Annotated in this window: 74 protein-coding genes (1 of these 74 running past the window's edge); 28 read left to right on the forward strand and 46 right to left on the reverse strand. The window is 43.3% G+C overall.

Annotated features, from left to right (window positions below):
- Positions 1–181: the 3' end of an ABC transporter permease gene (locus tag CLV32_RS20910; RefSeq protein WP_133558904.1), read on the forward strand. 875 nt of this gene lie to the left of the window's left edge; 181 of the gene's 1,056 nt are visible here — the last part of the coding sequence; its start codon lies beyond the left edge, outside the window; it ends in the stop codon at positions 179–181.
- A gap of 3 nt (positions 182–184) precedes the next feature.
- Positions 185–700, forward strand: a complete 516-nt coding sequence (locus tag CLV32_RS20915; RefSeq protein WP_133558905.1) for a shikimate kinase — start codon at positions 185–187, stop codon at positions 698–700.
- Here the strand turns inward: CLV32_RS20915 and CLV32_RS20920 are convergent.
- The 19 genes from CLV32_RS20920 to CLV32_RS21010 all read right to left on the reverse strand — a co-directional run bounded on the left by CLV32_RS20920 (position 692) and on the right by CLV32_RS21010 (position 24,070).
- On the reverse strand, positions 692–2,398 hold the full coding sequence (locus CLV32_RS20920; protein ID WP_133558906.1) for a M28 family peptidase: 1,707 nt from the start codon (positions 2,396–2,398) through the stop codon (positions 692–694). The two genes, CLV32_RS20915 and CLV32_RS20920, sit on opposite strands and share 9 nt — an antisense overlap.
- A 38-nt stretch (positions 2,399–2,436) precedes the next feature.
- Positions 2,437–3,246: a tRNA pseudouridine(38-40) synthase TruA gene (truA, locus tag CLV32_RS20925; RefSeq protein WP_133558907.1), complete on the reverse strand. Its 810-nt coding sequence runs from the start codon at positions 3,244–3,246 to the stop codon at positions 2,437–2,439.
- Complete coding sequence (locus CLV32_RS20930) at positions 3,246–5,210, reverse strand: beta-N-acetylhexosaminidase (RefSeq protein ID WP_133558908.1); 1,965 nt, start codon at positions 5,208–5,210, stop codon at positions 3,246–3,248. The genes truA and CLV32_RS20930 overlap by 1 nt, the downstream gene beginning before the upstream one ends.
- Before the next feature lie 56 nt (positions 5,211–5,266).
- Positions 5,267–6,676, reverse strand: a complete 1,410-nt coding sequence (gene dacB / locus CLV32_RS20935) for a D-alanyl-D-alanine carboxypeptidase/D-alanyl-D-alanine endopeptidase (protein WP_133558909.1) — start codon at positions 6,674–6,676, stop codon at positions 5,267–5,269.
- Positions 6,677–6,752: 76 nt separating this feature from the next.
- Complete coding sequence (locus CLV32_RS20940; protein WP_133558910.1) at positions 6,753–7,745, reverse strand: aspartate-semialdehyde dehydrogenase; 993 nt, start codon at positions 7,743–7,745, stop codon at positions 6,753–6,755.
- Between the two features lie 75 nt (positions 7,746–7,820).
- Positions 7,821–8,696 carry a sugar phosphate isomerase/epimerase family protein gene (locus CLV32_RS20945; RefSeq protein WP_317130281.1) on the reverse strand — a complete coding sequence of 292 codons (876 nt, stop codon included), beginning with the start codon at positions 8,694–8,696 and terminating at the stop codon, positions 7,821–7,823.
- A gap of 7 nt (positions 8,697–8,703) precedes the next feature.
- Entirely contained in the window at positions 8,704–9,594 is an 891-nt protein-coding gene (locus CLV32_RS20950) for a hydroxypyruvate isomerase family protein (protein WP_133558911.1), read from the reverse strand.
- A 43-nt stretch (positions 9,595–9,637) separates the two neighbouring features.
- A complete protein-coding gene (locus CLV32_RS20955; RefSeq protein ID WP_133558912.1) occupies positions 9,638–10,867 on the reverse strand; it encodes a nucleoside permease in 1,230 nt (409 codons plus the stop codon).
- 25 nt (positions 10,868–10,892) lie between these two features.
- Positions 10,893–11,555, reverse strand: a complete 663-nt coding sequence (locus CLV32_RS20960) for a 3-keto-disaccharide hydrolase (protein WP_133558913.1) — start codon at positions 11,553–11,555, stop codon at positions 10,893–10,895.
- Between the two features lie 11 nt (positions 11,556–11,566).
- Complete coding sequence (locus tag CLV32_RS20965) at positions 11,567–13,024, reverse strand: Gfo/Idh/MocA family protein (protein WP_133558914.1); 1,458 nt, start codon at positions 13,022–13,024, stop codon at positions 11,567–11,569.
- A gap of 27 nt (positions 13,025–13,051) precedes the next feature.
- Positions 13,052–13,444, reverse strand: coding sequence for a c-type cytochrome (locus CLV32_RS20970; RefSeq protein ID WP_133558915.1), 393 nt, complete (start codon positions 13,442–13,444; stop codon positions 13,052–13,054).
- A 25-nt stretch (positions 13,445–13,469) separates the two neighbouring features.
- Positions 13,470–14,525 carry a sugar phosphate isomerase/epimerase family protein gene (locus tag CLV32_RS20975; protein WP_133558916.1) on the reverse strand — a complete coding sequence of 352 codons (1,056 nt, stop codon included), beginning with the start codon at positions 14,523–14,525 and terminating at the stop codon, positions 13,470–13,472.
- Between the two features lie 3 nt (positions 14,526–14,528).
- Positions 14,529–15,689, reverse strand: coding sequence for a Gfo/Idh/MocA family protein (locus tag CLV32_RS20980; RefSeq protein ID WP_133558917.1), 1,161 nt, complete (start codon positions 15,687–15,689; stop codon positions 14,529–14,531).
- Entirely contained in the window at positions 15,689–17,392 is a 1,704-nt protein-coding gene (locus CLV32_RS20985) for a GMC oxidoreductase (RefSeq protein ID WP_133558918.1), read from the reverse strand. Before CLV32_RS20985 ends, CLV32_RS20980 begins: the two co-directional genes overlap by 1 nt.
- Positions 17,393–17,399: 7 nt before the next feature.
- Positions 17,400–18,071: a gluconate 2-dehydrogenase subunit 3 family protein gene (locus CLV32_RS20990; RefSeq protein ID WP_133558919.1), complete on the reverse strand. Its 672-nt coding sequence runs from the start codon at positions 18,069–18,071 to the stop codon at positions 17,400–17,402.
- 167 nt (positions 18,072–18,238) lie between these two features.
- Complete coding sequence (locus tag CLV32_RS20995; RefSeq protein WP_133558920.1) at positions 18,239–19,159, reverse strand: sugar phosphate isomerase/epimerase family protein; 921 nt, start codon at positions 19,157–19,159, stop codon at positions 18,239–18,241.
- Positions 19,160–19,176: 17 nt separating this feature from the next.
- Entirely contained in the window at positions 19,177–22,125 is a 2,949-nt protein-coding gene (locus CLV32_RS21000; protein ID WP_133558921.1) for a TonB-dependent receptor domain-containing protein, read from the reverse strand.
- A 212-nt stretch (positions 22,126–22,337) separates the two neighbouring features.
- Entirely contained in the window at positions 22,338–23,405 is a 1,068-nt protein-coding gene (locus CLV32_RS21005) for a FecR family protein (protein ID WP_133558922.1), read from the reverse strand.
- Between the two features lie 95 nt (positions 23,406–23,500).
- Positions 23,501–24,070 (reverse strand): sigma-70 family RNA polymerase sigma factor, encoded by a 570-nt coding sequence (locus CLV32_RS21010; protein WP_133558923.1) that lies wholly within the window; start codon positions 24,068–24,070, stop codon positions 23,501–23,503.
- Positions 24,071–24,258: 188 nt separating this feature from the next.
- Between CLV32_RS21010 and CLV32_RS21015 the strand changes: the two genes are divergently transcribed.
- Both CLV32_RS21015 and CLV32_RS21020 read left to right on the forward strand, forming a co-directional pair.
- Positions 24,259–25,206 carry an NAD-dependent epimerase/dehydratase family protein gene (locus tag CLV32_RS21015; protein WP_133558924.1) on the forward strand — a complete coding sequence of 316 codons (948 nt, stop codon included), beginning with the start codon at positions 24,259–24,261 and terminating at the stop codon, positions 25,204–25,206.
- Between the two features lie 24 nt (positions 25,207–25,230).
- Positions 25,231–25,956 (forward strand): YebC/PmpR family DNA-binding transcriptional regulator, encoded by a 726-nt coding sequence (locus CLV32_RS21020; protein WP_133558925.1) that lies wholly within the window; start codon positions 25,231–25,233, stop codon positions 25,954–25,956.
- A 56-nt stretch (positions 25,957–26,012) separates the two neighbouring features.
- Here the strand turns inward: CLV32_RS21020 and CLV32_RS21025 are convergent, their stop codons facing one another.
- From CLV32_RS21025 to trhO, 13 genes are all read right to left on the reverse strand, one after another.
- Entirely contained in the window at positions 26,013–27,488 is a 1,476-nt protein-coding gene (locus tag CLV32_RS21025) for a S41 family peptidase (protein ID WP_133558926.1), read from the reverse strand.
- A gap of 165 nt (positions 27,489–27,653) precedes the next feature.
- On the reverse strand, positions 27,654–28,439 hold the full coding sequence (locus CLV32_RS21030; RefSeq protein ID WP_133558927.1) for a carboxylesterase family protein: 786 nt from the start codon (positions 28,437–28,439) through the stop codon (positions 27,654–27,656).
- Positions 28,440–28,455: 16 nt separating this feature from the next.
- On the reverse strand, positions 28,456–29,874 hold the full coding sequence (locus CLV32_RS21035; protein WP_133558928.1) for a glycoside hydrolase family 125 protein: 1,419 nt from the start codon (positions 29,872–29,874) through the stop codon (positions 28,456–28,458).
- 1 nt (position 29,875) lies between these two features.
- Positions 29,876–32,170: a beta-glucosidase BglX gene (gene bglX / locus CLV32_RS21040; protein WP_133558929.1), complete on the reverse strand. Its 2,295-nt coding sequence runs from the start codon at positions 32,168–32,170 to the stop codon at positions 29,876–29,878.
- Between the two features lie 39 nt (positions 32,171–32,209).
- Positions 32,210–33,562 carry a glucoamylase family protein gene (locus CLV32_RS21045; protein WP_133558930.1) on the reverse strand — a complete coding sequence of 451 codons (1,353 nt, stop codon included), beginning with the start codon at positions 33,560–33,562 and terminating at the stop codon, positions 32,210–32,212.
- A gap of 15 nt (positions 33,563–33,577) precedes the next feature.
- Positions 33,578–35,242, reverse strand: a complete 1,665-nt coding sequence (locus CLV32_RS21050; protein ID WP_133558931.1) for a glucoamylase family protein — start codon at positions 35,240–35,242, stop codon at positions 33,578–33,580.
- Between the two features lie 86 nt (positions 35,243–35,328).
- Entirely contained in the window at positions 35,329–36,231 is a 903-nt protein-coding gene (locus tag CLV32_RS21055; protein ID WP_133558932.1) for a LamG-like jellyroll fold domain-containing protein, read from the reverse strand.
- Between the two features lie 17 nt (positions 36,232–36,248).
- Complete coding sequence (locus tag CLV32_RS21060; protein WP_133558933.1) at positions 36,249–37,796, reverse strand: RagB/SusD family nutrient uptake outer membrane protein; 1,548 nt, start codon at positions 37,794–37,796, stop codon at positions 36,249–36,251.
- A gap of 24 nt (positions 37,797–37,820) precedes the next feature.
- Positions 37,821–40,841 carry a SusC/RagA family TonB-linked outer membrane protein gene (locus CLV32_RS21065; protein ID WP_133558934.1) on the reverse strand — a complete coding sequence of 1,007 codons (3,021 nt, stop codon included), beginning with the start codon at positions 40,839–40,841 and terminating at the stop codon, positions 37,821–37,823.
- 251 nt (positions 40,842–41,092) lie between these two features.
- The gene (locus CLV32_RS21070; protein WP_133558935.1) at positions 41,093–43,981 is read right to left on the reverse strand and encodes a triple tyrosine motif-containing protein; all 2,889 of its coding nucleotides are present in this window, start codon (positions 43,979–43,981) and stop codon (positions 41,093–41,095) included.
- A gap of 26 nt (positions 43,982–44,007) precedes the next feature.
- A complete protein-coding gene (gene bglX / locus CLV32_RS21075; RefSeq protein WP_133558936.1) occupies positions 44,008–46,323 on the reverse strand; it encodes a beta-glucosidase BglX in 2,316 nt (771 codons plus the stop codon).
- A gap of 5 nt (positions 46,324–46,328) precedes the next feature.
- Positions 46,329–47,006: a GDSL-type esterase/lipase family protein gene (locus CLV32_RS21080; protein ID WP_133558937.1), complete on the reverse strand. Its 678-nt coding sequence runs from the start codon at positions 47,004–47,006 to the stop codon at positions 46,329–46,331.
- Positions 47,007–47,052: 46 nt separating this feature from the next.
- Positions 47,053–47,994 carry an oxygen-dependent tRNA uridine(34) hydroxylase TrhO gene (gene trhO / locus CLV32_RS21085; RefSeq protein ID WP_133558938.1) on the reverse strand — a complete coding sequence of 314 codons (942 nt, stop codon included), beginning with the start codon at positions 47,992–47,994 and terminating at the stop codon, positions 47,053–47,055.
- A 120-nt stretch (positions 47,995–48,114) separates the two neighbouring features.
- On the opposite strand from trhO, the gene CLV32_RS21090 reads away from it, so the two are divergent.
- Positions 48,115–50,562 (forward strand): outer membrane beta-barrel family protein, encoded by a 2,448-nt coding sequence (locus CLV32_RS21090; protein ID WP_133558939.1) that lies wholly within the window; start codon positions 48,115–48,117, stop codon positions 50,560–50,562.
- A 13-nt stretch (positions 50,563–50,575) separates the two neighbouring features.
- Here the strand turns inward: CLV32_RS21090 and CLV32_RS21095 are convergent, their stop codons facing one another.
- A complete protein-coding gene (locus tag CLV32_RS21095) occupies positions 50,576–53,026 on the reverse strand; it encodes a DUF5686 and carboxypeptidase regulatory-like domain-containing protein (RefSeq protein ID WP_133558940.1) in 2,451 nt (816 codons plus the stop codon).
- A gap of 137 nt (positions 53,027–53,163) precedes the next feature.
- Between CLV32_RS21095 and kbl the strand changes: the two genes are divergently transcribed.
- From kbl to CLV32_RS21130, 7 genes are all read left to right on the forward strand, one after another.
- Positions 53,164–54,351 (forward strand): glycine C-acetyltransferase, encoded by a 1,188-nt coding sequence (gene kbl, locus CLV32_RS21100; RefSeq protein ID WP_133558941.1) that lies wholly within the window; start codon positions 53,164–53,166, stop codon positions 54,349–54,351.
- Positions 54,352–54,463: 112 nt separating this feature from the next.
- Positions 54,464–55,501 (forward strand): phenylalanine--tRNA ligase subunit alpha, encoded by a 1,038-nt coding sequence (gene pheS, locus CLV32_RS21105; RefSeq protein WP_133558942.1) that lies wholly within the window; start codon positions 54,464–54,466, stop codon positions 55,499–55,501.
- Positions 55,501–55,908, forward strand: a complete 408-nt coding sequence (locus CLV32_RS21110; RefSeq protein WP_133558943.1) for a Rieske (2Fe-2S) protein — start codon at positions 55,501–55,503, stop codon at positions 55,906–55,908. Before pheS ends, CLV32_RS21110 begins: the two co-directional genes overlap by 1 nt.
- Positions 55,908–56,483: a TetR/AcrR family transcriptional regulator gene (locus CLV32_RS21115; protein WP_133558944.1), complete on the forward strand. Its 576-nt coding sequence runs from the start codon at positions 55,908–55,910 to the stop codon at positions 56,481–56,483. Before CLV32_RS21110 ends, CLV32_RS21115 begins: the two co-directional genes overlap by 1 nt.
- A 123-nt stretch (positions 56,484–56,606) precedes the next feature.
- Entirely contained in the window at positions 56,607–56,717 is a 111-nt protein-coding gene (locus CLV32_RS21120; RefSeq protein WP_133558945.1) for a phenylalanyl-tRNA synthetase subunit alpha, read from the forward strand.
- Positions 56,718–56,849: 132 nt separating this feature from the next.
- On the forward strand, positions 56,850–58,268 hold the full coding sequence (gene rlmD / locus CLV32_RS21125) for a 23S rRNA (uracil(1939)-C(5))-methyltransferase RlmD (RefSeq protein WP_133558946.1): 1,419 nt from the start codon (positions 56,850–56,852) through the stop codon (positions 58,266–58,268).
- Positions 58,269–58,274: 6 nt separating this feature from the next.
- Positions 58,275–58,679, forward strand: coding sequence for a hypothetical protein (locus CLV32_RS21130; RefSeq protein WP_133558947.1), 405 nt, complete (start codon positions 58,275–58,277; stop codon positions 58,677–58,679).
- A gap of 71 nt (positions 58,680–58,750) precedes the next feature.
- Here the strand turns inward: CLV32_RS21130 and CLV32_RS21135 are convergent, their stop codons facing one another.
- Positions 58,751–59,464: a head GIN domain-containing protein gene (locus CLV32_RS21135; RefSeq protein WP_133558948.1), complete on the reverse strand. Its 714-nt coding sequence runs from the start codon at positions 59,462–59,464 to the stop codon at positions 58,751–58,753.
- 128 nt (positions 59,465–59,592) lie between these two features.
- Between CLV32_RS21135 and CLV32_RS21140 the strand changes: the two genes are divergently transcribed.
- From CLV32_RS21140 to hemH, 5 genes are read left to right on the forward strand one after another with little or no spacing between them, the layout of a single operon-like run.
- A complete protein-coding gene (locus tag CLV32_RS21140; RefSeq protein WP_133558949.1) occupies positions 59,593–60,102 on the forward strand; it encodes a phosphoribosyltransferase family protein in 510 nt (169 codons plus the stop codon).
- Between the two features lie 22 nt (positions 60,103–60,124).
- The gene (locus CLV32_RS21145; RefSeq protein ID WP_243732378.1) at positions 60,125–60,763 is read left to right on the forward strand and encodes a 1-acyl-sn-glycerol-3-phosphate acyltransferase; all 639 of its coding nucleotides are present in this window, start codon (positions 60,125–60,127) and stop codon (positions 60,761–60,763) included.
- On the forward strand, positions 60,760–61,740 hold the full coding sequence (locus CLV32_RS21150; RefSeq protein ID WP_133558950.1) for a glycosyltransferase family 2 protein: 981 nt from the start codon (positions 60,760–60,762) through the stop codon (positions 61,738–61,740). The genes CLV32_RS21145 and CLV32_RS21150 overlap by 4 nt, the downstream gene beginning before the upstream one ends.
- A gap of 51 nt (positions 61,741–61,791) precedes the next feature.
- Complete coding sequence (locus CLV32_RS21155) at positions 61,792–62,640, forward strand: 4-hydroxy-3-methylbut-2-enyl diphosphate reductase (protein ID WP_133558951.1); 849 nt, start codon at positions 61,792–61,794, stop codon at positions 62,638–62,640.
- Between the two features lie 55 nt (positions 62,641–62,695).
- Positions 62,696–63,709 (forward strand): ferrochelatase, encoded by a 1,014-nt coding sequence (gene hemH / locus CLV32_RS21160; RefSeq protein WP_133558952.1) that lies wholly within the window; start codon positions 62,696–62,698, stop codon positions 63,707–63,709.
- Here hemH and CLV32_RS21165 read toward each other — a convergent pair.
- Entirely contained in the window at positions 63,706–64,923 is a 1,218-nt protein-coding gene (locus tag CLV32_RS21165; RefSeq protein ID WP_133558953.1) for a 3-deoxy-D-manno-octulosonic acid transferase, read from the reverse strand. The two genes, hemH and CLV32_RS21165, sit on opposite strands and share 4 nt — an antisense overlap.
- A 206-nt stretch (positions 64,924–65,129) precedes the next feature.
- Between CLV32_RS21165 and CLV32_RS21170 the strand changes: the two genes are divergently transcribed.
- The 5 genes from CLV32_RS21170 to CLV32_RS21190 are packed head-to-tail and all read left to right on the forward strand — an operon-like array spanning position 65,130 to position 69,548.
- Positions 65,130–66,119: a UDP-glucuronic acid decarboxylase family protein gene (locus CLV32_RS21170; protein WP_133558954.1), complete on the forward strand. Its 990-nt coding sequence runs from the start codon at positions 65,130–65,132 to the stop codon at positions 66,117–66,119.
- Positions 66,120–67,142 carry a UDP-glucose 4-epimerase GalE gene (gene galE / locus CLV32_RS21175; protein ID WP_133558955.1) on the forward strand — a complete coding sequence of 341 codons (1,023 nt, stop codon included), beginning with the start codon at positions 66,120–66,122 and terminating at the stop codon, positions 67,140–67,142.
- Positions 67,142–67,708: a hypothetical protein gene (locus tag CLV32_RS21180; RefSeq protein ID WP_133558956.1), complete on the forward strand. Its 567-nt coding sequence runs from the start codon at positions 67,142–67,144 to the stop codon at positions 67,706–67,708. Before galE ends, CLV32_RS21180 begins: the two co-directional genes overlap by 1 nt.
- 50 nt (positions 67,709–67,758) lie before the next feature.
- Positions 67,759–68,811 carry a dTDP-glucose 4,6-dehydratase gene (gene rfbB, locus CLV32_RS21185; protein ID WP_133558957.1) on the forward strand — a complete coding sequence of 351 codons (1,053 nt, stop codon included), beginning with the start codon at positions 67,759–67,761 and terminating at the stop codon, positions 68,809–68,811.
- Positions 68,812–68,813: 2 nt separating this feature from the next.
- On the forward strand, positions 68,814–69,548 hold the full coding sequence (locus CLV32_RS21190) for a tyrosine-protein phosphatase (protein WP_133558958.1): 735 nt from the start codon (positions 68,814–68,816) through the stop codon (positions 69,546–69,548).
- On the opposite strand, the gene CLV32_RS21195 is transcribed toward CLV32_RS21190, so the two are convergent.
- Both CLV32_RS21195 and CLV32_RS21200 read right to left on the reverse strand, forming a co-directional pair.
- The gene (locus CLV32_RS21195; protein ID WP_133558959.1) at positions 69,549–70,784 is read right to left on the reverse strand and encodes an ABC transporter permease; all 1,236 of its coding nucleotides are present in this window, start codon (positions 70,782–70,784) and stop codon (positions 69,549–69,551) included.
- A gap of 90 nt (positions 70,785–70,874) precedes the next feature.
- Entirely contained in the window at positions 70,875–71,228 is a 354-nt protein-coding gene (locus CLV32_RS21200) for a HesB/IscA family protein (protein WP_133558960.1), read from the reverse strand.
- Positions 71,229–71,487: 259 nt separating this feature from the next.
- Here CLV32_RS21200 and CLV32_RS21205 point away from each other — a divergent pair, with 259 nt between their 5' ends.
- The 3 genes from CLV32_RS21205 to dnaA all read left to right on the forward strand — a co-directional run bounded on the left by CLV32_RS21205 (position 71,488) and on the right by dnaA (position 75,193).
- Complete coding sequence (locus CLV32_RS21205; RefSeq protein ID WP_133558961.1) at positions 71,488–72,018, forward strand: DUF7935 family protein; 531 nt, start codon at positions 71,488–71,490, stop codon at positions 72,016–72,018.
- A gap of 2 nt (positions 72,019–72,020) precedes the next feature.
- Positions 72,021–73,568 (forward strand): acyl-CoA mutase large subunit family protein, encoded by a 1,548-nt coding sequence (locus CLV32_RS21210; protein ID WP_133558962.1) that lies wholly within the window; start codon positions 72,021–72,023, stop codon positions 73,566–73,568.
- Positions 73,569–73,762: 194 nt separating this feature from the next.
- On the forward strand, positions 73,763–75,193 hold the full coding sequence (gene dnaA, locus CLV32_RS21215) for a chromosomal replication initiator protein DnaA (RefSeq protein ID WP_133558963.1): 1,431 nt from the start codon (positions 73,763–73,765) through the stop codon (positions 75,191–75,193).
- 68 nt (positions 75,194–75,261) lie between these two features.
- On the opposite strand, the gene CLV32_RS21220 is transcribed toward dnaA, so the two are convergent.
- From CLV32_RS21220 to CLV32_RS21240, 5 genes are all read right to left on the reverse strand, one after another.
- The gene (locus CLV32_RS21220) at positions 75,262–75,813 is read right to left on the reverse strand and encodes an NUDIX hydrolase (protein ID WP_208111066.1); all 552 of its coding nucleotides are present in this window, start codon (positions 75,811–75,813) and stop codon (positions 75,262–75,264) included.
- A gap of 31 nt (positions 75,814–75,844) precedes the next feature.
- Positions 75,845–76,621 (reverse strand): TPM domain-containing protein, encoded by a 777-nt coding sequence (locus CLV32_RS21225; RefSeq protein ID WP_133558964.1) that lies wholly within the window; start codon positions 76,619–76,621, stop codon positions 75,845–75,847.
- Positions 76,618–77,067 carry a TPM domain-containing protein gene (locus CLV32_RS21230; protein ID WP_133558965.1) on the reverse strand — a complete coding sequence of 150 codons (450 nt, stop codon included), beginning with the start codon at positions 77,065–77,067 and terminating at the stop codon, positions 76,618–76,620. The genes CLV32_RS21225 and CLV32_RS21230 overlap by 4 nt, the downstream gene beginning before the upstream one ends.
- Before the next feature lie 76 nt (positions 77,068–77,143).
- Positions 77,144–77,728 (reverse strand): LemA family protein, encoded by a 585-nt coding sequence (locus CLV32_RS21235; protein WP_133558966.1) that lies wholly within the window; start codon positions 77,726–77,728, stop codon positions 77,144–77,146.
- Positions 77,729–78,009: 281 nt separating this feature from the next.
- Positions 78,010–78,387 (reverse strand): LemA family protein, encoded by a 378-nt coding sequence (locus CLV32_RS21240; protein ID WP_166642000.1) that lies wholly within the window; start codon positions 78,385–78,387, stop codon positions 78,010–78,012.
- A gap of 233 nt (positions 78,388–78,620) precedes the next feature.
- Between CLV32_RS21240 and CLV32_RS21245 the strand changes: the two genes are divergently transcribed.
- The 3 genes from CLV32_RS21245 (at position 78,621) to CLV32_RS21255 (ending at position 81,862) form a co-directional block, all read left to right on the forward strand.
- A complete protein-coding gene (locus CLV32_RS21245; RefSeq protein ID WP_133558968.1) occupies positions 78,621–80,168 on the forward strand; it encodes an NAD(P)/FAD-dependent oxidoreductase in 1,548 nt (515 codons plus the stop codon).
- Positions 80,169–80,286: 118 nt separating this feature from the next.
- Positions 80,287–80,646 carry a CoA-binding protein gene (locus CLV32_RS21250; protein WP_133558969.1) on the forward strand — a complete coding sequence of 120 codons (360 nt, stop codon included), beginning with the start codon at positions 80,287–80,289 and terminating at the stop codon, positions 80,644–80,646.
- 394 nt (positions 80,647–81,040) lie between these two features.
- Positions 81,041–81,862: a hypothetical protein gene (locus CLV32_RS21255; RefSeq protein ID WP_133558970.1), complete on the forward strand. Its 822-nt coding sequence runs from the start codon at positions 81,041–81,043 to the stop codon at positions 81,860–81,862.
- Between the two features lie 42 nt (positions 81,863–81,904).
- Here CLV32_RS21255 and CLV32_RS21260 read toward each other — a convergent pair whose 3' ends face one another.
- From CLV32_RS21260 to CLV32_RS21270, 4 genes are read right to left on the reverse strand one after another with little or no spacing between them, the layout of a single operon-like run.
- Positions 81,905–82,873: an NAD(P)H-quinone oxidoreductase gene (locus tag CLV32_RS21260; RefSeq protein ID WP_133558971.1), complete on the reverse strand. Its 969-nt coding sequence runs from the start codon at positions 82,871–82,873 to the stop codon at positions 81,905–81,907.
- A gap of 4 nt (positions 82,874–82,877) precedes the next feature.
- Entirely contained in the window at positions 82,878–83,054 is a 177-nt protein-coding gene (locus CLV32_RS23485) for a lipocalin-like domain-containing protein (protein WP_133558972.1), read from the reverse strand.
- An 8-nt stretch (positions 83,055–83,062) separates the two neighbouring features.
- The gene (locus CLV32_RS23395; protein WP_166642001.1) at positions 83,063–83,185 is read right to left on the reverse strand and encodes a lipocalin-like domain-containing protein; all 123 of its coding nucleotides are present in this window, start codon (positions 83,183–83,185) and stop codon (positions 83,063–83,065) included.
- 56 nt (positions 83,186–83,241) lie between these two features.
- Positions 83,242–83,799 (reverse strand): hypothetical protein, encoded by a 558-nt coding sequence (locus CLV32_RS21270; RefSeq protein ID WP_133558973.1) that lies wholly within the window; start codon positions 83,797–83,799, stop codon positions 83,242–83,244.
- Positions 83,800–84,392: the final 593 nt, after the last annotated feature.

Raw genomic sequence — 84,392 nt, forward strand, 5'->3', positions numbered from 1 at the left:
TTTTGTGGAATATATTTTTGGATACAATGGACTGGGAAGGGTCACTGTGTTTGCACTGGAAATGTCGGACTTCCCCGTTGTGATGGGCTCCATTCTTTTTATAGCCTTTGTGTTTGTGGTAATTAATATTTTAGTAGACGTTTTATATGCCTTTGTTGATCCAAGGGTTAAATTGGCTTAATTGATGAAGATATTTCTGATAGGATTTATGGGCTGTGGCAAGACCACAATGGGCAAAAAACTTGCAACTAAGTTGGGCTATCTGTTTTTTGACCTGGATCATCAGATTGAGGCGGAGCTCGGCAAAACTATTGCTGCTTACTTTACCGAGCATGGCGAAGCGGCCTTTCGACAATTGGAGAATACCAAAATTAAGGCCTTCGATTATCCCGAAAATGCCGTGATTGCTACAGGTGGGGGCACACCATGTTATTTTGATAATATTGATTGGATGAATGCCAACGGACTTACCGTATATATCAATATGAATGCCCAGGCATTAGCAAAACGGCTGGAGAAGGGTAAGGCAAAACGTCCACTGCTTCATGGTCTGGATACTCCGGGCCTGATCAGCTTTATCGAACATAAACTGGAGGATCGGAATCCTTTTTATACCCAGGCGAAGTTAATTGTACCGGGCATCAGCCTGAATGCTGATACACTCAGAGAACAGATTCTGGCTATAGATCCGCTACTTTAAAGCAGCGAGATATGCCTCTGTTTGTTTTTCGAGTGCTAATGTAGCTACCTTAATTGCCGACCCGATGCGCGTGCTGGACTTCTGAACTGGTATGGCAGATGTTGTTGCAAGTGACGCTGTATAATATTTGCTCCAGGTATTCAGGATATGCTTTTCTTTTTCCAGGTCGCCACCTTCAGCTACTATTTTTTTGCTCAGTTCAAACTCAGTTTTCATTCTTAACGCAGCAGCAGCTTTCACATCGCCAAGGATGTTCATCGCGGTTTGTTCATCAGCGTTTATTAAAGTTAGTCCGGCAGTGAGTGCACTGATCCCCACATTTTTCATTGTTGTGGCAGATACTTTATCCAGGCGGTCATTATCGGTATGGTAAAAAGCATCAGTAAAATGCCACATGAGTAGTCCCGGGATATTATTTCTCAAAAATGGTGTATGATCACTACCGCCTTCAAATGGATTGTAGTTGACGGTCCAGTTGGCAAATTTGCCCTGTGTATTACAAATTCGCATGATGAAGTCATTATAGTAATGTGGGAAGAGATCTTTCTCAGCAACTTCTCCGGCACCCCATTCCGAATGTTTGTCTGTTCCCCGTGTCCAGATCGCCGAAGGATCCGGCATTTTCTCTATTAAAAATGAACCACCCGTAATTGCCGTGTTTTCGCCAACCATATCCAGGCTCATTCCCCAGAGAATACCCTTAGCGCGTTCTTTATCCTCGGTGATGTACCTTCCGGTAGAAACAATCTCATTACCCCATAGAAAGGTCATGGTGCGCTGTGGTTTTAACTTCCCCGATTTAACCAGGTTTGCTGTTACCCTTGCCATTTCTGACAGTGTACCAACACCTGTAGCATTATCATTGGCTCCGGGTTCCTGCACATGTGCGCTGTAAACTAAACGTTCATCTGGGTTAACTGTTCCCCTAACATTTGCAACTATAGTCAATTCTTCAGAGTCAAACAATTTTGTGCTTATGGCCACATGGAGCTTTAGCGGTCCTTTGGCTATAGCTTTCTTTAAGCGCTCTTTAGCGGCATAAGACATGTTAACTGCCCAGCCACCATTTGAGTTATTACTGATACCGGAAAACTGAATAGAGGTCTGGTACTTCTCGGGTTGTGTATATTTCGGCATACTGTAGCCCATTACGCCGATTGCACCAGCACTCATCGCCATGTTAAATAATCTGCCAGAACTCATCTCGGCAAAAACGATTTTTCCTTTAACATCGATACCTTCCAATGTCTTTGGCAATGGTACAGTAAGCATAACAACATCCGCCGTAACGCCTCCCTCAGGAGTTGAGGCCGAATTGATGGCGAGCATGTTTCTGTTGGTCTTAAACTCCAGCAGGGGCTGTTGCTCACCGGCAATCGTGATGCTGGCATCCAGGGGATCCCAGGCTTTATTCTTTAATGGCCTTTTTTCCAGTCTGTAGGTAAGGGGTCCTTCAGCTTCGTTTGCCTTTTGCAGCACATAACCAGCCTTTTTCAGGATCTCCTCAATCTTGTAAATGCTCTCATTGAAACCTGTATTTCCGGGTACTCTCCATCTTTGCTCTACAAAAGCGGTTGTGGCCAATGCATTCTTCTCGTTAAAGCCTGCACGTGTCAGGTTAAACCAAGCAGCAGAATTATCTTGTGCAAATAGATGCGTTCCGGTTAGTAGGAGTGCCGCTAAGAGTAGTTTTTTCATGATTGTAATTTGTGCGTTTAAGATAGCAATAATTGTTGCTAGACCGATATCCAGTTTTCGGCAGAGCCTGCCTGCAAAAATGCAGAGAACTCTTCCCGAGGTTCGAGGTTGAGATAGGGATAGGTAACTTTGGATAAATATAAACCCTGTGGATGTGCAGGGGTAATGAGTTCGGGTGTTTCCAGGTTGATCAGGTAATGTTCAAACTGATCCACACTTTGTACACCGCGACCAACTTTGAGCAGCTGACCCATAATAATCCGGATCATTTTGCTGAGAAATCGATTTGCGGAAATCTGAAAGCGCAGCCTATCACCCTGCTGATCTGTGAATAAATCTGCAGACATCACATTGCAGATGGTATGTTCGTATTTATCCGGACTGGTACAAAAACAACGGTAATCCTTGTATTTTGGCAATAGTTTTACCGCCCTTTTCATTGCAGCAAAGTCCAGGTTGTCTAACAGATAAAAAGAACTCAGCCCATTTAAAAAAGGACTTTTGTAAGTATGTAAGAAATAATCATAGGAGCGTTTTACAGCATCAAAGCGGGCATGTTGCTGTCCGTCCATTGGTATGATGTCGAAGATCGCGATACTAGCAGGCAGCAGCTTATTTAGTCGAAAGAGCAAGTCGAAATCCCATTCGCGTTCCACATCCATATGGAAGAAAAACTGACTTGCATGTACATGCGCATCCGTTCTCCCACATCCATTGATAAATACGGTGGTTTTTAAGACCTTACTCAATGCTTTTTCCAGCACGCCCTGTACATTTGCTACACCAGGCTGCTTTTGCCAGCCGCCATAGTGCAGTCCATTGTAACCTATATGAACAAAATACCTCACTACCTGCGTGGCGATCTTCTGTTCAACTCGTCAATCGGCATACTGATCAACCTGCCTATAGGCTCCTTGCCGCGATAGGTGATTACCCTAAGCATACTCGCATCTTTTGGCGGTGTCAGTTTCTCTGTATATTTTGGATAAAAACGATCCGGAGTAGAGTTATCAAAGCTGTAATAGATGTCGAGGCCGTCAATCTCGGTACTGAGATCAATGACTAAAGATTTATCCGCTGCGCGCGAAACCTTAAAGATCGGGTCGTACATCGCCGGAGAATATTTTGTTTCTGCCAGGTCAAGACGCTTGAAATGTTCCTCTGTTCTGCTCACAAAACTTGGCCAGTTTTTCTTTTCTTTAGGCGACCATACCGACTCTGCGATAGCGAATCCACGTGGCCAAACCATATATTCTACCTGACGGATGTTGTAGATCTGCTCTGTCCACAGGTTGGCTTGTGCACCGATGATATATTTCGGATCTACACCTTCCGGGATGGGGTTAAACTGGTAACTCTTATTCAATCTTAAGGATTCATAGACTTTGGGTTCAGTAATCTGGTCGCCCTGCATGTAGTCGAGATAAGCAAACTGTGTAGGGCTCATAACTACTTCGTGGCCTTTTTTTGCAGCTGCGGTGCCATATTGCATGCCTCTCCAGCTCATTACTGCAGTAGTGTTTGGCATGTCGCCATCCAGGATCTCATCCCAACCCATAAATTTCTTGCCTTTAGACTCAACAATTTTCTGCACACGCTTTTCAAAGTACCCTTGCACCTGCTGCATGGTTTTCAATCCTTCGCGCTGCATCAATGCTTTAACAGCATCGTTTGCCTGCCAGTAGTTGATTGGCGCTTCATCTCCACCCATATGGATATAGCCAAAAGGGAAAAGTGCTGCCACCTGAGTGATTACTGAGTCAAGGAAAACGTATACTTTTTCGTTGGCCGGGCAAAGGGTGTTGTCGATGAGTGCTCTTGGAGGAGCCCCCTTAGACCAGTCCATGATTTGCTCTCCTGAACGCACTTTATAATTTTCTGCACCTGGTGTGCATGAAAGCTCAGGATAAGACGCCACTGCTGCTAAACTATGTCCGGGTACATCAATTTCAGGCAGAATATCAACAAAACGGTCTTTTGCATATTGAATAATCTCCTTAATATCGTCCTGGGTGTAGAACCCTCCGTAATTACGGGGTTCATCTGCAGTAGGAGGTATGAAAGCACCGAAAGTACCTACTTTTTTTACGTTCCATGCACCCACTTGCGTAAGTTTTGGTAAGCCCTTAATTTCAAGCCTCCAGCCCTCATCATCAGCCAGGTGCAAGTGAAGTAGGTTGTATTTATAGCGGACCATATTGTCCACAAATTGTTTTACTTCTTCTTTGGTAAAGAAATGGCGGGCAACATCAAACATTAAACCTCTCCAACCCAGGCGCGGATAATCTGTAATATCCACACACGGAAGCGTCCATTTTACATTTTTAGCTAACTCTTTGGTCTCAATTTCTTTAGGGAACAGCTGTAGCAACGTCTGCACGCCATAAAATAAGCCGGCTGCTTTGTTGGCTCTGATTGTAATCAATTTAGGCGTAACAGTTAGCTGATAACCCTCTTTACCTAAAGTTGCGTTTTCCCGTTCGTTAGTGATCAGCCTGATTGTGGCTGCATTGTTTGACGTAGTGTATATAGAAACAAAACTTCCTGTAGGGATAGATAGATGCATCTGCAGGTAGTCTACAACCAGCTTGGTTTCCGGAGTTTTATCTGCGAGGATGATTACATTCTCTGGAAGGGTAAACGTTCCGGTATTTTTTATCAGGGAAACAGGTTCTGGTATAATGGCAATCTCCGGTACCGGCATCACCACACCTCCTTCGGTAGGGTTAGACGTAGCAATGATGGAACTTTCCTGGGCCAATGCCGATGTTGACAAGCCTAAAATGCACAGTAACTGAAATAAATGTTTCATTAAGTATCGTTTAACAGGATCTAAAAAGTTGCAATTTATTAAAAATATCAGGAATGTTATTTAAGTGCATCCAGCACGGCGAACAGTTTTCTGGAGATACCTGTTCCTGAGTAGTTATTGATGTCGATTACCATAATATATTTCTGGCCGTTTGAAGCGGTGTAATATCCGGCATAGGCTGAAACATCATTGATTGTTCCACTTTTCAGGGTCATACCATTATTTTCCGGAAAAGAGTTTGTATAATCCTTGAACCAGTTTTCCTTTTGAGCCTGGAAAAGTACTGTAGCCATGGCCATCGGTGTAACACGGGTTGCTGGAGACAAGCCACTTCCATCAATGATGTTGAGAGCATTTTTATCGAGGCCTTTTCCCGCCCAGTAATTCAGTTCTACCTGTACACCATTTTTTGTGGTAGCTTCCTTGCCGGCTTTCCAGGCAAGTGTCCGGATCAGATGCTCTCCATAAAGATTGATGCTTTTTTTATTGAACCAATAAATGATCTGGCTGAGGGTAGGGGAGCTTAGCGTAATTAATTGACGTGTGGCGGCAGGCACAGTCTTTTGTTCTGCAGCGAGTCTTCTGGCTGTGGTAGCAGCTGTAGTAGTTGCCACACCAATACGTGTTAAAGTATCCTGCAGCCGGTAGGCTGCATCAAATGCCGGGTCGGGAAGTGCCAATGAAATTCCTGACTTAGAAATCCCCAACGCCCAGCTCCCCCTCAGGTAAGCGATATCAGATAAAGGCGGCAAATAGGCATAAGCTCTATCTCCGGTACCCTCAGCACCTGCTTTAAGTTCATTTACGATTTTAAGGTATGGCATTGCCGGAACAGCTTTCAGTACAGTAACCGGATTCCGGGAGTTGTTGGTTGCCTTGAGGTGCAGGTCAAACTGGTTCTCCCGCCAGGTAAGTCCTGAGGGGCCTGCACCATAATAGTTGCCGATATCCTGCCATATCCATCCTTCGGGTGTTGACTGAGTGCTCCAGATGCTGTCATCGCCAATAATCCTGCCTTCAATTTTTTTGATGCCGGCAGCTTTGATAGCCTTTACCCATTCATTTAATACATATCCTTCTTTAGTTTGTTCATATCGCCAGGATCCTAATGTAGGATCGCCGCCGCCGATAATAATGAGATCGCCGTTTAAAGTTCCTTCAGGGCTCAAAGTGCCACTATATGCTAAGGTAGTCTGGTACCTGAAGTCTTTACCCAGGATACTGAACGCAGTTGCGGAAGTTATCGTTTTGAGGGTCGAGGCAGTAGAGACGCCGAGATTTTCATTACGGCCAAAAATAACTTTGCCTGTGGCAGCATCCAGCACTACCAGGGCAGTGGTGGCATATTTTGCTTGTTCATCGCCGATCAGGTTATTATATGCGCGCTCCAGCTTTTGAGCCGGACTTTGTGCAAAAGCGAAACTGTGACAGAAGAGTAAAAGTGCTGGTATGTATTTTTTGAACATGTTATTCATAAAAAAAGTGATGCTGGAAAAGTAAGTATAACGATTCCGGCATCACTTGATATATAAGTTTATGGATTTAGATCAGTTCTTTTTTGACTAAAAATTCAGCGATCTGCACTGCATTTGTTGCGGCACCCTTACGCAGGTTGTCGGCAACAATCCACATATTCAATGAGTTGGGCATAGATTCGTCACGTCTTAAACGACCAACAAACACTTCATCTTTCTCATGTGCATCTTTAGGCATTGGATATTTCAGATTGGCAATATCATCCACAACGATGATGCCTTCTGTTTTTTCCAGGATGCTCCTCACTTCATCTAAGTCATATTCATTCTCGAACTCAAGGTTAACAGATTCAGAGTGGCCACCCATTACTGGAATACGTACTGTGGTTGCGGTAATCCTGATGCTGTCGTCGCCCATAATTTTACGGGTTTCCTTGATCATTTTCATTTCTTCTTTCGTGTAGCCATTGTCGGTGAACACGTCGATCTGAGGAATCACGTTCAGGTCAATCGCATAAGGATACGCCATTGGTCCATCAGTAATGCCTTTACGCTCGTTCATCATTTGCTCCACGGCTTTTACGCCCGTTCCTGTTACCGACTGATAGGTAGATACCACGATTCTTTTGATGCGGTATTTATCATGCAGGGGTTTTAATGCAACTACCATCTGGATGGTAGAGCAATTTGGATTAGCGATAATCTTATCGTCTATAGAAAGCTCGTAAGCATTTACCTCAGGAACGATCAGTTTTTTTGAAGGATCCATACGCCATGCCGATGAGTTATCGATCACGGTAGTACCAGCTTCTGCAAAACGTGGTGCATGCTCCAGTGAGGTATTTCCACCAGCAGAGAACAGTGCGATATCAGGTCTCATTGCAATTGCTGTATCCATATTTACGACAGCGAATTCCTTACCCTTAAAGCTGATCTTCTTACCTACACTCTTTTCAGAGGCTACGGGAATTAACTCAGTTAACGGAAAATTACGCTCCTCTAATACTTTCAACATAACAGTGCCCACCAAACCGGTAGCACCTACAACTGCGACTTTCATTTATTCAATAAAATTTTAAGACCCACTGAATTGTGGGTCTATTTCAACAAATATGGGAAAAATTGTACAGAATCCTTAAAGCAATTGCGCTTTAATGTAGTCTGCACTCTGTTTGATACTTACATATGGGTCGAGGGAGAAATTTTCCTGTTCCATGATGGCATATTTCAGTCCGGCCACTTTAGCAGATTTGAAGATCGTTTTGAAGTCTATCGTTCCTGTACCTACTTCTGTGTTGATCTTGTTATTGGCTTTATCCATGTCTTTAACATGCCACATTGGGAAACGGCCTGGGTGGGCAGCAAAAAGTTTCGCAGGATCATTACCCGAACGTACTGCCCAGTACAAGTCAAGTTCAAAAGCAACCATTTTTGGGTCTGTTTCTTTCAATAAGATCTCATATCCGGTTGTATCTCCCCAAGGTTTAAATTCAAAATCATGGTTATGGTAAGCTAGTTTTAAGCCTGAGGCTTTACATAACTCAGCAGCCTGATTTAATTTAGCAGCAATCTTTTTATAGTCGTCAGCACTTTGTCTCCATGGTTCTGCCAGGTAAGGTACAGTCAGGTACTCACTGCCAATCGCACTGGCGGCTTCGATAAAACCCTTCAACTCATCCGTTTTTCCTGAGGTCATCAGTTCATCAACACTATAATGTCCGCTTGGTGCTTTCAGACCATTCTCGATCAACAGGTTTTTGAAAGCCATAGGGTCTAATCCCCAGTACTTATTTTTTGCCGAATAGCCAAAAGTCTCTACTTCTTTGTATCCTGCGGCACCAACTTTAGCGATTACGCCACGTACATCTGCAGGTAGCTGGGCTCTTAGCGAGTATAATTGCAAGCCAACTACTTTAGGTGCTTTGGCATATGTAAAAGATGGTAATAGCAATGCTGCGGCAGCAGCCATACCTGTTTGTTTAATAAATGTTCTTCTCGAGTTCATCATCATATTGGGATTAAATATCACAAATTTGCACGGCCGTTTTCAGCGACTGTAATTTGTCTTTTTGTAATGGGATAAATTCCTGGGCAATATAGCCCTTAAAGCCTGTAGCCAGGATTGCTTTGACAATCGCAGGGTAATAAAGCTCCTGGGTGTCGTCTATTTCATGTCTGCCTGGTACGCCGGCAGTATGGTAATGGGCAAGATATTGGTGATAGGTCTGGATATTATTGATTACATCACCCTCATCAATCTGCATGTGGTAAATATCGTACAACAACTTGAAATTTTCAGAACCCAACCTTTTGCAAAGCTCAGCACCCCAGGAGGTGCGGTCGCATTGATAGTCTTTATGGTTAATTTTGCTGTTCAACAACTCCATAACCAATACAACTCCATGCTTTTCTGCCAGCGGCATTATTTTTTTTAAGCCGTCCACACAGTTTTTCCAGCCTGTTTCATCGTCTTTTCCGCGTTTATTTCCACTGAAGCAGATCAGGTTTTTATACCCTGCCTGAGCTACCAGGGGAATCATTGCCGTGTAATTCTTAATCAATGTATCATGGAATGCAGGATCGTTCCAACCATCAACAAGGTTAATCTCTGCACCATTGCACATCGCAGAGTCCAGTCCGTATTTTTTTAGTGTGGGCCATTCTTTAGGGCCAACCAGGTCGATTGCTTTAATTCCTATTTTTTTCGCTTCGGCACATAAGGTATCGAGGTCAATATCACTAAAGCACCAACGACATACAGAGTGGTTAACATGACCTTTTAATGCAGGAGCAGCCATAGCGTCGCTCGCCACAGCGTCGAAACTTTCCAGCGTAAGCGGTAGTGCCATAGCCATCGTTGCTACAGCCATGTTTTTAATTGCGGCTCTGCGTCCTTTTTTTTCTTCCATTTTTGCCTTTATTTGCTAACGTTCTCAGTTCGGTTTATGCGTATTAAACGCCTTCTACTTTAACTTTCTCCTTGTCATTGAACAATACTGCAAACAACAGGAATACTACAGCAGCAATGCCTGCAGGAATAACCCAGATCATTTTCCAGTCAAAGCCATCTGCCATTTTATAGGTATCAGTAATAGACCCCGCAACTTCGAAGCCAATTAACATTCCTATCCCATAAGTGGCAAGGGTTATTAATCCCTGTGCCGCACTTTTGTACTGAACGCCAGCCTTAGAGTTCGTATAGATTTGTCCAGACACGAAGAAGAAGTCATAACATACCCCGTGTAAAGCAATACCGATAATTAACATGAAACTGAGATCGCTGGCGTTACCATAAGCAAACAGTGCGTAGCGCAATGCCCAGGCCAACATACCCACTAAAATGGTTTTTTTGAAACCAAAGCGGCTAAAGAATACCGGAAGCAACAGTAAAAACAGTACTTCTGACATCTGTCCGATCGTCATTTTTCCAGTTGGATTATCAACACCGATATTTGATAGGAAAGGGTTTGCATTCTGGTAATAAAAGGCCAATGGGATACAGATCAGGATTGATGATACAAAGAAGATCGCAAAGTTTTTGTCTTTCAATAATTTCAAAGCGTCCAGGCCTAGGATCTCAGAAACCTTAACTTTCTCTTTTGATACTTTTGGTGCCGTGGCAGGCAGGGCAAAGCTGAATATACCCAGGATTAACGATCCTACACCCGCCATCATAAATGTATTTTTCATGAATCCTGATTTAATGCCATCAGCCGAATCCCAATGAAAAACGAAGCTGATCAATAGTCCGGCTACGATCCAGCCTATAGTACCCCAGACGCGGATCGTTGAAAATTCTTTCTCGGGATCTTTCATCTGATTAAAAGATACTGAGTTAACCAATGCCAAAGTAGGCATGAAGAGGATCATATACGATAACACATATGGGTAAAACGCAGAGATATCTGTAGCGTTGTACATCTGGTACATCAGCACTGCACCAACAAGGTGCAGGATACCTAATATTTTTTCCGCATTAAAGAACCTGTCGGCAATCATACCGATGATAAAAGGAGCGATGATTGCCCCCCAGGATTGAGTAGAGAACACAGCAGCACTCTGTGATCCTGATGCATTCAGGTTATTGCCTAAAAAAGTACCAAGGGTTACAAACCAGGAGCCCCAGATAAAGAATTCCAGGAACATCATGCTTGATAATTTAATACGGTTACTTAAGTTCATATGTGGTTGGTTTTGTTTAGTTAAATTATAATTCTTTGATGGATATGTTTCTGAACCAGACCTCATCCCCATGATCTTGTAGGGCAATTCGTCCTTTTTTAAAGGTGCCGAATCCCGGCCAGGTGGCGAACTTACTACCGGCAATTAAAGCCTTCCAGTTGTCGTCCCACATTGTGGTAGACACGATCTTCACACCATTCAGCGTAAATTCGAGCTTCCCGTTTTTGCTGGTGATGACCACCTTGTTCCATTCGCCAACAGCTTTAACTGGCTCAGAGCTACTTTTGATCAGGTCGTACAGATCTCCGGCGCGATGCTTATTGATTTTACCGTCAGGATGTCCGTCGTTATCAAGCACCTGCATCTCAGGTCCTGTGCTGTAGGTCTGCTTAAATTCAGGAGTTTCCTGAACAAAAAAAAGAATACCGCTGTTGGCATTAGGAGCGACCTTCCATTCCAGCTTAAGCTCGAAATTGCCATACTCCTTATCCGTTACCAGGTCTCCTCCGTCATTGTTCTTCAACTTTGGATCCAGGTGAATCACACCTTTTTCCTCGCGCCAGCCACTTCCTGCAGTTTTCTGGCCATAGCTATGCCATCCTTTAATTACGTTTGCCTGTTGCGCCTGCACTTTGGCGGAGCTGAATGACAACACCGCTGCCAAAGCAGGTAAAATGTATGCTTTCATAAAATTTCTTTTTAAGCGCCAAGTTCCCACCCTTTGCGGTAAGTTCTCTTTACGTATTGATTTACTGCGTCAAAATTGGTAATTCTCATGTTGTCATTGTCCCATAGCAACTTGATGTTCCTGCCAGGATAAATGATTTTTCCCTGGTCATTCTTTGCCTGCACATCTACACCCCTGATGGCCAGGTTGGCCATGAGTAATGCTTCTGTAAGCGGGCCTGCAATTTCAAACGGAGAGCTTACTTCCTGTTTTCCATAACCAGCTATACTGGCTTCTACCCATTGGGCGTAGTGACCATTTGCACCATCTTTAACCCGAGCAAAGCGTTCAGGAACTTTGATAGATGCATTTTTGCTCAGTGGCAACAATCTTGGATTTGCACTGTATGTGCTGCTCATCATTTTCCCTTTTGTGCCTATAAAAAGCGTTCCGTTACCGCCATCACCAAATGTTTCGTTGGCTTGCAGTTCCTCAGGACGCTCGGGCTGAATACCGCCATCCATCCAGTGCACTACAACGTCACCCTTGGTTTTATTTGTTTTAGGAAACTTCAGGGTAACATGACTCGAAGGAGGGCAGCTATCCGGGAAATATCCGCGTTTAAACTCGTCTACATATACCGACCCTACACTTGCCTGCACTTCGCTGGCATATTTTAGGTTAAGTACGCTGAACGGGGCTTCCAACAAGTGGCATCCCATATCGCCAAGCGCGCCAGTGCCGTAATCCCACCAGCCGCGCCAGTTAAATGGCACCAGTTTTTCCACGTATTCTTTGTAAGGTGCAGTGCCTAACCACAGATCCCAATCCAAATCCCGGGGTACATCGGCCTTGTTAGCCGACCATGGAATACCTTGCGGCCATACCGGACGATCTGTCCAAGCATAAACGGTATGCACATCACCAATCAGGCCGGCATCGTACCATTCTTTCATTTGTCGCGGTCCATCATTGGATGCACCCTGGTTACCCATTTGGGTAACTACCTTGTATTTTTTTGCTGCTGCGGTGAGCGCCCTGGCCTCATAAATATCATGAGTCAATGGCTTTTGGACATAAACGTGTTTACCAAGCTGCATTGCTGCCAGTGTTTGAATGGCATGATTGTGATCTGGTGTTGATACGGATACCGCATCAAAGTTTTTAGCCTCTTTATCAAACATTTCACGCCAGTCGGTATAGAACTTCGCTTTAGGGAAGTTCTTCACGGTATTGGCTGCCCTGCGTTTATCTACATCACAGAGGAAGGCGATATCTGCTTTCCCGCTTTTGGCGAAGCTGGCAATGTCTGACTCGCCTTTTCCACCTACGCCAATGCTGGCGATCAGCAGCCTGTCACTAGGCGCTAAAAATCCTTTTCCACCCAGCACATGGCGGGGAACAATCATAAATGCTGCAGTAGCAATAGCACTGGATTTTAAAAATGCACGCCTGCTGCTTGCATTTTGGTCGGTTTTGTCCTTATTCATCACAGTATATTTGGTTTTTGGTTGGTTCTAGTTTTTTAGGGTAAGGATGTATTTTACCATTTCGGTAGCATCTTCCTTACTCAGGCTTGCATGAGGTGTCATTGGTACTTCACCCCAAACACCAGATCCGCCTTTTAAAATCTTGTCTGTAAGCAGTGCTACATTAGCCTCATTATCCGGATATTTAGCCGCGATCTCCACATATGCAGGGCCAACAACTTTCTGTGTCCTATTGTGGCAACCCGAGCAATCGGATGTGTTGATCAGCTTTTCGCCCGGTAACATTGGCGTAGTTGTGCTTGTAGAAGTTGATGTTGTTGCAGTAACAGAGGTGTCTGCAGTAGAAGTTGAAGAGTCAGAACCTCCACAAGATGCTAAAGCCAGGGTAAAGCAACTTAAAATTAATAATGTACGTTTCATCGAAGTGTGTTTCATAGTGTTAATATCAGGATAATCCAAGAATCTGTTTGTTAAATTCAGGGTTGCCTCCCGAAGCGGCAAAATCGTCAAAAGCCCTTGAAGTTACAGGAATAATATGTTTTTTTATCAACTCGGCACCTTCACGGGCACCTGTATTTGAATCTTTAATTGGACATTCCCATTCCATTACAGCCCAGCCGGCATAGTCATACTGAGCCAGTTTGCTGAAGATGGTTTTGAAATCTACCTGCCCATCACCTGGTGAGCGGTAGCGGCCAGCACGATTTGCCCAGCTTTGGTAGCCACCAAATGTTCCCTGCCTGCCCGTTGGATTAAATTCAGAATCCTTAACATGGAAGGCTTTGATGCGTTCGTGGTAGAAATCAATATATTGGATATAGTCAAGTTGTTGCAGTACAAAATGCGACGGATCATACAGCAAACATGCTCTAGGGTGGTTATTTACCTTTTCCAGGAACATTTCGTAAGTGATACCATCAAAAAGGTCTTCGCCGGGATGGATTTCGTAGCAAACATCGACACCACATTCATCAAAAACATTGAGGATAGGCGTCCACCTTTTGGCGAGTTCTGTGAAGGCATCGTCTACTAAACCTTCGGGTCTTTGTGGCCATGGGTGGAACATATGCCATAGCAGGGAGCCGCTAAAAGTTGCATGTGCATTTAAACCTAAATTCTGCGATGCTTTGGCAGCATATTTAAGCTGTTGCACAGCCCATATAGTCCGTGCTTTAGGATCATTTTTGTATTGCTCAGGTGCGAAGGCATCAAAAGCAAGGTCGTAAGCTGGATTTACAGCCACCAGCTGTCCCTGCAAATGTGTAGACAGCTCAGTGATCTCCAGCCCAAAGCTGTTGATTTTTCCTTTAAGCTCATCGGCATAAGTTTTACTCTCTGCAGCGAGTTGCAGGTTAATAAAACGGTCATCGAGGGTAGGCATCTGAATGCCAACAAAACCTAAGTCAACGGCCCATTGGCAAATTCCTTCGAGGGAATTGAATGGTGCCTGGTCTCCAATAAACTGGGCTAAAAATACACCGGGTCCTTTAATTGTTGTCATGCTTTATAATTTGAAGTCGTACCATTTTTCAGTAGATTTTCCTGAAGCTACAACATTTTCAATAAATGCCATCCCCCTAACGCCATCTGTAGCGTTCGGGAAGTCGAGCATTTCTGGCGTTGGCGTAGTTCCATTCAAGCCTGCTGCCAGGGTACTGGCAAAATTTCTATAGATATTGGCGAAAGCTTCCAGGTATCCTTCAGGGTGGCCTGAAGGCGTTCTAGTGTTGTGTTTTGCAAAAGAAGACAGGTAATCGTGGCCTGTCCTGTACACCTGCATCGGTGCATCAAGCCATTTTACGCGTAATGTGTTGGGCTCTTCCTGGTGCCATTCCAACCCGCCTTTCTCACCATATACTTTGATAGTCAGTGCGTTTTCTTCTCCGGCAGCAATTTGTGACGCCATGAGTATACCGTTAGCGCCATTGTCAAACTTAAGAAGCACATTTCCATCATCGTCTAGGGCACGACCATCAACAACGATATTAAGGTCTGCACAAAGTTTAGTAATCTTCAGGCCCGAGATGTATTCAGCAAGCTGGGCAGCATGCGTTCCGATATCGCCCATACAACCACTAATTCCGCTTTTTGCCGGGTCTGTTCTCCAGGCGGCCTGTTGATTTCCGTCTTTTTCTGAAGGGAGGCTTAGCCAGCCCTGCGGATATTCGACACAAACCTTTCTGATTTTTCCGAATTTGCCTTCTTTAACCATCTGCCGTGCCTGCTTAACCATAGGGTAGCCGGAGTAGGTGTGTGTAAGGCATAAAATCAAGCCTGTCTCCTGCACTTTGGCTTCCAGCTTTTTGGCTTCTTCCAATGTTAAAGTCATGGGTTTATCTATGAGCACATGAAAACCATGGTCAAGGGCCATCATGGCAGGCTCAAAATGCGCAAAATTGGGGGTTACGATGCTCACAAAATGCATGCGTACATCATCCGGAAGCGCACTTTCAGCTTCAAACATTTCTTTATAACTTCCATAGCTTCTTGCCTCAGGAAGGAACAGGCTCTCGCCCGAAGTCTTTGCTGTTTCGGGATTGGAGCTCAACGCTCCGCAGCAGAATTCTATCTGCCCGTCGATATTTGCAGCAATGCGGTGCACGGCGCCGATGAAGGCGTTTTTGCCTCCACCAACCATGCCCATTCTTATTTTTTGTTGCGCCATTAAATATTACCTTTTTTTAATTCTGAGACAGCAAAATCTGCTGCTCTCGCCGTTAAGGCCATAAAAGTCAGTGAAGGATTTTGACAAGCGATAGATGGCATACAAGAACCATCAGTCACAAATACATTTTTCACCTCATGCATCTGATTCCATTTGTTCAACACAGAGGTTTTAGGATCAAGACCCATACGTGCTGTACCTTGCTCATGGATAGCCATACCTGGTGTAGAGCCATTATCATAAGTCTGGATATTTTTCATGCCAGCAGCTTCCAACATCTCTGCAGCATCATCCATCATGGCTTTACGCATCTTTGCTTCGTTTTCTTTAAACTCACAATCGATGGCAAGGACATGCATGCCCCATTTATCTTTTTTGGTTTTGTCGATATAAACTCGGTTTTCGTGGTATGGTAAAGATTCACCAAAACCACCCAAGCCCATTTTCCAAACACCCGGTGTTGTCATCTGATCTTTGAAGTCGCCACCAAAAGCCAGCTCCGCAACGTCCTTGTGCCAGCCTGAGCGACTTGCACCACCCTGGTAACCAAATCCACGCAGGTAGTCACGTTTGTCGTTACCCATATTCTGATATCTCGGTACGTAGATTCCATTGGCTCTGCGTCCATAAGTATATTTATCATCGAAACCTTCAGCTTCGCCGGATGCTCCGCAACGGAAATGGTGATCCATAAGGTTATGGCCAAGTTCGCCGCTGGCGTTACCCAATCCATTTGGATGTTCAGCCGAAGTAGAATTCAGTAAGAGGAAGGTACTGCCTAGTGTCGATCCGTTTACAAAAACGATCTTAGCATGAAACTCTATGTTTTCTTTGGTTTCCGAATCGATCACCATTACACCTGTTGCTTTCTGTGTTTCTTTATCGTAGATGATATGGTCTACCAGAGAGTAAGGGCGTAACGTTAAATTGCCTGTTGCTACCGCTGCAGGCAGGGTTGACGACTGTGTACTAAAATAGGCACCGAAAGGGCATCCGCGACTACATAAGTTACGGTACTGGCATTTTCCGCGACCAAGGTGTTCAACCGTTAGGTTTGCTGTACGGCCAATGGTCATGATCCGTTCTTTTTTCCAGTGATCTTCAATGCGTTTTTTTACTGACTTCTCTACGCAGTTCATTTCCATTGGAGGAAGAAACTGTCCATCGGGCAACGCAGGCCAGTTTTCTACTGTTCCGCTGATCCCTGCAAAGCGCTCTACATAGTCATACCATTTTTCGAGATCTTTATAACGTATAGGCCAATCGGTACCATGACCGTCTTTTTTGTTGTCTTCAAAGTTAAGGTCACTGAAGCGATAACTTTGACGGCCCCACATCAGTGATTTTCCACCTACGTGGAAACCTCGGTACCAGTCAAAACGTTTAACCTCAGTATACGGGCATTCCAGGTCATTTACCCAGAAGCTTTCATTAGCTTCCTGATATGGATAATCCCTGATCTGCACAGGGTGGGTTTTTTTCTGTTCTTCAGTAAGTTTGCCGCGATGTTTAAGCTCCCATGGTTTTAACATTGCCGTGGTATAGTCTTTAACATGCTCAATATTTCTGCCGCGTTCAAGCAACAGTACTTTTAGACCTTTTTCTGTTAATTCTTTTGCTGCCCATCCGCCGGAAATACCGGATCCAACTACGATGGCATCATATGTATTTTGCGCTGTTGCTTTTGTGTTTAAATTGCTCATCTTGATATTAGTTAGTTGCCCAAACTTTTTGACCTGGTTTAAGGTCTACGCAGCCATCATAGCGGCCTGGTATATGCAAATACGTGTAGGCCTGTGTAGCTCCGATCTCTGATGTAAAATAGCCAAGCAGGGTAAGGTCTCTGGCGATGGCAAAGAAGTAAGGTCTCGATTTATTAACCTTAGAAGCCAGGGGATTTCCGGCGTTGTTTTCTTTTTCGCCTTTCTTCTGAACTTCCTGTTCTTTTGCTGTTTCAGCTTTCGCATCAGATTCCTTGTCTGCTTTTTGGGCAGCAATGGTCTCTTCCCTAACTTTGCCAAGGAGTTCCTCGCGTTGTGCAGCAGTGATTTCAAGAAATGATTTACTGTAATCTTTTTTTGCACGATCCTGCAGGTCTTCGAGACCTTTGACAAATACCTTCTGCGCGTCTTCAGGATAACATTCTTTCATAATCATAGAAATAAATGGTCCCACACCGGCTGCTTTTGCTCCAGGTGTTTTGGTCGCAGGAATTATTGTGTCTGCAATTTCAGCAAGCATCTTTTCCTGATCTGCTGAAAATAAATCGGCGCTTGCCGGAGAACTGGAGTGACATCCTTCCAGAAAAACTCCTATCGTTGTTGCTGATAAGGCTCCTCCAAGTAAGAAAGCTACACTCTTAACGGCGTCTCTTCTATCCATAGTATTTATATTTAGTTAGGTTGGATTTACATCCTTTCCGGTATCTAAACTATATAAAAAAGATTACAAAGTGTTATAAATACACATTAACATCTCCATTATAATAATTTTGTTACAAATTCCCGTTTTATGGTCACTTAGGCCCGGAATGGCATATTTCTGATAACTTATTGCTTTAATAACGTGTGCTTAACATAGTCAATGCTCTGCGTAATGCTTTGATAAGGATCAATTTTAATCACGTCCTGCTCTATGAATAAGTACTCCATTCCCGACAATTTTGCATTGGCAAAGATTGACTTGAAGTCGATACTACCTGTTCCTACCTCAGTATATACCTTCTTATCCGCTTTGTCCATATCCTTGACGTGCCACATCTTAAAACGGCCGGGATTTTCTTTAAACATCTGAACAGGGTTTAGTCCGGCGTTTACCGCCCAGAACAGATCGAGTTCAAAACTTACCATGGCAGGATCAGTTTCTTTAAGCAGCACCTGATAACCGGTAGCGCCATTGCCCTGATCATTAAATTCGAAATTGTGGTTGTGGTAGGCAAGTTTTAATCCATGTGCTTTACAGAGTTCTGCGGCCCTGTTAAATCTAACCGCCATCTTTTTATAGTCATCCAGCGTACCAGCCTGTCTGATGTTTGTAGGTAGGGCAGGGATAATAAAATATTTCTGCCCTACAATGGCAGCGGTTTCAATCTGGGCCTTGAGCACCTCTTCAGTGCCGTCGCTAAGAAAAACCGTTGTATTGTAATGTCCTGCAGGAGAGCTCAGGTGGTTTGCATCAAGCAGGGATTTGAATGCTTTCGCATCCAAACCCCAGAATTCCTTCGCTGCATTTGTGCCAGCGTAGCCGTAAAACGTTTCCACCTGCTGGTAGCCAATCCTGGCCACCTGCGCAATGGTTCCCTGTACATCTTTAAGCAACTGTTCACGCAGGGTGAACAGTTGAATACCGATTTGTTGCTTTTTTGCTGCCGCGGCAGGTGCTGCCAGGGCAGAAGAAATAACTGAAGGGCTAAACATTGCGGCAGTTAATGCCATGCCTGCCTGTTGTAAAAAATGTCTTCTATTTTGCATATCAATCTTTTTTAATATTAAAATGAATAAGCTAGTGATGCCCAGAATGTACGTTGCAGTAAAGTTCTGCCAATCATCAGCGTGCCGGTAGGAATTGCTGAGAAATCACGGAATTGATCACCCCTTACATCTCCCTCAGTCAGCACTCTCGCATTGGTCAGGTTATCGACCCAGAATCTGGCTGCAATTTGTTTTGTGAAGTTGTAGCCTGCTCCACCACGCATCACCACATATACCGGCAGTTTGTAGCTGTCGCTAGGCGAGGTAAACCTGCTGCCTACGTAGTTGGCAGACAAGAAAATATTCGCTTTTTTGTAGTCGTAGCTTGCCGACAGCTCGGTATTGAACACAGGCACACGCTCAGTCCGGTTTCCGGTAAAGCTGTACACTTTGTCACCGAGCTGTGCAAGCACCGCGGAGTTGGTGCGCGTTGATGCGGTATAGTCAGTATATTTTGAATCCTGAATTGTTCCTGTAAGTCTTAAACTTAACGGGTTTAATATTTTGTAAGAGATCTCGTATTCGGCACTCCACGTTCTGGTAGAACCAAAGGCAATCAATGCCTGCAGGCCGGATGATGTTGTTGGCACGTTGATGGCAAGAGATGCATTTTTAATTGCTGAGTAACTTCCTGACGCAAAGATTGCGAGTCTGTTTTTAGCATATTTGTAACCGAGTTCGGCCAGATAAACAGGGCGTTTCTTAATGTTGTCAGGATTGTAGGCGGTAGCGTTATAGTCGCCTATATTCGGCGCATTATATGCCCGCGTAATCCTTGCAAACATACTCGATGTACTAGCAATCTTGTAGTTGGTACCGATAGATGCCGCCCAGTTGGTAGCTGTAATATTATAATCTGTATAGCCGGCTATTGTCGGACTGGATGCGGCAGTATAGTTTGGTGAGCCATCTGCATTGAATGCATAGAACGGACGACGACCTTCTACATGTTGATTATCGATCCTCGCACCGATATCAAGACGGAAACTTTCGCTGATTTTGATCTCATCTGTACCGTATGCTGATAATGTTCTCGTATCACCAATAACAGTAGTTTTTGTCTGTGGTGTTCTGCCAGGCGCACCCGCAGCAAGGACTAATATCTGTGGATTTTCTTTGTATTCTGTTTGTGTGCGGAATGCATATCTAAGATCGTCGCGGTTGTATTGGTGGATTCCCAAACCAAGAGCAAGGCTATGATTTTTCACTTGTTTTTTGAAGTCCAGGTAGTCAACAATCTGCTGGTCTTTATTCAGCTGTGCATTTGAAGCTGCAGTAATAATCTGATTGCTTGCACTTGCGGGAGCCACGCTGCCATCCAGATAATAATAGGTTGTTGCTGTACTGCGTGCGGCGATGCCATTTGGTGTAGAATAATTACTTGCGGTATGTGTGTTCTGATATCTGAAATTATTTACAATCTGCCAGCCACCATCGGTGAGGTAGTTAAACTGAAAACCTCCTGAGCCCAATTTGGTGTGAATCCCGTCAGCAAGGTCAAAGCTATGTGCGGTGCCTGCCGGATCTGTGTAGTTCCACTGCGTGTTTATCGGGGATATCGACTGACTTACCATGTCGTAAGAACCGTATTTTGTTGGTTTTCCGGTACCATCATACGGGTAGTAGCTGGTTAACAGAAACTGTACGCGGTCATTCAGATACTTGCCAAATACGCGGACAAATCCTTTTCCATTGTCAAAGTTAAAGGTCATATTTCCTTTAATTTGTCCACCGCGGTTGGCAGGGGAGTATCCCGGGTCAACAACACCTTTATCTGTGCGGTAAAAGCCGCCAATATTGAACTTAACATGGTCACTGATCTTTCCACCGGTATTTGCATCAGCACGATAGAGTCCCTGCGACAAGCCCGTTGTGAATTTAAACTGACCATAAGCTTTATCGGCACCCGAATAACTGATATTGTTGATTACCGCTCCAGGTGTATTGGCTTGCAGGATTGACGCATTACCACCCCTGATGGCTTCAATATTCTGAATTGTTAAATCTGTTTTATAGTATTGATCTATTGAAGGGTTTGTGTTGAAACCTGTAGGAAGCAAAGGTAATCCGTCTTCCTGAATACCCAGAAAGATATAACCGCCCTGTTGAGGAAATCCACGGACCCAAACATTTCCGGGGCCATCACCACCGGTACTTTCTACGGTTAAGCCTGGGATTGCTTTCAACAGATCGGTACTGTTAAGTGGTGCCCTTGCAGTGATATCTTTATTGCTGATTGAAGTAATGGCTACACTGGATTCCAGTTTTTTCTTTGGATTTCCGCCACCAGTAACAACTACGCCTTCCAGTTGCAGCGCATCTTCAGAGAGGGTTATGTTAATGATCTTGTTGCTGCCATTGTTTTCTGCAGGGATTTCTTTAGAGATGTAACCGATAAAGCTGAAGTTTACGGTATAACTCCCCGTGTTGTTTACCTTTAGTGAATAACTTCCATTCTCGTCGGTAGTAATTCCTTTTGTAGTGCCTTTTATAACTACGGTTACTCCCGGAAGCGGATTGCCCTTGCTGTCTGTTACTTTCCCGGATACAATTTCTTCGGCTGCGGTAATAAACGGATTGGGTACGATGCGGTCCTTATCATCATTCTGCGTAGAATACAAGAGGATCCTATCCTTGATAATTTTGTATTCTACATCGTAAGGTTTCAAATAGGTTTTTAAAACATCACCCAATTTCTGGCGCACAGCATTTACGGAGACTTTTCTTCCAGAGCTGATAGACTTGGCGCTATAAACGAATTTAACATCGGCGAGCTCTTCCAATCTGGCGATAACAGTTTTAATTTCCTGCTGGTCTGCTTTCAGCGAAATCTTTTTATCAAGTACGCCCTGAGCGCTTACAATCTCTGCAGATGCAGCACAAGTGAAGAGGGTAATTATTAATATTTGGTATACAGAATATTTCATTGCAAGAATAGCTAAAGAAATAAGTTGGTTTTTTTTCATAACTTTAATCATTGTTCATTAAATAAATTGGATTTACTGGACATAGGAATACCTGGCTGCATGCCTTGCATGCGGCTTAATGAGCTGGCAATGCCCCACATTGCCGGCTTCATTTTTTTAAAATGGTATATGGAATATTAGCTGAGAATCAGGGAGAGTGGCTGGTAATTGTTTTCGTCATGTTGATTTATTTTTGGTTATGTATTATGCGATTAGTGGCATTTGACGCCTTTGACCAGAATGCTGGTGCCTTCGATCTGATAAGATCCTGACACAGACTGGCAAATCAGGCTAAGCTGCTCGAAGAGTCCTTTTTTACTGATGTCACCGGTAAACGTACAGGCGTATATACTTTCATCTGCCACGCGGATATCAATACTATATTCTGAAGAGAGTATTTTAAAGATATCCTTTAGACTGGTTTCTGAGAATTGATGGTTGGAGGCCGCTACTTTACGCTCGTCAGTTAACTGACCGTTATGTAACTCTGCACGGAAGGCCCGCACCGCGCAGGTGAGCGGTTGATCGACCAGACTTTTAGTAAGCTGGTGGTCTTCATTATCAAACACTGCTTTTTGATTTGGCGTAATCAGCACTGCTTTAGCAGGCTTCGTGGCCAGGGCTGCGAATAGACTCTTTTTAGCATTCTCTGCCACCATAACTTTTCCCGTATTGACATCCACCTGTGCGGCTTTGCCATTGGCAGATTCTTTTACAAAGAAACTGGTGCCTAGTACTTTTACTACGAGGTTGTTATTGTATACATAGAAAGGTTTTTTTGGATTCTTAGTTACAGAGAAAAACGCATTTCCTTTAAGGTATACCGGTCTGTCTGCTCCATTAAATAACTTTGGGTAAGTGATTGACGCCCCTGGTTGCAGGGTTACCACAGAATGATCTCCAAGTTCTACAGTCTGGTTGTTAGCAGAAGTGTTTTTATTGGTAACCATTGCCAGCTCTTGATGCTCGCTTAAGAAGGCATCTTCTGTCCTGTTGCCGTTAAATAAATAAAGGGCTGCAGATATCGTGATTAAACTAACTGCAGCTGCTATAGCCAAACGCACATAGAGCTTGCGGTATACTGGTGTCCTGGAATATGTGGGGGTAAAAATGGCGGCCTCCATGCGTTTAGAGATTTCTGAGAGCTCCTCATCAGACAAATCTCCGGCACTATGGGCATCAAGACTGGCATACCAGTTTGCTACACGAATTTTTTCGGTTTCAGAACAATTACCTTGCTGATAACGATCTAATAAATCTATAAAAGATTTTTTGTCCATACCTTATATTTGGTTAATACAGGTAAGTAACTTAAGTAGGACGGAACCCTAATGATTTGTTTGCTTCTTTTTGAGAAATACTATAACTTGCTGATTTACAGAAAGAAAAATATGATCAAAAATATATAGTTGTTACTGATATACTCTTTCATCCACTTCAGGGATCTGGTAATGTGATACTCCACAGTTTTTTCGGAGATGTTCATACTCGCAGATATATTCTTGGTTGACAGATGTTCATAGCGACTTAGCCTAAATATTTTTTGTGTTTTATCCGGCAAAGAACTTAATCCTCTTTCAATAACTGAAGACAGATCTTGTAGCTCGGCTTTGTCAGAGCTCTGTTCTGTTTCACTAAACTGGGACTTTGAGAAATCGAGGTATTTATTTTCTATTACCTGGGAGCGCACATAGTTAATGATACTGAATTTGAGTGCACCACATAAATAACTCCAGCCGTCGCGTACATGTAATGTTTCGCGTTTATCCCAAATGGAAATAAATATATTCTGTACTAAATCCTCTGCAACAACACGATCTCTGGTTTTTCTATAAGCTGTTTGCAGCAGTTCTTTACAATAAAGCCTGTAAATTTCTTCATAAGCATGAAGATCGCCTGTTCTAAGGCGAAGAAATAATTCGTCAAATTGCTCGTTATCAGGCATTAGCAAAGAATGTGTTCATACTTGGAAAGTAAATATATAAATTATTTCAATGTTGGATGATTAGAATCATTTTGAATTACCTGATGGCATTGATCAACTCCCCGGAAACACTTTTTTATTGTCAATCCACAAAACATTTTTTAACAGGTTTGTTTCCTTTTTTTACCTTTGGCAAAATTTATATTTGAATGAGCGACACGATATTAGTATTGGGATCTAACGGGCAGATCGGAACAGAGCTGGTTACCGCCCTGCGCAAAAGTTATGGTGAAAACCATGTTGTAGCTTGTGACATCCGCAGGCCTGATTATGATATTAAAAATGCTGGTCCTTTTGAATTTGTCAACGTGCTTGAAAAGGAAACGCTGAATGCCATCTTTCAGAAATATAAACCTACGCAGGTATATCTTCTTGCTGCTTTGTTGTCTGCTACAGGCGAACAAAATCCAAAGCTGGCCTGGGATCTGAATATGAACGGCTTGTTGAATATCCTTGACCTTGCTATCGTTTATAAAACTGCGAAAGTATATTGGCCTAGTTCTATTGCTGTATTTGGTCCAAATTCTCCCAAAGACTATACACCACAGTTTTGTGTGATGGATCCCAATACAGTGTATGGGATCAGTAAACTTGCCGGCGAGCGCTGGTGCGAGTACTATCATCAAAAGTATGGCCTGGATGTGAGGAGTATCCGTTATCCCGGATTAATTAGCTGGAAGGCTGCGCCAGGGGGCGGAACAACCGATTATGCGATTCATATTTTCCATGAAGCGTTAAAAAAAGGCAGTTATGCATCATTTCTTAATGCAGAAACCGAGCTTCCGATGATGTATATGGATGACGCCATTCGTGGAACTATAGAGCTGATGGACGCTCCGGCGAAGGATATTCAAATACGTTCGAGTTACAACTTTGCGGGTGTGAGTTTCACACCAGAAGTTCTCGCTGCGGAGATTAGGAAACACATTCCGGATTTTAAATTAACTTACACAGAAAATGATCCAAGGCAGGATATAGCCAACAGCTGGCCGAGGTCTATTGATGATTCCTTCGCAACGCGGGACTGGGCATGGAAACCAGAGTTTGATCTGGCAAAGATGACTACAGATATGTTGAATAATTTACAGAAAAAATAAAGAAGACGCTTAAAGAAACAGATCATGGGAAGAGCATTCGAATTTAGAAAAGAAAGAAAATTTAAACGTTGGGCCAAAATGGCCGTGCAGTTTACACGTATAGGAAAAGAGATTGTAATGGCAGTTAAGGACAATGGCCCTTCGCCAGAAACTAACTCCCGTTTACGTACTGCGATACAAAATGCCAAGGCAGTGAACATGCCAAAACATACTGTCGATGCAGCCATCAAACGTGCTTCTAACAAAGACGAAAATGGTTACGAAGAGTTTGTTTATGAGGGTTATGCCATGCATGGCGTTGCCATCCTCATTGAAACAGCAACAGACAACACAAACAGAACGGTGGCTAACGTGCGTAGCTACTTCAATAAAACTGGCGGTACGTTAGGTAAAACAGGCTCACTGGATTTTATCTTCAACAGGAAATCTATTTTCAGGTTCCTTCCCGGAGAGCGTGACCTGGAAGAGCTTGAATTCGAATTAATTGATGCAGGACTGGAAGAGCTATATCTTGAGGCTGATGAAGATGGAACAGATATCGCGGTAGTACAAACAGCATTTGAAGATTTCGGTAAGATGCAGAAAACCCTGGAGGATCTTGGCGTAGAAATGAAAAGTGCCAAATTGGAGCGGATCTCTCTTTCTACAACCCCAATCTCGGAAGAACAGGCTGTTGACGTATTTAAATTAATTGACAAGCTGGAAGAGGATGATGATGTACAGGCTGTATATCACAACATGGCTGAATAATAAATATTGCTTAAAAACAAAAGGAAGACCATTGCGGATCTTCCTTTTTTTATACGTTATTTTTCCAGATACTTCTGGGCGTAGTCTATCCAATCTATGTTTTTATCGAGTATGATATCCGGCTGAATGCCTTTGTTATCTATCCCTTTTCCCATCTTTATTCTGCGACTCTTTGCGGTTGCGTAATTGATGTCCAGGTAGCCGCAAGGCATGTGAATGCCGTGTAACGAGGCATAGTCAAGAATACCCGCCGAATGTTGACCCATTTTAGTTACTTTTCTACTGTTGCTTACAGGGTCCATCAAAAACTGCTCAGTAGTACTCCCACAGTTTTCGTCCATGAGAACGGCAACTCTTTTTGGATAGGTAAGCACAGTATCCATTTTTTCTTCAATAATTTCTGCGAATGGCGACCAGTAGCCATTTAAATGAACTGTCATGCTATCGGCATAACGTTTAAAGTTTTTACGGCTCTCTTCCGGGAAATCCATGTCTTTAGTCAAAAGGTTAAACTTTTCTACGTTATCAGGACTGCACCAATAGTCAACACCAATAATTCGGTAGGGATCGGTATAGAGATACTTTTTTAACGACCGGTAGGAAATATCGGCACCTCCGCCATTTCCACGGACATCGATAATCAGGTTGTCTGTTTTACCAAGCAATCCTGCATTGGCCTTCACTACGCTGTCTATCGCCCGGAGATACCTGCTGTCGAAGTTTTTAATAGTCAGTACATTGGTTTTATCATTTAGCCGTGTAAAGGAAACGACCTGGTTATTAGGTGCGGTGTTTACTGGTTTCCAGGCAGAAACAGCTTTTCCGGTTTTAAGGTCTGTTTTATACCAAAATCCATAGGTACCTGTTTCAATGACGTTCTGTTCGGGCGTTTTAAAACTTACGGCTACTGTATCCGAAGTGTGGTTTCTGAGGTAATACACTGCTTTGGTATTCGGACGTTCCGGGATTTTAAATTTTACTTGTCCAGGCATCCAGTACAGGCTGTCAGCGTTAATGATGAAGGCATTGTACATACCTTTTTCGTAAATCAGGCCAACACTGTAAGACTGATCGGCAATGGTCCAGATGCCTTCCAACGGTTTCCGTTTTTTGGTCGCCTGGAGATATTTGATAAAACCTGCCTTGCTATAGTTAATTTTTGGCCAGCTTTTAAACTGGTTGCGGATGGTGTCAGGATGGATCGCCGGTGGCTGCATATATTGTGAAGTATACATATGGCCATCTTTAAAAAACGCAATGTATTTCTGGATCAGGTTTACACAGCTTGCCGAGGCAAAATCTTTTTCATCAACACTGCGCTTGAGCAAAGAATCTTTGAGCATCTCATAAGCCGCTTTGTTGGATGAAGTTACTTTATCGGTAAAGCCAGAGTAATTTGCTTCGATTTTATTGATCACAAATTTCACGTTGTCCTGGCAGTGGCAGTCCTGAGCTAAGGCAAATTGCGAAGAGCAGCTCAGGATGAGTAATGCTAGGCCTGATACTGTTTTTTTGAGATGGGTAAGTTTCATTGTCTTTGGAATTGAATGCTGTAAAAATATACTTCATTAACCCAAAATCAATGCCCCGCCAGTCTAAAGATTTACTTTGCTAGTAGTCAGATTGTTATTTTTGAATTTTAAATTGAATATGTCCGTTTTCGGACAGCAAGATGTTCGATATGATGCAGTATTCAACTATTTCTTATGGCTAAACAGCCATGGTATGAGTTGAGGCTCGGCGAATGCTGAATCCCAACTGTTATGGTTAGCATTGGGGTAAAAGGAGAACTTAACCTCCTTGCCAATGATTTTTAACTGGTCTGCAATGGCTTTGGAGAACTCCGGCTTAACAACATCATCTTTACCTCCATGAAAGATCCAGAGGGGAACTTTTTTATATTTCTGTACATTTTCCAGATTATCTCCACCGCAAATAGCAAAGGCTGCGGCGAAGGTTTTGGGTTTTCTTCTGAGCAATTCGTAGGTACCCATGCCACCCATAGACAGACCGCCTACATATACCTGTTTATGATCTACATAAGGCTTATCAAGAAAATCGTCAACCATACCCAATAACGCGTGCATCGCCGTTGTAGGTTCCCCACCTTTAACGAAATTAAAAGAACGTTTTCCCGTACTGTCTGTTTTGATATCTACATTGGCCCAATAGCTATTGGCTGCACATTGCGGAAATACAACAATCGCTGGGAACTGTTGCCTGTAATCGTTTCTCAGGAACATCTTGGCACCATTCGATAGTTGTTTTTCATTATCGTTACCGCTCTCGCCCCTGCCATGCAGAAAAAATACAATTGGGTATTTTTGTGCCGGATTAAAGTTTTCGGGAAAAAGTATGCGATAAGCTATAGTATCCTTGCCTTTGATAAAACTACCACGGTCATATTTTTTGAGATCTTGAGCTTTGGTGATAACGGATGTCAGGATTAAAAGTAGAGATAGAGTGATTGTGATTTTTCTCATAACGCAATTTCGATGCTTATACAAGCAAATGTGGGTTTTCTTTATAAGTCTTCCAAAGAAATTCTCCGAAAAGTGTATTTGCCCAGGCGAACCAGGATCTGGTAAAGTTTTTAGGGTCGTCTTTATGAAATGATTCATGCATGAACCCTTTTCCGGCATGGGTTTGTACCAACATATTGATACATGATTTAATCTCTTTCTGGGAGGATGAGGTTAAGCCCCTCATGATAATTGCCATCGGCCAGATCATATCAGGACCAATATGTGGACCACCTACGCCTTCCGCATACTTGCCCTTAAAGAAATAGGGGTTGCCTGCAGAAAGGATAAACTTACGCGTGTTCTGATAGATTTCACTATTTATATTCAGTACACCCAGATAGGGTAGGGATAATAAGCTTGGTACGTTACTGTCGTCCATCATATATCGGCCGCCGAAGCCGTCTACTTCATAGGCGTAAATTTTGCCGTGCTGTGGGTGATCAATGATCGCATGCTGCTGCAAAGCTGCTTCAACTTCCGCTGCAAGTGTATTGAGCTCAATGGCAAGTGTATTATTTTTCCGTACCGCCGATACGATTTCGGCTGCCTGGCGCAAGCTTCTCACCACAAAAAAGTTAGCAGGTATCAGAAATGGAAAGACTGTTGCATCGTCGCTCGGTCGGAATGAAGAGCAGATCAGGCCAATGGGGTTCACTGGGAATCCGTATCCGTTCATCGATAAAGTATCATGCGGGTAGAGACTTTCGCGCTGAAAGTGATAAGGTCCTTTGTCTTTCTTACGCTGTTGTTCCCTAAAAACGGTTAGGGTGCGTTTGATTCCTGCTTCCCATTCTGCATTAAATGGGCTATCATCTTTTGTTTTTTTCCAATATTGGTACGCCAGGCGGATAGGATAACAGAGCGAATCGATTTCCCATTTGCGCTCGTGAACACCTGGCTTCATATCGGTGCGGTCGCTCTTCCATTCACTTACTTTCTGCTCGTCTTTATAAAACGCATTGGCATAAGCATCTTTGATGATGCAGCGGCTCTGGCGACCAATAATGCCCTTAATTAATTTTTTAAGGGGCTCATCTTCGTTAACGAATTGCAGATACGGCCACACTTGTGCCGAGCTATCGCGCAGCCACATGGCATCGATATCTCCGGTGATTACATAAGTATCCGGCACACCCTCGTTTTCTGTGTAGAAAACGGTCGTGTCCAACGTATTTGGGAAACAGTTTTCGAAAAGCCATACCAGTTCCTTGTTTTTTACATTGGTGCTGAACTCGGCAATGGCGCGATCTACAGCCTTACTGGTAAAATGCCGCTTTGCTGGTGCTACGCGGACAACAGGAAAACTGTCTGCTACCAGTCCATAGGAGAACTTGCTCGCTAATACGCCAGCGCCAAGGATTCCCGTTTGCTTCAGAAAGGTCTTTCTTTTCATATTATAATAATGTGAAATCCGCGGTTTGAACATCACGGGAGTTGGTACCGATAAATACTTTGAATGCACCAGGTTCTGCAACGTACTTCAAATTTGCGTTGTAAAACTTAAGGTCTGACTCCTGTATACGGAAGCTCACTTCTCTGCTTTCTCCTGGTTTAAGGCTGATTTTTTGAAACCCCTTGAGTTCCTTAACCGGGCGTGTGCTGCTGCCTACCATATCACGGGTGTATAGCTGTACTACTTCTTTACCGGCTACCGTTCCTGTATTGGTAACGGTGACAGAAGCGGTGATGGCTTCGCCTGGCTTAAAGGTTTTTTTATCGAGTTTTATAGCGCCATAGCTAAAGTTGCTATAGCTCAGCCCGAAGCCAAAAGGATATAGGGGATCGTTGCTCACATCAAGATAGTTAGATCTGAACTTACTGAACCATTTACCATCCTCAAGTGGTCTTCCTGTGTTTTTGTGACTGTAGTATAGCGGCACCTGCCCAACATTTTGTGGAAAGGTTGTGGTCAGTTTTCCTGAAGGATTTACATCACCGAACAGCACATCGCCAATCGCGTGGGCAGCTTCGGTACCACCAAACCACACATTAAGGATCGCAGGAATATTTTCCTGCTCCCATTTTAAGGTAAGCGGTCTTCCTGTAAATAAGACAAGTACCACAGGTTTTCCAGTCTTCAACAGCGCAGCAAGCAGCCGTTGCTGAACATCGGGGAGCTGCAGGTCGGTACGACTTGAGCTTTCGCCACTCATCTCGGAGCTTTCGCCTAATGCTGCGACTACAACATCTGCTTTTTTTGCTGCAGTAATAGCTTCCTTGATCATGTCTTCTTCAGATCTGTTGTCTCTTGGCAGATCACGGCCAAACATGGTGGCTCTTTGTTGATATGCGGCATCTGCCAGCAGGTTGGATCCTACGGTATAAGAGATGTCTACCTTATTATTGGCAACTTCTTTCAAACCATCCAACAGTGAAAGTGTATTCTTCAGATCTGCATTAACACTCCAGGTACCAGGCATGTTACTTCCTGTGTTACCAAGTGGGCCGATCAGGGCTACTTTTCCAGTTTTTTTAAGTGGTAAGGTATTGTTATCGTTTTTTAACAGGACAAAGGATTCTGCGGCCGCCAGTCTGGCTGTTTTCAGGTTGGCCGGGGTTAGTATTTCTGCTTTAGCACGTTCTTCGCTGCAGTACTTAAATGGATCGTCAAAAAGTCCCAACTTGTATTTAGCCTCCAGAATCAGTCTGCATGAGTTATCAATCTGCTGCAATGACACTTTTCCTTCAGTATACGATTTTTTTAAGGTCGTCAAAAAGCCTTCACTCACCATATCCATATCTGTTCCTGCTTTTAAAGACAGCGCAGAAACTTCGGGTAAGGTGCCGAGCCCATGTTCAATAAGTTCGCTCACGCCGGTATAGTCGGACACCACAAAACCATTAAAGCCCCACTGCTTGCGCAATACGTCGCTGAGTAACCACTTATTTGCAGTTGCAGGAACACCGTTAATATCATTAAACGATACCATTACACTTCCGGCACCAGCATCAACAGCAGCTTTGTAGGGTGGCAGGTATTCGTTATACATTCTATCCAGACTCATGTCTGTCGTATTATAATCTCTTCCGGATTCTGCCGCGCCATACAGCGCAAAATGTTTTACACAGGCCATCAGCGTGTTGTTGCTCAACAGATCTGTCCCCTGATAGCCTTTAACCATAGCACGGGCAATCTGTGAACCCAGGTAGGTATCCTCACCATTACCTTCAGAAATGCGGCCCCATCTGGGATCCCTGGAGATATCCACCATAGGTGAGAAAGTCCAGTTTATGCCGTCGGCACTTGCTTCAGTAGCAGCTATGCGGGCCGTCCTTTCAATCAGATTGAGATCCCAGGTACATGCCAGTCCCAGGGGAATCGGAAACGTAGTTTTATAGCCGTGGATAACATCCTGACCAAAGATCAGGGGGATTTTAAGGCGACTCTGAACTGCGATTTCCTGCGCTTTACGCACTCTGGCAGGGGTGGTTAAACTGAAAATTCCACCAACCTGACCTTTTTTGATCTTGCCTTCCACGTCCATGCTCACCGAAGAGCCTGTGGTAGCCTCTCCACCCGTTACCAGGTTGAGTTGCCCAATCTTTTCATCAATCGTCATTTTTGACATTAATGTCTTGATAAAAGCATTCATTTTTGGATTAGCGGCAGGAACTGCACTTCTTGTTTGTGCCTGGGTAATAAGTGTAGCAAGTAATAGGATACTAAGTAGGGAACTGATTTTTCGCATGTCTTAAGGTAATGTGTTTGTAAAATGGGGAGCTGCTAGTTATTTTTTTAATGTTGGGCTGCTGAAACCTAATTTTGTCAATCCTTTTTTAACATCAGGACTACGCATAAAGAGTTTCCAAAGCAGACCGCTTCGGTAATTCTCGATCATTACGATAATTGGGCCCTGATCAATTGCTAGGTGCGACTTCGCATACCAGTTATGTTCTTCGCTAAACGCATCAACAAAACCGTACTCGCTCCAGATATTAGATCCCAGATCCTGATAAAAATGTCTTAAAGCCTGCATTGAATATTCAGGCGTGTATGGAAAGGCTGAAAGTGCTGCTGTAGGCGTAATAACACCAAGGTCTTCTGTAGGCGAGTGGGCAGCATAGCCGTTCCAGCTGTCGCTGGCCGTTAACCCCCAATTGTTAACCCCATATCCTTTAAAATGTTTCGGATTTTCCAGGCAATAGGCTCTGTTAATCAGGGTGTGGTTTTTGTTCTGCTCCCAATAATCCGCATATTGATCTTTCAGTCCACGGGGATCTAAACCTAAAAAGGAATATTGTGAGAAGAACAGTGGGCCGCCATATTCGAAGCCAAGGGGCAGGGTAATTCCACTATATTTCTTGCCGTTAACAAAGGTCTTGCTATTTGTCCAGCCTTCGCTATACACTTCTTTTTTGATGCCGTGAGGGGCAGAAGATGCAGCCATTACGTAAGTGATCAGGCATTCGTTCCACCCTCTGATAGGCATGTTCATATCCCAGTTGTACTCAGGACTCCAGTGCCAGTATAATACGTTTTGATTTCTGGTAAACCAATCCCATTCCATTTCGTTCCAGAGCTTCCTGATTTTAGCACGAAGTTCTTTCTCTGTTGGATCTGCCGAATTATAGTATTGCTCGGCAGTTAGCAATCCCTGAAACAGATAAGATGTTTCCACGATATCCGCCCCATTGTCTTTTTTGCTGAAAGGGACTACCTTTCCGGTCTCGCCATTTAACCAGTGTGGATAGGCTCCGTGAAACCGATCTGCTTTGGCAAGGAAGTTCACAGTTTTGAGTGTATGTGCTGCCGCTTGTTTGCGGGTGATGAATTTCCGTTCGGAGGCTACGATAGTAGCCATCACGCCAAAGCCGGTGCCGCCAATAGTTACGACCTCGTTACCATAGTTGAAAGAAGTGTTGCTTCGCTCGCGGGCCATGCCACTTACAGGATGTGCAAAGTCCCAGAAATATCTGAAAGTTTGTTTTTCCACCAGCTCTAACAGTTGGTTGTCTGACAGCTTTGTCTTGATCTTCATATCCGGCGCAATGAGCACCACGTTGGACTTCTGACTGAATACGCAAGAAGTGCAAAAAAGGAATAGCAGGAATGTGCAGGTAATTTTCGTTGTATATTTCATTGTCATCACAAATAATTAAAGGTTGGGGCTGCTAAAGCCAAGGCTTCGCATACCTGTTTTCACTTCCGGAGCACTCATAAAGAGCTTCCAGAGCAGTTGTGTTCTGTAGTTTTCGATCATCACGATGATCGGTCCCTGGTCAATGGCAAGTGTTGAGCTGGCAAACCAGTTCTGGCTTAGCGAGAATGCGTCGTAGAAGCCATAATCGCCCCAGGTCTTGTCGCCAATCTTATAGTAAAAGAATTTAAGCGCTTTCATGGATTCCGTTGGTGTATACGGGAATGAAGAAAGCGCTGCGGTAGGCGCAATAACGCCTACATCATTTGATGGCGAACTTGCAGTATATCCGTTAGGAATATCGCTTGCCGTTAATCCCCAGCAGTTTTCGCCATAACCATAATATTTAAGTGGGTTGGCTACGCAATAGTTGTAGTTGATCTGGGTGTGTGCTTTTGCCTGAGTTTCGTAATTGGCATAGGCATCTGTTAAGCCATTGGGGTTAATCCCAAGGAAAGAATAATGTTCAAAAAATAGGGGGCCGCCATTTGCAGGTCCTAACGGTAGCTGCACCCCATAAAAGGTACTTCCACTTTTCATGCCTCCATTAGAAGCCCACCCAGCGTCATAAACAGATTTAGGGATGGCATGTGTGTTAGATGCTGCAGCAAGAACATAGGTAACCAGGCCTTCATTCCAGCCTTTAAGCGCAACATTTTTATCAAAATTAAAGTTAGGACTCCAATGCCAGTAAAGTGTATTGGAATTGTTCTTTCTGTACCAGTCCCATTCTACGCCGTTGTAAATTGCGGTAATATCATTTCTTAGCGTGTTTTCTGCAGCAGATGTTCCATTGAAGTATTGTCTTGCCGTGATCAGGCCTTCCATCAGGAAAGCAGTCTCTACAAGATCCCCACCATCATCATTGCTGCTGAAAGGAATTACAGCTCCCGTATTGCCATCAATCCAGTGCGGATAGGCGCCATGAAAACGTACAGCTTTGTTTTTCAGGAAATCGACTATTTTCTGCATGCGGGCGATTCCATCTGCGCGACTGATGAAATTGCGTTCCACGCCAACAACAAGGGCCATCACACCAAATCCGGAACCTCCTGAAGTAACGGTGTTACCCGAGGTATTCCGTTCTCTGGCGAGGCCACTTACCGGATGCCCAAAATCATAGAAATATTTGAAGGTTTGTTTTTGAACCAGTGTAAGCAACTCATCATCGGAAATCCTTGGGAACTTGTCTATGTCATTATAACCGGTAGTCAGATTGATGTTTACAGGATTTACAAGCTTACCACCTGTAGCAGTAACTAATCCTGCCGATACAGTTAGTGTATAAGTTGTGAAAGGAGCAAGGTCTGCCTGCGGGATAATGATGATTGTTTTGTCTCCGTTCTGCAGTGTAGTGGTAAGCGGTATATTTGCCGCTGAAGGCCCCGTTAATTTAATGGAAGAAAGACTGCCGGAATTAACGGCTTCTGTCAGATTGACTTTAACTACCGGTTTGCCACTTAACCCAGTATAGCTCAAAGAACCGTTATAGAGCTCATTAACCGTAAAGGAGAGTGAGGTGTCTACTGCGGCGGGTTTAGCATCACCTCCTTTTTTACAAGACAGGAATACAGTTACTAAGCACAGGAAAATCAGGATTCGCTTAAAAAAGGTAGGGATCATATAGCGGAAGGCTTAACGAATTAAAAACACACAGCTGCCCTTTCGGAACAACTGTGTGATAGATAACCAATCTATAACTCTAAAAACTATTTCTTGGCAAGACCCAGGTTATACAGGGCTTTGATGTGTGCGTCAGGAAGTGCAGTATTATACACTCTGATCTCGTCTATTTTGCCAGTCATAGGCGCAAAAGAAACATCTGTGCTCACGGTTTTTCCGGGGATTACATTGTAGTTTCCACCGATGATGATCTCGCTGGGTTCAAAGGCGAAGAATGAATTTGCTCCCCTGTTTTGGTAAGCAGTGGTGCCGATCTTCACGCCATCGCCCCAGATCTGCAAAACTCCGGATGGTGCATCGAAAGTGATGACAAAGTTTGTCCATTTATCAGCCCCGATTTTGGGAGATAAAAATGGTGATGGAGCTACCGCAGTGTTCAGGTTATCCTGAGTTCCGCCACTGGAAGTGGTAAACGTAGGATGTACAGTAATTGCATCAAGCACTGTTGCTGCACGCGCATTGGTTTCCAGGACAAAGTTAATGCTGCCATTAAAATTACCCGGACGGGCCAGCTGGAACAGCATGGTCTTTTTTGATCCATTGTTCAGGATCTGCACCCAGGTACTGATGGTAAAACTTTTTAAAGCTGCCGTTTTAAAGGCATTCAGCGTGTTTGCATAATACACATAGCCGCCATTTAAATTTAACGCTTGTCCTTTTACTCCCGCATCAGCATAACTGTCGTTAGCCGACGATGTAGCAGCAGTACCAGAGATCTTCTCAGTTTTGTTGCCGTCAAATGTCCAGTACGCTACCAGGTTGCCTGGGTATACTTCGTCAGAACTGGTAAATCCATCTACCTTGCCTGCATAAGCCTCGGGCGAGACATCTGGCAAATTATTCGGGTTGCCATCTTTTTTGCAGGAAGACCATGATAGCGCTGCCAAGGTTAAGCCCAGCAGGTAAGTATGTTTATATGATAATTTCATTTGATATCATTTATAGATTAATAACCAGGGTTTTGTTTAAGCACATTTTTGCTCAGGTCAATCTGTGTTTGCGGAATAGGCAGTAATGCATCCCTGCTGTTCAGGTAATTAGCTTTGCCAGCAGCATGCAACGCATCGTCGGCAATTCCCCACCTTACCAGGTCAAAGAAACGATCGTGCTCCATGGCCAGTTCTATCCTTCTTTCCTGTTGGATAGCAAGGCGTAAACCTGTTTTATCGGTAGTTGTTACTTTAGGGAGGATGGCAGCATTACCGGCTCTCGCCCTTGCTCTAACCATTTCCAGCTTGTCTATCGCTTCTTGTGTAGCGCCAGTTTCGTTGGCAGCTTCAGCATACATCAATACCACATCTGCATAACGAAGGATACGAACATTCATCCACCATCCACCACGATCATTTACAGCAGATCTGAAAGAAGGGTTTGTATATACTTTGTTGTTATATCTTTCATTGGGTACTTCAGAAGGATATAAAGGCATGATTTCATTGTAGAGGGTTCTTGATTGTGCACCTGCTTTACTGGCGTAAAGAATTGTTCTTGCTTTACGGGGATCATTTGCTTCGTAGGCAGCTTCCAGGAAGGGACTTGGTGTATTCCATCCCCAACCCATGTTGAAGTCGTTAACGCCACGTACACCCTGGATACTCGCATATTGGATACCGTCTTCAGTTTTGCGTGATGAACTTGCTGTTGCCTGAACTTCAAAAATAGATTCTTTGCTATTTTCTCCATCTTCGCTGAAGATCTTTGCATAAGGTGTAGACAGGTCATATTGACCTGAGTTGATTACTGCACTGGCAACACCCATGGCAGCACCCCATTTTTTTTGCGTCAGATATACCTTAGCCAGCATACCATTTGCAGCACCCGCTGTTAAGCGTCCTGGAAACTTAGCAGGAGGAACCATAGGAAGCCCTGCTGCAGCTACAGTAAGATCTTTTTCAATGAAAGGATAAATTACATCCGGAGAACTTTGAGCTACATTACTCTGTGCTGCAGGATCAGCGAACACCTTATCAATTAATGGTACGTTACCAAATAAGCGGACCAACATAAAATAAGCATAGCCCCTTACAAAGCGTACCTCTGCTTCTGCCTGAGCTTTCACAGCAGGGTCAGCTACAATATTGGTATTGTTCGCGATGGCATCTAATGCCGTGTTACATTTGGTAATCATGCCGTAATAACCAGTCCAAAGTGCATTTCCGCGTCCATTGTTTGGAAGGACAGGGAAGTTGTCCATGGTGATCACATCAGATCCTCCATCAGATGCTGTACTGCCTTTATCAGCGTCATCACTTCTGATGCTTGTAGCTACAATGAACCCATCAGCGTGAACATTGTACGACCGCAGGTCTCCATAGATCGCGTTGATATATACGTCGTAAGGACCTGAACCACTTGGATATGGATAATTGTCGGCCGTATAGCCTCCCTGAATATCTGTATCCAGGAATTTCTTGCATCCTGGTGTTACAGCGACTAAAGCAAGTGTTAAACACGTAATGCCTACAGTCAATTGTTTTTTATTAAATAATTTCATGTTATACTGAATTAAATAAGCCGATTAAAAAGTAACATTCAGACCAACCGAATACACTGCAGGCACCGGATAAACACCATTGTCTGCACCACCGCCAAGGATGTTGCCGATCTGCGCCTCAGGTGTATAGCCTGTAGCTTTGGTCCATGTTTTAAGGTTTTGTCCACTCACGTAGATGCGTAATTTTTGGATCCCTGTTTTACCAAACAGGCTTGGACCAAATGTGTAACCCAGCTGTGCTGTACGGATGCGGAAATAATCTCCTGGCTCCAGATAATAGGTGCTGAACAGGTAGTTGTTACCACGTGAGTTATCCAGGATAGGCTCAACATTTGAAGTGCCACCACCAGTCCACGCATTAAGCCTGTTGCTTTCGTAATTTAAAACCGCGAAAGTAGAGGTGCGGCGTTGGGTATAAATTTTATTACCCGATACACCCTGACCTTCCAACTGCATATCAAAACCTTTATAACCCATAGTTACATTTAGTCCGTAGCTATATGGAGGGAATGGAGTTCCCAGATAAGTACGGTCTGCAGGAGAGATTACACCGTCACCATTCACATCTTCATAAGCGATATCGCCTGGAAGAGAGTTTGACATCCTGGGCATTTTGCCAAGGTCGGCTGTCGACTGGTAAATACCGGTCTGCTTGTATCCATAGAAATAGCCAATAGAATTTCCGGTTTCAGTTTTATTGACACCACCGTTTCCAAGGATCTGGAAGTTGATGTTATCGCCAATCGAGTTAACTACGTTTTTGTTATAACTGAAATTAGGTGAAATGCTGTAAGTGAAATCACTTCCAATCTTATCGTTCCATCCAAGACTCACCTCAATACCTTTGTTGGTGATTTTACCGAGGTTTGTGAAGTACGATCTTGAATCATTAGGAATTGGCAATGAGGTCAAGATATCTGTGGTAGTTCTGTTGTAAAAGTTTAACTGTGCTGTTACTCTGTTATCAAGTGCGCGCATATCTAAACCAAGGTCGGTACCGTTAACAACTTCCCAGTGCAGATTTGGATCAGGAATGTAAGCAGCCTGAATAGAGCTGTATACGTTATTTCCGAATACAGCAGTTCCTGCATTTGAAATTCCCGGGCGATACAGGTTATCGGCAAGACCATTGGCATTACCCAATTTACCCCATGCGGCTCTTAGTTTCAAGAAGTCGATACCTTTGATTGATTTAAAGAAATCTTCATCACTTACAACCCATCCCAGACCAACACTTCCGAATGTACCCCAACGGTTCTGAGGAGCAAATTTTGAGCTTCCATCTCTTCTGATGGTAGCATTCAACAGATATTTGTCCTTGTATGAATAGTTTACGCGTGCAAAGGCACCAACACTGGAGCTTTCGCTTCCTGCGCCTCCAAAATTACCAGGGTTAGAAGCATTGGCTACGTTGATATACCAGAAATCCGGGCTGTTTGGAATGTTTACCGTACTGTCGCTGCGCGATCCACTCTGGGTGGTGCTTGCACTGTAGATAGAGGTGAAACCAACTATGGCGCTGATCTTATGTCCGCCTTCTAATGTTTTATCATAAGATAGCGTATGATCCTGTTGGAAAGAGCGGTACTCTGCTTGTTCCTGTCTTACACTTGTTCTGGCAGTCTGATCAAAGGTTGTTGTATTTGCTGCACCGTTTTCTCCGATGTTCACAAATCTGAATGGCAGTGGTGTGTACGACCTGTTGTTATTGAATCCCAAATCTATATATCCAGTAGATCTGAAGGTAAAATCTTTCAGGAATTTTACTTCAGCAAAGATACTTCCTACTGCACGGTAACCCCCGTTAACAGATACATTGCTTCTGTTGTTGAGTGCCGCAACCGGGTTGCCCACCTGTGCACGCTGGAATGAAGGCATGCTGTAGTAAGTGTTGTCATTAACCTGGATAGGTACAATAGGCGATGCCCATATCGCACTATTTAAGCTAACAGGTGAGGGTTGTGATGTAAACCTGAATCCTGTGATATTTCCACCAACTTTGATATTGTTATTGAGGCTAATCTCTTCAGTCAGTCTGACAATGTATTTTTTATAGTTATCATACTTAACAACACCATCCTGATTGTTGTAACCAATGCTCAATAGTGTACTGCTTTTTTCGCCAGTATTTGAAATACTCAATGTATTGGTATTGATGTTGGCGTTGCGTAGGATCTGATCCTGCCAGTCAGTATTCCCTGTGTAATTAGTAAAGTCAAATGGAGCAGCACTCAGGTTTGACAGCTGAGCAGAATACAGTTTCTTAAAGCCTGTTGCATCTGTTACATCGATCTTGTTTGTTACATGCTGTATACCAAACATAGTTTGGAAGTTTATAGATGTTTTTCCTCTGGCGGCCCGTTTTGTGGTAACGGCTATAACACCGTTCGCACCACGCAGACCGTAGATCGCTATAGATGAAGGATCGCGTAGTAAGTCGATCGACTCAATATCCCCAGGGTTCAAAAAATCAATATTATCAGATAAAATACCGTCAACTACATATAGCGGATTTGCGCTATTTGTACTGTTGATACCCCTGATCCGTACTGTCGGACTTGCACCTGGTGTTCCTGAATTGACTACCGTTAAGCCGGCTACTTTACCCTGAAGAGATGAGACCGGATTTGTTGCAGGCATGCGGGCAATGTCATCGCCTTTTACGCTACTGATTGCACCTGTTACATCTCTTCTTTTTTGCGTTCCGTAACCAACTACAACAACTTGCTGAAGGTCTTGGGAGGCTGACGACATACTTACATTAATTGTTGTCTGGTTGCTAACCGGAATTTCTCTTCTTGTGTATCCGACGTAACTGAATACTAAGATGCTGTTAGCTGGTACGCTGATGGAGTATTTTCCATTGGCATCGGTCTGTGTTCCTGTTGTTGCTCCTTTAATCAATACGCTTACTGACGGCATAGCAGATTTGTCTGCGGCATCAGTTACTGTACCCTGCACGGTGATGTTCTGTGCAAAAGTGCTATTGAAAAAAAGTAAACATAGAAAAGTGAGGACAGAAAACTTTGTAAGGCTTCTTTTCATACTTGTTTAATTTGGTTTTTAATTGTGGTATAAATCTCAGACACTATTATCGCCTTTACAAAAAATGTACCTCAACATTATTACATCAATGTTGCTGTGTGTACTATTTACAAGATTGCTTTTTGGAGATTTTTTTAACCAAAAACGAGCTTCTTAATTGATTGAAGGCATGTTTACAGGAGAATCAAAAAGTAGTATTTTTTTGATTTGTGTGTGGCAAATTCAGGGCTATGAGAGGTAATGATGTAGTGCTAAAGGCCCAAAAGGAACTCTACAAGATTCATGTCATGGGGCACATTTAGCTTTTTTCGGAGTCTATAACGCCTAATTTCAACACCTCTAAGAGAAATGTTTAGTAACGATGCCATTTCCTTACTGCTCATATTCATGTGCAGATAAGCACATAATTTGAGGTCGTTTGGAACAAGATCCGGATGCTGTGCCTTAAGTTTTTTGAAGAAACTTTCATGTGCCTCATTGAAGCTGCTCTCGAAAAGATTCCAGTCGCGCTCATCATTCATACCTTCGGTAATCACACCCTGGATTTTTCTGAGTTGATCTTCTGATAAACGCTTACCATTCTCGTCCTTAAGTTTTGTGATCTCCTGACTGAGCTTTTGGAGTAGCTCATTTTTGTAGACCAGGCTCATGGCTGAGTTGGACAGTTCGCGGTTCTTGCCTGCCAGCTCTGCCTGGAGCTTTTCTGTTTGTAACCGGATGATTTGTTTTTCTGTAGCTTCAGCCTCCCTTTTGAGAAAAGCTTCTTTTTCTACCTGCAGTTTCGCAGTAATCTTTTGCTGATCTTTTAGCAATTTTTTCTGATACAGTTTATTAAGCATCACAGCGAGTACAATAATCAGGATCACATAGCATGCCAGTGCCCAATTGTTAGCGTAGAAAGGGGGCAATACCTGAAATTCGAGCACAGTAGTTTTAGTGTTCAGTCCGCCATTTACAGATGCACGAACCAGGAATTTATATTTTCCGGCACTCAGGTTGGTAAAATCTTTTTGTGATGCGTTACTCCAGTCTGACCAGTTTTTGGAATATCCTTCCAGGTAATATTGGTATTTTATTGTCGCTTGCCTGTAATAGGGCAGGGCATATGAAACGCGAATGTTGTTCCTGCTAAATGGAATCTCGATACCTTCATCATATCCGTTTTCGGCGATGAGCTTATAGGTGTCTGTTAAATCGTAGATGTTTCTGATCAATACTGAAGGGAGCTGTGCTTTAATATCTGCTTTTGCGCCCGCCGAAGCATTGTACACTACAAAACCGTCGTCTACACTGATTAATGAAATCTGGTCGTTAATGCGACTGATGTTTTCATAATACTGTACCATCCTTCCATCTAGTACGCTAAACAGGTTAGATTCGATCTTACTCTTCCATGGAACAGAAAAGTCAGCAAGGCCCATCTTGCCATGGTTGATAAACCAATACTTTTTATTTCCCGCGGGAATTATTTTATTGGAAGTAGCAAAGGCGCCAAGCTCCTTATTAAGGGTGTTGTATTTGCTAAATCGATTGCTGATTTCATCATAGCTGTAGAAGCCCTCGTCGGAACTGAAGACGAGCTTGTTTTCGAAAGTGAAAACATTGATGTTGTAAGCGCCTGGGAGTCCGTTTTTCTCATCCAGATAAGTGGAGGAAATAACTTTTTTGAAATCAGCGCTTAGCGTAAGCCTGTATAAGCCTTTGTAAGCATGGCTCACCCAGATATCCCCTCTGGAGTCTTGCTCTACATACCGGGAAGGCTCTCCAAAATTTTCAATCTTGGTGTAGAACTTCCATACACCTGAAGCATCCTTTTTGAAAAGCGAGAGGCCGTTATAGGTTCCCTGAATTAAATAATTGGGATTGCTGTTTAACTTTTTAATTGTCCAGCCGCCATTCACTGATGATATCTTTTCCAGCTGATCACCCGTCACCCTGAAAGTTCCTTCATTATGGCCACAAAGCAACTGTCCGTCAATTTCACTTAAGTCCCATACCTGTCCCTGAGAATTGGGAATCAACCGGAAGTAAAAGGAACTCCCATTTTGGGGCATCCATTTGCTGTAGAACAACCCCTGATTGGTGCCGAGGTAGATATTGTCTTTAAATATGAGGCTGGAATATACGGTGCCGAACTGGCCCACCTTATCAAAATAAAAATATAGGGGCGAATTGAGTTCAATGCGGTCAATACCATTATCAAGGCCTGCCCACAGATTTTGATCCTGATCAGCAAAAAGGCTCAGTACTGTATTGTTCTGAAGTCCGCTGGCCTTATTAATTCGCTGCACTACATTGCCATTTTCATCAATAATGATGAGTCCATTCAGAATTGTACCATAGGCATAGTATTTCCCCAGTACTTTGGCGCCGTTGTTAAGCTGGAAGGTTTTCAGGAATTCATCTGCAGGGGTGTTAAAAGGGCGGTATCCTGCACCATCGTAGCGCATTAATCCATTCTTACTGGTGCCGATGAGTAACTCTCCATTTTTATAGGGCAGGATGGATAATACGCCCGCAGGGAGGAGCGATCCATCATTTTTTAGTGGTTCCAGGTGGGTTCCCTTAAGCTCATACAGTCCCTTGCCAAGCACTTCGATCAGGAATCTGTTGCCTACCTGATGGAGAAATAGAAAGGCACCAGGTCTTTCTGCTATGGTGATCTTTTTATCCTGATAAATATAAATGGTGGAGAAAGACTGAAAAATGGTTTTCTTACCGTCCGTGTAGATCTTCCAGATCTCGTTATTTAATGTAAGCGGCTTAGGGATCAGCGACGTAAGTGAGGTATACACCATACGCCGGTTTTTAGTGCTCCAATAGCCGAATTCGCCAAATCCACCGGTATAAATGATGCCTGAAGGATCCGCAGCTACCGAGCGGACAATCTGCCTGTTGGGCATTTCATACTGCTGCCAGTATTTGCCATCATAACTCAGCAGTCCACGGGCATTTCCAAAATACATCACACCCTTTTTATCGCGGGCAACAGACCAGTTTTGATTGCCTGAAAGGTATGCCGATTTCGCGTAATTCTGGATATAGGGAACACCAATGCTCTTCAGTTCATCGGCCCTGGAATATCCGCTGGAAAGCAAAAATACTAATAACAGAATAGCGTATTTCAAAGATGCTTTCATGGATAGTCCAGGGTATCGATTTTTAATTATTTGGTTAACGTAAATTTAGCTGTGCTTACATCTCTGGAGTTTGACCCAACATAGACATTGAAATCGCCGGGCTCAGCAACAAATTGTAACGCGGCATTATAGAACTTCAGGTCGTTAACACCAATATTGAACGTAACGGTTTTAGTCTCGCCTTTTTTAAGGAAGATCTTCTTAAATCCTTTCAATTCCTTTACCGGGCGGGTAATAGATCCGTAGATATCCTGGATGTACAACTGTACAACTTCTTCGCCATCATATTGTCCGGTATTCGTAACCGTAACTGTTGCCTGCAACTTCCCGTTCGGATTGATGCTTTTAGTACTCAGCGTTACCGGGGTAAACTGAAAGCTGGTATAGCTCAAGCCAAAGCCAAATGGATAAAGCGGGTCGTTAGGACTATCTATATAACGTGACTTATAGCGGTCGGCAATATTTCCCTCGTAAGGGCGACCAGTACTTTTATGGTTGTAGTAAATTGGAATCTGACCAACATTACGTGGAAACGTTGTTGTAAGTTTACCTGCAGGATTGTAGTTGCCTACAAGCACCTCGGCGATGGCGTTTCCTGCCTCTGTACCTGCAAACCAGGTTTCCAGGATGCCTGTTACATTGTCATTTTCCCATTCCAATGTAAGCGGTCTGCTATTCATTAATACCAGAACCACAGGTTTTCCTGTTGCAGTTAAGGCTTTAAGTAATGTTTTCTGATTAGGCAATAGATCCAGGTTGGTACGACTCGTAGCTTCGCCACCCATAAATGCACTTTCGCCAAGTACTACCACGGCGACATCAGCTTTTTTTGCCGCAGCTACAGCGTCATCAATTAATTTTTGTGGTGATTTTGCATCCGTTTCTATCGTTGCGCCATATCCTATAATTAGTTTTAAGAGCGCCGGATCGTCAATCAGGTTTGCACCTTTTGTATAGGTGATGTCCATCTGAGGCGCGATGCGTCTCAAACCTTCGTAAACGGTAACGGCATCCTTGCCATCGCCGGCAGCACTCCAGGTTCCGATCATTTCTTTCTTGTTATCTGCCAGTGGGCCGATCAGCGCAATCTTAGCATTTCTTTTCAAAGGCAATACCTGGTTGTCATTTTTTAACAATACCAGGGATGACTGAGCCACAACTTTAGCGTCAAGTCTGTTGTTTGGTGACAGGATTTCTTTGGCGGCTCTTTCTTCGCTGATGTATTTATAAGGGTCAGCAAATAAGCCCATCTTATATTTAACTTCCAGTATTCTGCGACAAGCCAGGTCTATCGTAGACTGGCTAATCTTCTTTTCTTTTAATGATGATTTTAAGGTGCCTAAAAAACCTTCGCCAACCATATCCATGTCTGTTCCTGCATCCAGGGCGCGTGCGCTCACAGTTTGCAGATTGCCAAAACCATGGCTTACCATCTCATTGATTCCGGTGTAATCGCTCACCACGAAACCCTTGAAACCCCATTGCTTGCGCAGCAAGTCGGTCAATAGCCACTTATTTGCTGTAGCAGGCGTACCATTGATATCGTTAAATGAGGCCATAGCAGATTGTGCACCTGCATCTACCGCAGCCTTGTAAGGAGCGAGGTAATCGTTATACATCTTGATCAGACTCATATCTGTACTGTTATAATCCCTGCCAGCTTCGGCAGCGCCATACAACGCAAAGTGCTTGATACATGCCAGGATCGCATCTTTATTGCCCAGGCTATTGGTCTGGTAGCCCATCACCATAGCTTTGGCTACCAAAGATCCCAGATATGGGTCTTCACCAGCGCCTTCGGATATTCTGCCCCAGCGAGGATCTCTGGCAATATCCACCATCGGCGAGAAAGTCCAGTTTAATCCGTCAGCACTGGCTTCCCTTGCTGCAACGCGTGCGCTTTTTTCAATCAGACTCATATCCCAGGTTGCACTTAAACCAAGGGGGATAGGGAAAATTGTCTTGTGACCGTGGATTACATCGTAACCAAAAAGTAAAGGGATTTTTAGCCTGGACTTCTGCACAGCAAGGTCTTGCAATTTGCGTACAGCGGCAGGTGTATACGTGTTGAAAACGCCACCAACAAGGCCCTTCTCGATTTTTTGATCTACACCCTGACTTAATATCGGTCCGGTAACATCAAAGCCTACTGAGGGGAGGTTAAGCTGACCGATTTTTTCATCAATCGTCATCTTCGCCATCAGATTCTTCACAAAAGCGTTCATCTTCTGGTCGGCCGCAGAAACCGTTACCGGTCTCATTAGCGTTCTTTTTTGTTGGGCATGCGCTGGCAGGGCACAGCACAAAGCCAGAGAAATGGATAGTGTATACAGGTTTCTCATGGTGGTTATGGTTTAAGAAGTAGAGGTTTCAATGCTGTTTCCCAGATGGCATAACCAGCAGGCTTAAGGTGGAGCATATCTGATTCAAAGAGCTCAGGACGTGTGGCCCCCTTGCTGTCCAGCATTTTTGCATTTACATCCAGATACGTCGTGTGGTCAACGCTCTTCAGATATTTTTTGATGAGCTTATTTGCTGATAATACGACGTCCGTAAATTCTACACGCGATGGAGATTGTTTGATCGACATGAAGACAATCGGTACATTCGGCATGCCTGTTCTAATGTTGGTTACGAGTTTCTGCAACCTTGAAAGTGTTTCTTCGGCACTGATCTTATCTACTGCGATATCGTTTTCTCCGCTATAGATAACAACCTGTCTTGGCTGATACGTAAATACAAGCTCATTAACATAGTCTGCCGCCTGCGCCAGGGTTGAACCGCCGAAGCCCCGGTTGATTACATTGTACGACTTAAATGTGGTTTCAGCATCCGTCCATTTGCGGATAGATGAACTGCCAAGGAATACAATGCCGTGTGTTGCCGGCATCGAAAGGCTGTCTTTATGCTTGAAATTTTGAATTTCATTCCAGAAGGGACGCGTAGCCTGAGCAGAGCTCAGGTTATGGACACCCAATAAAATAGTTACGCTTAAGGCAATCTTTAGAAAAATACTTCGTCTCATACTGTTTTTTGGTTTGCAGTACGAAGATAGTATTTCGCAAGTATAATTAAACCTTTACAGTGTTTTTAACCGGTTGGGGAACCTTAACGTAATAACCAGTTCCATCGTACGGACGGCGACGAGGGTTGGTAACACAGTTTGTAGAACAGCAGCCCTGCAACTCCTCACCACATGCATCACATTGTGTGATATGCTCATTGCATTCCGGATTTGCACAGTTGATCATCTTCGGTGTAACTGTACCACAGTTAAAGCATTTAGAGACAACCGTAGGGTTTACTGAGTTAACATCGACAGCAATCCTGTTGTCAAATACGTAGCATTTGCCTTCAAAATCTTCACCGTTGGCTTCCTTGCCATATTTAATAATACCTCCGTGCAACTGGTACACGTCGTTAAAGCCATGGTGAAGCAACAGCGCCGACGCTTTTTCGCATTTAATTCCACCGGTGCAATAGGTTAGTACTTTTTTGTCCTTATACTGTGCCAGCTCATTGATCTTATCCGGAAAATCACGGAAGTTCTCTATATCGAGTGTAATTGCATTCTTAAATTTACCCAGATTGTGCTCGTAATTGGAACGCACATCCAGGATGATCACATCTTCATCATTGATCATATCCCTGAATTCGGCCGGCTCCAGGTGTTTGCCGGTTTGCTTGTTGGGATCTATCACAGTCTTATCACGCATACCTGAGTGCACAATTTCGGCCTTATAACGGCAGTGCATCTTGATAAATGAAGGCTCGGCAACATCATCGATCTTAAATTCTGTCTTTGCAAAACGGGCATCGGCGTGGATAGCCTCCATATAGGCTGTGCAGGATTCTTTGCTGCCCGAGACTGTTCCGTTCAAACCTTCATCGGCAACGATGATACGTCCAACGAGGTTTAAAGATTTACAAAAAGCCAGATGATCTGTCGCGAATTGTTCGGCATTTGCTATAGGTGAATAGCAATAGTAAAGTAAAGTCTGAAATTGTGTCATAAATATTGATACCGCTGCAAACGGCGTTTAACGCTGCAAAAATAAGAATAATTTTGATACATGAAGTTTTTCTTATGGAAAGCATATGAAATTTACATCCATAGGATATAAATTTTTCTCATGAGTAAAAACTACCTCTGTTTATTAGCCCTCCTTGTGCTTCTATTTTCTTTTAATTTTCCAGTTGTATTAGCTCAGGATAAAATGGTACGCATTGAGGGGCATGTTATAGATGAGCATTCCCGGCCACTTGATCAAATCCTGGTTGAGCTGCTGAACCCTGGAGACTCAACGGTACTTAAAATAGCGCTTACCAATGCGGAGGGTATGTATTTTTTTGAAAAAATTAAAGTTGGTAGTTATCAGATCTCTATATCCGGACTTGGCTATAAACGATTTGTCGGCACCGCATTCGATGCAAATTCAACATCCGCTACGCAAAACAGATCAGATATCAGGCTTGAGGCGATCAGCAAACAGCTTAATGAAGTTAGCATTGTTTCAACGAAACCTTTAATTGAACGGCGCATGGATAAGATAGTAGTCAATGTTGAGAATGCCTCCAGGTTTACTGGTAATTCAGTAATGGATGTCCTGGAGAAATCGCCGGGTATCACCGTAAACGATGATGGCATTACCATGTCCGGGAAATCAGGTGTGCAGATTCTGATTGATGGGCGGCAAACTTATCTGAGTCAGGATGCGCTGACTGCCCTTTTGCAGGGAATGCAAAGCTCTGAAGTGGAAGTAATAGAATTAATCAACAAGCCTTCTGCTAAATATGATGCTGCAGGTACAGCGGGAATCATCAATATCCGTACAAAAAGAGATAAGCGGTCTGGAGCTAATGGAAATGTGAACATTGGCGCAGGTTATGGTGAAACAAGCAAGTACAATGGCGGGGCAAGCCTGAATTACCGGGGCGGTAAGCTGAATGCATTTGCCGATTATAATTATAGCGACTATGGTGTGGAGGGGTTTTTAAATCTAAACAGGGTAGTGCGCTATGCTGGCGCTACAACAACTTACCTTCAGCATACAGGTTATCATGATCGAAAAACAAATCATGCGTATAAAGCTGGGCTCGATTATCGCCTCAATGCCAGGCATGCTATTGGTTTTTTGTATAACGGATATTTGAATGGATCGGCTTCGCCGGATAATCCCTCAAATACGGCCATTCAGACTATAGATGGCTTAAATACAATCGTTGGTACAACCCGTGTGGCTAACCAGAACCTGCAACGTTTTCATAACAACAGTTTTAATTTAAATTATATCGGTAAACTGGATACGCTAGGGCAGGAACTTATAATAGATCTGGTTTATGGAACCTATTATGGCAAAGAAAATGATCAGCGCAAAGTAGATACGGTGTACAATCTAAAATCCGGATTGTATTTTGTGCGGAACAGCACTTTGTCTGATATCAATATTAAAACTGTGAAGGTGAATTATACCTACCCGCTCAGTAAAACAACAACACTGCAAATGGGGCTTAAATCTAGTTGGGTGGTAACTGATAATAATCTGCAGTATCTCAAAAGTCTTGGTGATGAACTACATTTTCAGTCCGTAGGGCTCTTCAGCAATAGGTTCGTCTACGATGAAAATATAAACGCAGCGTTTCTGGATTATGCCGGACAATATGGGGGGCTGGGCATTCAGTTTGGCTTGCGGGCAGAGCAGACAAATGCCAGCGCCAGGCTGATTAATGTGTCTGACAGGAATTATAAATACATTGATTTATTTCCGAGTCTGGCGCTTTCTTATAAGCTGAACGATCGGAATGATCTTAGTCTGTCCTATAGCAGACGCATCGATCGGCCCGACTATGATAGCCTTAACCCGGCATTACGCGAATTTGATAACAAGACATTCTGGAAAGGTAACGAGTTCCTGACGCCCCAATACAGTAACGGAGTGGAATTCTCCCATTCCTTTAAAGGAGTATTGATTACTTCGGTAGAATATACTGTTACAAAGGATGCGATGATTGGCGTTACCGAGCAGGATGATGCGACGGGAAGAACCTATGTCATTAAAAGAAACCTAAATACCGTAAAGAATTATTCGACTAACCTGTATGCTGGATTCACGTTGCTGAAATGGTGGCAAATAAACAACAACCTCAATGTTTATCATAGTGATTTTAATTATACCTACAATAACAATGATTATCATGGCGGTCAGACTTCTGTTAACCTGAATTTGAGTAATTCATTTAATCTCCCGGGAGGCATAGTTACTGAACTGGCCTTTGTGTATCAATCTGGATTAACATATGGGCTAGATAAAATTAATTACTTTTCGTTCATTGATGCAGGCTTAAAAAAAGCCTTTTTAAACAAGAAGCTGATGATTCGGGCAAGTTTAAATGATATCTTTAACAAAAGGATTATCAATGGCGTTACCCGGTATCAGGGCATAGACCTAAGCTTTAATCAAAAAAGAGAAAGTCGTATTGCAAGACTCAGTATGAGCTATGCATTTGGTAATTCAACAGTAAAACAGGCCTCCCGTCGGGCAAATGCTGCTGAACAGGAGGCTGGTAGGTTAAAACAGTAAATTAACTGCCGACTTAAAATCCGTACGATATCCTGAATCCCTGCTGTACTTTTTTATTTCCGTCGTACGCAAAACCGTAGGTAGCCCTGAAAATCAGGCGTTGCAAACCAAAATAGAACTCTTTGTAATTTCTTTTGTCAGGCTGCGTGAGGTAGTTAAACCCAGCTACTTCCTCCAGCTTAAGCTTGCGGATCAACGGGATCTTGTTGGTGATTAAACCGGCAAAGTTATGCTCGATATGTGCTTCGAAATACTGATGGTCGGTACTGTACTGGTAGAAATCAAGGAATTGGAATTTTCTGAGATCCGGCAGCGAGGTTAACGAGTTGTTACCTCTGAAATGCTTGCTATCCGGGTAATATACCACCGCATTGTTCAGGAATTTTCCTGCACTAACCATAAAAGAGGTATAGCCCCATAAACCTAAGCTGATTCGTTCCTGAGAGATTTCCAGGTTCACCAGATCATAATCGGCATCGCTGTTAAGCGCCCCCTTTATTCCCTTGCGATAGCTCAACTGCAGTTTAGGATACCTGGACTCCTGATAAAACTTGCCATCGGGGCGGGTAATATATTTTTGAGCAATAGAGTAGGTAAGCACTGCACTCAGCGTTAAAGCTTTATAGTCTGGGAACAAACGGGTATCTGCAGTTGGTGTAAATGGGTTGTTTGACGTAAACTCCCTGTCTTTACGATCAACAAATTTGTAGTCTGTAGTATTTGCCAGATCGAAATTCTTGGCATAATCGATAGCTGCTGACGCTTGTAATCCCGTTGCCAGCTCCCTGCCACTGCTGATGTTCACAAAATTCTTTTTGTAGAACTTGGAGAAGTTTCTTTCAAATAATAAGGAGTTTAATGAGTTGGAAAATAAACTCATTGTTCCATACCTGTTTAAGTCGTAAATACCTGAGCCAAACGAGAAATTGACGCTAGCCTTTTTTATCGGATCGTAATAGTAGCTCGAACTCAAGTTTGCCGTAAACGTCTGGTTCGAAAAGCCATAACGCACTTCAGGCCTGATACTGTACCGTTTGCTGTCTTCCAGCTCCTTAGTATAGGTAACACCATATTTTATTCCGAATCCTTCCACGGTGTTATAGAACAGTGACCGTAGTACAGGATCAAGTCGCAGATATTTTTTGTCATATCTGTCATTGATGCTATAGCCACTTAACAATAGTTTGCTTACCGTGAAGTTGTTGTTTACCTTTTCTAATGAATCCAGGTATTTCCTCGACTCTTTCCTTTTAGCGATACTGTCTTTGCGTACATAATCGAAACGTTCTTCCTGTGTTAAGGGAATAGGGCGGTTATTGACCCAATAGGCGGAATCTTTTTTGTTAACAGCTTTGGCAACTTTAAGAATTTCTCCGGTAAAGAAACCTTTAGGGAAATTAGGGTTCAGGTCATAATTGTTATATACACCCAGATAATATCCCTCAAATTTAAACCCGAATACATTTCCGTTGAACTTAAAATTGATGTTGGATGGCATGTAGGTCTTATCAACCCGCATAAATTGTTGGGCGATATTTAGCGTGTCGATCAGGTTGATACCCGTACTTTTTGTCAGGTAAAGATCAGTGCCTAAAATTCTCCAGCTGTCGTCAGTAATATAGATAATACCCCTAAACACCGGATCGTGCTCCCTGCGGGGGATCACCTCAATTTTATTGATACTTTCGCCATTATATGCTGAAACGCCCAATAACTTGTATTTGTAATAGAACAGGGCGTTGTCTGCGATAGGAGAGACAAAACCTCTGGAGCTCAATACATTTTCGAGCATGAGGTTGTTGTAAAAGTTAACGTTTAGATCTGACGCCTTATTGAAACTAAAGGCGTTATTACGACCTGCAACTTTTGAAGAGATCATCTCTTCGTGGATTTTATTAGGGCGCTGATAGCTGTAGCGAGACTGCGACTCCGATAAGTATAAGATCCCTTTTCTATTGGTATCCAGGTCCAGTGTTTTCTGGATATCACGGCCAAAGAATTTTTTAGGTGCGCCAACCAGCTTTTGTACACCTTTAATATAGACATCTGCACCAAACTCTCTAACTTCTGTTAAGTGTTTTTTTCTATTCTTAATTGCATTTCGGATAATTTCAAAAGCAGGGTCTTCAGCATTTGGCCGGATCGTTACGCCAGTAAGCGTATACGACTCGGGCGTCATAACCACATTCAAAGCCTCGTTGCCACCTACATTAACAGTCTTTTCAGTGGGCTTATAGCCGATCGCGCGAAAGGTAAGTGTCACTGTACCCGGATCAACTTTCAACGTAAATACGCCATCGATATTGGCTGAAGTTCCGGTAGAGGTGCCTTTAATGTAAATCGTAGCAAATGATACCGGCTCACCCGAGGTATCTTTTACTGTGCCTGAGAGTTTGGCTTGTTGTGCAGAAAGTGAAAAGCACACTGTAGTCATCAGGAAGAGCGCAAGATAGAGTTGTTTCATATTAATGTAAAAATGCTAAGATCGGATTCTTTTCGGTGTTAACAGGGAAATCTATGTTAAAGTTTGTTAATAAGCAAATATATTGTTTACCGCGAAAGCGTATTATTCCCTAACTTTGGCCAACCAATAAAGACACTATGTATAAAACATTACAACCTGTGCTTCAGCAGGAACTGGAACAAATAGAAAAAGACGGCTTATTTAAACGTGAACGTGTAATTACCAGCCCTCAGGGAGCAGATATTAAGGTAAGCACTGGTCAGGATGTGATTAACTTCTGCGCAAATAACTACCTGGGTCTGTCTTCTGATCAAAGGGTGATCGACGCAGCAAAAAAAGCACTTGATCAATACGGTTATGGCATGTCGTCCGTAAGATTTATCTGTGGAACACAGGATGTGCATATCGAACTGGAAGAGAAATTATCTAAGTTCCTGGGTACCGAAGATACTATTTTGTACGCTGCAGCTTTCGATGCCAACGGTGGTGTTTTTGAACCTCTGTTTAATGATCAGGATGCAATAATTTCTGATGAATTAAATCACGCATCCATTATCGACGGGGTGCGTTTAACAAAGTCGAAACGTTTCAGATATAAACACAATGATATGGCTGATCTTGAGGCACAGCTTCAGGCGGCATCCGCATGCAGACATCGCATTATCGTTACCGATGGCGCTTTCTCTATGGACGGAACGATAGCGCAATTGGATAAGATCTGTGACCTTGCGGATAAATACGAAGCACTTGTGATGATTGATGAGTCGCACTGCTCAGGATTTATGGGTAAGAACGGACGTGGCACACATGAGCACTGTGGTGTGACGGACCGCATTGACATCATCACCGGTACTTTAGGTAAGGCCCTTGGTGGTGCTTCGGGTGGTTTTACATCGGGAAAAAAAGAAATTATCGCTATGCTGCGCCAGCGCTCAAGACCATATCTGTTCTCCAATACATTAGCCCCGGCAATTGCAGGCGCTTCTGTAGCTGTTCTGGATATGTTAAGCGAAACAACAGCCTTAAGAGACAAACTGGAAAACAATACCATGTATTTCAGGGAAAAGATGACTGCAGCAGGTTTTGATATCAAAGCCGGAGTGCATCCAATTGTGCCTGTGATGCTTTATGATGCTAAGCTTGCACAGGAGTTTGCAGCAAAAATGCTGGAAGAAGGCATCTATGTAATCGGTTTCTATTATCCCGTAGTACCGCAGGGAAAAGCAAGAATCCGCGTTCAGCTTTCTGCGGCTCATGAGCAGCATCACCTGGATCAGGCAATTGCCGCTTTTACCAAAGTAGGAAAAGCACTTGGTGTAATCTAGATTTCATTTTTAGCCTCTGCAGGTTCATTTATTGCCGTAAGGCAGACCTGAAGTCTATTTTTGAACCCGCAGAGGTATAAAATTATTGCCGAAATTGCTGTATATTTGCGCTATGTTACAAGATAAGATAACACAATATACAGCCGAAATTAATGCTTTCCATACAGCAAATGCTGATGAGCTGGAACAATTCAGAATTAAATTCTTAGGTACCAAAGGTATCATCAAAGATATATTTGACGAGTTTAAAGCCGTTTCACCTGAAGAGAAAAGATCTCTTGGTAAGGTTTTAAATGAGTTTAAACAATTGGCAGAAGCAAAATACCAGGATCTTAAAGAAGCTGAAACAGAAGTTTCGGCAGGTAAGGATGCTGGCATGGATCTTACCCTGCCGGGCGAAGCTTTCGAAGTTGGCGCACGCCATCCTTTAGCCCTTGTGAGACGCGAAATTGTCGACATCTTCAGTAAACTTGGTTTCGTTGTTGCCGAAGGGCCGGAAATTGAGGACGACTGGCATAACTTCTCTGCACTGAATTTCCCGGAAGAACACCCGGCACGTGATATGCAGGATACCTTTTTTATCAAAAAAGGTGGCGAAAAAGGAGACATCGCCCTGCGTACACACACTTCATCCGTTCAGGTGCGCATGATGGAAGCCGGTCAGCCGCCTTTCCGGGCGATTATGCCGGGTCGCGTATACCGCAACGAAGCAATATCTGCACGTGCACACTGTTTCTTCCATCAGGTGGAAGGTCTGTATGTAGATGAAAACGTTTCCTTTGCCGACCTGAAACAAACGTTGTTCTATTTTGTACAGGAGCTGTATGGCGAAGGTACTAAAGTGCGCTTCCGTCCTTCATATTTCCCTTTTACTGAGCCTTCGGCAGAAATGGATATCTCTTGTACCATCTGTAAAGGTGCCGGTTGCCCGCTTTGTAAATACAGTGGTTGGGTAGAAATCCTTGGCTGCGGTATGGTAGACCCTAACGTCTTGGAAAACTGCGGCATCGATAGCAAAAAATACAGCGGATTTGCATTCGGAATGGGTATAGAACGGATTACCAACCTTAAATTTGAAATTAAAGATCTGCGTCTTTTCTCTGAGAACGATTCCAGATTCCTTAAACAATATAAAAGCTCCCTGATTTAATGATGAAGAGACTCGCCGGCTTTTGTATGTTGATGATGATTCTTAACGGATGCGGTAAGGGTGATAATTATATTCCGGAAGTGCCCGTAAATTATACGGTAACGATCCAGGAGTTTAACATCAAGGCAAAAAACGGTGTGCTGCTTGTGGCGGATCAGGGTGTTGCAGGCCTGCTAATTGTGAATACGGCCGCAGGATACAGGGCTTACGACAGGTGTAGTTCTGTAAATCCACAGCAACTCTGCAAAATTACTGCCGATGATGGTGGTATAACGGCTACTGACCCCTGCACAGGTGCTAAATTTCTGCTTTTAGATGGAAGTCCGCAAAAAGCCCCTGCGGTACGGAGTCTGAAAGCCTATCGTATAAGTTTACAAGGGCAGCAACTCCTACAGGTCACGAATTAATGGAACCAGAAAAAATCAAAGAAAGCATCATCCGGGCAGCGAAAGACTTGTTCAGGAAATATGGTTATCATAAGACCAGTGTGAACGAGATTGCTAAAAAAGCACGTATTGCCAAAGCAACAATTTATAAATACTTTGAGAGCAAAGAACAGGTGCTTGATGCGATCCTGATGGATTATCTGGATCTTAACCTCCGCGAGATCCTTAAAAATAAAGCGCAGTTTGCCAATGAGGAAGAACACCTTAAAGCTTTGGTGATGAAAACATGCCGCCTAACCTATACCGTGTGCAACGAGTTTATTGGTTGGGACTTTGTACGTGAGAATGCCAACTCCCAGGAGTTTCTTAAGCACCTCTCTGATCAGCTCGAATCACTTTTACTTGCTGCCTATCTGGAGCTGGACCACTTTAGAAACAACCCCTCAAGAAAAGAAGGTCTTGCTTTCCTATTAAAGGCCAGCAAGAGCATCGTGTTCTCTTTCGCCTTTACTTCAGTTAGCGATTCGGACGTGCGAAAAAACTTCGTGAGCTTCCAGAAAGAACTGCTTCCCTTCCTGGTTAAAGCAGCGCTTTAACAGCCCGACTTACCATTCCCTAATTCTTCAGACGACAAAATACTTTACATAAATTTAATCTATACCGATTTGGTTTTTGGTATACAAACGGTTATATTTGGTGGAATAGTCATCATTTGTGCCATGAGTAAAGAAGTCTTAGAGTTTTCTGTATTGGTTGATGAGAAGTTTGATATGAGCTTTAATCTTGCTCAGGGTGTCCTTGGTTTTCTGCTTAAGTTTTTTGTTAAGTAAAGTCTGACCATACCTCTTCTTCTCCAGAGCGGCAATTTTTTGCCCTCAGGAATTGCTTGTGCTTGATTTCCCGGAACACACCGCTTAAATTATAGCTGCCGCGTTTAAAAAAATCGCTAAATTTGCAGCATAATGAGTAGAAATAGAAAAGCCGGAACGGTAACCATCCTTCCTAACTTAAGTATTATTGATATTGCCGAGGAAGGCAAAGGTGTTGCCAAGTCTGACGAACTTGTTGTTTTTGTAGAAAAGGCAGTTCCGGGCGATGTGGTGGATGTCCGCATTGTAAAGAAGAAAAAGAATTTTGCAGAGGCTGTAATTGAAACCCTGCACACAGGCTCAGACCTGAGAACAGACCCCTTTTGTCAGCACTTCGGTACTTGCGGTGGCTGCAAATGGCAGCACATGCAGTATGATGCACAGCTTACCTTTAAGCAGAAGAGTGTAGAAGCTGCTTTACAGCGATTGGCAAAAATAGATACTTCAGCCATGGAACCTATTCTTGGCTCCGCTGAAAACAAATACTACAGAAATAAACTAGAATATACCTTTTCCAATAAGCGTTGGTTAAACCAGCAGGATATGGGCGACAGTGAAAATCTGGAGATGAATGCCCTTGGTTTTCACGTTCCCCTGCGCTTTGATAAGATTCTGGATATCCAGCATTGTTATCTTCAGGCAGAGCCTTCAAATACCTTAAGGAATCAGGTCCGCAATTACGCGCTTAGAAAAGGACTTACTTTCTATGATTTAAGAAATCATGAAGGAAACCTCAGAAACCTGATCATCCGTACTTCATCAACCGGTGAGGTTATGGTTGTTGTCGTTTTTGCCTATATAGAACAGGAACAGGTAGATGAGATGATGGCCTATTTGCAGACAGAATTCCCTGAGGTTACCTCTTTGCAATACATTATCAACCAAAAGAAAAATGATACCATCTTTGATCAGGAAATAATAACCTGGTCTGGCAGAGACTATATCTTCGAAGAGATGAATGGGTTGAAGTTTAAGATCGGTGCAAAATCATTTTACCAGACCAACTCCCTGCAGGCGCACGAGTTGTATAAAATTACCAAGGAGTTTGCTGGTTTAACTGGAGACGAACTGGTATACGACTTATACACCGGGGCCGGAACAATTGCCAACTTTGTTGCGGGCAGTGTAAAGCAGGTAGTAGGAATTGAGTATGTGCCTACAGCAATCGAGGATGCTAAGTTTAATGCCGAACTGAATGGTATCGAAAATACTTTGTTCTATGCAGGCGATATGAAAGATATCCTTACCGGTACGTTCATAGCCGAGCATGGTAAGCCTGATGTTGTGATTACCGATCCGCCACGTGCGGGTATGCATGCTGATGTTGTAGCGCGACTGTTGGAAATGGAAGCAGAGAAAATAGTTTATGTAAGCTGCAATGCCGCTACACAAGCCAGAGATCTTGCTTTATTAAAAGAGAAATATGATGTAGTACGCATTAAACCGGTGGATATGTTCCCGCATACCCAGCACGTGGAAAATGTGGTATTACTGAAATTACATGTTGATTAGTCTGAAATGGATATAGAAGAATTATTGCCTCAGGAACCTGAGGGAGAAAAAAAAGAAGCAAAACAAAGTCCGCTGGTAAGTCTGGAGAAGGATCTCGAACTGTATGCAGATTCTATCCGCGAAGTGGGTATCGAGATTATGGTGGAAGGCATCTCTGCCAACCCGATTTTTATCGCACATCAGCATGTGGTGAGCATTGGTGAGCTGATCCTGAATAGGGAAGAGCTGAATACCAACTGGACTATCCAGGCCTCAACACTGGAAGAATTTGTTGAAAAAGGCATTATCAATCCGGAGAAAAAGGCGCTGTTTCTTAAAAGCTATAAAAAGCCCGAAGATTTTATGTGCGTGTTTGTGATTGTTCCTGAAGGGGCAAATTTCATTTACTACCCGTACAAGCCAAGAAAATAAAGACATAAAAAATCCCTGTCATGACATCCATCGCTGACAGGGATACAACTAAAAACTAAAGTAACCTAATTCTACTTTATTCTCGTTACATCTCCACTTTTGGAAGATGAAGTCTTTTTATAAGATGCATTGCCTTTATAGTGCACATCACTACCACCGCTTGCGCTTGCTTCAAGTGCTTTGTTTACATGGACATTAGCATCCGATCCACCACTTGCAGATACCTTGGCATAGTCTACAGGAAAGTTCAATGCATTTACATCTGATCCACCACTAGTGCTTAATGTCATGTTTGATGCACTGCCGGTAAGGCTGATGTCTGATCCGCCACTGGAATGGATCGCGATATCATTACATACCAGGCTCAGCTTAATATCAGATCCGCCGGAAGCGTGAATCTCCATCTGGGTTGATTTAATCGTGTTTTGTGAATACACATCCGATCCGCCACTCGCATTTAATTCTTTTAATTCCTTTAAGGTAACATAGGCTTTCACAGTCTTTTTGCTGAAGAGGTTTGTCCATCTGAAGCCTTCTTTATATCTGATCCTGATGCTGCTTCCATCTTTTTCAACAGCGATGTTATCGATCAGATCCTCATCGCCAACAAGCTTTACGCTTTCAGTGCCCGTTTGGCTGATATAAAGATCAATGCCACTCGATATCGAGATACCTGAAAAATTGTTTACTGCTATATTTTTTGTTGTCTGCGCATGGGCACTAACAGCAAATGTTAATCCTGCAACAAGGCAAAGGAAAGTTCTGTGTAGGGATGCTGATTTCATTTTGTTTGGGTTTAAGTTTGATAGTAAGACGCAGACACCATCCCAAACGTTGCACTAAATCGAAAATATTTATCAGATATTTGATTATGAACCGTAAAATCGTTCTTTTTGCAGTAAACAAAAGCATAATGGCAGAATCCCAATTACTTATTCTCGATCACACGCAGATCCAGCAAAAGATCAACCGAATTGCCTACCAGATCCTGGAAGATAACCTTAACGAAAAGGAAATTATTCTGGCTGGAATCTGGGACAGGGGATACAAATTGGCCCTGCGCCTGCAGAAAGTGCTTACAGAGATTTCGACGCTTAAAGTAACCATGCTCCGTGTAGACCTTGAGAAACAGAACAGTAAACTGGTTGCCAGTACTGATCTGGACGAAAGTAAGTGGAAAAATAAAGTGATCATCCTGGTCGACGATGTGCTGAACAGCGGCAAGACGCTGGCCTATGGATTAGGTGTGTTTCTGAATACGCCACATAAAAAGATCAGGACGGTAGTGCTGGTAGACCGTAGCCATAAAATCTTTCCCATAGCGACAGACTTTGTTGGCCTGCAAATGGCAACGGTACTGAAAGAACATGTAGATGTGGTGATGGATGTTGAAGGGGAGGCCGACTCGGTTTATTTGAGTTAAACTTTGTTTTGCAACTGATTTTTTGCATTTTAGAGGGATGCACCTGTCCCGCAAAAGTCCTATTATCCAGCAGTTCTTTTCCTGGTATACCGGATACCTTATCCGAAGGGATTTTAGTGGCTATACCTACGATGAGATCAGCGTAGCTGAGGATGAAGCTATCCTGCTTCTTGCCAATCACTTTAGCTGGTGGGACGGCTTATTGCTTTTTCAACTCAACAGGCTGGTGCTCAAGAAAAACTTCCATATCCTCGTAGGACAAACGGATTTTGAGAAACGCTGGTTCCTGAAATATCTCGGTGCCTTTTCTCCATCATCTACAGGAAAAGATACCGTAGCAACCTTGCGCTATGCCGGGCAGTTGCTGGACAACCCGGAAAATCTTGTACTACTTTTCCCTCAGGGCAAACTATACTCTGCACATGTTACAGCAGTAAATTTCGAAAAAGGGGTGATGCAGGTCGTCAACGCCTCGCAGAAAAACTTTAAGATTATCTTTGCTGCTACCTTCGCAGATTACTTTGCCAGTCGGAAGCCCCGGATAAAAACAGCCCTGCAGTGCTGGGAGGCTGAAGAATATGTAAGCCTGCAACTGCTCAAAAGCGAGTACAACAAACATTACACGAAAACACTTAAAGAGCAAACCAAAATTATCGTATGATCATATTTACCTACGTCGTACTCTTTTTCCTGGTTATCCGCTTCTCCGTTACTCTGTTTAATTTTCTGTCCAACCCCAAGCTTCCACATTTCAGGCAACGGCTGGATGGACTCGTATCGGTAGTTATCCAGGTCAAAAATGAAGAAAGTAACCTGCTCAATCTTTTAGAGGCTTTAAGGCAACAGGATTATCGCAACCTGGAAATTATTATCAGTCATGCCGGGCTCGACTTAACAGATCCCGCGCTGTCGGATCCACAACTCCGTTTTGTAGCACAGCCGGAGGCAAATACGGATGTAAGTCTGCTGGCACCCTATGCCAATGGTGATTATATGCTACTGCTAGATTCCAATACTACCATTCAGAAAGGATTTATCTACAGCCTCATTTACCGGGCAGAGGTGTTTAACCAACCGGTAATAGCCATTATCCCCAACCAAAATCCCAAAGGGATACTCCAGAAACTCCTACTGCCCTTACAGGATTTCGTATTGCTTAATCTGATCCCCCTGCGGGTGATCAAAATGTTGAAGGGCGTAACCTTGGTGGGCCTGCGCAAAGACTGCCTTTTCTTTAAAGCAGCGGCATTTGAAAATTATAGTACTTTGGCATTCCCGGTAGAGGTATTGTTGGCAAATAAAATGGCTTGGAGCACCAATGGTCAAGACCGGGAACGTATTTTAAACAACGCTACGTCAGTTTTTAAACGCAATATGGCAGGCAACCTCCTTTCAGCAATTTTATATGTGTTCCTTGTGGTGGCCGGGCCAATCATCATCGGTTTTGGCGTAGATCCATATCTGCTGATCCTGCCTGCCGGACTCATTTTTCTTACCCGGGTAATGGTATCTTTTTTGACGGCACAGCATCCAGTCAGAAACCTGTTGTTGCATCCATTGCAAATGGTGATGCTTGGCGTATTGCTTATGCGCGCCATCAGTAAACAATTATTGACAAGAGGTCAACATAAGCGTTAAAAAAATGAATGCTTTTTATGTAAATTTGCAGACATATACCTAATCAACACTATGGAATACAATCTATCTGTTACCATCGATAAGTCATCGGGCTTTTGTTTCGGCGTAGTATACGCGATTGACATGGCCGAAGATATCCTGGATCAGGATGAGTACCTGTATTGCTTAGGAGATATTGTGCATAACGATGAGGAAGTAAAACGCTTAACATCCAGAGGCCTTCGTATCATTGACCATGATCAACTTAAAGAACTTCGTCGTGAAAAAGTATTGATCCGTGCACATGGAGAAGCGCCATCAACCTATCAGCTTGCGCTGGAGAACGAACTGATCCTGATCGATGCTTCCTGCCCTGTAGTTTTAAAACTGCAAAACCGTATCAAAAACTCGTATGATGAGAAAGAGCAGATCCTGATCTTTGGTAAGCATGGGCACGCTGAAGTAATTGGCCTGCAAGGGCAGACTGATGGAAATGCACTGGTATTCCAGGATCTTGCAGAGCTGGATGGTGTGGAGCTGCCTGCTAAATTTACACTCTACAGTCAGACTACAAAAAGCACTGATAAATTCTACGGTATCAAAGAAGAGTTTATTAAAAGAGGGTACGACGTTAAGGCAAATGATACCATTTGTCGTCAGGTATCCAACAGGTACGAAGACCTGGAGAAATTTGTTGCTGACTACGACAAGATCATTTTTGTATCGGGTAAGAAATCTTCTAACGGAAAGGTCTTGTACGATGTCTGCAAAAAATACAATGACGATTCTTATTTTATCTCTAATGTGGAAGAGCTGGATTTAAGCTGGTTCAATACCAACGATAAAGTCGGCATTTGCGGAGCTACCTCTACACCAATGTGGTTGATGGAGCAGGTTAAGCAAAAACTAGAGCAATTTTAACTTATTTTTAAAAAACATAAGGCATCTCCCAAAAGGGATTTGCCATAACTATATTATGGGTAAAAAGGGTGTATTGTTAGTGAATTTGGGAACTCCGGATAGCCCGGAAGTGCCTGATGTACGAAAATATCTGGACGAATTTTTAATGGATGAGCGGGTTATCGATATCCCCGCATTCAACAGGACGCTACTGGTGAAAGGGATAATTGTACCCTTCAGAAGTCCGAAGACCGCAAAATTATACAAAGAAATCTGGGACGAGAACGGTTCTCCGTTATTGTACTACAGTAAAATCCAGGCCGCTATGGTGCAGGAACAACTTGGTGACGAGTACCATGTGGAACTGGCCATGCGCTACCAAAGCCCATCCATCCAGTCGGCATTAGATAATATGAAAGCCAGATTGGTGGAAAGTATTCAGGTAATCCCTTTGTTTCCACAATACGCTTCTGCAAGTACCGGTTCGGTAATACAGAAAGTAATGGAGATTGTGGGTAAATGGCAAACAGTACCGCCAATCAGTTTTGTCAATTCTTTTCATGATAATAAATTGCTGATAGAGACTTTTGCAGATAATGCCCGTAAATATGATCCATCATCTTACGACCAGATCTTGTTTAGTTTCCATGGATTGCCAGAACGGCAGTTAAAGAAATGTGACCACTCGGGGCACCACTGTCTTAAAAGTGCAGACTGCTGTTCAACATTAACGGATGTGAACAAATTCTGTTACTCCGCCCAGTGCCACCATACAGCAAAGCTGATCGCAGCAGAATTGAATATCCCTGATGCTCAATATTCTGTGTGTTTCCAATCCAGATTAGGGAAAGAGCCATGGGTGCAGCCGTATACCAGCGAAGTGCTTAAAGACCTTGCTGCGCAAGGGAAGAAAAGACTCCTGGTATTCTGTCCGGCATTTGTGGCCGATTGCCTCGAAACTTTGTACGAGGTTACTGTTGAGTATGGCGAAGAATTTAAGAAACTTGGGGGCGAAGAAGTCCAACTGGTGTCCAGCCTTAACGACCATCCAAAATGGATTGAAGCCATCGTAGGGATGGTTAAAAACTAAGATAAATACCGCCTGATGGCCGAATAAATCAGGTCTGTGGCGCCTTTGCTTTCAGTAACATAGGTGCCGGCAGATTGACCTGATTTAGGGTCTTCGGTTAACCTATCAAAAGCTGTTTTAAGCTCAGTAGCTGTACTGATGCTTAAAGCAGCTTTTCTGTTTAACAGGTCTTTTGCTTCCTGGAACTTTTGATAGTTAGGCCCAAAGATAACAGGAATCCCGAAAGCCGCGGCCTCCAGCGTGTTATGAATGCCTACACCAAAGCCGCCACCGATATAGGCAATATCGGCATACTGATATAATGCTGAAAGCATGCCAACACTATCAATGATCAGCACCTGAGCGTTCTGCTGACTTTCGGTAAAGCTGCTAAAACGAGCAGCGCCAGGGAAAAGCGCAGATACTTCTGCAATGCGCTTCTCATCGGTCTCATGTGGAACAATGATAAATTTCCAGTCCTGATGTGCCTCAGGAAGTGTAGCCAACAGCCGCTCATCGGCAAGCCAGCTACTTCCGGCAACACATATCCGGTGGTTTTTGCTAAAGGCCGCGATCACAGGAATTGATTTAGGTGCTGCGGCATTTGCTACAACGCGGTCAAACCTTGTATCGCCGGCAATGCTTACCTGATTGATTCCGATGGCTGCAAGTAGCTTTTTGCTTTCTTCATTCTGCACAAAGAAATGTGTTACCCGCTTCAGAATATTTCTGTAGAACTGCCCATACCCTTTAAAGTAAACCTGATCAGGCCTGAAAATGCCAGATATAATAAATAACGGCACCTTTGCCTGATCCAGCGCCTTAAAGTAGTGGTGCCAGTACTCGTATTTGGTGAAAACGGCAAGCTCAGGGTTAAAAGCATCAATTAGCTTCCCTGCGTTGCTGTGTGTATCTAAGGGTAAATAGAAAACTGCTTCGGCAAGGGCATAATCTTTTCTGATCTCGTATCCCGAAGGAGAGAAAAAAGTAAGTACAATCTTTTTGTCAGGATATTCGGCCTTAATTTTTTCCAGCACCGAGCGTCCCTGTTCAAATTCGCCAAGTGAAGCAAAATGAAACCAGATATGCTTCTCGTTCTTATTTATCCTGTTGCCGATTTGCTCAAAGATGTTTTTCCTCCCATTTAGAAAAAAGCGTGCTTTAGGATTGAAAAGTGAAAATATCCTGATTATCAGCCCGTAAAAGAAAATACCAAAATTATAAAGCCAAAGCATTTTGTATGTTTATTTATTATCTTAGCCGAAGATACTTTATAAAATCTGAAAGGGGAGAAAATCAAGCCGAATCAGGGTTTTAAAAGGGATAGAAGGAGCTACAAATCCTAATGGACAGTGTAATTTTTAACGGGCAGCGGCTTGTTGTGTACACTTCCTGAAGGTATAACATAATTTTAAAGACGTAAACTGGTAAATTAATTAGAATGGAACGTAAAAGAGTATTAATTACCGGTGCCGCCGGATTTTTGGGATCGCATTTGTGCGACAGATTTATCGCCGAAGGGTACCACGTAATTGCCATGGACAACCTGATTACAGGTGACCTGAAAAATATTGAGCATCTGTTTAAGTTGGAGCAATTTGAGTTTGCCCACCACGATGTTTCTAAATTTGTTTACGTACCGGGCAAACTGGATTATATCCTGCATTTTGCATCTCCTGCAAGCCCTATTGATTACCTGAAAATTCCTATCCAGACTTTAAAGGTAGGTTCTTTGGGAACACACAACCTGCTTGGCCTGGCTAAGAACAAAGGCGCAAGGATGATCATTGCCTCTACTTCTGAGGTATATGGAGACCCGAATGTTAACCCGCAACCAGAAGAATACTGGGGTAATGTTAACCCGGTAGGGCCAAGAGGTGTATATGATGAGGCTAAACGTTTCCAGGAAGCGATGACTATGGCTTACCATACTTTCCACGGTCTGGAAACCAGAATCGTGAGGATCTTTAATACCTACGGACCAAGAATGCGCCTGAATGACGGACGTGTATTGCCTGCATTTATCGGACAAGCCCTACGTGGTGAAGACCTTACTGTATTCGGTGATGGATCACAAACACGCTCTTTCTGCTATGTAGACGATCTTGTTGAAGGCATCTACCGTTTATTGCTAAGCGATTACGCACAGCCGATGAATATTGGGAATCCTGATGAAATCACCATCAAACAATTTGGTGAAGAAATTATCAAACTAACAGGAACTTCTCAGAAACTGGTATTAAGAGACCTGCCTGTAGATGATCCTAAACAGAGAAGACCAGATATCACTAAAGCCAGAGAAATACTGGGCTGGGAACCTAAAGTTAGTCGCGCAGAAGGATTGAAAATTACCTACGAATATTTTAAATCTCTTCCTGAAGAAGCACTTATCAACAACGATCACAAGGATTTCACGACCTATAACAAATAGATGGCTAAAATATTAGTAACCGGTGGAACAGGTTTTATTGGTTCCCACACTGTAGTAGAATTGCACAATGCAGGCCACGAAGTGATTCTTGTCGATAACTTTGCCAACTCAAGTCCTAAGATCCTGGATCAGCTGGAAGTGATCACAGGAAAAAAGTTTGAATTCGAAGAGCTTGATCTCTGTGAAGAAGCAAAAGTAAAAGCTTTTGTAGCTGCACATCCGGAGATTACCGGCGTCATCCATTTTGCTGCCTATAAAGCTGTAGGGGAGTCGGTTCAGCATCCTTTGAAATATTACAAAAACAACTTCTTCTCGCTAATCAACCTGCTTAATGCATTTGATAGTAAGATTGATTTTGTATTTTCTTCTTCTTGTACTGTATACGGACAACCGGATACGCTGCCTGTAACTGAAAGCGCTGCTGTTAAAAAAGCAGAATCTCCTTACGGCAATACCAAACAGATTGCAGAAGAGATCCTGACAGAAACCTGTGCGGTAAGTCCGGAGTTATTTGTTACCTCATTGCGGTATTTCAACCCTGTTGGAGCACATGAATCTGCTTTAATCGGCGAGTTGCCAATTGGCGTGCCGCAAAACCTGGTGCCTTTCATCACACAATCGGCCATAGGTAAACGTGGTGCAATTACTGTTCATGGTGCCGACTACAATACGCCTGATGGTAGTGCTATCCGCGATTATATCCATGTGGTAGATCTTGCCAAAGCACATGTTGCGGCAATTAAGAGATTGGAAAGCAAGGCTGCGGCATCCAATTACGAAGTATTTAACCTGGGTACAGGAAAAGGGTCTTCGGTATTGGAAGTGATTCAGGCTTTTGAAAGCTCGACTGGCGAAAAGTTAAATTACGCAATCGGCCCACGCAGGGAAGGTGATGTTGAGCAGGTATATGGCGATGTAACGAAATCAGCTGAAGGACTAGGCTGGACAGCAGCATTAGACCTCAGCGAGATGATGCGCTCTGCCTGGAACTGGGAGAAATATTTAAAAGAAAATCCATTTTAATGCTGTTAAGTGCACATCGGGAGCTTAAAGCTGCAATTGTTGCCATTCCGCCAAAGGAAAAAGACAAGTTGCTGCTCCGCCTGATCGCAAAAGACAAGGTGCTCACAGAGCACCTGCATTTTAAACTTCTGGAAGATGAATCCGACCTTGAAGAACGTCAGATCAATCTTCAGGAAGAGATAGAACATGGTATCGCTGAGTTGCTTGCCAACCGTAAATACAATTCAAAAGATACTACCGCAGTGATGCGGAAACTTAATGGTCGGATTAACCACCATGCAAAGGTGACAAAAGACCTGAAAAGTGAGGTAGAGCTGCGTATTAACCTGCTTAACCTCCTGCCCGTAGTGTATAAAGAGTCGGTTTTTTCGGTGCTGAGTAAGTTCAACGATAAACTGGTCGTTTATTTTGTAAAGACCACCCAGTCCGTTTGGAAGAAATATCAGAAGCTGCACGAAGACCTGCAGTTTGATCTTAAAGACCAGCTGAATCCACTGCTCAAAAAGGTACATCAGGGGAAACTTGCCAAAGCCGCCGAAGAGCTGGACATTCCAGAAGAAATATAATGGACTTGACCGGCAATAGATAAAAGAAGACTGTACATAGAAAATAGATAATGAAGAAGATTTTAATTACCGGAGGAGCCGGTTTTATTGGCTCTCATGTTGTGAGAAGGTTTGTAAATAACTATCCGGATTATACAATCGTAAACCTGGATAAGCTGACTTACGCAGGTAATTTGGCTAATTTAAAGGATATTGAAGATAAGCCTAACTATAGCTTTGTAAAAGCTGATATTACAGATGCTGAAAGCATGAATGACTTGTTTGCCTCAGAGAAATTTGATGCAGTAATTCACCTTGCAGCAGAATCTCATGTAGACCGTTCTATTACAGATCCTACGGCTTTCGTCATGACCAACGTAATCGGTACTGTAAACCTGTTGAATGCTGCCCGCGAGCATTGGAAAGGTGCTTATGATGCCCACCGCTTTTACCATGTTTCTACAGATGAGGTGTATGGCGCATTAGGAGAAACAGGCATGTTTACGGAAACTACAGCTTATGATCCACATAGCCCTTATTCGGCATCTAAAGCAAGTTCAGACCATTTTGTACGTGCTTATCATGATACTTATGGTATCGATGTAGTGATCTCTAACTGCTCAAACAACTATGGTTCACACCATTTTCCAGAGAAACTGATTCCTTTGGCAATCAACAACATCAAAAATAACAATCCTGTTCCTGTGTATGGTAAAGGAGAGAATGTGCGCGACTGGCTTTGGGTTGAAGACCATGCAAGAGCAATTGATGTGATCTTCCATGAGGCTAAAACGGGAGAAACCTATAATATAGGTGGACATAACGAATGGAAAAATATCGACCTGATTCATTTGCTGTGTAACATCATGGACAAGAAAATCGGTCGTGAGGCTGGCGAATCAGCAAAACTGATCACCTTCGTTACTGATCGTGCAGGTCATGATTTACGTTATGCTATTGATTCTACTAAACTTCAGCAGAAATTAAACTGGGTGCCTAGCCTTCAGTTTGAAGAAGGACTGGAGAAAACAGTAGAATGGTATCTTGAAAATGAAGAATGGTTAACGAATGTTACCTCTGGTAACTATCAGGCCTATTATGATACCCAATACCAGGGCAGGTAGTTTTGTTCGGTTGGTTTGGAAATAAAAATAAGGAAGTTGATATCAACTTCGCCAATATAGGGGTAGATATGCACTCGCATATCTTACCCGGTATTGATGACGGGGCGCAGAACATTGATCAGTCGCTCATACTGGCCAGCCATTTTAGTAATCTCGGATTTACCAAGCTGGTTGCTACCCCTCATATCATGGCCGATTATTATCGGAACACCCCCGAAACGATCGGTCGCGCCCTCGATACTTTACAAGAAGCCTTATTAAAAAATAACAGTGCACTGAACGTTCAGGCTGCCGCCGAATATTATGTTGATGAAGCCTTTGAGAAAAAGCTCAATCAAAAAGAGCTGCTCACATTCGGCAATAACTTTGTCTTGTTTGAACTCTCGTTTATCAACCCGCCACAAAATCTGATAGATATGCTGTACCGGATTCAAGATGCAGGCTACGTGCCCGTGTTGGCACATCCGGAGCGATATCCTTATTACGGTTCTATTGAAAATTACCTGCAGATCCGTGATTCGGGCTGCAACCTGCAGATCAACACCATTGCACTTACCGGATATTATGGACCCGAAGCCAGAAAGATGGCCGAGGAACTTGTAGATTACAATGCCGTGGATTTTATAGGTAGCGATATGCACCATCCAAAGCATGCGGCCGCTTTAAAAAAGAGCCTGGAGCTGCCCAGAGTTCAAAAACTGATCTCCGAAGGGCTGCTCAATAAAAGTCTGCTGTAATTATTCGTAACGTAATGCCTCTACAGGATCAAGCTTGGAAGCTTTCTTAGCAGGATAATACCCAGAGGCAATCCCTACAAGTACACAAAGTCCAAATCCACCAATGATAAACTTCCATGGGATGATGAAAGATCCGCCCATCAATAGCGATATCGCATTACCCAGTCCGATTCCGAAGAGAATACCCATTGCGCCACCCATTAAACAGATCACGACTGCCTCAATCAGGAATTGTTTCCTGATGATAGAAGGCGTAGCGCCGATCGCTTTCCGGATCCCGATTTCGCGGGTACGTTCAGTAACAGATACCAGCATAATATTCATTAGACCAATAGAGGCACCGATAAGGGTTATCATACCGATAGCCACCCCACCAATGGCGATGAAAGCGAGGTTTTCAAATAAAGTCTGCGCTACCGCATCACTCTTTACAATTTCGAAGTTATTAGGTTGTGTAATCTTGAGCTTGCGGATGTTTCTCATCTCGGCAGTTGATTCACCAATGATGTTCTCCACCAAGTCATTGCTTGGCACCATCACCGTGATCGTATAAGAAGGATTCGCATTTGGGTTGATCAGTTTCGCTTTTAACAGGGGTACGTATACACTGCGGTCGGCATTAGATCCCATACTTGACCCTTTGGCAACCAAAACACCGATAATCTTGAAACGGTTGTTTCCTACACTAATGACCTTATCCAATGGCGATTCATTTTTAAAGAGCTTGGTCTTAATCTCATCTCCGATGATGCAGGCATTGGTTCCTGTTTCAGTTTCCTGCTTACTAAAGTTACGCCCTAACGACAGTTCCATTCCCTGAGCTGCTAAAGCATTTTCATCAATTCCCTGCACACCAATATTAGGTGTTGTTTTTTCTGTATTATATTTTACTGTAGAGCCGCCATTACTTGCCCAAACACTCACGGCCACTGTTGCAGGGGTTTGCAATTGGTTTTTAAACGCCAATGCGTCCTCATAGCGGATAGATTTAAAAGGCTTCGGCCTGCTGCCATTGCCACCAATCCGGATCCCGATACCACGGTTTCTGATGGTAAACGAATTTGCACCCATGCTTGAAAATGCCTCAGTCATACTCTTCTTAACGGCGTCAAGCGTTGTCAGGATGCCCACCAATGCTGATAAACCGATAGCGATGATCAATGCGGTAAGCATGGTACGCAGGCGGTTACTTTTTATAGATTGCAGCGCAAGGCGGACATTTTCTGTATAAGTCATGAGATATTAATAAAGGGCTAATGGGGCCTAAAAAAAAAGTCCCGTTGTTAAGACAACAGGACCTCTTTAAATGTTACAGATTAAAACTATTTATACAGAAAAACTAGTTCCACAACCACATGAGCTCGCAGCATTTGGATTGCTGAAGGTAAAGCCTCTGGAATTTAATCCATCCTGCCAGTCAACCTGCATCCCCATCAGGTACATCTGATGCGCTTTGTTCATGAAAACTTTAATGCCGTCAATCAGGAACGTCTGATCTCCGTCTTTGGGCTGATCGAAGCCAAGCACGTAGCTCATGCCTGCGCAACCGCCACCTTCAACACCAACACGCAGTCCGAAATCGTCAGAGATTTCCTGCTGATCTTTTAATTTTGTTAACTCCTTTACGGCATTCTCGGTAAAGTTAACGGGTGCAAATGTTGTATCAACTGTAGTACTCATGATGTATGATTTGTTAAGCCCAGATATGTTAATAATGGCATAAATGCCAGCATCATATCCAAATTTGTTTTTTAATTTAACGAATGTCTGCCTATATAGTATATATATAAAGCACATTTCTTACAACAAAGATACGTACAAATGGATTCATCCGTATATTATTCATCGGCCGATAGGTCAGAATAGCGTAAAGAATTATTGAAGACAGGATCCTGAGAATTAGGGAGACTAAGTTTATCTTTGACACATAAACCAACGTATGAACATACAATATTTTATCATTCAAACCGCCATTATAGCGATCGGTGGCCTAATCATCGTTCTCGGTGCACATTATCTGATCAAATCTTTGCTTAGCGAATACCTGCCTGCATCAAAATCTCCAAAAGATACTGGTGACCGGCAGCAGCTTCTGGCCCTACGTTTACAGGCGCATGAAAGATTGGTTGTTTTTATCGACCGTATCAATCCGGCAAACTTATTCCTTCGCCTGCATCAGCCGGGAGCTACAGCAGGCGATTTGCAGGCGGTGATCCTTCATGAAATCCGTACGGAGTTCCAACATAATGTAACGCAGCAGTTATATATCAGTACCGACAACTGGAAGGTGATCAAGAAAATAAAAGAGGATACTATAGCAATGGTAAACAATGCAGTGAGTACCTTGCCTCAGGATGCTACCGGTGCAGAGCTCAGCAGGAAGATCTTGAATCACCTGGCAGGGATGGAACATAATCCCTATGAGCTGACACTGGAAGTCCTGAAAAAGGATATCCACCAAATGTTTTAAGTATGAGCGAGAAGAAAATTGTCAACAGTTCGGGCATTGAGATCAAGCCTGTATACACCATGTCGAACCCGCAAAAAGAAATGCCGGGTAGTTTTCCTTTCACCCGCGGAATTCAGAAAGATATGTATCGCGGCAAGTTATGGACCATGCGCCAGTATGCGGGATTTTCTACTGCCGCCGAATCCAATAAACGCTATCATTACCTGCTAAATCAGGGAACAATGGGTCTTTCTGTGGCGTTTGACCTGCCCACCCAGATTGGGTACGACTCAGATCATGAGATGTCGGAAGGGGAAGTAGGCAAAGTAGGCGTGGCCATAGACTCACTCAAAGACATGGAGGTGCTGTTTGATGGGATAGAACTGGAGAAAATTACAACCTCTATGACCATCAACGCCACGGCATCGATATTACTGGCAATGTATATTGCCCTGGCAAAAAAGCAGGGCGCAGACCTCAAACAGATCTCGGGTACTATACAGAATGATATATTAAAAGAATATGCCGCGCGTGGTACCTATATATACCCACCCAAGCCGTCCATGCGCATCATTACCGATATCTTTGAGTATTGCAGTAAAGAAGTGCCCAAATGGAATACCATCTCCATTTCGGGATACCATATCCGCGAAGCAGGGTCAACAGCTGTGCAGGAGCTGGCTTTTACGCTGGCAAATGGTAAGGCTTATTTAAGGGCAGCACTGGAAAAAGGACTTGATATTAATGTTTTTGCCAAGCGACTGTCCTTTTTCTTCAACTGCCACAACAATTTCTTTGAAGAGATTGCCAAGTTCAGAGCGGCGAGAAGGATGTGGGCACATATTACGAAGGAGCTTGGTGCCACAGATGAGAAGGCACAGATGCTCAGGTTCCATACCCAGACAGGAGGATCTACGCTGACTGCACAGCAGCCGCTCAATAATGTAATCCGGGTAACCAACCAGGCTATGGCTGCGGTATTGGGTGGAACACAATCACTCCATACCAATGGCTATGATGAGGCTTTATCGTTACCCACAGAAGCCGCCGCAAAGATTGCTTTGCGCACCCAGCAGGTGATCGCTTTTGAGAGTGGTGTTACCGATACCGTAGATCCCTTGGCTGGTTCATTTTTTGTAGAAAATCTGACCGATGAGATGGAGCGTGCAGCTCAGGATTACATTGATAAAATTGACGTAATGGGCGGTTCTGTCGAAGCGATAGAATCCGGATATATCCAAAACGAAATTGCTGCGGCAGCATATCAATATCAGGTCGAAATTGAGGAGGCTTCGCGCATTCTTGTTGGTGTAAATAAATTCACACAGGAAGCCGAAACGGTGATGGAAGCTTTCCAGATTGACGAATCCATCCGTAAGATACAGTCAGACCAGATTAGTGTCTTGAAAACAGAACGGAATAACGCCGCTGTGGAAAAAGCATTGAAAGAATTAAAGGCCGCTGCGAGCTCAGAAACGAACATTATGCCCTTTATTTTGACCGCTGTGGAGGATTATGCCACTCTTGGCGAGATTGCTGATGTACTGCGTAGTGTATTCGGAGAATATTAAATAGGATGTTAATAAATAGTTATCAACACAAAAAATTCAGGTTAAGTAGGGTATAAAGCTGCCCGCTAAGTACTTACGAATTAATTGAAATTTATGTTTAAAATGTTGATAATTTTTTGAATATTCGATCTCTCGAATGAGCCAGTTTTGAAGGCTCCTATCGTCACTGTAAACCAACAAATTAAAGATTACCAATGGAAAAAACTTGTACCGAAGTATGGAAAAACTGTCTCCAAATTATAAAGGATAACATCCCGACCCAAAGTTTCAAAACTTGGTTCGAACCGATCTCTGCCCTTAAATTGGAAGGTAAAGTTTTAACCATTCAGGTTCCTAGTTTATTCTTCTATGAATGGCTCGAAGAACACTATGTGGGCCTGCTACGTAAGACTGTGAAAAAGCAACTTGGGGATGAAGGAAGATTAGAATATAATATCGTTGTAGACAAGTCGTCGAACAGCGGAAACCCGTATACTACCAATATGCCATCAAATGGCAATGGGGCAGAAGCAAAGATTCAATCTATGCCGATCCCTGTATCTATTAACAAAGACATTAAAAACCCGTTCATCATTCCGGGACTTAAAAAACTGAATGTTGATCCGCAATTAAACTCTAACTATACCTTCGAAAATTATATTGAGGGAGATTGCAACAGGCTGGCACGCTCTGCAGGTTTTGCTGTTGCCGCTAAACCGGGAGGGACCTCTTTTAACCCACTGATGATTTATGGTGGCGTTGGACTAGGAAAAACCCACCTTGCACAGGCTATCGGGAATGAGATCAAAAGAAACATGCCGGATAAACTGGTGATCTATGTTTCTTGTGAGAAGTTCTGCCAGCAGTTTGTGGATTCCCTGAAAAACAATACGATCAATGATTTCGTGAATTTCTACCAGGCAATGGATGTCATCATCATGGATGATGTGCATAACTTCGCCGGAAAAGAGAAAACTCAGGATATCTTTTTCCATATCTTTAATCACTTACACCAATCGGGAAAACAGGTAATCCTGTCTTCTGATAAAGCACCTAAAGACCTTGCTGGTCTTGAAGAACGTTTGTTGAGTCGTTTCAAATGGGGCCTTTCTGCAGATCTTCAGATCCCTGATCTGGAAACCAGAATTGCTATTCTGCGCAAAAAGATGTATGCTGATGGTATTGAACTGCCTGCAGAGGTTGTTGAATACGTTGCGCATAACATTGACAACAACGTACGTGAGCTTGAAGGCGCAATGGTTTCCCTGCTTGCACAATCTACATTGAACAAGAAGGATATTGATTTAGCCTTGGCTAAAAGCATGCTGAAAAACTTCATCAAAAATACCAGCAAAGAGATCTCTATGGAGTTTATCCAGAAATTGGTTTGCGAGTATTTCGAAGTGCCAGTAGACATGGTGAAATCACAAACCCGCAAAAGGGAAATTGTACAGGCAAGACAGATCTCTATGTATCTTTCAAAAAGCCACACCAAGTCTTCACTGAAAACAATCGGTGCTTTCTTTGGCGGTAGGGATCACTCAACGGTAATCTATGCTTGCCAGACCGTAGAAGATCTGATCGATACCGATAAGAAATTCAAAGGATACGTACACGATATCCAGAAGAAGTTAAAAATGAGCTAAGTTAGCTTTTACATAAAAAATCCCCTGTCGATTAACATCAGCAGGGGATTTTCTTTTATGCTTGAATTTTATTTCAGGGCCTCTAATTTCAGCAGGCCATAAAATAAGGCCGTGGTATGTAGGGACTGTGCAATCTCATTGTTCAGTAGAAAGGCTTTCACCTCTTCAATGCTGTACTCTTCAACATTCAGGATCTCATGTTCGTCTAGCGACTGCTCATTTGTTTTTACGCCACCTGTTAAAAAGTAGATGAAGGTTCTGTTGTTCGCCGTGGCGGGGTTTGGATAGATTACTGCCAGTTGTTCTAATGTGTCGAACACGTATCCTGTTTCTTCCAGCAACTCCCTGCGCACTGCAGTTTCAGGTGATTCATCACCATCTATTACGCCTCCCGGAACTTCCAGGGAGATGATGTCGGCAGCATGACGGTACTGACGTACCAGAATCACCTTGTTTTCCTTGGTAACAGCAACGGCGTTTACCCAATCCGGGTATTCGAGTACATAATAATCGTCCTTTACGGTACCGTTCTGCAATTTACAGGTGTCTACACGCAGTGTAGCCCATTTTTCCTGTACGAGATATCTTGATCCAAGCTTCTCCCATTTTTCAATTTCCATGTATCTATCTAATTTTGAGTATTCTGCTTAATTACCAGCTTCCGCTGCTGCCACCTCCGCCGAAGCTTCCGCCGCCAAAACCACCGAAGCCACCGCCTCCGCCGCCACTACTGCCGCCTCCGCCAAATCCGCCACCACCAGAACCACGACCGCCTCCGCTAAACAGCATGCTCCAGAACAGGGCATTCGCAACACCGCGACCGCCCATCACCTGACTGCCGCCACCACCGCCTCTGCGCAGCAGAATGATCACGATAATAATGATGATAATTACAATCGGGATGCCTGCGCCGCTTTTGACATTGTTTTGTTTCCTCGGTCCGTCGCCCTTGTATTCGCCTTTAACCAGTTGCATCATGGAATTGGTACCTGCTTCCAGGCCGCTGTAATAGTCGCCAGCTTTAAAGAAAGGCTTGATGTCATTTTCGATGATTCTATTGGTCTGTATATCCGGCAACGCGCCTTCCAATCCATAGCCAGTCTGAATAGATATCTTACGGTCGCCAAGCGCCACAACGATCATGATCCCGTTGTTTTTCTTGCCACTGCCAACACCCCATTTGCGGCCCAATTCGAGCGCATATTCGTTGATGTCGTAGTCGCCAACAGTTTTAACAACTGCCACCGCAATCTGTGTGGATGTCGAATCATCAAAGGCAACCAACTTACTTTCCAACTGCGCTATTTGTGCAGCAGTCAGTGTGCCGGTATAATCATTAACCAATTTATCCGGCTTCGCCGGAAAGTCCTGTGCCTGTGCAAAACCGAAAGTTAAGGTCAGCAAAAAAGCTACTAGTATATTTTTCATTGCTTATCCTTGTTTTCCTGATCTAAAAATACAATATCATTGGGCAGCTCATTGATGTCGCCTCCCTCAAAAGGGAAGAACATCGCCAGTTTCTCTCCGGCAAGGTGAATGCCGGCAATGAGACCAAGGGCAAAATTGCCACTTGCAAAATGTGCTTTCATGGCTATCTGTGCCGTCTCCCAGAAATCACGGGGCACAGCGCGGTCAATACCTCTATCGCCGATGATCGCAAACTTATGGTCCACATGCGCCAGGTAAATCAATACCCCATTGCGCTGTTTCGTCTTGTCCATGTTTAATTTGAAGAAATAGCTTGTCGCTTTTTCATAGGCATCACCAGGGCAAAGCTTATCAATAGCGATCCTGATTTCTCCTGAAGTAAGTTTTTCGGCCTCAGCAATGGCTGCGGTAATCTGCTCCTGTTCCTGTTCTGTGAAAAGTGCCATAGTAGTTTTTTATAATAAAGATAAGGGTAACAACAGTGTTAGCCATTGTTACCCTTACCCTATGAATTATGGACAATTAGAATTGAACTTTAGGCGCATTTTGTGCTCCTGCATCAGCTTTAAAGCCTGCTTTAACGCTGAATCCAAACATTCCTGCAGTAATGTTGTTCGGGAACGACCTTACTTTAGTGTTGAAAGTTTGTACAGATTCGTTAAAGTCTTTACGTGCCACAGCGATTCTGTTTTCAGTACCTTCCAATTGAACGGAAAGATCACGGAACTGGTCTGTAGCTCTCAGCTGCGGATAGTTTTCTGTCAATACCATTAAGCGACCTAAAGCCTGACTGATCTCACCTTGTGCCGATTGGAATTTCTCAATGTTTTCTGCAGTCAGTTTGTTTGGATCAACGGTGATCTGACTTGCTTTAGAACGTGCCTCGATTACTTGCGTTAATGTAGTCTGCTCAAATTTAGCAGCTCCTTTTACTGTACTTACCAGATTCGGGATCAGATCTGATCGACGTTGGTATTGTGTCTCAACCTGATTCCATTTTGTCTTAACTTCCTCGTCAAGTTTCACTAAGTTATTGTAGCCAGAACAGCTTCCGAAAGCAATCAGGACAACGATAATACCGACAACGATTAATACTATTTTTTTCATGTTTTAATTTTTTAGTTTTTAGCACCGGCTTCCGCCAGTTCTCTTCATTTGGTTTATATGGGTAATTTACACATTAGAACTCAAAATCTATACCTTTGTTACAATTCGGCCTAAAAAGGTCGAAAAATATTCATGGCGAGGTCTTGTCTTTGCCGGGATCTGATAATCTGTCAGCCCCCAATTTGTATTTCACCTGTAATGGCTACTTTAAACTACTGAAAAGCAAAACAGAAGTTCATCTATATGCATATGCCGATCAATTCAGGATTTTTATCATTTCATCAATTCAGCATCAAAACCTGGCCGTTTAAGCAAAATGAAATTGAAATCAAATTGGTGCTTGAGGTTGTCCAAAACTGGGAAGTGTGGTTAGAGCTGTTTTTTGCCATCATTTTAGTATGCTCAGCATCAGTCTGCACCGCGTCATAACGTGTTTTGATTACCTGTGTGAAAGTAGTTTGTTCAAATGGAGCAGCCCCCTTTACAGTATCTGCCGAATTAGAGATCAGATCTGAGCGACGTTGGTGTTGTACCGTTGATTGATTCCATTCTGGCTTAACTTCCCTATCAGGCTTTATGAAGCTGTTATAACCAGAGCGGCTTCTGAACGCAATCAGGACAACGATCATACCGACAAAGATTAATGCTATTTTTTTCATGTTTTGCTTTTTAGAACCAGCTTCCGGCAGTACGCTGCATTTGCTTGATATGGGTAATTTACACATTAGAACTCAAATTTATAGCTATGTTACAATTCGGGTCAAAAGGACAGAAATTAAATACAGCGGTCAGTCTGACTTGGTAGCGAAAGATGTGTTTGCCTATGCTCATATCCTGATCAATTCAGTATTTTGTATCTTTGCATCAATTCAGGATAAAAACCTGACCGCTTATGCAAAAAGAAATTGAAATAAAAATGGCGCCCGAGGGTTTTCAAAATCGGGAAGTGCTAATAAAGACGCTTGCCACGGGTCTCAGAATTCCACAAAATAGGATCTTTGACTATCGGATCATGAAAAGATCTATAGATGCCCGATCAAGATATGTCGTTTATCGCATGCAGGTAAAGGTGTTTATCGATGAACATCCGCTGCCATCAGAAGATCCTGCTCCTTATCCAAATGTGGGTGATGCGAAGCCTGTACTTGTGGTTGGTGCCGGGCCTGCGGGGTTATTTGCCGCTTTGCAATGCATCGAAAATGGGTACAAGCCTATTGTATTAGAACGTGGAAAGGATGTAAAACAACGTCGCCGGGATCTTGCTGCGATCAATAAAGAAGGCCTGGTGAATACCGAATCCAACTATTGTTATGGAGAAGGCGGTGCTGGAACCTATTCCGACGGTAAATTATATACGCGCTCCAACAAACGTGGAGACATCAATAAGGTACTTGCAACTTTTGTGCAGCATGGTGCAGATGAGGATATCATGATTGATGCACGTCCACATATTGGTACCAATAAATTACCACATATTATCACGGCTATACGCGAAACGATCCTTGAAGCAGGAGGGGAAGTACGCTTTGAACAAAAAGTTACCGACTTGCTTATTGCAGATGGAAAGATTAACGGTGTGGTATTAAGTTCTGGTGATGAGTTGTTAGCTGATGCTGTGATCCTGGCTACCGGCCACTCTGCCCGTGATATTTACGAACTGCTGCAGCACAAAGGAATTTTACTTGAAGCAAAACCCTTTGCACTCGGTGTACGGATTGAGCACCCACAGGAGATTATTGACCATGCGCAGTACCATTGTGATACCAGAAGTGAATTTCTGCCTCCTGCTTATTACAGTTTAGTAGAGCAAGTGGCCGAACGCGGCGTGTTCTCTTTCTGCATGTGCCCGGGCGGCATTATCGCCCCTTGTGCTACGCACGAAAACGAAGTGGTAGTTAATGGCTGGTCGCCCTCCAAACGTAACAACCCCTACGCAAACTCAGGGACGGTAGTTCAGATTACCCTGGATGATGTTCCTGGTGATGATCCTTTGCGGATGATGCGTTTCCAGATGGAGATTGAAAAGAAGGCATTCGACGTTGGTGGAGGTGATCTTGTTGCTCCCGCGCAGCGGATGATAGACTTTGTGGAAGACAGGCTTTCGGCCGATCTGCCTAAAAATTCTTACCTGCCCGGAACAAAAAGTGCCATGCTGAAAACTATTCTTCCTGATTTTGTAGCTTCCAGCTTAAGGCGTGCCTTACCGGTATTTGGTCAGAAAATGAAAGGGTATTATACCAACGAAGCCATCTTAGTAGGAGTGGAGAGCAGAAGTTCATCCCCGGTAAGGATTCCAAGAGATAAAGAAACATTTCAGCATCCTGAAGTAAAAGGCTTATTCCCTTGTGCCGAAGGTGCAGGTTATGCAGGAGGGATTGTTTCTGCAGCAATTGACGGCATCAATTGTGCCAATGCGATTGCAAGCTTAGGAACATATTAAAAAACCATCTGGCAGAACAAGCTGTTGTATATATATATTATAACAGGATCTTAAAAATTTAATCACCCAGGCGGTTTTTTTATTTGGATTCCGGGAAAGCTATCAAAAACTTAAAGCCATGAAAAATACATTAATCATAGGTGCAACACCAAATCCAAGCCGTTATGCCTATCGCGCGGCGCAGATGCTGAAGCAAAAAGGACATGACATCGTTAATGTGGGTATCAAAACTGGCGCTGTTGCCGGGGTTGATATCGAACAACCTGGAAAAATCCATGATGACATCCATACGATTACCTTATATATAGGTCCGGATCGGCAACCTGATTATTACGAATATATCCTGAAGACAAATCCGAAGCGTGTTATTTTTAACCCAGGGACCGAAAACCCGGAGCTGGAAGGTTTATTGAGAACTAACGCTATTGAGCCCGTAGAGGCTTGTACATTGGTGCTGCTGTCTATCGGACAATATTAAAACGCACGATTACCAGGCTAGATTAATGCCCCGCGATATCACGCGGGCATTTTTTGTATTAGCGGAGGATATTGGCTTGTGGATTGGTTGAAATGATTTTTATGGTAAAAGAAGGTGTGTAAAGATAATTCAGAAAATACTTCCTTAATTATTGATGGGAAATGATGTTAAAATACTTAGGAAAAGCATGCAAGCTGCTTGCTACCTAATTGCATATGGGTCCATGATGAGTCCATAGTGAGTCCATACTGATACTATAGTTTTTTAGGAAAACATGGACTCAGTACGTACTTAATATATTTTGATAATGGATTCAGATGTACTTTGATATGAAGCTTTTATTGCGTATATTGATCTCATTATTAAATAAATAGCTCATGTAATAAATCATATTATGGCACGGTTTAATGGAAAAGACATCATAGGGAATGTAGGGCGCGTAACCTACAGACGAGGTAAAAAAGACGGCATTATTTCATCAAGAGTTAAGGACGTCCGGCAGACCGATGCAACCAAGAAAAGCGCAAAGTTTTTTGGTGGGGTATCTTCGTTTGCGAAAGTAGTAAGGTCTAATATGAATGCTGTTGGTCAGCAGGACACCACTTTGATGACAAGGCTTAACAAAGAAATGCTTGCGGTCTTATTACAGTGTTACGATAAAGAAACACAAACCTTTAATTTTACCAATAGCTATTTTAGCGAGTTCAACATATATTCTCCATTAAAGTCTTATTTGTGGCCTTTGCCGGCTGTGTCACTTGCTGAAAATCGACTGACTGTCAACATTCCGGAATTCAGCATCGCTGAAAACATCAAGTTTCCCGCCAGTGCCACACATTGCCAGGTCCACATCCAGCCGGTTCAATACGATCTGAATGGTGGACATGTTAAGCGCATGGCTAAAACTAAAATGATGATTAAGCGCAGCGACGAACTTTTTGCAGCTCAGGATTTGGTTTGGGATGTTGTTCCTGGAACTTTGTGCGTAGTGGCAGTCGGCCTGCATTATTTTAAAGCGGAAGAAGATATACACATCATGTTAAATACACCTGAGTTTTCTCCCTCGGCGTTCTTGTTTGCTGAATTTAACAATGGACGCTTCTCTCAAAAATTGACTGAGGTAACAAAAACGGAAGTTGCCGGCAGGGAAAGTATACAGAAACAGGTCATGTGGGCAGATTGCCATCGCGGGTTTCCGATAAAAAAGAAGGCTTAATATTTAAAAAAGCAGCTGTAAGTATTTTGGGTTCGCACTGTTTTATCGGACGAGTATAATCTTGCCCGTGTGCGTATTTTTTTCAAGTAACCGGTGTGCTTCTGCCGCCTCAGAAAATGAGAATGTCTGAAACACAACGGGCTTGAACTGTCCGGATTTAATTAAAGGCCAAACGTGTTTTTTTACTTCAGCTGTTAGTTGTTTCTTGAAATCATACGCCCTGCTTCTTAACGTACTTCCGGTTATGGTCAGGCGTTTCGTCATTACTTTCGAAATATCAAGGTTGGTTTTACTGCCATCCACAGCATTGATGTGAACTAACCGCCCTTCAGGATTTAAGATGTTTACGTTTTTTCGGAGGTAATCACCACCTATCATATCCAGGATAACATCAACGCCTTCCTCCTGTAGTTCCTTTTCAAAATCCTGTGTTTTATAATTGATATAGGCATCTGCACCGAGTTCAAGACATTTCTGTCCTTTCTCTTCGGTGCCTACCGTGACTGTTACCCGTGAGCCAAGTGCATGGGCAAGCTGAATTCCGGTGATACCGATGCCACTGTTGCCACCATGGATCAATAGGCTTTCCCCCGGTTGAAGAGCGGTTCGCTGAAAAACGTTTGACCAAACCGTATATATGGTTTCCGGTAAACTTGCAGCTTCTTCATAAGTTAGATTGGAAGGAATTGGCAAACACTGTCCTTGGCGTACGCTCACGTATTCTGCATAACCGCCGCCTGCCAGGAGCGCGCAAACTTTATCGCCCACTATAAAATCGACAACATCGGGTCCACATTGTACGATAACACCCGCCACTTCAAGACCGAGGATGTCTGCCGGAGCGCCTTCAGGTGCCGGATAATTGCCTTCGCGCTGGAAAACGTCAGAACGATTCAGGCCAGCAGCTTTTACTTCTATTAAAACCTGGTCTCCGTGTATTTCCGGTTTCGGGTAATCCTGCAGTTTTAATACTTCAGGGCCACCATGTCTTGTTATTACTATTGCTTTCATTTATTTAGGGTTCTAGGTGTGTGTTAGAATTTTCAATCTTTTTCCAGGTCAGCTTATGTGTTACTAGCCTTGAGTTCGTGGTAAAGGGTTCGTGACTTTCCAGATGCAGGAATCCATCTTTAAACACTACGATACGCTTTTGTGTTTGACCTGTCCAATTTGGGAACAGCGAAATGTACATGGTGTGGCTCAAGAGTTGTTTTTGGCGTTTTTACCCATGGGGTAGGTGATTTCTCCACCATTTACAGGTACTTCAATTAATTCAACCAGGCTCCAGGTGCCTACCAGCTTTTCAAATAATGTTGCCTCCATAATATTTAAAATAAGGAACTGAGCGTGTTGTTGGCACGCTCAGTCCAGATGACTGATTAGAATGGTTGGTTGTATTTGCCGGTTAAAGCTTTGTTTTCTATGCTTTTTGCAAAGTTTGGTGTTTCTTCACGATTATGTGTATCAGAGGCTGCTTGTCTTGAAGCTGCTGCATCAGCAATGTTAACGCTGTGTTCTTTTAAGTATTCGAACATTTTTGGTGTAGCGGTGGCGTGGATCTCATTGGTGTAAAGACAGGTGGCATCGTCTATTTTGGTTACTTTAAGTTCCCATAACACCTGAACTTTGGTTCGGCCGTTTTTGGTGATTGAATCCGAGACAGACAACATTCGGCAATAGTCTGCACGGTGTACCGTAGCTACATAATGTTGTACCATTAAAGCATCACCGATTGTTTCTACATTGATTGACATTGGTTCGCCGTCGTAGGTACTGGTTATGCCTGCGCCGATATGTTGGGTTGAGCAACGTTGGTACTCGGCGTCTGGTAGATTCAATAACCAGTCTGCGATATTTACTTTTTCAATTGGGGCATTGATAACTGCGGTTACAGATGAGTGAGACAATGCATTTTCAGGTGTTTGTGTGATTTCCATAAAATTTTAAATTAGTTGTTTACTGACGCAAATCTATAGGGGATGATTTGAGGCGGTAGGTGGTTTTCCTTTAACAGGCGGAAATTATCGTTGAAAAGGCGGGAACACTCGTTAACTTATTGTGTGATGCGATCTGTGTGCTATCCTGATAGTAGGATGCTTGATTATTTTGCTTTTTGGACTGATCGGTTTATATGTAGTATATATATATGTATAGCTGTTAAAGCATAACTTTTCAGATTCGTTATTTGCTAAGCGATGTACAGTAAGTCCTACCGGATTGCAATTTTTATTGCGGCTTGGCGCAATCATTTAATCAGTTTGGGGGTGCTAACAAAATTAATTGCTCTTTTTTAGGTTGCTTTAGGAGCCGAACACAAGGATTTTAGGCATTTTTTATATTGATCAGGTTTAGCGCAAAAAGCTAAATGATTGTATGCTGAAGATGGTTTTGCCATGCAAAACGGTTTTAGCTGTGCTATTGTTTAAAAAACTTAGAATTTCTTTTGTTTGAGAGACAGGGCATTAGGGTTGTGTGTTAGTTAAAGGTTAACAATAAGTTTGGTAGGAGGGAATATTTTCCTACTTTTGCA

Origin of the sequence: Pedobacter duraquae, assembly GCF_004362245.1 — a bacterium.
Lineage (GTDB): Bacteria > Bacteroidota > Bacteroidia > Sphingobacteriales > Sphingobacteriaceae > Pedobacter > Pedobacter duraquae.

Bases quoted from the DNA above. Each gene is read 5' to 3' on its own strand.
- CLV32_RS20915 (WP_133558905.1), top strand. From the start codon at position 185: ATGAAGATATTTCTGATAGGATTTATGGGCTGTGGCAAGACCACAATG.
- CLV32_RS20920 (WP_133558906.1), bottom strand. From the start codon at position 2,398: ATGAAAAAACTACTCTTAGCGGCACTCCTACTAACCGGAACGCATCTA.
- CLV32_RS20930 (WP_133558908.1), bottom strand. From the start codon at position 5,210: ATGAAACATTTATTTCAGTTACTGTGCATTTTAGGCTTGTCAACATCG.
- dacB (WP_133558909.1), bottom strand. From the start codon at position 6,676: ATGTTCAAAAAATACATACCAGCACTTTTACTCTTCTGTCACAGTTTC.
- CLV32_RS20940 (WP_133558910.1), bottom strand. From the start codon at position 7,745: ATGAAAGTCGCAGTTGTAGGTGCTACCGGTTTGGTGGGCACTGTTATG.
- CLV32_RS20945 (WP_317130281.1), bottom strand. From the start codon at position 8,696: ATGATGATGAACTCGAGAAGAACATTTATTAAACAAACAGGTATGGCT.
- CLV32_RS20950 (WP_133558911.1), bottom strand. From the start codon at position 9,594: ATGGAAGAAAAAAAAGGACGCAGAGCCGCAATTAAAAACATGGCTGTA.
- CLV32_RS20955 (WP_133558912.1), bottom strand. From the start codon at position 10,867: ATGAACTTAAGTAACCGTATTAAATTATCAAGCATGATGTTCCTGGAA.
- CLV32_RS20960 (WP_133558913.1), bottom strand. From the start codon at position 11,555: ATGAAAGCATACATTTTACCTGCTTTGGCAGCGGTGTTGTCATTCAGC.
- CLV32_RS20965 (WP_133558914.1), bottom strand. From the start codon at position 13,024: ATGAATAAGGACAAAACCGACCAAAATGCAAGCAGCAGGCGTGCATTT.
- CLV32_RS20970 (WP_133558915.1), bottom strand. From the start codon at position 13,444: ATGAAACGTACATTATTAATTTTAAGTTGCTTTACCCTGGCTTTAGCA.
- CLV32_RS20975 (WP_133558916.1), bottom strand. From the start codon at position 14,525: ATGACAACAATTAAAGGACCCGGTGTATTTTTAGCCCAGTTTATTGGA.
- CLV32_RS20980 (WP_133558917.1), bottom strand. From the start codon at position 15,689: ATGGCGCAACAAAAAATAAGAATGGGCATGGTTGGTGGAGGCAAAAAC.
- CLV32_RS20985 (WP_133558918.1), bottom strand. From the start codon at position 17,392: ATGAGCAATTTAAACACAAAAGCAACAGCGCAAAATACATATGATGCC.
- CLV32_RS20990 (WP_133558919.1), bottom strand. From the start codon at position 18,071: ATGGATAGAAGAGACGCCGTTAAGAGTGTAGCTTTCTTACTTGGAGGA.
- CLV32_RS20995 (WP_133558920.1), bottom strand. From the start codon at position 19,159: ATGCAAAATAGAAGACATTTTTTACAACAGGCAGGCATGGCATTAACT.
- CLV32_RS21000 (WP_133558921.1), bottom strand. From the start codon at position 22,125: ATGAAAAAAAACCAACTTATTTCTTTAGCTATTCTTGCAATGAAATAT.
- CLV32_RS21005 (WP_133558922.1), bottom strand. From the start codon at position 23,405: ATGGACAAAAAATCTTTTATAGATTTATTAGATCGTTATCAGCAAGGT.
- CLV32_RS21010 (WP_133558923.1), bottom strand. From the start codon at position 24,070: ATGCCTGATAACGAGCAATTTGACGAATTATTTCTTCGCCTTAGAACA.
- CLV32_RS21015 (WP_133558924.1), top strand. From the start codon at position 24,259: ATGAGCGACACGATATTAGTATTGGGATCTAACGGGCAGATCGGAACA.
- CLV32_RS21020 (WP_133558925.1), top strand. From the start codon at position 25,231: ATGGGAAGAGCATTCGAATTTAGAAAAGAAAGAAAATTTAAACGTTGG.
- CLV32_RS21025 (WP_133558926.1), bottom strand. From the start codon at position 27,488: ATGAAACTTACCCATCTCAAAAAAACAGTATCAGGCCTAGCATTACTC.
- CLV32_RS21030 (WP_133558927.1), bottom strand. From the start codon at position 28,439: ATGAGAAAAATCACAATCACTCTATCTCTACTTTTAATCCTGACATCC.
- CLV32_RS21035 (WP_133558928.1), bottom strand. From the start codon at position 29,874: ATGAAAAGAAAGACCTTTCTGAAGCAAACGGGAATCCTTGGCGCTGGC.
- bglX (WP_133558929.1), bottom strand. From the start codon at position 32,170: ATGCGAAAAATCAGTTCCCTACTTAGTATCCTATTACTTGCTACACTT.
- CLV32_RS21045 (WP_133558930.1), bottom strand. From the start codon at position 33,562: ATGAAATATACAACGAAAATTACCTGCACATTCCTGCTATTCCTTTTT.
- CLV32_RS21050 (WP_133558931.1), bottom strand. From the start codon at position 35,242: ATGATCCCTACCTTTTTTAAGCGAATCCTGATTTTCCTGTGCTTAGTA.
- CLV32_RS21055 (WP_133558932.1), bottom strand. From the start codon at position 36,231: ATGAAATTATCATATAAACATACTTACCTGCTGGGCTTAACCTTGGCA.
- CLV32_RS21060 (WP_133558933.1), bottom strand. From the start codon at position 37,796: ATGAAATTATTTAATAAAAAACAATTGACTGTAGGCATTACGTGTTTA.
- CLV32_RS21065 (WP_133558934.1), bottom strand. From the start codon at position 40,841: ATGAAAAGAAGCCTTACAAAGTTTTCTGTCCTCACTTTTCTATGTTTA.
- CLV32_RS21070 (WP_133558935.1), bottom strand. From the start codon at position 43,981: ATGAAAGCATCTTTGAAATACGCTATTCTGTTATTAGTATTTTTGCTT.
- bglX (WP_133558936.1), bottom strand. From the start codon at position 46,323: ATGAGAAACCTGTATACACTATCCATTTCTCTGGCTTTGTGCTGTGCC.
- CLV32_RS21080 (WP_133558937.1), bottom strand. From the start codon at position 47,006: ATGAGACGAAGTATTTTTCTAAAGATTGCCTTAAGCGTAACTATTTTA.
- trhO (WP_133558938.1), bottom strand. From the start codon at position 47,994: ATGACACAATTTCAGACTTTACTTTACTATTGCTATTCACCTATAGCA.
- CLV32_RS21090 (WP_133558939.1), top strand. From the start codon at position 48,115: ATGAGTAAAAACTACCTCTGTTTATTAGCCCTCCTTGTGCTTCTATTT.
- CLV32_RS21095 (WP_133558940.1), bottom strand. From the start codon at position 53,026: ATGAAACAACTCTATCTTGCGCTCTTCCTGATGACTACAGTGTGCTTT.
- kbl (WP_133558941.1), top strand. From the start codon at position 53,164: ATGTATAAAACATTACAACCTGTGCTTCAGCAGGAACTGGAACAAATA.
- pheS (WP_133558942.1), top strand. From the start codon at position 54,464: ATGTTACAAGATAAGATAACACAATATACAGCCGAAATTAATGCTTTC.
- CLV32_RS21110 (WP_133558943.1), top strand. From the start codon at position 55,501: ATGATGAAGAGACTCGCCGGCTTTTGTATGTTGATGATGATTCTTAAC.
- CLV32_RS21115 (WP_133558944.1), top strand. From the start codon at position 55,908: ATGGAACCAGAAAAAATCAAAGAAAGCATCATCCGGGCAGCGAAAGAC.
- CLV32_RS21120 (WP_133558945.1), top strand. From the start codon at position 56,607: ATGAGTAAAGAAGTCTTAGAGTTTTCTGTATTGGTTGATGAGAAGTTT.
- rlmD (WP_133558946.1), top strand. From the start codon at position 56,850: ATGAGTAGAAATAGAAAAGCCGGAACGGTAACCATCCTTCCTAACTTA.
- CLV32_RS21130 (WP_133558947.1), top strand. From the start codon at position 58,275: ATGGATATAGAAGAATTATTGCCTCAGGAACCTGAGGGAGAAAAAAAA.
- CLV32_RS21135 (WP_133558948.1), bottom strand. From the start codon at position 59,464: ATGAAATCAGCATCCCTACACAGAACTTTCCTTTGCCTTGTTGCAGGA.
- CLV32_RS21140 (WP_133558949.1), top strand. From the start codon at position 59,593: ATGGCAGAATCCCAATTACTTATTCTCGATCACACGCAGATCCAGCAA.
- CLV32_RS21150 (WP_133558950.1), top strand. From the start codon at position 60,760: ATGATCATATTTACCTACGTCGTACTCTTTTTCCTGGTTATCCGCTTC.
- CLV32_RS21155 (WP_133558951.1), top strand. From the start codon at position 61,792: ATGGAATACAATCTATCTGTTACCATCGATAAGTCATCGGGCTTTTGT.
- hemH (WP_133558952.1), top strand. From the start codon at position 62,696: ATGGGTAAAAAGGGTGTATTGTTAGTGAATTTGGGAACTCCGGATAGC.
- CLV32_RS21165 (WP_133558953.1), bottom strand. From the start codon at position 64,923: ATGCTTTGGCTTTATAATTTTGGTATTTTCTTTTACGGGCTGATAATC.
- CLV32_RS21170 (WP_133558954.1), top strand. From the start codon at position 65,130: ATGGAACGTAAAAGAGTATTAATTACCGGTGCCGCCGGATTTTTGGGA.
- galE (WP_133558955.1), top strand. From the start codon at position 66,120: ATGGCTAAAATATTAGTAACCGGTGGAACAGGTTTTATTGGTTCCCAC.
- CLV32_RS21180 (WP_133558956.1), top strand. From the start codon at position 67,142: ATGCTGTTAAGTGCACATCGGGAGCTTAAAGCTGCAATTGTTGCCATT.
- rfbB (WP_133558957.1), top strand. From the start codon at position 67,759: ATGAAGAAGATTTTAATTACCGGAGGAGCCGGTTTTATTGGCTCTCAT.
- CLV32_RS21195 (WP_133558959.1), bottom strand. From the start codon at position 70,784: ATGACTTATACAGAAAATGTCCGCCTTGCGCTGCAATCTATAAAAAGT.
- CLV32_RS21200 (WP_133558960.1), bottom strand. From the start codon at position 71,228: ATGAGTACTACAGTTGATACAACATTTGCACCCGTTAACTTTACCGAG.
- CLV32_RS21205 (WP_133558961.1), top strand. From the start codon at position 71,488: ATGAACATACAATATTTTATCATTCAAACCGCCATTATAGCGATCGGT.
- CLV32_RS21210 (WP_133558962.1), top strand. From the start codon at position 72,021: ATGAGCGAGAAGAAAATTGTCAACAGTTCGGGCATTGAGATCAAGCCT.
- dnaA (WP_133558963.1), top strand. From the start codon at position 73,763: ATGGAAAAAACTTGTACCGAAGTATGGAAAAACTGTCTCCAAATTATA.
- CLV32_RS21220 (WP_208111066.1), bottom strand. From the start codon at position 75,813: ATGGAAATTGAAAAATGGGAGAAGCTTGGATCAAGATATCTCGTACAG.
- CLV32_RS21225 (WP_133558964.1), bottom strand. From the start codon at position 76,621: ATGAAAAATATACTAGTAGCTTTTTTGCTGACCTTAACTTTCGGTTTT.
- CLV32_RS21230 (WP_133558965.1), bottom strand. From the start codon at position 77,067: ATGGCACTTTTCACAGAACAGGAACAGGAGCAGATTACCGCAGCCATT.
- CLV32_RS21235 (WP_133558966.1), bottom strand. From the start codon at position 77,728: ATGAAAAAAATAGTATTAATCGTTGTCGGTATTATCGTTGTCCTGATT.
- CLV32_RS21240 (WP_166642000.1), bottom strand. From the start codon at position 78,387: ATGAAAAAAATAGCATTAATCTTTGTCGGTATGATCGTTGTCCTGATT.
- CLV32_RS21245 (WP_133558968.1), top strand. From the start codon at position 78,621: ATGCAAAAAGAAATTGAAATAAAAATGGCGCCCGAGGGTTTTCAAAAT.
- CLV32_RS21250 (WP_133558969.1), top strand. From the start codon at position 80,287: ATGAAAAATACATTAATCATAGGTGCAACACCAAATCCAAGCCGTTAT.
- CLV32_RS21255 (WP_133558970.1), top strand. From the start codon at position 81,041: ATGGCACGGTTTAATGGAAAAGACATCATAGGGAATGTAGGGCGCGTA.
- CLV32_RS21260 (WP_133558971.1), bottom strand. From the start codon at position 82,873: ATGAAAGCAATAGTAATAACAAGACATGGTGGCCCTGAAGTATTAAAA.
- CLV32_RS23485 (WP_133558972.1), bottom strand. From the start codon at position 83,054: ATGTACATTTCGCTGTTCCCAAATTGGACAGGTCAAACACAAAAGCGT.
- CLV32_RS23395 (WP_166642001.1), bottom strand. From the start codon at position 83,185: ATGGAGGCAACATTATTTGAAAAGCTGGTAGGCACCTGGAGCCTGGTT.
- CLV32_RS21270 (WP_133558973.1), bottom strand. From the start codon at position 83,799: ATGGAAATCACACAAACACCTGAAAATGCATTGTCTCACTCATCTGTA.